This is a genomic window from Pseudomonas sp. Sample_11 (assembly GCF_004307505.1).
Classification (GTDB): Bacteria; Pseudomonadota; Gammaproteobacteria; order Pseudomonadales; family Pseudomonadaceae; genus Aquipseudomonas; species Aquipseudomonas atacamensis.
On sequence record NZ_RCOD01000049.1, the window covers coordinates 284,140 to 373,780 of the forward strand.

83 protein-coding genes, 1 other RNA gene and 1 pseudogene (1 of these 85 cut by a window edge) are annotated in these 89,641 nt (G+C 61.3%); 59 read left to right on the top strand and 26 right to left on the bottom strand.

From position 1 onward, the window contains the following. The 4 genes from D8U60_RS14045 to D8U60_RS14060 form a co-directional block, all read left to right on the top strand. Nucleotides 1–438, top strand: partial view of an acyltransferase family protein gene (locus tag D8U60_RS14045; RefSeq protein ID WP_130900321.1) — the end only. Its footprint begins 1,518 nt before the window's first position; the window shows 438 of its 1,956 coding nt (coding positions 1,519–1,956); its start codon lies off the left edge, out of view; the stop codon is at nt 436–438. An 80-nt stretch (nt 439–518) separates the two neighbouring features. Continuing rightward, the gene (gene ubiD / locus D8U60_RS14050; RefSeq protein ID WP_039757427.1) at nt 519–1,985 is read left to right on the top strand and encodes a 4-hydroxy-3-polyprenylbenzoate decarboxylase; all 1,467 of its coding nucleotides are present in this window, start codon (nt 519–521) and stop codon (nt 1,983–1,985) included. Beyond that, entirely contained in the window at nt 1,985–2,953 is a 969-nt protein-coding gene (locus D8U60_RS14055; RefSeq protein WP_130900322.1) for a CDP-6-deoxy-delta-3,4-glucoseen reductase, read from the top strand. The genes ubiD and D8U60_RS14055 overlap by 1 nt, the downstream gene beginning before the upstream one ends. Before the next feature lie 184 nt (nt 2,954–3,137). Then, nucleotides 3,138–3,806: a gamma-glutamylcyclotransferase gene (locus D8U60_RS14060; RefSeq protein ID WP_125925390.1), complete on the top strand. Its 669-nt coding sequence runs from the start codon at nt 3,138–3,140 to the stop codon at nt 3,804–3,806. Here the strand turns inward: D8U60_RS14060 and glpT are convergent. Both glpT and D8U60_RS14070 read right to left on the bottom strand, forming a co-directional pair. Continuing rightward, a complete protein-coding gene (gene glpT / locus D8U60_RS14065) occupies nt 3,782–5,131 on the bottom strand; it encodes a glycerol-3-phosphate transporter (protein ID WP_024014747.1) in 1,350 nt (449 codons plus the stop codon). The two genes, D8U60_RS14060 and glpT, sit on opposite strands and share 25 nt — an antisense overlap. 256 nt (nt 5,132–5,387) lie before the next feature. Continuing rightward, the gene (locus D8U60_RS14070; protein WP_130900323.1) at nt 5,388–6,365 is read right to left on the bottom strand and encodes an NADPH:quinone oxidoreductase family protein; all 978 of its coding nucleotides are present in this window, start codon (nt 6,363–6,365) and stop codon (nt 5,388–5,390) included. A 150-nt stretch (nt 6,366–6,515) separates the two neighbouring features. Here D8U60_RS14070 and D8U60_RS14075 point away from each other — a divergent pair, with 150 nt between their 5' ends. Beyond that, nucleotides 6,516–6,923, top strand: a complete 408-nt coding sequence (locus D8U60_RS14075; protein WP_039757432.1) for a flagellar basal body-associated protein FliL — start codon at nt 6,516–6,518, stop codon at nt 6,921–6,923. Between the two features lie 113 nt (nt 6,924–7,036). On the opposite strand, the gene D8U60_RS14080 is transcribed toward D8U60_RS14075, so the two are convergent. Next, nucleotides 7,037–7,489: an EVE domain-containing protein gene (locus D8U60_RS14080; RefSeq protein ID WP_122880321.1), complete on the bottom strand. Its 453-nt coding sequence runs from the start codon at nt 7,487–7,489 to the stop codon at nt 7,037–7,039. Nucleotides 7,490–7,686: 197 nt separating this feature from the next. Between D8U60_RS14080 and D8U60_RS27655 the strand changes: the two genes are divergently transcribed. Next, nucleotides 7,687–7,842, top strand: a complete 156-nt coding sequence (locus D8U60_RS27655; protein ID WP_024014743.1) for a hypothetical protein — start codon at nt 7,687–7,689, stop codon at nt 7,840–7,842. 35 nt (nt 7,843–7,877) lie between these two features. Here D8U60_RS27655 and D8U60_RS14085 read toward each other — a convergent pair whose 3' ends face one another. The 4 genes from D8U60_RS14085 to D8U60_RS14100 all read right to left on the bottom strand — a co-directional run bounded on the left by D8U60_RS14085 (nt 7,878) and on the right by D8U60_RS14100 (nt 9,296). Then, entirely contained in the window at nt 7,878–8,483 is a 606-nt protein-coding gene (locus D8U60_RS14085; RefSeq protein WP_024014742.1) for a 5-formyltetrahydrofolate cyclo-ligase, read from the bottom strand. An 80-nt stretch (nt 8,484–8,563) separates the two neighbouring features. Next, nucleotides 8,564–8,742: non-coding RNA, 6S RNA (ssrS, locus tag D8U60_RS14090), on the bottom strand. A 30-nt stretch (nt 8,743–8,772) separates the two neighbouring features. Then, nucleotides 8,773–9,090, bottom strand: a complete 318-nt coding sequence (locus tag D8U60_RS14095; protein ID WP_016772632.1) for a cell division protein ZapA — start codon at nt 9,088–9,090, stop codon at nt 8,773–8,775. Beyond that, complete coding sequence (locus tag D8U60_RS14100; protein WP_007911197.1) at nt 9,087–9,296, bottom strand: TIGR02449 family protein; 210 nt, start codon at nt 9,294–9,296, stop codon at nt 9,087–9,089. Before D8U60_RS14100 ends, D8U60_RS14095 begins: the two co-directional genes overlap by 4 nt. Nucleotides 9,297–9,421: 125 nt before the next feature. Here D8U60_RS14100 and D8U60_RS14105 point away from each other — a divergent pair, with 125 nt between their 5' ends. The 10 genes from D8U60_RS14105 to gcvP all read left to right on the top strand — a co-directional run bounded on the left by D8U60_RS14105 (nt 9,422) and on the right by gcvP (nt 21,994). Then, nucleotides 9,422–9,979: a YecA family protein gene (locus D8U60_RS14105; RefSeq protein WP_110644472.1), complete on the top strand. Its 558-nt coding sequence runs from the start codon at nt 9,422–9,424 to the stop codon at nt 9,977–9,979. A 27-nt stretch (nt 9,980–10,006) separates the two neighbouring features. Continuing rightward, nucleotides 10,007–11,341, top strand: a complete 1,335-nt coding sequence (gene pepP / locus D8U60_RS14110) for a Xaa-Pro aminopeptidase (RefSeq protein ID WP_130900324.1) — start codon at nt 10,007–10,009, stop codon at nt 11,339–11,341. Beyond that, nucleotides 11,338–12,525 (top strand): 2-octaprenyl-6-methoxyphenyl hydroxylase, encoded by a 1,188-nt coding sequence (gene ubiH / locus D8U60_RS14115; RefSeq protein WP_130900325.1) that lies wholly within the window; start codon nt 11,338–11,340, stop codon nt 12,523–12,525. The genes pepP and ubiH overlap by 4 nt, the downstream gene beginning before the upstream one ends. Next, a complete protein-coding gene (locus D8U60_RS14120; RefSeq protein ID WP_122880324.1) occupies nt 12,518–13,003 on the top strand; it encodes a DUF4442 domain-containing protein in 486 nt (161 codons plus the stop codon). Before ubiH ends, D8U60_RS14120 begins: the two co-directional genes overlap by 8 nt. A 9-nt stretch (nt 13,004–13,012) precedes the next feature. After that, a complete protein-coding gene (locus D8U60_RS14125; protein WP_177435469.1) occupies nt 13,013–14,230 on the top strand; it encodes a 2-octaprenyl-3-methyl-6-methoxy-1,4-benzoquinol hydroxylase in 1,218 nt (405 codons plus the stop codon). A gap of 246 nt (nt 14,231–14,476) precedes the next feature. Continuing rightward, nucleotides 14,477–15,481 (top strand): extracellular solute-binding protein, encoded by a 1,005-nt coding sequence (locus tag D8U60_RS14130; protein ID WP_130900327.1) that lies wholly within the window; start codon nt 14,477–14,479, stop codon nt 15,479–15,481. Nucleotides 15,482–15,634: 153 nt separating this feature from the next. Continuing rightward, a complete protein-coding gene (locus tag D8U60_RS14135) occupies nt 15,635–17,251 on the top strand; it encodes an iron ABC transporter permease (protein ID WP_130900328.1) in 1,617 nt (538 codons plus the stop codon). Nucleotides 17,252–17,406: 155 nt separating this feature from the next. Further along, the gene (gene gcvT / locus D8U60_RS14140) at nt 17,407–18,489 is read left to right on the top strand and encodes a glycine cleavage system aminomethyltransferase GcvT (protein WP_071172161.1); all 1,083 of its coding nucleotides are present in this window, start codon (nt 17,407–17,409) and stop codon (nt 18,487–18,489) included. A 47-nt stretch (nt 18,490–18,536) separates the two neighbouring features. Further along, the gene (gene gcvH / locus D8U60_RS14145; protein ID WP_122880327.1) at nt 18,537–18,920 is read left to right on the top strand and encodes a glycine cleavage system protein GcvH; all 384 of its coding nucleotides are present in this window, start codon (nt 18,537–18,539) and stop codon (nt 18,918–18,920) included. Nucleotides 18,921–19,120: 200 nt separating this feature from the next. Beyond that, entirely contained in the window at nt 19,121–21,994 is a 2,874-nt protein-coding gene (gcvP, locus tag D8U60_RS14150; RefSeq protein ID WP_130900329.1) for an aminomethyl-transferring glycine dehydrogenase, read from the top strand. A 139-nt stretch (nt 21,995–22,133) separates the two neighbouring features. Here gcvP and D8U60_RS14155 read toward each other — a convergent pair whose 3' ends face one another. From D8U60_RS14155 to D8U60_RS14165, 3 genes are all read right to left on the bottom strand, one after another. Further along, nucleotides 22,134–22,454, bottom strand: a complete 321-nt coding sequence (locus tag D8U60_RS14155) for a DUF2388 domain-containing protein (RefSeq protein WP_172667868.1) — start codon at nt 22,452–22,454, stop codon at nt 22,134–22,136. A 64-nt stretch (nt 22,455–22,518) separates the two neighbouring features. Further along, nucleotides 22,519–24,303, bottom strand: coding sequence for a GspE/PulE family protein (locus tag D8U60_RS14160; RefSeq protein WP_122506176.1), 1,785 nt, complete (start codon nt 24,301–24,303; stop codon nt 22,519–22,521). Nucleotides 24,304–24,395: 92 nt separating this feature from the next. After that, on the bottom strand, nt 24,396–24,734 hold the full coding sequence (locus D8U60_RS14165; RefSeq protein WP_130900330.1) for a hypothetical protein: 339 nt from the start codon (nt 24,732–24,734) through the stop codon (nt 24,396–24,398). A gap of 126 nt (nt 24,735–24,860) precedes the next feature. Here D8U60_RS14165 and D8U60_RS14170 point away from each other — a divergent pair, with 126 nt between their 5' ends. Beyond that, nucleotides 24,861–25,325: an Lrp/AsnC family transcriptional regulator gene (locus tag D8U60_RS14170; RefSeq protein WP_024014730.1), complete on the top strand. Its 465-nt coding sequence runs from the start codon at nt 24,861–24,863 to the stop codon at nt 25,323–25,325. Nucleotides 25,326–25,506: 181 nt separating this feature from the next. Here the strand turns inward: D8U60_RS14170 and D8U60_RS14175 are convergent, their stop codons facing one another. Continuing rightward, complete coding sequence (locus D8U60_RS14175; RefSeq protein WP_110599916.1) at nt 25,507–26,877, bottom strand: CYTH domain-containing protein; 1,371 nt, start codon at nt 26,875–26,877, stop codon at nt 25,507–25,509. A 156-nt stretch (nt 26,878–27,033) separates the two neighbouring features. Here D8U60_RS14175 and argE point away from each other — a divergent pair, with 156 nt between their 5' ends. Next, nucleotides 27,034–28,188 carry an acetylornithine deacetylase gene (gene argE, locus D8U60_RS14180; RefSeq protein WP_130900331.1) on the top strand — a complete coding sequence of 385 codons (1,155 nt, stop codon included), beginning with the start codon at nt 27,034–27,036 and terminating at the stop codon, nt 28,186–28,188. A gap of 262 nt (nt 28,189–28,450) precedes the next feature. Further along, nucleotides 28,451–29,752, top strand: coding sequence for an amino-acid N-acetyltransferase (gene argA, locus D8U60_RS14185; protein ID WP_130900332.1), 1,302 nt, complete (start codon nt 28,451–28,453; stop codon nt 29,750–29,752). Nucleotides 29,753–29,888: 136 nt separating this feature from the next. Here the strand turns inward: argA and tauA are convergent, their stop codons facing one another. Next, on the bottom strand, nt 29,889–30,878 hold the full coding sequence (tauA, locus tag D8U60_RS14190; RefSeq protein ID WP_130900358.1) for a taurine ABC transporter substrate-binding protein: 990 nt from the start codon (nt 30,876–30,878) through the stop codon (nt 29,889–29,891). A gap of 364 nt (nt 30,879–31,242) precedes the next feature. Between tauA and D8U60_RS14195 the strand changes: the two genes are divergently transcribed. The 8 genes from D8U60_RS14195 to D8U60_RS14230 all read left to right on the top strand — a co-directional run bounded on the left by D8U60_RS14195 (nt 31,243) and on the right by D8U60_RS14230 (nt 38,608). Then, nucleotides 31,243–32,610, top strand: a complete 1,368-nt coding sequence (locus D8U60_RS14195; protein WP_130900333.1) for an OprD family porin — start codon at nt 31,243–31,245, stop codon at nt 32,608–32,610. A gap of 293 nt (nt 32,611–32,903) precedes the next feature. Beyond that, nucleotides 32,904–33,542: a peroxiredoxin gene (locus D8U60_RS14200; RefSeq protein WP_024014725.1), complete on the top strand. Its 639-nt coding sequence runs from the start codon at nt 32,904–32,906 to the stop codon at nt 33,540–33,542. Between the two features lie 317 nt (nt 33,543–33,859). After that, the gene (gene ssuE, locus D8U60_RS14205; protein WP_130900334.1) at nt 33,860–34,453 is read left to right on the top strand and encodes an NADPH-dependent FMN reductase; all 594 of its coding nucleotides are present in this window, start codon (nt 33,860–33,862) and stop codon (nt 34,451–34,453) included. 89 nt (nt 34,454–34,542) lie between these two features. Beyond that, nucleotides 34,543–35,517 (top strand): sulfonate ABC transporter substrate-binding protein, encoded by a 975-nt coding sequence (locus D8U60_RS14210; RefSeq protein WP_071172169.1) that lies wholly within the window; start codon nt 34,543–34,545, stop codon nt 35,515–35,517. 25 nt (nt 35,518–35,542) lie between these two features. Beyond that, nucleotides 35,543–36,691 carry an FMNH2-dependent alkanesulfonate monooxygenase gene (gene ssuD, locus D8U60_RS14215; RefSeq protein ID WP_122612326.1) on the top strand — a complete coding sequence of 383 codons (1,149 nt, stop codon included), beginning with the start codon at nt 35,543–35,545 and terminating at the stop codon, nt 36,689–36,691. 9 nt (nt 36,692–36,700) lie between these two features. After that, complete coding sequence (gene ssuC / locus D8U60_RS14220) at nt 36,701–37,483, top strand: aliphatic sulfonate ABC transporter permease SsuC (RefSeq protein WP_130900335.1); 783 nt, start codon at nt 36,701–36,703, stop codon at nt 37,481–37,483. Then, nucleotides 37,480–38,286: an aliphatic sulfonates ABC transporter ATP-binding protein gene (ssuB, locus tag D8U60_RS14225; protein ID WP_016772655.1), complete on the top strand. Its 807-nt coding sequence runs from the start codon at nt 37,480–37,482 to the stop codon at nt 38,284–38,286. The genes ssuC and ssuB overlap by 4 nt, the downstream gene beginning before the upstream one ends. A 106-nt stretch (nt 38,287–38,392) precedes the next feature. Beyond that, a complete protein-coding gene (locus tag D8U60_RS14230) occupies nt 38,393–38,608 on the top strand; it encodes a TOBE domain-containing protein (protein WP_003229256.1) in 216 nt (71 codons plus the stop codon). Nucleotides 38,609–38,692: 84 nt separating this feature from the next. On the opposite strand, the gene D8U60_RS14235 is transcribed toward D8U60_RS14230, so the two are convergent. Then, nucleotides 38,693–39,325 (bottom strand): TetR/AcrR family transcriptional regulator, encoded by a 633-nt coding sequence (locus D8U60_RS14235; RefSeq protein ID WP_095181294.1) that lies wholly within the window; start codon nt 39,323–39,325, stop codon nt 38,693–38,695. A 285-nt stretch (nt 39,326–39,610) separates the two neighbouring features. After that, the gene (locus D8U60_RS14240; protein WP_016772657.1) at nt 39,611–40,987 is read right to left on the bottom strand and encodes a glutamine synthetase family protein; all 1,377 of its coding nucleotides are present in this window, start codon (nt 40,985–40,987) and stop codon (nt 39,611–39,613) included. A 278-nt stretch (nt 40,988–41,265) separates the two neighbouring features. Between D8U60_RS14240 and D8U60_RS27895 the strand changes: the two are divergent. The 8 genes and pseudogenes from D8U60_RS27895 to D8U60_RS14280 form a co-directional block, all read left to right on the top strand. Continuing rightward, nucleotides 41,266–41,382, top strand: a pseudogene (locus tag D8U60_RS27895) (gamma-glutamyl-gamma-aminobutyrate hydrolase family protein); the annotation flags it as partial. 333 nt (nt 41,383–41,715) lie between these two features. Further along, a complete protein-coding gene (locus tag D8U60_RS14250) occupies nt 41,716–43,074 on the top strand; it encodes a glutamine synthetase family protein (RefSeq protein ID WP_016772658.1) in 1,359 nt (452 codons plus the stop codon). A 56-nt stretch (nt 43,075–43,130) separates the two neighbouring features. Continuing rightward, complete coding sequence (locus D8U60_RS14255) at nt 43,131–44,495, top strand: aspartate aminotransferase family protein (protein WP_016772659.1); 1,365 nt, start codon at nt 43,131–43,133, stop codon at nt 44,493–44,495. 171 nt (nt 44,496–44,666) lie between these two features. Further along, nucleotides 44,667–45,779, top strand: a complete 1,113-nt coding sequence (locus tag D8U60_RS14260; RefSeq protein WP_016772660.1) for a polyamine ABC transporter substrate-binding protein — start codon at nt 44,667–44,669, stop codon at nt 45,777–45,779. Nucleotides 45,780–45,965: 186 nt separating this feature from the next. After that, nucleotides 45,966–47,063: a polyamine ABC transporter substrate-binding protein gene (locus tag D8U60_RS14265; protein ID WP_038860901.1), complete on the top strand. Its 1,098-nt coding sequence runs from the start codon at nt 45,966–45,968 to the stop codon at nt 47,061–47,063. Nucleotides 47,064–47,126: 63 nt separating this feature from the next. After that, complete coding sequence (gene potA / locus D8U60_RS14270; protein WP_016772662.1) at nt 47,127–48,269, top strand: polyamine ABC transporter ATP-binding protein; 1,143 nt, start codon at nt 47,127–47,129, stop codon at nt 48,267–48,269. A gap of 35 nt (nt 48,270–48,304) precedes the next feature. After that, nucleotides 48,305–49,186, top strand: coding sequence for an ABC transporter permease subunit (locus D8U60_RS14275; RefSeq protein WP_172834039.1), 882 nt, complete (start codon nt 48,305–48,307; stop codon nt 49,184–49,186). After that, nucleotides 49,183–50,073: an ABC transporter permease subunit gene (locus tag D8U60_RS14280; protein WP_024014718.1), complete on the top strand. Its 891-nt coding sequence runs from the start codon at nt 49,183–49,185 to the stop codon at nt 50,071–50,073. The genes D8U60_RS14275 and D8U60_RS14280 overlap by 4 nt, the downstream gene beginning before the upstream one ends. A 175-nt stretch (nt 50,074–50,248) precedes the next feature. Here D8U60_RS14280 and D8U60_RS14285 read toward each other — a convergent pair whose 3' ends face one another. After that, a complete protein-coding gene (locus tag D8U60_RS14285; protein ID WP_130900336.1) occupies nt 50,249–50,890 on the bottom strand; it encodes an HD domain-containing protein in 642 nt (213 codons plus the stop codon). A gap of 311 nt (nt 50,891–51,201) precedes the next feature. Between D8U60_RS14285 and D8U60_RS14290 the strand changes: the two genes are divergently transcribed. After that, nucleotides 51,202–52,167: a GlxA family transcriptional regulator gene (locus tag D8U60_RS14290; RefSeq protein WP_122698629.1), complete on the top strand. Its 966-nt coding sequence runs from the start codon at nt 51,202–51,204 to the stop codon at nt 52,165–52,167. Between the two features lie 201 nt (nt 52,168–52,368). Here the strand turns inward: D8U60_RS14290 and D8U60_RS14295 are convergent, their stop codons facing one another. Beyond that, on the bottom strand, nt 52,369–54,777 hold the full coding sequence (locus tag D8U60_RS14295; RefSeq protein ID WP_130900337.1) for a penicillin acylase family protein: 2,409 nt from the start codon (nt 54,775–54,777) through the stop codon (nt 52,369–52,371). A 102-nt stretch (nt 54,778–54,879) separates the two neighbouring features. Further along, complete coding sequence (locus D8U60_RS14300) at nt 54,880–55,458, bottom strand: DUF6436 domain-containing protein (protein WP_024014714.1); 579 nt, start codon at nt 55,456–55,458, stop codon at nt 54,880–54,882. 99 nt (nt 55,459–55,557) lie between these two features. Between D8U60_RS14300 and D8U60_RS14305 the strand changes: the two genes are divergently transcribed. Continuing rightward, nucleotides 55,558–56,505, top strand: coding sequence for an alpha/beta hydrolase (locus D8U60_RS14305; protein ID WP_130900338.1), 948 nt, complete (start codon nt 55,558–55,560; stop codon nt 56,503–56,505). Between the two features lie 91 nt (nt 56,506–56,596). Here D8U60_RS14305 and D8U60_RS14310 read toward each other — a convergent pair whose 3' ends face one another. Further along, nucleotides 56,597–57,331, bottom strand: a complete 735-nt coding sequence (locus D8U60_RS14310) for a DUF2059 domain-containing protein (RefSeq protein ID WP_130900339.1) — start codon at nt 57,329–57,331, stop codon at nt 56,597–56,599. A 108-nt stretch (nt 57,332–57,439) separates the two neighbouring features. Here D8U60_RS14310 and D8U60_RS14315 point away from each other — a divergent pair, with 108 nt between their 5' ends. Together D8U60_RS14315 and D8U60_RS14320 are read left to right on the top strand one after the other, a co-directional pair. Further along, nucleotides 57,440–58,072: a 2OG-Fe(II) oxygenase gene (locus D8U60_RS14315; RefSeq protein ID WP_122698626.1), complete on the top strand. Its 633-nt coding sequence runs from the start codon at nt 57,440–57,442 to the stop codon at nt 58,070–58,072. A gap of 2 nt (nt 58,073–58,074) precedes the next feature. Continuing rightward, the gene (locus D8U60_RS14320) at nt 58,075–58,560 is read left to right on the top strand and encodes a DUF523 domain-containing protein (protein WP_041476864.1); all 486 of its coding nucleotides are present in this window, start codon (nt 58,075–58,077) and stop codon (nt 58,558–58,560) included. Nucleotides 58,561–58,663: 103 nt separating this feature from the next. Here D8U60_RS14320 and D8U60_RS14325 read toward each other — a convergent pair whose 3' ends face one another. Then, entirely contained in the window at nt 58,664–59,230 is a 567-nt protein-coding gene (locus tag D8U60_RS14325) for a transporter substrate-binding domain-containing protein (RefSeq protein WP_130900340.1), read from the bottom strand. A 135-nt stretch (nt 59,231–59,365) separates the two neighbouring features. Here D8U60_RS14325 and D8U60_RS14330 point away from each other — a divergent pair, with 135 nt between their 5' ends. Then, a complete protein-coding gene (locus tag D8U60_RS14330) occupies nt 59,366–59,791 on the top strand; it encodes a DUF4399 domain-containing protein (RefSeq protein ID WP_024014708.1) in 426 nt (141 codons plus the stop codon). A gap of 123 nt (nt 59,792–59,914) precedes the next feature. Here D8U60_RS14330 and serA read toward each other — a convergent pair whose 3' ends face one another. Then, on the bottom strand, nt 59,915–61,144 hold the full coding sequence (gene serA / locus D8U60_RS14335) for a phosphoglycerate dehydrogenase (RefSeq protein WP_024014707.1): 1,230 nt from the start codon (nt 61,142–61,144) through the stop codon (nt 59,915–59,917). Between the two features lie 205 nt (nt 61,145–61,349). Between serA and D8U60_RS14345 the strand changes: the two genes are divergently transcribed. The 4 genes from D8U60_RS14345 (at nt 61,350) to D8U60_RS14365 (ending at nt 65,793) form a co-directional block, all read left to right on the top strand. Then, entirely contained in the window at nt 61,350–62,744 is a 1,395-nt protein-coding gene (locus D8U60_RS14345; RefSeq protein WP_130900341.1) for an FAD-binding oxidoreductase, read from the top strand. Between the two features lie 41 nt (nt 62,745–62,785). Further along, nucleotides 62,786–63,451 (top strand): fumarylacetoacetate hydrolase family protein, encoded by a 666-nt coding sequence (locus D8U60_RS14350; RefSeq protein ID WP_024014705.1) that lies wholly within the window; start codon nt 62,786–62,788, stop codon nt 63,449–63,451. Between the two features lie 314 nt (nt 63,452–63,765). Further along, nucleotides 63,766–64,689 (top strand): SdiA-regulated domain-containing protein, encoded by a 924-nt coding sequence (locus tag D8U60_RS14355; protein WP_130900342.1) that lies wholly within the window; start codon nt 63,766–63,768, stop codon nt 64,687–64,689. Between the two features lie 186 nt (nt 64,690–64,875). Further along, nucleotides 64,876–65,793: an SdiA-regulated domain-containing protein gene (locus D8U60_RS14365; protein ID WP_130900343.1), complete on the top strand. Its 918-nt coding sequence runs from the start codon at nt 64,876–64,878 to the stop codon at nt 65,791–65,793. A 145-nt stretch (nt 65,794–65,938) separates the two neighbouring features. On the opposite strand, the gene rpiA is transcribed toward D8U60_RS14365, so the two are convergent. Continuing rightward, complete coding sequence (gene rpiA / locus D8U60_RS14370) at nt 65,939–66,613, bottom strand: ribose-5-phosphate isomerase RpiA (protein ID WP_007913886.1); 675 nt, start codon at nt 66,611–66,613, stop codon at nt 65,939–65,941. Nucleotides 66,614–66,873: 260 nt separating this feature from the next. Between rpiA and ilvA the strand changes: the two genes are divergently transcribed. Next, entirely contained in the window at nt 66,874–68,388 is a 1,515-nt protein-coding gene (gene ilvA / locus D8U60_RS14375) for a threonine ammonia-lyase, biosynthetic (protein WP_071172186.1), read from the top strand. 41 nt (nt 68,389–68,429) lie between these two features. Continuing rightward, nucleotides 68,430–68,843, top strand: coding sequence for a DUF2269 family protein (locus tag D8U60_RS14380; RefSeq protein WP_130900344.1), 414 nt, complete (start codon nt 68,430–68,432; stop codon nt 68,841–68,843). A 120-nt stretch (nt 68,844–68,963) separates the two neighbouring features. Here the strand turns inward: D8U60_RS14380 and D8U60_RS14385 are convergent, their stop codons facing one another. Further along, nucleotides 68,964–69,620 (bottom strand): HAD family hydrolase, encoded by a 657-nt coding sequence (locus D8U60_RS14385; protein WP_130900345.1) that lies wholly within the window; start codon nt 69,618–69,620, stop codon nt 68,964–68,966. Between the two features lie 143 nt (nt 69,621–69,763). On the opposite strand from D8U60_RS14385, the gene D8U60_RS14390 reads away from it, so the two are divergent. Both D8U60_RS14390 and ptsP read left to right on the top strand, forming a co-directional pair. After that, complete coding sequence (locus D8U60_RS14390) at nt 69,764–70,243, top strand: RNA pyrophosphohydrolase (protein ID WP_003229203.1); 480 nt, start codon at nt 69,764–69,766, stop codon at nt 70,241–70,243. Nucleotides 70,244–70,265: 22 nt separating this feature from the next. Beyond that, nucleotides 70,266–72,545: a phosphoenolpyruvate--protein phosphotransferase gene (ptsP, locus tag D8U60_RS14395; RefSeq protein WP_024014698.1), complete on the top strand. Its 2,280-nt coding sequence runs from the start codon at nt 70,266–70,268 to the stop codon at nt 72,543–72,545. Nucleotides 72,546–72,754: 209 nt separating this feature from the next. On the opposite strand, the gene D8U60_RS14400 is transcribed toward ptsP, so the two are convergent. Then, nucleotides 72,755–73,501, bottom strand: coding sequence for an NRDE family protein (locus D8U60_RS14400; protein WP_122603393.1), 747 nt, complete (start codon nt 73,499–73,501; stop codon nt 72,755–72,757). Nucleotides 73,502–73,631: 130 nt separating this feature from the next. On the opposite strand from D8U60_RS14400, the gene D8U60_RS14405 reads away from it, so the two are divergent. The 3 genes from D8U60_RS14405 to D8U60_RS14415 all read left to right on the top strand — a co-directional run bounded on the left by D8U60_RS14405 (nt 73,632) and on the right by D8U60_RS14415 (nt 76,331). Then, nucleotides 73,632–74,414: a sulfite exporter TauE/SafE family protein gene (locus D8U60_RS14405; protein ID WP_130900346.1), complete on the top strand. Its 783-nt coding sequence runs from the start codon at nt 73,632–73,634 to the stop codon at nt 74,412–74,414. Between the two features lie 79 nt (nt 74,415–74,493). After that, nucleotides 74,494–75,309 carry a prolipoprotein diacylglyceryl transferase gene (gene lgt / locus D8U60_RS14410; RefSeq protein ID WP_016772683.1) on the top strand — a complete coding sequence of 272 codons (816 nt, stop codon included), beginning with the start codon at nt 74,494–74,496 and terminating at the stop codon, nt 75,307–75,309. A 50-nt stretch (nt 75,310–75,359) separates the two neighbouring features. Continuing rightward, nucleotides 75,360–76,331, top strand: a complete 972-nt coding sequence (locus D8U60_RS14415; protein WP_130900347.1) for a thymidylate synthase — start codon at nt 75,360–75,362, stop codon at nt 76,329–76,331. 120 nt (nt 76,332–76,451) lie between these two features. On the opposite strand, the gene cadR is transcribed toward D8U60_RS14415, so the two are convergent. Then, on the bottom strand, nt 76,452–76,901 hold the full coding sequence (gene cadR, locus D8U60_RS14420) for a Cd(II)/Pb(II)-responsive transcriptional regulator (protein ID WP_016772685.1): 450 nt from the start codon (nt 76,899–76,901) through the stop codon (nt 76,452–76,454). A gap of 84 nt (nt 76,902–76,985) precedes the next feature. On the opposite strand from cadR, the gene D8U60_RS14425 reads away from it, so the two are divergent. From D8U60_RS14425 to D8U60_RS14455, 7 genes are all read left to right on the top strand, one after another. Continuing rightward, nucleotides 76,986–79,241 carry a heavy metal translocating P-type ATPase gene (locus D8U60_RS14425; RefSeq protein WP_130900348.1) on the top strand — a complete coding sequence of 752 codons (2,256 nt, stop codon included), beginning with the start codon at nt 76,986–76,988 and terminating at the stop codon, nt 79,239–79,241. A gap of 15 nt (nt 79,242–79,256) precedes the next feature. Then, nucleotides 79,257–80,120, top strand: coding sequence for a LysR family transcriptional regulator (locus D8U60_RS14430; protein WP_122698648.1), 864 nt, complete (start codon nt 79,257–79,259; stop codon nt 80,118–80,120). 221 nt (nt 80,121–80,341) lie between these two features. After that, entirely contained in the window at nt 80,342–81,418 is a 1,077-nt protein-coding gene (locus D8U60_RS14435; RefSeq protein WP_122748337.1) for a putative 2-aminoethylphosphonate ABC transporter ATP-binding protein, read from the top strand. Beyond that, complete coding sequence (locus tag D8U60_RS14440; protein ID WP_130900349.1) at nt 81,418–83,142, top strand: putative 2-aminoethylphosphonate ABC transporter permease subunit; 1,725 nt, start codon at nt 81,418–81,420, stop codon at nt 83,140–83,142. Before D8U60_RS14435 ends, D8U60_RS14440 begins: the two co-directional genes overlap by 1 nt. A 37-nt stretch (nt 83,143–83,179) precedes the next feature. Further along, entirely contained in the window at nt 83,180–84,205 is a 1,026-nt protein-coding gene (locus D8U60_RS14445) for a putative 2-aminoethylphosphonate ABC transporter substrate-binding protein (RefSeq protein WP_130900350.1), read from the top strand. 126 nt (nt 84,206–84,331) lie between these two features. After that, nucleotides 84,332–85,465, top strand: coding sequence for a TIGR03364 family FAD-dependent oxidoreductase (locus D8U60_RS14450; protein ID WP_130900351.1), 1,134 nt, complete (start codon nt 84,332–84,334; stop codon nt 85,463–85,465). Continuing rightward, nucleotides 85,462–86,019 carry a phosphonate degradation HD-domain oxygenase gene (locus D8U60_RS14455; RefSeq protein WP_073471013.1) on the top strand — a complete coding sequence of 186 codons (558 nt, stop codon included), beginning with the start codon at nt 85,462–85,464 and terminating at the stop codon, nt 86,017–86,019. Before D8U60_RS14450 ends, D8U60_RS14455 begins: the two co-directional genes overlap by 4 nt. A gap of 162 nt (nt 86,020–86,181) precedes the next feature. Here the strand turns inward: D8U60_RS14455 and D8U60_RS14460 are convergent, their stop codons facing one another. Together D8U60_RS14460 and D8U60_RS14465 are read right to left on the bottom strand one after the other, a co-directional pair. Continuing rightward, a complete protein-coding gene (locus tag D8U60_RS14460) occupies nt 86,182–87,567 on the bottom strand; it encodes a GTPase/DUF3482 domain-containing protein (protein WP_130900352.1) in 1,386 nt (461 codons plus the stop codon). Beyond that, the gene (locus tag D8U60_RS14465; protein ID WP_130900353.1) at nt 87,560–88,933 is read right to left on the bottom strand and encodes a DUF2868 domain-containing protein; all 1,374 of its coding nucleotides are present in this window, start codon (nt 88,931–88,933) and stop codon (nt 87,560–87,562) included. The genes D8U60_RS14460 and D8U60_RS14465 overlap by 8 nt, the downstream gene beginning before the upstream one ends. An 85-nt stretch (nt 88,934–89,018) precedes the next feature. Between D8U60_RS14465 and D8U60_RS14470 the strand changes: the two genes are divergently transcribed. Then, nucleotides 89,019–89,537 carry a dihydrofolate reductase gene (locus tag D8U60_RS14470; RefSeq protein WP_122881797.1) on the top strand — a complete coding sequence of 173 codons (519 nt, stop codon included), beginning with the start codon at nt 89,019–89,021 and terminating at the stop codon, nt 89,535–89,537. Nucleotides 89,538–89,641: the final 104 nt, after the last annotated feature.

Consider the following 89,641-nt stretch of genomic DNA (forward strand, 5'->3'; position numbering starts at 1 on the left):
GTTTTGCTCAACGCCCATGACGATACCGCCCAGGCTGAGCAACGCATGGCCGCCGCGTTGCGCGCGCGGGTGGCCGCCTTGCGCGCAGCCGGCGTCCAGGTCTGGCTGTTCAAGGAGGTGCCGCTGCAACGCAAGGGCACCATTAACCGCCTGACCAGTCTGGCAAGAGTCGGCCGTTCCGCCGAGGGACTGGGTCGTCCGCTTGAGGAACACCTGGCGCGTCAGCATTTTCTCGGCAGCTTGTTCACGTCCATGAGCGAAGCCGATCCGGGTGTTCACGTTATCGATCCGACGCCGATGATGTGTGCTGACGGGGTCTGCAGCATCGAGGTCAACGGCCACTCGCAGTACAAGGATGAGGACCATCTCTCGGACATTGGCAGCGCCAGACTGAGCCCGCTTTTTGCTCCGGTATTGCTGGGCACAAACCGGCATTGAGTACTGTCGGACTCTGACGGGCTGCTGTTTGCCCGTCAGAGCAGGTAGGATGTACGCCTATTTTGAGGGTGCCATCGTCAATGAAATTCAAGGATCTTCGGGATTTCGTGCAGCAGCTTGAGCAGCGCGGAGAGTTGAAACGCATCCAGATTCCCGTCTCGCCGGTGCTGGAGATGACTGAGGTGTGCGACCGCACGCTGCGGGCCAAAGGCCCGGCGCTGCTGTTCGAAAAACCCACCGGTTACGACATTCCGGTGCTCGGCAACCTGTTCGGCACCCCCGAGCGCGTGGCCATGGGCATGGGCGCCGAGTCGGTCAGCGAACTGCGCGAAATCGGCAAGCTGCTAGCCTTTCTCAAGGAGCCGGAGCCGCCGAAGGGCTTGAAGGACGCCTGGTCGAAACTGCCGATCTTCCGCAAGATCATTTCGATGGCGCCGAAAGTGGTCAAAGATGCGGTGTGTCAGGAAGTGGTCATCGAAGGCGACGACGTCGATCTGGCGATGTTGCCGGTGCAGACCTGCTGGCCCGGCGACGTCGGCCCGCTGATCACGTGGGGCCTGACGGTCACCAAAGGCCCGAACAAGGAACGCCAGAACCTCGGTATCTACCGCCAGCAAGTGATTGGCCGCAACAAGGTGATCATGCGCTGGCTCAGCCATCGTGGCGGTGCTCTCGACTTCCGCGAGTGGTGCGAGAAGCATCCGGGTCAGCCTTTCCCGGTGTCCGTAGCCCTTGGCGCCGATCCGGCAACGATTCTCGGTGCCGTGACGCCGGTACCGGACAGCCTCTCGGAATATGCTTTTGCAGGGCTCTTGCGCGGTAACCGCACCGAGCTGGTCAAGTGCCGTGGCAACGATCTGCAAGTGCCGGCCACCGCCGAAATCATTCTTGAAGGCGTGATTCATCCCGGCGAAATGGCCGACGAAGGTCCGTATGGCGACCACACCGGTTACTACAACGAAGTCGACAGCTTCCCGGTGTTCACCGTCGAGCGCATCACCCACCGGATCAAACCGATCTATCACAGCACTTACACCGGCCGTCCGCCGGATGAGCCGGCGATTCTCGGCGTGGCGCTGAACGAAGTGTTCGTGCCGATCCTGCAGAAGCAATTCCCGGAGATCACCGACTTCTACCTGCCGCCGGAAGGCTGCTCGTACCGCATGGCCGTGGTGACGATGAAGAAGTCGTATCCGGGGCATGCCAAGCGCGTGATGCTCGGCGTCTGGTCGTTTTTGCGACAGTTCATGTACACCAAGTTCGTTATCGTCACTGACGACGATATCAACGCCCGCGACTGGAACGACGTGATCTGGGCCATCACCACGCGCATGGACCCCAAGCGCGACACGGTGATGATCGACAACACGCCGATCGACTACCTCGACTTCGCTTCGCCGATTTCCGGCCTGGGCTCGAAAATGGGCCTGGATGCCACCCACAAGTGGCCGGGCGAAACCACCCGCGAATGGGGCCGCGTGATCGTCAAGGACGACGCCGTCACCCAACGGATCGATGCCATCTGGAATCAGTTAGGAATAGATTGATGCGTGTAACCCTGCAGCCTTCCGGAGCAGTGCTCGAGATACAGCCCGGTGAGCGGATTCTCGACGGTGCGCGGCGCCTGGGCTATGACTGCCCGCAAAGCTGCCGCAACGGCAATTGCCACGTGTGTGCAGCGCTGCTGGTCGAAGGCCGCGTCGAACAGGCCGGCAAAGTCCACGATCATGGCGAGTTCTACACCTGCATCGCCGCACCGCTGGAAGACTGCGTGCTGTTGTGGGATGGCGTGCTCGCACTGGGTGAGCTGCCGGTGCGTAGCCTGTCGTGTCAGGTCATCGAGTGTCGCGAGGTCGGCGGCGACACCTGGCGCGTGCGTCTGCGTGCACCGGCGGGCAAGCCGCCGCGCTATCACGCCGGGCAATATTTGATGATCGAGCGTGAGAACGGTGAGAAGTCGGCGTTCTCCATGGCTTCGGCACCCCACGGCGGACGTGATCTGGAAATCCATGTGCTGGCGCGCGAAACCAGTGCGTTGAGCCTGATCGAGCAGCTGCAACGCAACCCGATGGTGCGTGTCGAGTTGCCGTTCGGTGACACACATCTTGCGGAGCTGCCCGACGGTCCGCTGGTGTTGATCGCCGCCGGCACCGGCATGGGCCAGATTCACAGCCTGATCGAACATTGCCGCGCCGAAGGCTTCAAGCATCCAGTGCATCTGTATTGGGGCGTACGCCGTCCAGAAGATTTTTATCAGATCGAGCACTGGGATGAATGGCTGAAGCTGCCCAATCTGTTCCTGCACAAAGTGGTCAGCGACCAGTGTGGCTGGGAAGGGCGCTGCGGAATGTTGCACGAGGCGGTTTGTGAGGATTTCCCCGATCTGAAGGCGCTGCACGTCTATGCCAGCGGTTCGCCGGCGATGGTTTACGGCACTCTGGATGCGCTGGTCGAGGCGGGCATGGACGCGCATCAGATGCGCGCCGACGTCTTCGCCTACGCGCCGCGCTCCTGAGACTTATAACTTGGTATATAGCCGATCGGTATTTATCTAATTAGGCAAATACCGCTAGGTTATATATCGATCAGGCAATTAAGCAGTGGCACTTAATTTGCCTTAAAACATATGTGCCTTATTGTTACAGCGGTGCGTTCTATTAAGTAATTCTTCACCCGCGGGGAGCTGAACGCTATTCGCCATGAGCGCCATTGAAAACGCAATTCTGAACCTGGCTTACCCTCCGCGGCTCGATCTTGGGCCGCAGCTGACGCACGAACAACTTCTCGCTTCCATGCAATCGACCATGGCACGCCACAAGGGCGGGCCGGTGTGGCTGTTCGCGTATGGCTCGCTGATCTGGCGGCCGGAATGCACGGCAGTTGAGCGCATGCGCGGTCGCGTGCATGGCTACCATCGTGGCTTGTACCTGTGGTCCCACGAGCACCGGGGTACCCCGGAAATGCCCGGTCTGGTGTTCGGTCTGGATCGTGGCGGTTCATGCAGTGGCTTTGCCTACCGCTTGCCGGAAGACAATCTCGATACCGCGCTGTATGCGCTGTGGAAACGCGAGATGCCGTTTCCCTCGTATCGCCCGCACTGGCTCAATTGCCGGCTCGAAGATGGCACTCAGGTGCAGGCCTTGGGCTTCGTGCTGGAGCGTCACCTGCCGAGCTATGCCGGCAACTTGCCGGATCATGTGCTCAGCCAGGTGTTCGCCAACGCCAGCGGGCGTTACGGCACCACTCGCGATTATGTCGAGCAGACCGCGCACGCCCTGCGCAGCCACGCCATGCCAGACCGCAATCTGGAGGCGCGGCTCAAGCGCTGTAAATCACACAGCGATCAGGCGACCGCTTCACGGCTCTGACTGGCGACTTGCTTGTGCCACAGCGTTGGCGCAAGGAAGGCCATCGCCAGCAGGCAAGCGCCGACCAGCAGCACGAAACCGCCATCCCAGCCGAAGTGGTCAACGGTGTAGCCCATCGCCGCACTGGCCGCGACCGAACCCCCCAGATAACCGAACAGACCGGTGAAGCCCGCTGCGGTACCGGCGGCTTTCTTCGGTGCCAGTTCCAGCGCTTGCAGACCGATCAGCATCACCGGGCCGTAGATCAGGAAGCCGATCGACAACAGGGCGATCATGTCGACCATCGGGTTGCCGGCCGGATTGAGCCAGTACACCAGAGTCGCCACAGTCACCAGGGCCATGAACACCATGCCGGTCAGGCCACGGTTGCCACGGAAGATCTTGTCCGACATCCAGCCGCACAGCAGCGTGCCCGGGATGCCTGCCCACTCGTAGAAGAAATAGGCCCACGAGGTCTTATCCACGGTGAAGCCCTTGGCTTCCTTCAGGTACGTCGGCGCCCAGTCCAGCACGCCGTAGCGCAGCAAGTAGACGAAAACGTTGGCCAGAGCGATGTACCAGAGCATTTTGTTGCGCAGCACGTATTTGACGAAGATTTCCTTGGCGCTGAATTCGTCTTCGTGGCTGGCGTCGTAGCCTTCCGGGTAATCGTTCTTGTACTGCTCGATCGGCGGCAGGCCGACCGATTGCGGGGTGTCACGCATGGTGATGAAGGCGAACACCGCCACGCCCAGTGCGACTGCTGCCGGGACGTAAAACGCCGCGTGCCAGTCGTTGAACAGGCCCATGCCGATCAGGAACAGCGGGCCGATCAGACCGCCGCCGACGTTATGCGCCACGTTCCACACCGAGACCACGCCGCCGCGTTCCTTCTGCGACCACCAGTGCACCATGGTCCGCCCGCTCGGCGGCCAGCCCATGCCCTGCGCCCAGCCGTTGATGAACAGGAGAATGAACATCATCGTCACGCTGGACGTTGCCCACGGCGCGAAACCGAAAATGAACATCACCCCGGCCGAGACCAGCAGACCGAACGGCAGGAAGAAGCGCGGGTTGGAACGGTCGGACACCAGGCCCATGAGGAACTTCGACAGACCGTAAGCAATGGCGATCGCCGACATCGCCAGGCCGAGGTCGCCACGGCTGTAGCCTTCGTCGATCAGGTACGGCATGGCCAGGGAGAAGTTCTTGCGCAGCAGGTAGTAACCGGCGTAGCCGATAAAGATACCGGCGAAGATCTGCCAGCGCAGGCGGCGGTAGGTGCTGTCTATTTTTTCTTCAGGCAATGGAGCCTGATGTGCGGCAGGACGAAAGAAAGCAAACATTCAAGAGCTCCAGTTTTCTTGTTTTGACTGCGGATGCGAATGTTACAGTTTCGTTACCGAAAATAGCATCGCTTCGCGTCGGCAAAACAGCGGAAATTTGGGCAGATGAGCGTTCCTTTATGAACATGTCGCTCTGAGATAAGAAGGCGGCGCTGAGGGGATGGTGGCTCGGATGGGTTTCTGCGGTTTAACGGATTGGCGAGGCGGATCTGAGCGTTAAAGCGATCCGGATGGTTGCTCCGGATCGCTCCATGTTTTAACGAACCTGAACGACAACCTTGCCCACAGCCTTGCGCTGGCCGAGATCATCGATCGCCTGCGCCGCATTGCTCAGCGGATACACCTGCGATACCAGCGGTTTGAGTTTGCCCTCGGCAAACCAGCTGAACAGCTGCTGGAAGTTTGCTGCGTTGTCCTGGGGTTGGCGCTGGGCAAAGGAGCCCCAGAACACGCCGAGTACCGCCGCGCCTTTGAGCAGGGCGAGGTTGACCGGCAGTTCCGGGATGCGTCCGCTGGCGAAGCCGACCACCAGCAGGCGGCCGTTCCAGGCGATGGCGCGGATGGCCTGGTCGAACAGGTCGCCGCCGACCGGGTCGTAGATCACGTCGGCGCCCTGGCCGTCGGTGAGGCGTTTGATCTCGTCCTTGAGGCTGGCTTCGCTGTAGTTGATCAGCTCATCGGCGCCGGCAGCCTTGGCCACCGCGAGTTTTTCGGCGCTGCTGGCAGCAGCGATCACGCGGGCGCCCATGGCTTTGCCGATCTCCACCGCGGCGAGGCCGACGCCGCCCGACGCGCCGAGCACCAGCAGGGTTTCGCCCGGTTGCAGGTTGGCGCGTTGTTTGAGCGCGTGCATCGACGTGCCATAGGTCATGCTGAATGCAGCGGCGACGTTGAAATCCATCGACGGCGGAATCGGCAGGACGTTGTAGCCCGGCACCGCCACCTGCTCGGCAAAACTGCCCCAACCGGTCAGCGCCATGACCCGGTCGCCGACTTTCAGATGGCTGACCTTTTCGCCGACTTCGCGCACCACGCCCGCCGCTTCACCGCCTGGCGAAAACGGGAAGGGCGGTTTGAACTGGTATTTGCCCTCGATGATCAGCGTGTCCGGGAAATTGACTCCGGCAGCGTGCACGTCCAGCAGGATTTCATTCTTCTTGGCGACAGGGCTGGCGACGTCTTCCAGCACCAGCGATTCGGCAGGGCCGAAGGCTTTGCACAGCACGGCTTTCATCAGGGCTATTCCTTTGGGAGTGATGGCCGATAAGTGTAGGTGTGTGAATCAACGGGTCAACGAGCATGCCCGACCCTGATAGTCAGCCATAAGCTTGTGCTTGCGCGGCGGGTCGTTATGCTAGGCCGCAAACCGGATAAGGAGCGAATTGTGAAAGCGTGGATCATGTTGTTGCTGGCCCTGTCTCTGCCTGTGGCAGCACTGGCCGAAGAAGCCAAAGAAGGCGAGGCGCCGAAAGTCAATTACATCACCCTGAGCCCGCCGTTCGTCGGCAACTATGGCCTCGACGGCACCGCCAAGCTCAAGGTCTACAAGGCCGATGTGGCCCTGCGCGTAACCGGCGAAGAGGCGACCAAACTGGTCAAGGCCAACGAGCCACTGATCCGCAATCAGCTGGTGGCGTTGTTCACTCAGCAGACCACCGAGGCGATGGGCAGCATCGAAGGCAAGGAAAAGCTGCGTCAGGAAGCGTTGAAGCAGACCCAGCAGGTGATGAATGACGAGACCGGCAAGCCTGTTGTTGAGGATCTGTTGTTCAACAACCTGATCATTCAGTAAGTCATTCGCTGTCCGGGCTGGCCTCTTCGCGAGCAGGCTCGCTCCCACATTGGACTGCATGTTCCTGTGGGAGCGAGCCTGCTCGCGAAAGCTATTTATCCGGCAAAAATGAATCAGGGTTTGAGCGCGATGACTGCCGCCCACTGCTCCGCCGTCACCGGCATCACCGACAACCGCGAGCCCTTCTGCACCAGCGGCAGCTCCGCCAGGGCCGTCTGCTGCTTCAAATAATCCAGCTTCAACACCCGTTTGAACGTCTCGACATGCTCGACATCGATCGCGCTCCAGGCATTTTTTTCTGCTGTAGCCTTCGGATCGAAGTAATGGCTGTCGGGCTCCAGCGCCGTCGGATCGGGATACGCTGCTTCGATAATTTTGCCAATCCCGGCAATCCCCGGCTCGGGGCAGCTGGAATGGTAGAAAAAGAACTCATCACCAGCGGCCATCGCCCGCAGGAAATTGCGCGCCTGATAGTTGCGAACCCCGTCCCAGCGCGCCTTGCCGAGCTTTTCCAGACCCTTGATCGAGAGTTCGTCGGGCTCTGATTTCATCAGCCAGTAGGCCATGTGGTGTGCTCCTGAAGCGGTCATTGGGCAGGTTGTCGGGCAATTTTATGACAAACCGACAGTCGGTTGACGTCAGCGTTTGCGCACAGGTTCACGTTGCCGCAAAATGCCGGCCTTTAAAGCTTGACGCTGCTGCACGGCCTACGAACGGAAACCGCTGCTGTCATCGTGATGATGTGCCTTGAGGGGGGCAATCGATGAAACGCAAACCGGATTTGCTATGGACTTTGGTAATTTTGTTTGGCCTGGGCGTGGTAACCACCGGTTACGCGCAGAGCCTGTGGGCGAACAAGACCGACGCGCCGATTGAAGTGGCGCAACAGGTGCAACAGTCGACCGCTTTCAAACGCTGAACCTGTCTCTTCGACGCCGCTGTTCCATGCGGCGTCTACTCTGCGAAATACCACGCCTTGTCGGTGACCGTGCCTTGTAACGGCACATCCCAGCTCGCCTGCGCCAGACGCTCGACCTTCTGACACTCATGGGCCAGGCCCAGCAGCGTCGGCTTGCGCCAGTTCTTGCGCCGGGCCAGATAGGCGAGGCTGCGATCATAAAACCCGCCGCCCATGCCCAAGCGTCCGCCGACATCGTCAAATCCCACCAGCGGCAACAACACCAGATCCAGCGCCCAGACCTTGCGTTGCCGAGCCAGATTGGCCCGGGGCTCGAGGATGCGGAAGCGATTGGGCGTGAGCTTTTCGCCGGGGCGGATGCGCTGGAAGACCATTTTCGTTCGTGGCCACGCGCTGAGTACCGGCAGATAAGTCGCCTTGCCGCGACGCTGGGCTTCGCGCAGGAGCAGGCGCGGATCGATTTCACCGTCGGTGGGCAAGTACAGGGAGATATGTTTCGCCCGGCGAAAGTGCGGGTCTTGCGCCAGTTGCCGGAACAGGCCTTTGGCAGCCTGGCGTTGTTCGCCCGGCGTCAGCGCACGGCGGGCCTTGCGCAGCAGGCGGCGGAGTTGCGGGCGGGGCAGCAGCGCGGGTTCGGTCATGGTTCGGCTTCGGCAGGTGGATGCAAAAACGTACGCATAAAAAATCCGATGTCGGCATACACCGACATCGGATTCGAATCAGGCTCCCCGGATGAACCGCTGTCAACTCAGCCCTTGAACCCGAAAGTTCAAGGTGGAAGAAGCAGTAGACTTTAAGGCTTTCCGTCTAGCGGACATGCACACCAGCCCAACGTGCAACTTCCAGGGTAGTGCGAATCGGCTCCGGGACATCGTCAACTGGCAAGCACCCCAGGGAGTGCCGCGAGTATACCTCAAGCTGTCAGTCGAATCAGCCCTTGGCGGTGTTCTGATCGTCGGCCAGGACCAGATCGACACGATCGAGCAAGTCGCGTACCTGTTCGCGGGTCGAACCGCTGGCCTGGATATCCGGGCGCTCTTCCTTGTGCAACAGGTCGTGGGTGATGTTCAGCGCGGCCATCACGGCAATGCGATCGGCGCCGATGACTTTGCCGCTGCTGCGGATCTCGCGCATCTTGCCGTCCAGGTAGCGGGCGGCACTGACCAGATTGCTGCGTTCTTCCGGCGGGCAGATGATCGAATACTCTTTGTCGAGGATCTGCACGGTAACGCTATTGCTTGAACTCATGAGTCTTGCTCCAGGGCCTTGAGGCGCGAAATCATCGATTCGACCTTACGCCGGGCGATTTCGTTTTTTTCAATGAGGTGAGCGCGTTCCTCGCGCCAGGTTTTTTCCTGAGCTAGTAAGAGTGCGTTTTGACTCTTAAGTTGCTCGACTCGGCCAATCAGCAGTTCGAGTCTGGCCATCAGCGCTTGCAGGTCGGTGTCTTCCATTGGGTCCACGTGTTCGTCTGATGGGTGGTGACTGGCGGACAGCCTTTAATGGTCTTGGCGGGGCTGTCGATGTAGGATACAAGGCCTTCATTCTAGACATAGCGCCGTCTGGCGCCTAGCTGCCCATGACCATTGCGAATTCCCCGTACCAAGCCTTTGCCACCCTGCTGACTGCCAGCGGCCACAACGTCTCGCCTGCCGAACTGCACGGCGTGCTGCTCGGGCGCAGTTGCGCCGGGGCCGGCTTCGATCACGAAGGCTGGCTGATCGACGCCGCCGAACTGCTCGAAGGCGACATCCAGGACAACGTCCGCAACGCCCTGATCGGCCTGCAGGAGATGGTCAAAGGCGAGCTGACCGGCGCCGACATCACCGTCGTGCTGCTGCTGCCGACCGACGATGCACCGCTGGCCGAGCGCGCCGCCGCACTGGGCGAGTGGTGCCAGGGCTTCCTCAGCGGTTTCGGTCTGACCCGCCGTGCTTATGCACTGAGTGACGAAGCCAACGAAGTGCTGCGGGATCTGGCCGCCATCGCTCAGGTGCAGGACGCGCTGGAAGAATCTGAAGACGGCGAATCCGACTACATGGAAGTCATGGAATACCTGCGCGTCGCGCCGTTGCTGCTGTTCTCGGAAACCAAAAAAGCCGATGTGCCGCCAGCCGCCAAGCCGTCGCTGCATTAATCGCGTGCCAGGGAAAACCATCTGCCCATGACCCATATCCCCAAAGCGGAATACAGCCGTCGCCGCAAGGCCCTGATGGCGCAGATGGAACCCAACAGCATCGCGATCCTGCCCGCCGCCGCGGTGGCCATCCGCAACCGCGACGTCGAGCACGTCTACCGTCAGGACAGCGACTTCCAGTACCTCAGCGGTTTTCCCGAGCCACAAGCCGTCATCGTCCTGATGCCCGGCCGCGAGCACGGTGAGTACATCCTGTTCTGCCGTGAACGCAACGCCGAGCGCGAATTGTGGGATGGCCTGCGCGCCGGGCAGGAAGGCGCGATCCGCGAGTACGGCGCCGACGATGCTTTTCCGATTACTGACATCGACGACATTCTCCCGGGCCTCATCGAAGGCCGCGACCGGGTGTATTCGGCGATGGGCAGCAATCCCGAATTCGATCGGCACCTGATGGACTGGATCAACGTGATCCGTTCCAAGGCACACCTCGGCGCGCAGCCGCCGAATGAATTCGTTGCCCTGGATCATCTGCTGCACGACATGCGCCTGTATAAATCGGCGGCAGAAGTGAAGGTGATGCGCGAAGCCGCGCGGATTTCGGCGCAAGCGCATATCCGCGCGATGCAGGCCAGTCGTCCGGGGCTGTATGAATACAGCCTCGAAGCCGAACTGGATTATGAATTCCGCAAGGGCGGGGCGAAGATGCCGGCCTACGGTTCGATCGTCGCCGCCGGGCGCAACAGCTGCATCCTGCATTACCAGCAGAATGACGCGCTGCTCAGGGACGGCGATCTGGTGTTGATCGACGCCGGTTGCGAGATCGACTGCTACGCCAGCGACATTACCCGCACGTGGCCGGTCAACGGCAAGTTTTCGCCGGAGCAGAAGGCGATCTACGAGTTGGTGCTGGCTTCGCAGGAAGCGGCGTTCGCCGAGATCGCCCCCAATAAGCACTGGAACCAGGCGCACGAAGCCACGGTTCGAGTGATCACCGCAGGTCTGGTCAAACTTGGTTTGTTGCACGGTGAGGTTGACGAGTTGATCGCCAGCGAAGCCTACAAGGCTTTTTATATGCACCGCGCCGGCCACTGGCTGGGCATGGATGTGCATGACGTTGGCGAGTACAAGGTCGGCGGCGAATGGCGTGTGCTGGAGGTCGGGATGGCGCTGACCGTGGAGCCTGGCATCTACATCGCGGCGGACAATCAGAACGTGGCGAAGAAATGGCGCGGCATTGGCGTGCGCATCGAGGATGACGTGGTCGTGACCCGGTCCGGCTGTGAAATCCTCACCAGCGGCGTGCCAAAAACCGTCGCCGAGATCGAAGCGCTGATGGCACAAGCAAGGACACACGCAGCATGAGTCGAGTCAATCTGGCAATCATCGGTGGCGGCCTGGTCGGCGCCAGTCTGGCGTTGGCGTTGCAGGCCGGGGCCAAGGCGCAAGGCTGGAAAATCGTCCTGATCGAACCGTTCGCCCCCGGCGACAACTGGCAGCCGAGCTATGACGCCCGCTCCTCGGCACTGTCGTTCGGCTCGCGGCAGATTTATCAGCGCCTGGGCGTGTGGCAGGAAATCTCCCGCCGCGCCGAGCCGATCAAACAGATTCACGTCTCCGACCGTGGCCGCTTCTCCACCGCGCGCTTGTCGGCGATGGAAGAGGGTGTGCCAGCGCTCGGTTACGTGGTGGAAAACGCCTGGCTCGGCCAGTGCCTGTGGCAGCACCTCGACAAAGACGTGATCACGTGGCGCTGCCCGGCGGAAGTCACGCGCATGGAGCCGTTGGCCGATGGCTATCGCCTGACCCTCAACGATGAAACCACGCTGGAATGCGATCTCGCGGTGCTCGCCGATGGCGGCCGTTCCGGGCTGCGCGAACAGTTGGGCATCAACGTGCGCACGCGCCCTTACAACCAGAGCGCACTGATCGCCAACATCACCCCGAGTGAAGCGCACAACGGCATGGCCTTCGAGCGCTTTACCGATGAGGGGCCGATGGCCCTGCTGCCGCTGCCGGACAACCGTTGCGCGCTGGTCTGGACCCGTCTGGGCATGGATGCGCAGCGTCTGACTGAATTGAGCGAGCGTGAATTTCTCAGCGAGCTGCAAGGCGTATTCGGTTACCGCCTCGGCACTTTGAAACAGGTCGGCGCACGGCATCTGTATCCGCTGTCGCTGATCGAAGCTGAAGAACAGGTGCGTTCGCATCTGGCCGTGCTCGGCAACGCCGCACACAGCCTGCACCCGATTGCCGGCCAGGGCTTCAACCTGTCGCTGCGTGACGCCGACGCCTTGGCTGCCGCGCTGCTGGCCAGCGACAAGCCGCTGGGCGACTTCGCCACGTTGCAGGCCTATCGCGAACGGCAGCGCCTCGATCAGGACCTGACGGTGGGCTTCTCCGATCAGGTCACGCGCCTGTTCGGCAGCACCCAGCCGCTGGTGTCGCTGGGGCGCAATCTCGGCCTGCTCGGCCTCGACCTGCTGCCGCCAGCCAAGCGCTGGTTCGCCCGGCAGGCGATGGGCCTGGGAACCCGTCCGGATGCTTGAGTGGCTGAGCAAAAAATTCGGCAAAGCGCGGTTGATGCGCTGGGTAATGACCTTCTACCCGCCGTATCTCGGTGCCGGAGTGCGCGTTCGGCACATCAGTGACGACTTTCGCGATGTGCAGGTGTCCATGGGGTTGGGCTGGTACAACCGCAACTATGTCGGCACCCAGTTTGGCGGCAGTCTGTATTCGATGGTCGACCCGTTCTTCATGTTGATGCTCATGGAAAACCTCGGCCCGAAATACATCGTCTGGGACAAGGCCGCCGACATCGATTTCATTGCGCCGGGCAAAGGCCCGGTGTTCGCCCGGTTCAACATCGACCAGACCCTGCTCGACGAGATCCGCCGGCAGACCGCCAACGGCGATAAATACCTGCCGCAGTTGCAGGTCGACATTCATGACGGCGCCGGCAACCTTGTGGCGCGGGTCGGTAAAACCCTTTACGTGCGGCTCAAGCCGCAAGCGAGACAGGCCTAAAGCATGGAAATGCGCGCAGATCTGCTGATTGTCGGAGCCGGAATGGTCGGCAGCGCCCTGGCGCTGGCGCTACAGGACAGTGGGCTGGAAGTGCTGCTGCTCGACGGCAGCCCGTTGAGCGTGAAGCCGTTCGATGCCGAAGCGGCGTTCGAACCGCGCGTCAGCGCGTTGTCCGCGGCCAGCCAGCGCATTCTCGAACGCCTTGGCGTCTGGGACGGCATCGCCCAGCGGCGCAGCAGCCCGTACACCGACATGCACGTCTGGGACGGCAGCGGCACCGGGCAGATTCATTTCTCGGCGAGCAGCGTACATGCCGATGTGCTCGGCCACATCGTCGAAAACCGCGTGGTGCAGGATGCGCTGCTCGAGCGTTTGCATGATTGCGACCTCGGCATGTTGGCCAATGCACGGCTGGAGCAGATGCGTCGTTCCGGCGATGACTGGCTGCTGACCCTGGCCGATGGCCGCACCTTGCGCGCGCCGCTGGTGATCGCGGCCGATGGCGCCAATTCTGCCGTGCGCCGTCTGACCGGCGTGGCGACCCGCGAGTGGGATTATCTGCATCACGCCATCGTCACCAGCGTGCGCTGCAGCCAGCCGCACCGCAAAACCGCCTGGCAGCGCTTTACCGATCACGGGCCATTGGCGTTTCTGCCGCTGGAACGTGATGGTCAGCAGGACTGGTGCTCGATCGTCTGGTCGACCACACCGGCTGAAGCCGAGCGCTTGATGGCGCTGGAGGAGACTGCGTTTTGCGCTGAGCTGGAGCGCGCGTTCGAAGGGTGCCTCGGTGAAGTCATCAGCGCCGACCCGCGTCTGTGCGTGCCGCTGCGTCAGCGTCACGCCAAGCGCTACGTCGCTGAGGGCCTGGCGTTGATCGGTGATGCGGCGCACACCATTCACCCGTTGGCGGGGCAGGGTGTGAACCTTGGTTTCCTCGATGCAGCGGTGCTGGCGGAAGTGTTGCTGCAAGCGCATGGGCGCGGTGAGCGACTGGCAGATGTGAAGGTGCTGAGCCGCTACGAGCGTCGGCGTATGCCGCACAATCTGGCGCTGATGGCGGCGATGGAAGGCTTCGAGCGGTTGTTCCAGGCCGACCCGCTGCCACTGCGCTGGTTGCGCAATGCCGGGTTGAAGCTGGTTGAGCAGATGCCCGAGGCGAAGGCGTTGTTTGTGCGCGAGGCGCTGGGGTTGACGGGGGACCTTCCGGCCTTGGCCAAACCCTGAGATGTTCGTTGTTGCTGCTGACCTCATCGCGGGCAAGCCCGCTCCCACAGTGGTCGGTGTGAAGCATTAATGTTGGACACACCGAAAACCTTGTGGGAGCTGGCTTGCCAGCGATGGCGTCGGCAAACCCGACACAAAAATAACGCTGTGCAACATCTGGTAACGCCTTCCCCCAGTGTTCGATTGTGGTGGTAAATGTGAGTCCTTATCATTTGGGCCACCTTTCCCGACCGTGAGACCACTCCCATGTTGGCACCCAAGCGTCTTCTGACCGCACTGGCCTTGACCCTGATCGGCAGCACCACTGCCCAGGCCGCCGATGAGGTGGTGGTTTACTCGTCGCGTATCGATGAGCTGATCAAACCGGTATTCGATGCCTACACCGCCAAGACCGGGGTGAAGATCAAGTTCATCACCGACAAGGAAGCGCCGCTGATGCAGCGCATCAAGGCTGAAGGTGAAAACGCCACCGCCGATCTGCTGCTTACCGTCGATGCCGGCAACCTGTGGCAGGCCGAGCAGATGGGCATCCTCCAGCCGTTCACTTCGAAAATTATCGACACCAACATTCCCGCGCAATATCGCTCGTCCACCCACGCTTGGACCGGCCTGAGCCTGCGCGCGCGGACCATCGCCTATTCCACCGAGCGGGTGAAGCCGGGCGAACTGACCACTTACGAAGCGCTGGCCGACAAGAATTGGGAAGGCCGCCTGTGCCTGCGCACGGCGAAGAAGGTCTACAACCAGTCGCTGACTGCAACCATGATCGAAGTTCACGGCGCCGAGAAGACCGAGAAAATCCTCAAGGGCTGGGTCAACAACCTGTCCACTGACGTGTTCTCCGATGACGTTGCAGTGCTGGAAGCGATCAACGCCGGGCAGTGCGACATTGGCATCGTCAACACCTACTACTACGGTCGCCTGCACAAGCAGAAGCCTGAATTGCCGGTGAAGCTGTTCTGGCCGAACCAGGCTGATCGTGGTGTGCATGTGAACCTGTCGGGCATCGGCCTGACCAAGCATGCACCGCACCCGGAAGCGGCCAAAGCGCTGGTCGAATGGATGACCACGCCTGAGGCACAGAAGATTTTTGCCGACGTGAACCAGGAATTCCCGGCCAACCCGGCGGTGGCGCCCTCGGAAGAAGTGGCGGCGTGGGGCAAGTTCATTGCTGATACTTTGCCGGTAGAAGTGGCGGGCAAGCGTCAGGCCGAGGCGATCCGGATGATGGATCGGGCGGGGTGGAACTGAGGCGTTTCGTGTAACTGTTGATCGTTCCCACGCTCCGCGTGGGAATGCAGCCCTCGACGCTCTGCGTCGTGCCGCTGAAAGCGTGACGCGGAGCGTCACAGGATGTGTGCCCACGCAGAGCGTGGGCACAATCATTTGAACGAGATTGTTTCCTTGGCCCACCCCGCCCAACGCCGCTGGTACCCCATCGTTTTCGCCATCGCCGCGCTGGTGTTGTTGCCGCTGAGCGTGATGCTGCTGTCGTGGCAGACCATTGATCAGCAGATCTGGTCGCACCTGTGGCAAACCCAGATGCCGCGTCTGCTCGGCAATACCCTGACGCTGATCCTCGGCGTCGGTGTCGGCGTCACCCTGCTGGGTGTCAGCCTGGCGTGGCTGACCAGTCTCTGTGAATTCCCCGGTCGGCGCTGGCTCGACTGGGCGCTGATGCTGCCCTTCGCCATTCCAGCGTACGTACTGGCGTTCGTTTTCGTCGGCCTGCTGGATTTCGCCGGCCCCGTGCAAACCCTGCTGCGCGAATGGTTCGGCACGGGTCTGCGCCTGCCGCGAGTGCGTTCCACCGGCGGGGTGATCGTGGTGCTGGTGCTGGTGTTTTATCCCTACGTTTATCTGCTGGCGCGCACCGCGTTTCTGGCTCAGGGCAAAGGTTTGATGGAAGCGGCGCGGGTGCTCGGGCAGTCGCCGTGGCAGGCGTTCTGGCGCGTTGCGCTGCCGATGGCGCGTCCGGCGATCGGCGCGGGCGTTGCGCTGGCGCTGATGGAAACCCTGGCCGATTTTGGCGCGGTGTCGGTGTTCAACTTCGACACCTTCACCACGGCAATCTACAAGACCTGGTACGGCTTCTTCAGCCTGCCCAGCGCCGCACAACTGGCCAGTCTGTTGCTGCTGGTGGTGATGCTGGTGCTGTACGGCGAGCGCCGTGCGCGCGGGGCGAATCGTGCCAGCAATGAGCGGCCACGGGTGAAGGCGCTGTATCACCTGCGCGGGCTCAAGGCGTTCGCGGCGACAGGCTGGTGTGGATTGGTGTTCGCCTGCGCCTTCGTTATCCCGGTGCTGCAACTGATCGTGTGGTTCTGGCAGCGTGGACGCTTCGATTTGGATGAGCGCTACGCCGGACTGATTCTGCACACGCTGTATCTGGGCGCGATGGCCGCGCTGATCACCGTCAGCGTTGCGCTGTTGCTGGCGTTTGCCCGGCGTCTGGCGCCGACCCCAGCCATCAACTCCGGCGTCGGTCTGGCCAATCTCGGCTACGCCTTGCCCGGTTCGGTGCTGGCGGTGTCGATCATGCTTGCCTTCAGTTATCTGGATCGTGAACTGGTGATTCCGCTTTCGTCATGGCTTGGCGGTGCCTGCAAACCGTTGCTGCTTGGCAGCCTCGCGGCGTTGCTGATGGCTTATCTGGTGCGCTTCATTGCCGTGGCGTATGGGCCTCTGGAAAGCAGTCTGGCGCGTATACGGCCATCTTTGCCCGAAGCGGCACGTAGCCTGGGTGTCAGTGGGCCGCGACTGTTTTTCAAAGTGTATCTGCCGCTGTTGCTGCCCGGCACCTTGAGCGCCGCGTTGCTGGTGTTCGTCGATGTGCTCAAGGAAATGCCCGCGACCCTGCTGATGCGCCCGTTTGGCTGGGACACGCTGGCGGTGCGCATCTTCGAAATGACCAGCGAAGGCGAATGGGCGCGCGCCTCATTGCCGGCATTGACGCTGGTGCTGGTCGGGTTGTTGCCGGTGATCGGATTGATTCGACGTTCGGCGCACCGAAACACTTAGTCGTCAGTCCTACATCATGCGGCTACAATGCGCGGCATTCGGTGCGGTTCGTCTGACAGACCCGTGCGCTGGAATCGGCTGAAAGCCTTATTCATCAAGGCTTTCCGCCGTATAGCGGCGGTCCGCACCCTCGCCACGCCCGGAAGGAGAAACCCATGGGACAGCGTACGCCTCTGTATGACCTGCACCTCGCGCTCGGCGCGAAGATGGTCGATTTTGGCGGTTGGGACATGCCACTGCATTACGGCTCGCAGGTCGAGGAGCACCACGAAGTGCGCCGCGATTGCGGGGTGTTCGATGTTTCCCATATGACCGTGATCGATGTCACCGGCGCCCAGGCCAAGGCCTGGCTCCAGCATTTGCTGGCCAACGACGTCGAACGTCTGCACCGCCCCGGCCGGGCGTTGTACAGCACCATGCTCAATGAGCGCGGTGGCATCGTCGACGACATGATCGTCTATCGCCTCGACGACGCGTACCGGCTGGTGTTCAACGCCTCGACCCGCGATCAGGATCTGGCCTGGATGAACGCCCAGCTCGGCGCCTACGACGTGCAACTGCACGAGCGCGCCGAGCTGGCGATGCTCGCCATCCAGGGCCCGCAGGCCCGGCACAAGATTGCCGAACTGGTCACCCAGTCCCGCGCCACGCTGATCCAGCAACTCAAACCTTTCGAAGGCGCCATCGACGGCGACTGGTTCATCGCGCGTACCGGTTACACCGGCGAGGATGGCCTGGAAATCTGCCTGCCCGCGAATCAGGCGCCGGGTTTCTTCAACGATCTGGTCGGTGCGGGTATTTCGCCGATCGGTCTCGGTGCTCGCGACACCTTGCGTGTCGAGGCCGGAATGAACCTGTACGGTCAGGACATTCATCAGGACGTTTCACCGCTGGCCTCGAACATGGCCTGGAGCATCGCCTGGGAGCCGGCCTCGCGGCAGTTCATCGGCCGTGCGGCGCTGGAGGCGGAAAAAGCCGCCGGCGTGGCGCACAAACTGGTCGGTCTGGTGCTGGAAGAACGCGGTGTTTTGCGTGCTCACCAAGTGGTTCGCATCGCCGATGTTGGCGAAGGGGAGATCACCAGTGGTAGTTTCTCTCCTACGCTGAGCAAATCGATTGCCCTGGCGCGTGTACCGATGGCAACCGCCGACCGCGCCGAAGTGGAAATCCGTGGCAAGTGGTACCCGGTACGGGTGGTCAAACCGACCTTCGTGCGCCATGGCAAAACCTTGATCTAACCTTTTCTGGCGGGTATGACCGCTGACCAATTTCCGAGGAACCGAAGATGAGCGATATCCCTGCCGAACTGCGTTTTGCCGAAAGTCATGAATGGGCGCGTCTGGAAACCGACGGCACCGTCACCGTGGGCATCAGCGATCACGCGCAGGAAGCGCTGGGCGACGTGGTGTTCGTCGAACTGACCGAAGTCGGCAAGGTGTTCGCCGCCGGCGAGCAGTCCGGCGTGGTCGAGTCGGTGAAAGCCGCCTCCGACATCTACGCCCCGGTCAGTGGCGAAGTCATCGCGATCAACGAAGACCTGAGCGGCTCGCCCGAGCTGTTGAACTCCGACCCGTACGGCGCGTGGATCTTCAAGCTCAAGCCAAGCGACAAGGCCGAGCTGGACAAGCTGCTGGATGCTGCTGGGTACAAGGCTGCACTCGGCGAGTAAGTCGCCGGCAACACCCAAAGCCCCGATTCGTCGGGGCTTTTTTTCAGAATCAAAAGATCGCAGCCTTCGGCAGCTCCTACCTTTGGAATACATTCCCCTGTAGGAGCTGCCGAAGGCTGCGATCTTTTGATCTTCGACGGCACTGCTATGCTGGTTTGACCGTGTCGATTGACGCCAAGCGCCAGCCAGGAGAGCCCGTCATGTCCCAGTCGCCGTCCCTGAGCCAGTTACGCGATCCCGAAGCCTTTCTGCGCCGCCACCTCGGCCCGGATGCCGCCGAGCAGCAGGCGATGCTCGACAGCCTCGGCCTGGGCAGTCGCGCCGAGCTGATCGAGCAGACCGTGCCGCCGGGCATTCGCTTCAATCGCGCACTGGATCTGCCGCCGGCCCTCGACGAACAGACTGCGCTGGCGAAACTGCGCGGTTATGCCGAGCAGAATCAGCTGTTCACCAGCCTGATCGGCATGGGCTATCACGGCACTGTCACGCCGACCGTCATCTTGCGCAACGTGCTGGAAAATCCCGGTTGGTACACCGCGTACACCCCATATCAACCAGAGATCGCCCAGGGCCGGCTCGAAGCGTTGCTCAATTTTCAGCAACTGACCATCGACCTCACCGGCCTGGAACTGGCCAACGCCTCGCTGCTCGATGAGGCTACCGCAGCGGCCGAAGCCATGGCTTTGGCCAAGCGCGTGGCGAAGTCGAAGAGCAATCTGTTTTTTGTGGATGAAAATTGCCATCCGCAAACTCTCTCCGTGGTACAGACCCGCGCCGAAGGTTTCGGCTTCGAGCTGATCGTCGACGCGGTGGATAACCTGGCGCAGCACGAGGTGTTCGGCGCGCTGCTGCAATACCCCGACACCCACGGCGAAATCCGCGATCTCAAACCCTTGATCAACCACCTGCACGCACAACAGGCCCTGGCCTGCGTCGCCACCGATTTGCTCAGCCTGCTGGTGCTGACGCCGCCGGGTGAGTTGGGTGCCGATGTGGTGTTCGGTTCGTCCCAGCGTTTCGGTGTGCCGATGGGTTATGGCGGCCCGCACGCGGCGTTCTTCGCCAGCCGCGAGGAATACAAACGGGCGATTCCGGGGCGGATCATCGGTGTGTCGAAAGATGCTCGCGGCAACGTCGCGCTGCGCATGGCCCTGCAAACCCGCGAGCAACACATCCGTCGCGAGAAAGCCAATTCGAACATCTGCACCGCGCAGGTGCTGCTGGCCAATATCGCCAGTTGCTACGCGGTGTATCACGGCCCGGAAGGCTTGAAGCGTATCGCCCAGCGCGTGCATCGCCTGACCTGCATCCTCGCGGCGGGACTCGACCGCAACGGCATCAAACGGCTCAACGAGCAGTTCTTCGACACCCTGACCCTGGAGGTCGGCGGTGCGCAAACGGCGATCATCGAAAGTGCTCAGGCAGCGCAGATCAACCTGCGCATTCTTGGGCGTGGCCGCGTCGGTCTGAGTCTGGACGAGACCTGTGATGAACACACCGTGGCGAAGCTGTTCGATGTGCTGCTCGGCGCCGATCACGGCCTGAGCGTTGATGCGCTTGATGCGCAGGACATCGCCTCGGGAATTCCCGACGAACTCCAGCGCAGTACGCCGTACCTGCAACATCCGGTGTTCAACGCTCACCACAGCGAAACCGAGATGCTGCGTTACCTCAAACAGCTGGAAAACAAGGATCTGGCGCTCAACCAATCGATGATCCCGCTGGGCTCGTGCACGATGAAACTCAACGCCACCAGCGAGATGATCCCGATCACCTGGCCGCAGTTCGCCCATCTGCATCCGTTTGTGCCGAGGGAGCAGGCTGTCGGTTACACGCTGATGATCGAAGAGCTTGAGCGTTGGCTCTGCGCGATTACCGGTTTCGATGCGATCTGCATGCAGCCCAACTCCGGCGCCCAGGGCGAATACGCCGGGCTCCTGGCGATCCGTAAATATCACGAGAGCCGGGGGGAGGGCGCGCGGGAAATCTGCCTGATTCCGTCATCGGCCCACGGCACCAATCCTGCCTCGGCGCAGATGGCCGGGATGCGTGTGGTGATTGTCGAATGCGATGAGGCGGGCAACGTCGATCTGGAAGACTTGAAGCTGAAAGCCGCCGAGGCCGGGAACAAGTTGTCGTGCCTGATGGCGACCTATCCGTCGACCCATGGGGTCTACGAGGAGGGCATCAGCGAAATCTGCGCAGTGATCCACCAGCACGGCGGCCAGGTGTACATGGATGGCGCCAATCTCAATGCCCAGGTCGGCTTGGCCAGACCGGCGGACATTGGCGCCGACGTGTCGCACATGAATCTGCACAAGACCTTCTGCATTCCCCATGGCGGCGGCGGGCCGGGCATGGGGCCGATCGGGGTTCGCGCGCATCTGGCGCCGTTCGTCGCCAATCATCCGGTGGTGCCGATTGACGGGCCGCTGGCACAGAACGGCGCAGTCAGCGCAGCGCCGTGGGGCAGTGCGAGCATTTTGCCGATCAGTTGGATGTACATCGCCATGATGGGCCCGCAACTGGCGGACGCCAGCGAGGTGGCGATTCTGGCGGCGAATTATCTGGCGCAGCATTTATCCGGCGCGTTCCCGGTGCTCTACACCGGGCGCAATGGTCGTGTGGCGCATGAATGCATTCTTGATCTGCGCCCGCTGAAGGCGCAGACCGGCATCAGCGAGGAAGACGTCGCCAAGCGGCTGATGGATTACGGCTTCCACGCGCCGACCATGTCCTTCCCGGTACCGGGTACGTTGATGGTCGAGCCGACCGAGAGCGAATCCAAGGCAGAACTCGACCGCTTCATCGCGGCGATGCTGAGCATTCGCGCCGAGATCAATGAAGTGCAGAAGGGCAACTGGCCGGGCGAAGACAATCCGCTCAAACGCGCGCCGCATACCTTGGCCGATGTCACTGGGATCTGGGAACGGCCTTACAGCATCGAACAGGCCATCACCCCGGATGCGCACACACGCTTGCACAAATATTGGCCGGCGGTGAATCGGGTGGATAACGTTTATGGCGATCGCAATCTGTATTGCGCCTGTGTCCCGGTGGATGATTACCGCTGAAGATCAAAAGATCGCAGCCTTCGGCAGCTCCTACCTTTGGAATGCATTCCTACTGTAGGAGCTGCCGAAGGCTGCGATCTTTTGATTCTGGCGCAAAAAAAAGCCGCTCGATCGAGCGGCATTTTTGAGGGTGCGAGGCTTACTCGGACGCCACGGCGTTCTTCGCCAGAATCGCGTTCGCCAGTTCCATGTCCGAAGCCTGCAGGCCAGGGTTGTCGGCGCGGACTTTCTGCATGGCTGCTTCCAGGTACGGGCCACGGATGCCGCCGTCGCTGGCGACGAAGCTGCCGGCGTCGTCCTGGGCGGCGACGATCAGCTTGTGATCCTTGAACGTCAGGTAGGTCGAGCCGGTGGTGGCACCGGAGGAGATGACGTTACGCCAAAAGCTGTCCGCCATGGCCGAACCAACGGGAAGCGACAGCAGGGCCAAGGTGGCGACAGCGAGTTTGAGACGCATGATGAGGTGACTCCTGGGATTGACTACGGCGTTGGATAGCCGATCCCCGATCCAGTTCCGTGCTGAATTATTTCAACTCACTTTGCGGTGTCACCCGCAGCACTTCCTCCACCGTGGTCAGCCCCGCCGCAACTTTCTGCGCACCGGACAGGCGCAGGCTGCGCATGCCTTCCTTGAAGGCCTGACGCCTGATCGCGGTGAGGTCGGTATCCGGGGTGATCAGCGCTTTGAGGCTGTCGCTCAGTTGCATGATTTCGTAGACCCCGGCGCGCCCGCGATAGCCGGTGTCGCGGCATTCCAGGCAACCGATCGCCCGTTGCGCATTGCTCGGCAGCGGCGCCTGCCAGGGCCGGGTCAGGGTTTGCCAGTCTTCATCCTCGAGCGTCAGCGGCGCCTTGCAGTGCGGACACAAAGTGCGCACCAGACGCTGAGCCATGACGCCCAATACGGTCGCTTTGATCAGGTAATGCGGCACGCCGAGTTCGAGCAAACGGCTGATGGCGCTCGGCGCATCGTTGGTGTGCAGGGTGGACAACACCAAGTGCCCGGTGAGCGCGGCCTGAATCGCCATTTCCGCAGTTTCCAGATCGCGGATCTCGCCGATCATGATGATGTCCGGGTCCTGTCGCATCAGCGCGCGCACCCCGGCGGCGAAAGTCAGCTCAATGTTGTGCTGCACCTGCATCTGGTTGAAGGCCGGCTCGACCATTTCGATCGGGTCCTCGATGGTGCAGAGGTTGACCTCCGGCGTCGCCAGTTTTTTCAGCGTGGTGTACAGGGTGGTGGTCTTGCCCGAACCGGTCGGCCCGGTGACCAGAATGATGCCGTTGGGCTGGCGGGTCATGTCTTGCCAGCGGCGCAGGTCGTCGGCGCTGAAACCCAACTGATCGAAATTCTTCAGCAGCACTTCGGGGTCGAAAATCCGCATGACCATCTTTTCGCCGAACGCTGTCGGCAAGGTCGACAGACGCAACTCCACTTCGCCGCCGTCCGGGGTCTTGGTCTTGACCCGGCCATCCTGGGGTTTGCGCTTTTCCGCGACGTTCATGCGGCCAAGGCTTTTCAGGCGGCTGACAATCGCCATGGTCACCTGCGGCGGGAATTGATAGACGTTGTGCAACACGCCGTCGATGCGAAAGCGCACGGTGCCGTGCTCACGGCGCGGTTCGATGTGGATATCGCTGGCACGCTGCTGGAAGGCGTACTGGAACAGCCAGTCGACGATGTTGACGATGTGCGCGTCGTTGGCGTCCGGCTCCTGGTCGCTGGCGCCGAGGTTGAGCAGTTGTTCGAAGTTGCCGAGATTGCCGCTCTGGGCGTCGGCATTGCTGGCACCGCTGACCGATTTGGCCAGCCGGAAAAACTCGACGCTGAAGCGCTGGATGTCGACCGGGTTGGCCACGACCCGTTTGATCGGCAGCTTCAATACGTGGGTCAGGTCAGCTTCCCAACCGCTGACGTAGGGCTGAGCGCTGGCCACGGTGACCGAGTCGCGGTCCACGGCGACGGCGAGAATCTTGTGGCGCTGGGCGAAGGCGTAGGACATCAGCGGCGTGATCGCCGCGACATTGATTTTCAGCGGATCAATGCGCAAATACGGCTGACCGGCCTGTTGCGCCAGCCACAGGGTCAGGCTTTCCAGATCCAGATGTTTGCCCGGACGGCTGAGGTCGTCGAGTTGCTGGCTGGCGATGAATTCCAGCGGATGCATCTGCCCGTGAGCCGCATGGCGACGGCGGGCATTGAGCGCCTGTTCCGCCGCGTCCTGGCAGATGAAGCCTTGGGCGACCAGTTCCCGTAATACATCGTTGAGGTCCAGCCAGCGGTCCTGAGTGACAAATTGAACGGACATGCGGCTTTCCTTTTTAAGCGTCATGCGCAAAAGGATAGTCGTGGCCCCGCTGACCGTTGGGCCACTACCCGACGAAGCCGTTGCCGGATTTGTCAGCCGGCCGCCTGGGCGGGCGCCTGCCACGCCGCGTCAGCATTGTGCAGGTGCACCGCGCAGACGCTGATCAGGTTGCGCAGTTTCTCCGCGATCACTTGCGCGCGATGCCAGCTCAGGCCGCTCATGAGCAGATCGATCGACAGCAGATCGTCCTGGCGCTGGACGTTGACCTGCTCCGGGGTCAGAAACTGCAAAGCGAACAGATTCAACACGCGCACCAGCAGATCCGGCTCGGCCTCGGCGAGGATCCGGTATTGCGCCAGGCAGTGGGCGTTGTTGACGTTCCAGACATCGGCGCGGGTGGGGGCGCTGTTCACGGCTTCAAGGTGCGGCATGGCGAGTCTCCAAAATCACTGGAGAAATTTTTACATTCGGTGCGGGGTATTTCTTGGCTATGATCGGCGTCTGAACGGATTTATCGAAAGAGTTGATTCGTGAAAGCTGATCTTTGAGGATTTTTTATGCACAGCGAGCTGGACGCCTACGACCGCAAGATCCTCGCCTTGCTCCAGGAAGACGCTTCGCTGTCGAGCGCGCAGATCGCCGAGCAGGTCGGCTTGTCGCAATCGCCGTGCTGGCGGCGGATTCAGCGGATGAAGGAGGAGGGCATCATTCGCGGCCAGGTGACCTTGCTGGATCGCAAGAAGATCGGCCTGAACACGCAGATCTTTGCCGAGATCAAACTCAACGCTCATGGGCGTTCGAACTTCACTGAATTCACCGAGGCGATTCGCGGCTTTCCGGAAGTGCTGGAGTGTTATGTGCTGATGGGGGCGGTGGATTTCATGCTGCGCATTGTCGCGGCGGATATCGAGGCGTACGAGCGGTTCTTTTTCGAGAAGCTGTCGCTGGTGCCGGGGATACAGGAAGTGAATTCGATCGTGGCGCTGTCGGAGATCAAGTCCACCACCAGCCTGCCGGTCTAGTGCGGATGGCCTTCGTGGCGAGGGGATTTATCCCCGCTGGGCTGCGCAACAGTCCCCGCTTGATCGTTCCCACGCGCAGCAAAGGAATGCAGCCCGGGACGCTCTACGTCCCAAAGCGGACGCAGAGCGTCCATTGAGGCGTTCCCACGCAGAGCGTGGGAACGATCAGGTGGGAAGGTGTTTAGCTGCGCAGGAGGATTTTCCAGGCGCGATTCTGGTACACCGCAATCGCCTGATGCTTGCGTGCATCGAGCAGTTCGTCGGTGATGGTCGGCTCGTTGGCCAGTTGCGCCAGTTTGTTCAGCTCACCGTACAGACGATCCATTTCCGGGATGTCCAGCACGTTGCGCGCATGGTGCAACCAGACCTGAATGCGTTCGATACGCGGCAGTTGCTCAGCGAGGTCTTCCGGTTGCTGCTGATAGCGTTGCAGCTGCAGAGCAGTGGCTTCTTCGCCCAGCAGACGCGGCAACCAGCTGTGCAATTGCGCGTCACCCTGACGGTTGCCACGGGTGTTGCGGTCGGCGGTCCAGGTGCGCGCCAGCAGCCAGCGTGAAGCGTTCAGCGAGAACTGGCCCCAGCGCGGGTCTTCCAGCTCTTCGAGGAACTGCTCAGGCGCGGCCTTGCGCACGTCTTCGTCCTCGATGCCGACCTGCACCAACGGGCGCCAGTCTTCCAGCAAAGCATCGAGGGCCACGCGCAAATCGTGGGTCGACTGACGCGGCGCCGCCTGGCCGAGGCTGCTGAGCAGGGCGCGCATTTCCGCGAGGTTCTCGACCCAGTCCTGCAGCAGACGCCAGTGGCCGTTGAAGCGATATTGTTCGGCCAGACGCTGGCTGCTGCCGAGCAGATGCCAGCTCAACGCGGCGAAGGCGTCGTCGAGACGGGTTTCGCTGGTCAGCTGCGGCGCTGGCAGGCTCAGCGAGTAGCTGTTGGCGTCGTGCAGACGATAACCGCGCTCAGCCTTGCTGATATCGCACGGCATCAGCGCCAGGGTTTCGGCCAGTTCGGCAGCCAGTTCCAGCAGCGCGGCAGGCTCGCCTTCGCGCAGTTCCAGTTCCAGCTCGCAGATTTCTTCCTTCTGCTTGCCGACCACTACGTGACCGAGATCCAACGCGGCTTCGATGACCACTTTGGTCTTGCCACGGCCCCAGGCGATTTCGGCGCGCTCGCGGACGAAATCGGTGGTGAAGATCGGCTTGAGGGTTTTCTTGTCCAGCTCGGCCAGTGCCTCGGGCCAGCATTCGCCGTCGAGTTTTTTTACGTCGAGCTTGGCTTTCGCCAGTTTCCAGTCGTACTCGTTACGCTCGGACAGACCGGCGACGCTCTGGCCACGGGTCTTGAGGGTCTGAATCACTTCGTCACCGTCCTTGCGCAGGCGCAGGGCGACTTTGGCCTGGGCGAGGTCGCGCTCGGGGGTGTCGAAGTACTGGTTCATCAACTCACGGCGTTCCCAGCCACTTTTGTTGCGTTTCTTCAGCAGCGGGTGCTCGCGCAGGGCAGCGAGGGTTTCGCGGCTGACGCGGAGTTTGATTTCAGTTTCTTTTTGCATGGCCGGAACATCCAGAATCGGGAGCGCAGCCGGGGGAATGGGTGGCTGCCAAGGCCGTGCAGTGTACAGGAGTCAAACTTCCTACGCCCTGCGGCGGTTTATTCCGCGCGCCGGATGGTTCTATAGTGGGCCTCAATCCGGGACCTGGAGTCAGTGATGCCATTGCCGTCCATGCAAGACCAGTTCGCCGCGCTGATTGCCGCGCCATCGGTCAGCTGTACCCAACCGAACCTGGACCAGTCCAACCGCGCCGTCATCGATCTGCTGGCGGGCTGGCTCGGTGACCTGGGTTTCAGCTGCGATATCCAGCAGGTCAGCCCCGGCAAATTCAATCTGCTCGCCAGTTTCGGCAGCGGCCCCGGCGGCCTGGTGCTGGCCGGGCACAGCGACACCGTGCCGTACGACGACGCGTTGTGGCAGACCGACCCGCTGAAGCTCACTGAAATCGATGGCCGCTGGGTCGGGCTGGGCAGCTGCGACATGAAGGGTTTCTTCGCGCTGATCATCGAAGCCGTACGGCCGCTGCTCGATCAGCCGTTCAAGCAACCGCTGCTGATCCTCGCCACCTGCGACGAAGAAAGCTCGATGTCCGGCGCCCGCGCGCTGGCCGAGGCCGGGCAACCGCTGGGCCGCGCGGCGGTGATCGGCGAGCCGACCGGGCTCAAGCCGATTCGCATGCACAAAGGCATCATGATGGAGCGCATCGACATCCTCGGGCAGAGTGGCCACTCGTCGGATCCGCGTCTGGGCCACAGCGCCCTTGAAGCGATGCACGATGCCATCGGCGAACTGCGTGGTTTGCGCCTGTTGTGGCAGCGCGAATTCAGCAATCCACAGTTCAGCGTGCCGCAACCGACGATGAACTTCGGCTGCATTCATGGCGGCGACAACCCCAATCGCATCTGCGGCCAGTGCTCGCTGGAGTTCGACCTGCGCCCGCTGCCGGGCATGGACCCGAACCTGCTGCGTGCGGAAATCCTGCGCAAGCTCAACCCGGTGGCCGAGCGGCACAAAGTGAAGATCGACTACAAACCGCTGTTCCCGGAAGTGCCGCCGTTCGAGCAGTCCGAAGATGCCGAACTGGTGCGCATCGCTGAAAAGCTCACCGGCCATCGCGCCGAAGCAGTAGCGTTCGGCACCGAAGCGCCTTATCTTCAGCGCCTCGGCTGCGAAACCATCGTCCTCGGCCCCGGCGACATTGCCTGCGCGCATCAGCCCGGCGAGTACCTTGAAATGTCACGTTTGCAGCCTACCGTGCATCTGATTCGGCAGTTGATTGAACATTACTGCCTGACGACAGACGAACGATGACGGCCCTGTGTGGGAGCGAGCCTGCTCGCGAAAGCGTTTTGTCAGTCGCGATTGATGAACCTGATCCACCGCTTTCGCGAGCAGGCTCGCTCCCACAGGGTTAAATGTCTTGCATCAACCCGGTAAATTGCCTGCACCACAACCCGTATTCATGAGGAGAGCGCGCGTGTCGCCAAGCCTGTTCCGACGATAACCATCAGCCCGCTGTGCGTTTTTCGTTTCGCCCCTTTTTTCGGCTGCTCTTTATTACAGGCCCAGGTTCATGCCCGAATACGTCAATTGGCTTCGCCACGCGTCTCCTTACATCAATGCCCACCGCGATTGCACCTTCGTCGTCATGCTTCCCGGCGACGGCGTCGAGCATCCGAATTTCGGCAATATCGTCCACGACCTGGTCTTGCTGCACAGTCTGGGCGTGCGTCTGGTGCTGGTGCACGGCTCGCGCCCGCAGATCGAAACCCGCCTCGCCGCCCGTGGCCTGACCCCGCATTACCATCACGGCATGCGCATCACCGATGCCGCAACGCTTGAGTGTGTGATCGATGCGGTCGGCCAGTTGCGCATCGCCATCGAAGCGCGGCTGTCGATGGACATGGCCTCGTCGCCGATGCAGGGCTCGCGCCTGCGCGTGGCCAGCGGCAACCTCGTCACCGCGCGGCCGATCGGTGTGCTGGAAGGTGTCGACTATCACCACACCGGTGAAGTGCGTCGGGTTGACCGCAAGGGCATCAATCGCCTGCTCGATGAACGCTCGATCGTATTGCTGTCGCCGCTGGGCTATTCGCCGACCGGCGAAATCTTCAACCTTGCCTGCGAAGACGTCGCCACCCGCGCCGCGATTGATCTGGGCGCGGACAAGCTGCTGTTGTTCGGCGCCGAGCTCGGCCTGATCGACGAAAACGGCAAACTGGTGCGCGAACTGCGCCCGCAACAAGTGCCGGCACATTTGCAGCGTCTGGGCATGAGCAACTATCAAGCGGAGTTGCTCGATGCCGCCGCCGAAGCCTGCCGTGGCGGCGTGGCGCGCAGTCATATCGTCAGTTACGCCGAAGACGGCGCACTGCTGACCGAGCTGTTCACCCGTGACGGTGGCGGTACGCTGGTGGCGCAGGAGCAATTCGAACTGGTGCGCGAGGCGGCGATTGAAGACGTCGGCGGCCTGCTCGACCTGATCAGTCCGCTGGAAGAGCAGGGCATTCTGGTGCGCCGCTCGCGGGAAGTGCTGGAGCGCGAGATCGAGCAGTTCAGCGTGGTCGAGCGCGAAGGCATGATCATCGCCTGTGCGGCGCTGTATCAGATTGCCGATTCCGATGCCGGCGAACTGGCGTGCTTGGCGGTGAATCCGGAGTATCGCCATGGCGGTCGCGGCGATGAATTGCTCGAGCGCATCGAAACCCGCGCGCGGGCGCAGGGTTTGAAAACCCTGTTCGTACTCACCACGCGCACCGCGCACTGGTTCCGCGAGCGCGGGTTCGAGCCAAGCACCGTCGAACGCCTGCCAGCGGCGCGGGCGTCGCTGTACAACTATCAGCGCAATTCGAAGATCTTCGAAAAGACCCTCTGAACAACAGCGAGGTCTGTGGCGAGGGGATTCATCCCCGCTGGACTGCGCAGCAGTCCCCTAGCGTTTCCAAGTGAAAACATAGGTGGTCGCTACGCGACCCAGCGGGGATAAATACCCTCACCACAGGGTTCTGCATTCAGTCAGTGATGAATTTGGCGCTGACGTACGGCGAATAATCAGGCAGCACCGTCTCGACCTTGCCTTGTTCCTTCAGGAATTTCGCCGTTTCGGCAATGGCCTTGGCGGTGCCGCCGTCCAGCAGCGCCGTGGTTTGCTGCGCCTTGGCATCCGGGAACGCCGAACCGGCCAGCAGTTCCGGCACATCTGCTGCGTTGGCACCGGTCAATTTGGCGATTTTCTGCACAGGCACCGAGTCGGCAGTCCAGCTGTCTTTGTGTGCGGCGTAATCAGCGAACGACTCCAGGGTGACCTTGGCAAACTTGGCCACGACCTCGGGATGCTTCTCGGCAAAGTCTTTGCGCGCCACCCAGACTTCGAAAGTCGGCGCACCCCACTGGCCGACCTGGGCGGCGTCGGTCAGGGTCTTGCCGGTCTTGCGGATCTCGCCCAGTGCCGGCGACCAGACAAACGCCCCGTCGATGTCGCCTCGCTTCCAGGCGGCGGCAATCTCGGCCGGTTGCAGATTGACCACTTTGACTTGCGAGGTAGTCAGGCCCCAGTGCTTCAACGCCCCAAGCAGACTGTAGTGCGAGGTCGACACGAACGGTGTGGCGATGGTTTTACCGATCAGGTCCTGCGGTTTGTCGATGCCGCTGCCGTTGCGCACCACCAAGGCTTCGGCGGCATTAATCTGCGCCGAAACGATAAACGCCACGATCGGCAGATTGCGTGAAGCAGCTGCTGCCAGTGGGCTTGAGCCAAGGTTGCCGATCTGCACGTCACCAGAAGCAATGGCAGTGACAACTTCCGGGCCGCTGTTGAAACGACGCCAGTCGATCTTCTCGCCGATGGTTTTTTCATAGACACCATCGGCCTGCGGCACTTTGCTCGGATCGATCCCGGTCTGGTAGCCGACCGTCAGACCGGCGGCATGTGTGGAAAAAGAAAACAGTGCCGACACACAAACTGTAACAAATTGACTTGATAGTGCGCGTTTCGCCATGATGCGTCGCCTTTTCGATGGGATTTGCCGTGTTGGGAGCAAGGCAAAGCTAATCGATCTAAAAAAAGGTCAACAAATACCATTTAGGAATGAGCTTAGGCGCCGATACGCTGTTTCCCGGCGCAAAGGGCCATTAATGGGCCATATGTCCAAATGGTATGAAAAAGGATGAATAAATTCTTTTTGGGATTATCAGGAAGTCTTTACGCTGCAGGGACCCAATCACTGGCGATTAGACGATGGTCGTAGACACACAAGGTTACGATTGACTTGGCAGTCACGGTCTGGCGCTAATCGCGCATCTTAGGATTCAGGGCAAATCGACCCCGAACCAGGAACACAAGAATTAGAACGAGAGGAGCGATACATGAACAAGTCCACCTTGGCCCTGGCTGTGGCCGTTGGGGTTATGGCGCAGCAGGCAGGCGCCGCCGGTTTCATCGAAGACAGCAAGGCTACTCTGGGTCTGCGTAACTTCTATATCAACAACGATAACCGTGATAGCGCTGCCAATAGTCCCGCTAACAAGCGTAACGGTGTGCAGAGCAAGAACGAAGAATGGGGCCAAGGCTTCGATCTGCGCTTCATCTCCGGCTACACCCAAGGCACCGTAGGTTTTGGTATCGATGCTATCGGTCTGCTGGGCGTTCGCCTGGATTCGGGCGGTGGTACCAACGGTGCGACCTCGACTTCGTACGGCGGAACTGTATTCCCAAGCAAATCCAATGGCGAAGCTGTTGATAACTTCTCGAGCCTGGGTCTGACGGCTAAAGCCAAGATTTCCCAGACAGAGCTGAAGCTGGGTACCTTGCAGCCGAAGAACCCGGTCATCGTCACCAACGACGGTCGTCTGCTGCCGCAAACCTGGCAGGGTGGCCAGATTACTTCCGGCGATATCAAGGACCTGACGCTGGTCGGTGGCCAGATCGAGCACGTGAAAGGTCGTAACTCCAGCAACAATGAACAGCTGTCGATCGGTGGCGCAACTGCGCGCACCACAAACAGCAACAAGTTCATCTACGCCGGTGGTGACTATAAAATCACCAAGGATCTGACGGCCCAGTACTACTACGGCAACCTGGAAAACTTCTACAAGCAACACTTCCTGGGTCTGGTGCATAACTGGTCGATTGGCCCAGGTGTGTTGAAGTCCGACTTCCGGTACTTCAATAGCTCCGATGACGGCCGCAATGGCAACGATTCGGACTACTTCAGCAACGGTGCGTACGGCAACAGTACGCTTGGTAACGGCAAAGGTAAGGTCGACAACAACCTGTACAGCGGCTTGTTCCTTTACACCGTTGCCGGTCACACCTTTGGTGGCGGCTATCAGGTGAGCAACGGCAGCAGCGACTTCCCTTGGCTGAACCAGGGTGACGGCTCGTCTAACTACACCATCACCGACATGCAGATCCAGAAGTTCAACCGTGCCGGCGAGCGCACTTGGCAGGCACGCTACTCCTATGATTTCGCCAAAGTTGGCGTGCCAGGCCTGACCGCTGGCATGGTTTATCTGCGCGGCGACAACATTGATACCTACGGTAGTCGTGTGCAAACCTCGAATGGCGCCTCCGAGTGGGAACGCGATTTGACCGTGGCGTACGTTGTTCCGGAAGGTCCGTTGAAGAACGTCGGCTTCATGTGGAAAAACGCTACGTGGCGCAACGACATCGCCGGTCAACGCGACCAGGACGAAAACCGCCTGATCCTCAGCTACTCGATCCCGCTGCTGTAACAGCTCGACCAAGTAACTGAAGCAAAAAAAGCCCCGTCCGGCATCGCGCCGGACGGGGCTTTTGCGTTTCGAGTCAGGCTCACCCCCGTAAGCCCTTCTCGATTTCCCTCTTTGCTGCAACTCAAGGCCTTCTCGAACCTTGCGTTGGATGTTCGTCGCGATGCAGGTCGGTGTCCAATGAACAGATCTTTAATATTCCCTAATCATCTAGATATCTACTTATTTATTCTTTTTCACGCTGATTGATCCCGAGCTACAGTTGTTGTCTCCCATCCCTCATCAGGAGCAGCACCATGAGCCTCAGACTCGGCGACATCGCCCCCGATTTCGAACAAGACTCCAGCGCCGGCAAGATTCGTTTCCACGAATGGCTGGGCGATAGCTGGGGCGTGCTGTTTTCCCATCCGGCGGACTTCACTCCGGTGTGCACCACCGAGCTGGGTTTCACCGCCAAGCTCAAGGATGAATTCAGCCAGCGCGGCGTCAAAGCCATCGCGCTGTCGGTCGACCCGGTGGACTCGCACCACAAGTGGATCGAGGACATCAACGAAACCCAGAACACCATCGTCAACTTCCCGATCCTGGCCGATGCCGATCGCAAGGTCTCCGATCTCTACGACCTGATCCACCCGAACGCCAACGACACCCTGACGGTACGTTCGCTGTTCGTCATTGATCCGAACAAGAAGATCCGCCTGACCATCACCTACCCGGCGAGCACCGGGCGCAACTTTCACGAGATTCTGCGGGTGATCGATTCGCTGCAGCTCACCGACAATTACAAAGTCGCCACCCCGGCCAACTGGCAGGACGGTGAAGAGGTGGTGATCGTGCCGTCGCTCAAGGATGAGGACGAAATCAAGCAGCGCTTCCCCAAAGGCTATCGCGCGGTGAAGCCGTACCTGCGCCTGACGCCGCAGCCGAACAAATAACCTTCCCAATGATCGTTCCCACGCTCCCGCGTGGGAATGCTGCCCGTGACGCTCCGCGTCACAGTGGACGCGGAGCGTCCATGGATTCATTCCCACGCAGAGCGTGGGAACGATCTTCGTGTGACTACAACGCAGGGGAATTTCGGCCGTTCCGACGGCCTTTTTTTCGCCTGGATCTTGCTGGATGGTATATCTCCAAAACGCATAACCAAATGAATAAATATGATTTATGGATATATAAATCAGCTGGTAAGGTCACTGCCATTGAAGCGAGATCGCAGCCTGCGAATCGCCCGTAACGCTTAAAGGAATCTGCAATGCTGGTCGTCTCACTCGGTGGCAGCCCCAGCCTGCGCTCCCGTTCCGGGGTGCTGCTGGAGCGTTCGCAACGCTGGTTGCAACAGCAAGGGGTGGAAGTGGTGAGTTATCAGGTGCGGGACTTCCCGGCCGAGGATCTGCTCCACGCGCGCTTCGACAGCCCGAAGGTCCTCGACCTGCTGCAACAGATAGCAAACGCCGATGGCCTGCTGATCGCCACACCGGTGTACAAGGCCTCGTTTTCCGGTGCGCTGAAGACCCTGCTGGATCTGCTCCCCGAGCGCGCCTTGAACCACAAGATTGTCTTGCCGATGGCCACGGGCGGCAGCATCGCCCACATGCTGGTGGTCGATTACGCGCTCAAGCCTGTGCTGTCGGCACTCAAGGCCCAGGAAATGCTTCAGGGCATTTTCGCCGAGGACAGCCAGATCGCTTATGGCGAAGGCAGTGCCACCGCGCAACTGGCGCCGGCCCTGGAGCAGCGCTTGCACGAGGCCCTGGACCAGTTCATCGGTGCCATGGCGCGCCGGCCGAAACCGCTGGAGCCGGGCCTGCTGAACGAACGTTTGTTGAGTGCTCGCTGGAGCATTTAAGCCTTATCGAAATTTGAAGTACTGGCCTTACTCGCCCGCCAACGGGCAAGCAGGTGCAGCCAAAACCCAACAGCAAAAAGGAGAGCGCTATGCGCACTGTATTTTTGCGTCGTGGTCTGGTCGCTCTGTTTGCTGCGGCTGTCACCTTCGGCGCCATCACCCAAGCTCAAGCCGAGACATTGCGGATCGGTTATCAGAAGTACGGCACACTGGTGCTGCTCAAAGCCAAGGGCACGCTGGAAAAACGCCTCGCCGCGCAAGGCGTCGACGTGCAATGGACTGAGTTTCCCGGCGGCCCGCAGCTGCTCGAAGGCCTCAACGTCGGCTCAATCGACTTTGGTGTGACCGGCGAAACCCCACCGGTTTTCGCTCAAGCTGCCGGCGCTGATCTGCTCTACGTTGCCTACGAACCGCCAGCGCCGAACAGCGAAGCCATCCTCGTGCCGAAAGACTCGCCGATCAAATCGGTGGCCGATCTCAAGGGCAAGAAAGTCGCCCTGAACAAAGGCTCCAACGTGCACTACCTGCTGGTGCGTGCACTGGAAGACGCCGGCCTCAAGTACAGCGATATTCAGACCGTGTTCCTGCCGCCGGCCGATGCCCGCGCTGCGTTCGAACGTGGCAGCGTTGACGCCTGGGTCATCTGGGATCCGTACCAGGCCGCTGCCGAGAAACAACTGCAAGCGCACACCCTGCGTGACGGCAAAGGCATCGTCGACAACCATCAGTTCTACCTCGCGACCAAACCTTACGCGCAGAAAAATCCCGAGGTGATCAAGACCCTCGTCGAAGAAGTGCGCGCGGTGGGTGAATGGTCGCAAGCCAATCCCGAAGACGTGACGCAACAGGTCGCGCCACTGCTTGGCCTGCCGGCGGACATCACCCTGACCTCGGTGAAACGCCAGGGCTACGGTGCGCTGTTCCTGACCCCGGAAGTGGTCGCCGCGCAACAGAAAATCGCCGACACGTTCTTCCAGCTCAAGCTGATTCCCAAGCCGTTGAGCATCAAGGATGTGATCTGGACCCCGCCGGCCGCTGTGGCCCAAAGCTCCCCAGCCCAGTAATTCGAATCCACAAGGAGACCACTCCATGAGCCTCAACATCTTCTGGTTCCTGCCGACCCACGGCGACGGCCATTACCTTGGCACCGCCGAAGGCGCCCGCGCGGTTGATCACGGTTATCTGCAACAGGTCGCGCAAGCGGCGGATCGTCTGGGTTTTGGCGGGGTGCTGATTCCGACCGGGCGTTCCTGCGAAGACTCGTGGCTGGTCGCGGCCTCGCTGATTCCGGTGACCCAGCGTCTGAAATTCCTCGTCGCCCTGCGCCCCGGGATCATTTCCCCGACGGTCGCGGCGCGCCAGGCAGCGACGCTGGATCGTTTGTCCGGCGGGCGTGCGCTGTTCAATCTGGTGACTGGTGGCGACCCGGAAGAACTGGCCGGCGATGGCCTGTTCCTCAACCATGAAGAGCGTTATCAGGCTTCGGTGGAATTCACCCGCATCTGGCGCCGTGTGCTGGAAGGCGAAACCGTCGATTACGACGGCGAGCACATCAGCGTCAAAGGCGCGAAACTGCTGTATCCGCCGATTCAGCAACCGCGTCCGCCGCTGTATTTCGGTGGCTCTTCGGAAGCGGCGCAGGATCTGGCCGCCGAGCAGGTGGAGATGGTCCTGACCTGGGGCGAGCCGCCGGCCGCGGTGGCCGAGAAGATCGCACAAGTCCGGGCCAAAGCCGCCAAGCTCGGCCGCAGCGTGCGCTTCGGTATTCGTCTGCATGTGATCGTCCGTGAAACCAACGCCGAAGCCTGGCAGGCAGCGGACCGGCTGATCTCGCATCTGGACGACGACACCATCCAACGTGCGCAGGCTTCGCTGGCGCGCTTCGATTCGGTCGGCCAGCAACGCATGGCCGCGCTGCACGGCGGCAGCCGCGACAACCTTGAAGTCAGCCCGAACCTCTGGGCCGGAGTGGGTCTGGTGCGCGGCGGTGCCGGTACGGCGCTGGTCGGCGATGGCCCGACTGTGGCGGCGCGGGTCAAGGAATACGCCGATCTTGGCATCGACACCTTCATCTTCTCCGGTTATCCACACCTCGAAGAGTCGTATCGCGTGGCCGAGTTGCTGTTCCCACACCTCGACGTCGAACGCCCGGAACTGCCGAAGAGCGCCGGTTATGTCAGCCCGTTCGGCGAGATGGTCGCTAACGACATCCTGCCCAAAGCCGCATCGCAGAGCTGAGGCGCGGCCATGAAGAAAATTATCCACAGCCTCGCGCCCTGGGCGTTGCCGGTGTTGCTGCTGGCGGTGTGGCAGTTGTCGGTGTCGGCGGGCTGGTTGTCGACACGGATTCTGCCGGCACCGGTGACGGTGATCGAAGCCGGCGTCAGTCTGGTGCGCAGCGGCGAGATCTGGACACACCTGGCAATCAGCGGCTGGCGCGCGGCACTCGGTTTTACCATCGGCGGCAGCATCGGCCTGGTGCTGGGCTTCATCACCGGCCTGTCGAAATGGGGCGAGCGCCTGCTCGACAGCTCGGTGCAGATGATCCGCAACGTGCCGCACTTGGCGCTGATTCCGCTGGTGATCCTGTGGTTCGGCATCGACGAGTCAGCGAAGATTTTCCTTGTGGCGCTGGGCACCTTGTTCCCGATTTACCTCAACACTTACCACGGCATCCGCAACGTCGACCCGGCGCTGGTGGAGATGGCGCGCAGTTATGGTCTGAGCGGTTTCAGTCTGTTCTGGCAGGTGATTCTGCCGGGTGCTTTGCCGTCGATTCTGGTTGGCGTGCGCTTCGCTTTGGGCTTCATGTGGCTGACCCTGATCGTCGCTGAAACCATCTCGGCCAGCTCCGGTATCGGCTATCTGGCGATGAACGCCCGCGAGTTCCTGCAGACCGATGTGGTGGTGCTGGCGATCCTGCTTTACGCGGTGCTCGGCAAACTTGCCGACCTCGCCGCCCGTGGACTTGAGCGTGTGTGGCTGCGCTGGCACCCGGCCTATCAGGTTGCCAAGGGAGGTGCGGCATGACTGCTCAACAACCTCCACGCCTGCTGCGCGGGATTCCGCTGGCGGTGCGCAACCTGCAGAAAACCTTCGGCGCGCGGCAGGTGCTGCGCGACATCGATCTGCACATTCCGGCGGGGCAATTTGTCGCCGTGGTCGGGCGCAGCGGTTGTGGCAAGAGCACGTTCTTGCGCTTGCTCGCCGGCCTCGATCAACCGACTGGCGGCGAGCTGCTGGCCGGCTCCGCGCCGCTCAGCCAGGCGCGCGACGATACGCGGCTGATGTTCCAGGAAGCGCGGCTGCTGCCGTGGAAAAGGATCATCGACAACGTCGGTCTCGGCCTCAAGGGCAACTGGCGCCAGCAAGCGCTGGATGCACTGGAAGCCGTGGGTCTGGCTGATCGCGCCAATGAGTGGCCGGCGGCATTGTCCGGTGGCCAGAAGCAGCGCGTAGCGCTGGCCCGGGCGCTGATTCACCAGCCGCGTCTGCTGCTGCTCGACGAACCGCTTGGCGCACTGGATGCCCTGACCCGCATCGAGATGCAGCAACTGATCGAACGGCTCTGGCAGCAACACGGTTTTACCGTGCTGCTGGTGACCCATGACGTCAGTGAAGCGGTGGCGATTGCCGATCGGGTGATCCTCATCGAGGACGGCGAAGTTGGCCTCGACCTGCACGTCGAACTGCCGCGCCCCAGGGTGCGTGGCTCGCATCGCCTCGCCGCACTGGAAACCGAAGTGCTCAACCGTGTTCTGTCCCTGCCCGGCGAACCGCCGGCGCCGGAACCCGTTTCACCCCTGCCTACGCAATTGCGCTGGGCGCAATGAAGCAGCTGCCAGCTTCAAGCTACAAGCCGCAAGAACAAGCCTGGTGCTTTTACTTGCAGCTTATAGCTTGCCGCTTGCAGCTCATTTCGATCCTAGGAGAAATGCCATGACTATCAAAGCCATCAACGTGCGCAACCAGTTCAAAGGCTCGATCAAGGAAATCGTCCTCGGCGACGTGCTGTCGGAAATCGACGTGCAGACCGCTTCGGGCATCGTCACTTCGGTGATCACTACCCGCTCTGTGAAAGAGCTGGAGCTGGTGGTCGGCAGCGAAGTGATCGCCTTTGTGAAATCCACCGAGGTATCGATCGCCAAGTTGTAAGCCGGTGAACAAAAAACAACCCCGGAGGGTGTGAGCCCTGCGGGGTTTTTTGTGCCTGTCGCGGATTCGGCGGCGCGGCTTTCGCTAGAGATTTCTTTTGGGTAAATATGGCGGAAGGTACAACCCGATATAGGCATCAAACACCCGCATTCCTTCTTCGGCCATGCGTGGAGTGATCTGCCCGTGCTGCTGCACCGAACGTGCATAAACCCGGTCGCCCAGTTCCATCGCCAGGGCAAACACATCGACATCGTCCGGCAGCCTTGGCAACTCGAAATGCTGGTCGAACAGCTTGTGCATCAGGTCGCCCAGTTCCAGATCGTGCTGGCGGTCGGCCTGGGTCACTTCGGTCAGGCCGTGTTGCGCCAGGATCAATTGCCGTGCAGCCGCATCCTGGTCGTAAATCTCCAGCATGCGCTGTTCGACCAGTCGCGACAGGTCACGCCAGTCACGCAACGCATCGTGATCGATCGGCGCTTGCAGGCACGCACGAAAGGCTGCGTGGACATCGGCGGTCAGTGCTTCGAGCAACGCCGGCACGCTGGCGAAGAAGTGATACACGGAGGAGGGCGGAATCTGCGCGCGCTCGGCGACGCTGTAGATCGACAGACTCGCCACGCCCTCGGCCGCCAGCAGCGTGCGCGCGGCATCGAGGATCGAATCGATCCGCGCCTGACTGCGGGCACGGGGTTTGCGGACGGTGGCGGGTCGCGTCATGGAAGTCTCCTGCGGGGCAGCGGGCATTGTACGAGGCGCTTCAGGTGTTGTCTGCCGGTACCCTGTGGCGAGGGGATTTAGCGAAACGTCGCACCGCCCCGTTCGGCTGCGCAGCAGTCGTAAACCCTGAGAGCCGGGTATTCCTGACGCACCGAGTGGGATGGATTTGGGGCTGCTTCGCAACCCAACGGGATAAATCCCCTCGCCACAGGTTTTGTGTTCGGCCATAAAAAAACGCCGCTGGCTGAATCAGCCAACGGCGTTTTTTCCTGAAGCTACAATCGCTTAAACGGTATGCAGATACCAGTTGTACTCAAGGTCGGAGATGGAGTGTTCGAACTCCTCCAGCTCGCTTTCCTTGCAGGCGACGAAGATATCGATGTACTTCGGATCGATGTACTTGGCCATCACCTCGCTGTCGTCCAGCTCGCGCAGGGCATCGCGCAAGTTGTTCGGCAGGCTCTGTTCGTTCTGTTCGTAGCTGTTGCCTTCGACAGGCGCGCCCGGTTCGATCTTGTTGACCAGGCCGTGGTGCACGCCGGCCAGTACCGAAGCCATCAGCAGGTACGGGTTGGCGTCGGCGCCGGCCACGCGGTGCTCAATACGTACGGCATCGGCAGAGCCGGTCGGTACGCGGATCGCCACGGTGCGGTTGTCCAGGCCCCAGCACGGCGAGTTCGGTACGTAGAACTGCGCGCCGAAGCGACGGTAGGAGTTGACGTTCGGGCAGAGGAAAGCCATCTGCGCCGGCAGGGTCTCGAGCACACCGCCGATCGCGTGACGCAGCGCGGCGTTCTGCTCGGGATCCTCGCTGGCAAAAATGTTTTTGCCGGCTTTGTCCAGAATCGATATGTGTACGTGCAGACCATTGCCCGCCTGGCCTGGATACGGCTTGGCCATGAAGGTGGTGTCCATTTCATGGTCGTAGGCGATGTTCTTGATCAGACGCTTGAGCAGGACGGCGTAGTCGCAGGCCTTGATCGGGTCGGCGACGTGGTGCAGGTTCACTTCGAACTGCGCCGGGGCACTTTCCTTGACGATCGCATCGGCCGGGATGCCTTGCTCTTTGGCACCTTCCAGAATGTCCTGGAGGCAGTCGACGTATTCGTCGAGGTCGTCGATCAGGTAGACCTGCGTCGAGTGCGGGCGTTTGCCGGAGATCGGCGAGCGTGGCGGCTGTGGACGGCCGTTCACGTTTTCCTGGTCGATCAGGTAGAACTCGAGTTCGAAGGCGGCGCATATGGTCAGGCCGAGCTCGTCGAACTTGGTCACCACCTGGCGCAGCACTTCACGGGGATCGGCGAAGAACGGATCGCCTTCGAGTTCGTGCATGGTCATCAACAGCTGCGCGGTCGGGCGCTTCTGCCATGGCTCGTTGCACAGGGTATCGGGGATTGGATAGCAGATTCGATCGGCGTCGCCGATGTCCAGGCCCAGGCCGGTGCTTTCCACCGTGGAGCCATTGATATCCAGAGCAAATAGAGAGGCCGGCAGGTTGATGCCTTTCTCGTAAACCTTGTGGAGGCTGGTGCGTTCGATGCGCTTGCCGCGCACCACACCATTCATATCCGCAATCAGAAGGTCAACGTACAGAACCTCAGGATGTTCCTTAAGGAACGCGTTCGCTTCGTTAAGCTGAACGGCACGCGGGGGTACCGACATGATGCAACACCTTTGTTGTTAAAAATATCAATCATTGATCTTTTCTGGTTTCAGTCAACCCGAACGGCCTGCCGAAGTCAAGCGAGGCCTTTTTTGCCCCGAAAAAGCGCTTGAAGGGCATTTATGGGGCACTTTGGGGCGTTTTTTCAAACCTTGAACGTTGCTCGGCTGCGGGCTTGAGCAGGCCGTGTTGTATTTTTTACGGGGGTGTTGTGTAAAAAAATGAACAAGGCTAAGCTCCGGTCAAACCCATAACAGCAATAATACCGGGGTGCTTCATGTCTCGCCTGCCGTTAATCGGCATCACCGACTGCTCGCAACAGTCCGGTCTGCATGCTCATCACATCAGTGGCGATCAATCCGTCCGTAGCGCAGCCAGCAAGGCGCGCAGCCTGTTGACGACACGCTCGCCAACATCCGGCAACACGGCAGCGTCCGATATTCTGGACGTCGGGCACAGCATCCGCTTTATGGCGTCTCCTTTCACTATAGAACTCTTTCCCTCCCAAAGCCCGTGCCGCACTCAGCGTCATGCTTGTGATTCTGCACGTTTGCAAAGTGCACGGGAAATGCAACGCCAGCGTCAAGGGCAGGTAAGCTCCTCTTTCATTGTCTATGCGCGGTGCCAGGCGTAAGCCGGCACTGCGCGAGCAAGCCCCCTTTAACGCGACGCCGCAAGCGTCAAAATTGCCTGACATCGCGTCAGGAGACTCAGCCCAGAGGCATTTATGAGTAACAACCTCGACCAGCTCACCGATTGGTTGAAAGACCGCAAGATCACAGAAGTCGAATGCATGATCGGCGACTTGACCGGTATTACCCGGGGCAAGATTTCGCCGACCAACAAGTTCATCGCCGAGAAAGGCATGCGTCTGCCCGAGAGCGTGCTGCTGCAGACCGTGACCGGCGACTACGTCGAAGACGACATCTATTACGAACTGCTCGACCCGGCCGACATCGACATGATCTGCCGGCCCGACCAGAACGCCGTGTACCTGGTGCCGTGGGCGATCGAGCCGACCGCGCAGGTGATCCACGACACCTACGACAAGCAAGGCAACCCGATCGAGCTGTCGCCACGCAACGTCCTCAAGAAAGTCTTGAAGCTGTATGCCGACAAGGGCTGGCAGCCGATCGTGGCGCCGGAAATGGAGTTCTACCTGACCAAGCGCAGCGACGACCCCGACTATCCGTTGCAGCCGCCGATCGGCCGCTCGGGCCGTCCGGAAATCGGTCGGCAGTCGTTCTCCATTGAAGCGGCCAACGAGTTCGACCCGCTGTTCGAAGACGTCTACGACTGGTGCGAATTGCAGGAGTTGGACCTCGACACGCTGATCCACGAAGACGGCACCGCGCAGATGGAAATCAACTTCCGTCACGGTGACGCCCTGTCGCTGGCCGATCAGATTCTGGTATTCAAGCGCACCATGCGCGAAGCCGCGCTCAAGCACGACGTGGCGGCGACGTTCATGGCCAAGCCGATGACCGGCGAGCCGGGCAGCGCCATGCACCTGCACCAGAGCATCATCGACATTCAGACCGGCAAGAACGTCTTCTCCAACGAAGACGGGACGATGAGCCAGTTGTTCCTGCACCACATCGGTGGGTTGCAGAAGCTGATCCCCGAGCTGTTGCCGCTGTTCGCGCCGAACGTCAACTCGTTCCGCCGCTTCCTCCCGGACACTTCGGCACCGGTGAACGTCGAGTGGGGCGAAGAGAACCGTACCGTCGGCCTGCGCGTACCGGATGCCGGCCCGCAGAACCGCCGCGTGGAAAACCGTCTGCCGGGCGCCGATGCCAACCCGTACCTGGCGATCGCCGCGAGCCTGCTCTGCGGTTACATCGGCATGGTCGAGGGCCTGAACCCGAGCGCGCCAGTGGTCGGCCGTGGTTACGAGCGCCGCAACCTGCGCCTGCCGCTGACCATCGAAGACGCGCTGGAGCGTATGGAAAACAGCGCGACCATCGAGAAGTATCTCGGCAAGACCTTCATCACCGGCTACGTCGCGGTCAAGCGGGCCGAGCATGAAAACTTCAAGCGCGTGATCAGTTCCTGGGAGCGTGAGTACCTGCTCTTCGCCGTCTGATGCGCCGGGCGCGGCGGCCAGCCGTCGCGCCTTCACCGATAACAAGGAGAATTGGCATGACCAGCAACAACCCGCAAACCCGTGAGTGGCAAGCGCTGAGCAGCGATCACCACCTGGCCCCGTTCAGCGACTTCAAGCAACTGAAAGAAAAGGGTCCGCGGATCATCACCAACGCCAAGGGCGTTTATCTGTGGGACAGCGAAGGCAACAAGATCCTCGACGGCATGGCCGGCCTCTGGTGCGTGGCGATCGGTTACGGTCGCGATGAACTGGCCGATGCCGCCGCCAAACAGATGCGCGAACTGCCGTACTACAACCTGTTCTTCCAGACCGCACACCCGCCGGCACTGGAACTGGCCAAGGCGATTGCCGACGTGGCGCCAGAAGGCATGAACCACGTGTTCTTCACCGGTTCCGGCTCCGAAGGCAACGACACCATGTTGCGCATGGTCCGTCACTACTGGGCGATCAAAGGCCAGCCGAACAAGAAAGTCATCATCAGCCGCAAGAACGGTTATCACGGTTCTACCGTGGCCGGCGCGAGCCTCGGCGGCATGACCTATATGCACGAGCAGGGCGACCTGCCGATTCCGGGCATCGTTCACATCGCGCAGCCGTACTGGTTCGCCGAAGGCGGTGACATGTCGCCGGAAGAGTTCGGCATCTGGGCGGCCAATCAGCTCGAAGAAAAGATTCTCGAGGTCGGCGTCGACAACGTCGGTGCCTTTATTGCCGAGCCGATCCAGGGTGCCGGCGGCGTGATCATTCCGCCTGATACCTACTGGCCGCGCATCAAGGAAATCCTCGCCAAGTACGACATCCTCTTTGTTGCCGACGAAGTGATCTGCGGCTTCGGCCGTACCGGTGAGTGGTTCGGTAGCGATTTCTACGACCTCAAGCCGCACATGATGACCATCGCCAAAGGCCTGACCTCCGGCTACATCCCGATGGGCGGGTTGATCGTGCGTGATTCGGTGGTGGCCGTGCTCAATGAAGGCGGCGATTTCAACCACGGCTTCACTTACTCCGGGCACCCGGTGGCAGCAGCGGTGGGCCTGGAAAACATCCGCATCCTGCGCGACGAAAAAATTATCGAGAACGCCCACAACGAAACGGCACCGTATTTGCAGAAACGTCTGCGCGAGCTGAACGATCACCCGTTGGTGGGTGAAGTTCGCGGCGTCGGTCTGCTGGGGGCGATCGAGCTGGTGCAGGACAAGGCCACGCGCAAGCGTTACGAAGGCAAGGGCGTGGGCATGATCTGCCGGCAGTTCTGCTTCGACAACGGCCTGATCATGCGCGCGGTGGGCGACACCATGATCATCGCGCCGCCGCTGGTGATCAGCAAAGCCGAGATCGATGAGCTGGTTACAAAAGCACGCAAGTGTCTGGACCTGACCCTCGGTGCGCTACAGGCCTAGGTGCTAGGCTTTGGGCGGGGGAGCTGCGGCGCACTCGCTCAAAGCAGTCAGAAAGGCTGGTCTTTTGTTGAAAGACCGCCTCGGATCTTGCCAGACTAGCCGCGGTTCCAGTTGTCCGGGTTCGGCCGCTGAACAAAGTGGTTCAAAAAAGAAAAATTTGGAGCATGACGCATGAAGGCATTAGGTAAAAAGCTAGCTGGCAAGACTCTGCTCGCGCTGTCCATGGCGGGCATGATGGCGGGTGCGGTGCACGCGGACGACAAGGTACTGCACGTCTACAACTGGTCCGACTACATCGCGCCGGACACCGTGGCCAACTTCGAAAAAGCCACCGGGATCAAAGTCGTCTACGACGTCTTCGACAGTAACGAAACCCTGGAAGCCAAGCTGCTGGCCGGCAAGTCCGGTTACGACATCGTGGTGCCTTCCAACAATTTCCTCGCCAAGCAGATCAAGGCCGGCGTTTACCAGGAGCTGGACAAGTCCAAGCTGCCGAACTGGAAAAACCTTGACGAAGACCTGCTCAAGGCCGTTGGCGATGCCAGCGACCAAGGCAACAAACACGCCTTCCCGTACATGTGGGGCTCGATCGGCATCGGCTACAACCCGGCCAAGGTCAAGGCTGCGCTCGGCATCGACAAGATCGATTCGTGGGACGTGGTGTTCAAACCGGAAAACATCGAGAAACTCAAAAGCTGCGGCGTGAGCTTCCTCGATGCCCCGACCGAAATGATTCCGGCGGCATTGCACTATCTGGGCAAGCCGACCAACAGCAAGGACAAGGCTGATCTGAAAGCCGCCGAAGACCTGTTCCTGAAGATCCGTCCGTCGGTCGCCTACTTCCACTCTTCCAAGTACATCTCCGACCTGGCCAACGGCAACATCTGCGTCGCCGTCGGTTATTCGGGTGACCTGGAGCAATCCAAGACCCGCGCTCAGGAAGCCGGTGACAAGGTCAAACTGGCCTACACCATTCCGAAAGAAGGCGCCGGTACTTTCTATGACATGGTCGCCATTCCCAAGGATGCCGAAAACGTCGAAGCCGCCTACAAGTTCATGAACTACCTGATGGAGCCGCAAGTGATGGCCGGCATCACCAACGCCGTGCGTTTCCCGAACGGCAACAAGGCGGCGACGCCTATGGTGGACAAGGACATCACCAGCGACCCGAGCATCTATCCTTCGGCTGAAGTGAAGAAACAGCTCTATGCGATCAGCGATCTGGACGCCGCCACACTGCGCCTGATCACCCGTAGCTGGACCAAGATCAAATCGGGCAAATAAGCCGGTTTGTCGCCACAACCACTGGCCGTCGTCGTCGCGGCGGCGGCCAGCGGATAATTAAATGACAGAAAGTTTTGCTGGATCGGTTTTTCGAGGGTAAGTTGCGCGCCGGTTTTGTTGTCGGGCAGCCATGGCTGTCATGCAGCGCGGGGCAACTTGGGCCCAATCCATTTAGAGGACCTCCACTTGCCTGTATTTTCTTCTTTGCGCAAAGCCCTGCTGGCCGCTGCCGGCCTGACAATCGCTGTCGGAGCCCAGGCCGCCGGTACGGTGCATATTTATAACTGGTCCGATTACATCGGCGAATCGACCCTGGCCGACTTCGAGAAAGAGACCGGGATCAAACCGGTCTACGACGTTTTCGACTCCAACGAAACCCTGGAAGGCAAGCTGCTCGCCGGGCGCACCGGTTACGACGTGGTCGTGCCGTCGAACCACTTCCTTGGCAAGCAGATCAAGGCGGGCGCGTTCCAGAAGCTCGACAAGGCGCAGCTGCCGAATTATTCCAACCTCGACCCGGTGCTGCTCAAGCGCCTGGAACAGAACGACCCCGGCAACCTCTACGCCGTGCCGTATCTGTGGGGCACCAACGGCATCGGCTACAACGTCGACAAGGTCAAGGCTGTGCTGGGCATCGACAAGATCGATTCCTGGGCCGTGCTGTTCGAGCCGGAAAACATCAAGAAGCTGCACAGCTGCGGTGTCGCGTTCCTCGATTCGGCTGATGAAATGATGCCGACCATGCTCAATTACCTGGGCCTGAACGCCAACAGCACCAACACCAAGGACTACGAAAAGGCCACCGCCAAGCTGCTCGCGGTGCGTCCTTACGTGACCTATTTCCATTCCTCGAAGTACATCGGCGATCTGGCCAACGGCGACATCTGCGTGGCCATCGGTTTCTCCGGCGACATCTTCCAGGCGAAGAACCGTGCCGAGGAAGCCAAGAAGGGCGTCAACATCGCCTATTCGATCCCGAAAGAGGGCGGTGCGCTGTGGTTCGACATGCTGGCGATCCCCAAGGATTCGTCCAACGTCAAGGAAGCCCACGCCTTCATCAACTATTTGCTGAAACCTGAGGTGATCGCCCAGGTCAGTGATTACGTCGGTTACGCCAACCCCAACCCGGGTTCGGACAAGCTGATGGAACAATCCATTCGCACCGATGAAGCGGTTTACCCACCGCAAGCAGTCCTCGACAAGACCTACGTGTCGACCGAGTTGCCAGCCAATATTCAGCGTTTGATGACCCGTAGCTGGACCAAGGTCAAGTCGGGCAAATAACGCACAAACTATCCAGGGTTCGTCTTGCGGGGCGAACTGCTGCTTCTGTTGGGAGTTTCGTAAATGGCAGTTGCCTCCGGCGCCTACAAGAAAGCCCTCGAGGGCGACCAGACACCAAAACAGGTGCTGGTCAAAATCGACCGGGTCACGAAGAAGTTCGACGAGACGATTGCCGTGGACGACGTGTCCCTGGAAATCAAGAAGGGCGAAATTTTTGCCCTGCTCGGCGGTTCGGGATCGGGCAAATCCACCTTGCTACGGATGCTTGCAGGCTTCGAACGGCCCACGGAAGGGCGGATTTTCCTCGACGGCGTCGACATCACCGACATGCCGCCGTACGACCGTCCGATCAACATGATGTTTCAGTCCTACGCTTTGTTCCCGCACATGACCGTGGCGCAGAACATTGCCTTCGGCCTGCAGCAGGACAAGATTCCCAAGGCTGAAATCGACGCCCGCGTGGCCGAGATGCTCAAGCTGGTGCAGATGAGCCAGTACGCCAAGCGCAAGCCGCATCAACTGTCCGGCGGTCAGCGTCAGCGTGTGGCCCTGGCCCGTTCGCTGGCCAAGCGCCCGAAGCTGTTGCTGCTCGACGAACCGATGGGCGCACTGGACAAGAAACTGCGTTCGCAGATGCAACTGGAACTGGTGGAAATCATCGAGCGCGTCGGCGTGACCTGCGTGATGGTGACCCACGACCAGGAAGAGGCCATGACCATGGCCGAGCGCATCGCGATCATGCACCTCGGTTGGATCGCGCAGATTGGTAGCCCGATCGACATCTACGAAACCCCGACCAGCCGTCTGGTCTGCGAATTCATCGGCAACGTCAACATCTTCGAAGGCGAAGTGATCGACGACGCCGAAGGCCACGCGACCATCACCTGCAAGGACCTCGACCGGCAGATCTACGTCGGCCACGGCATCAGCACCTCGGTGCAGGACAAGTCGGTCACCTACGCGATTCGCCCGGAAAAACTGCTGGTCACCGCCGACATGCCGACCTGCGAATACAACTGGTCGAGCGGCAAGGTCCACGACATCGCCTATCTGGGCGGGCACTCGGTGTTCTACGTCGAATTGCCGAGCGGCAAACTGGTGCAGTCGTTCGTCGCCAACGCCGAACGTCGCGGCGCGCGTCCGACCTGGGGCGATCAGGTCTACGTGTGGTGGGAAGACGATAGCGGCGTGGTACTTCGCTCATGAACATGCGCAAATTCAAACGCCGTATAAACCGAATCATCCCCAATGGCCGGCAGCTGGTCATCGGGGTGCCGTTCATCTGGCTGTTCCTGTTCTTCATGCTGCCGTTCTTCATCGTCCTGAAGATCAGCTTCGCCGAAGCCGACGTGGCGATCCCGCCTTACACCGAGATCTACACCTACGCCGAGCAGAAGCTGCAGCTGCTGTTGAACCTGGGCAACTACGCGTTGCTGGCCGGCGACGAGTTGTACATCGCGGCGTACCTCGGTTCGCTGAAAATGGCCTTTATCAGCACCGTGCTCTGCCTGCTGATCGGTTACCCGATGGCCTATGCCATCGCCACTGCCCGGAAAGAGCTGCAAACGGTGCTGGTACTGCTGATCATGATGCCGACCTGGACGGCGATCCTGATCCGCGTCTACGCGTGGATGGGCATCCTCAGCAACAACGGCCTGCTCAACGGGTTCCTGATGAGCATGGGCCTGATCGACGAGCCACTGCAGATCCTCAACACCAACCTGGCGGTGTACATCGGGATTGTCTATTCGTACCTGCCGTTCATGATCCTGCCGCTGTACGCCAACCTGGTCAAACACGATCAGAGTCTGCTGGAAGCCGCGTCCGATCTGGGTTCGAGCACGTTCAACAGCTTCTGGAAGATCACCATTCCATTGTCCAAGAACGGCATCATCGCCGGCTGCATGCTGGTATTCATTCCTGTGGTCGGCGAGTTCGTGATCCCGGAACTGCTCGGCGGCCCGGAAACCCTGATGATCGGTAAGGTGTTGTGGCAAGAATTCTTCAACAACCGCGACTGGCCGGTGGCGTCTGCGCTGGCGGTGGTGATGCTGGCGATCCTGATTGTGCCGATCATCCTGTTCAACCGCAGTCAGGCCAAGGAAATGGAGGGTAAAGAATGAAACGCTTCCGTTTCTCCAGCCTGATGCTGGTATTGGGTCTGCTGTTCATCTATCTGCCGATGCTGATCCTGGTGATCTACTCGTTCAACGCCTCGAAACTGGTGACGGTGTGGGGTGGCTGGTCGATCAAGTGGTACGTCGGCCTGCTCGACAACTCGCAACTGATGGGCTCGGTGCTGCGCTCGCTGGAAATCGCCTGCTACACCGCGGTTGCTGCGGTGGCATTGGGTACCCTGGCCGCGTTCGTGCTGACGCGCATCACCCACTTCAAGGGCCGCACGCTGTTCGGCGGCCTGGTGACTGCACCACTGGTGATGCCGGAAGTGATCACCGGTCTGTCGCTGTTGCTGCTGTTCGTGGCCATGGCGCAGATGATCGGCTGGCCGCAGGAGCGCGGCATCGTCACCATCTGGATCGCCCACACCACGTTCTGCGCGGCGTATGTGGCGGTGGTGGTGTCGGCGCGCTTGCGTGAGCTGGACCTGTCGATCGAAGAGGCGGCGATGGACTTGGGCGCGCGGCCGTGGAAGGTGTTCTTCCTGATCACCATCCCGATGATCGCGCCGTCGCTGGCGGCGGGCGGCATGATGTCGTTCGCGCTGTCGCTGGATGACCTGGTGCTGGCGAGCTTCGTGTCCGGCCCGGGTTCGACGACGCTGCCGATGGAAGTGTTCTCGGCCGTGCGCCTGGGTGTGAAACCGGAAATCAACGCCGTGGCCAGCCTGATTCTGCTGGCGGTGTCGCTGGTGACCTTCCTCGTCTGGTTCTTCAGCCGCCGCGCCGAAGAAGCCCGCAAGAAAGCCATCCAGCAAGCCATCGAAGAAAGCGCGGCTGATTCGTGGAAGCAACCGGACGCACGTCGGGCGCCTGCGCCACAGACTGTGTGAGCCGGCGGGTTGGTTTCATTCCCGAGGCCAACCCAAATCAAAATGTGGGAGCGGGCTTTTGTGGTGAGGGGATTTATCCCCGATGGACTGCGCAGCAGGCCTTTTTTTTGGGGTCGCTTCGCAACCCAACGGGGATAAATCCCCTCGCCACAGGGCCCAGATTCCAAATCTGGTTTTAAGCAGTCCAGGGAGACTGGCGGATGACCTCGACGAAATTCATCGGTTTGAACCCCGGCTCCTGATCCACCAGCACATCAGTCTTCACATTGCCAAACGTGGTCTGCGGGCGATGACGCAAGCCATCGGCGAACGCGCAGATGATGCACTCCTTGAAACCTTCCCCACGTGGATGCGCATGCACCACCGCTTCGCGCTGCACGCTGCTGAACGCCGCGTAGTCCATGCCCAGCACGTCCATCTCCACCCCGGCTGTGACCAGCGCGACGGTCGGGCGCAGATGCCTGGGTACGCCCGGCGTGGTGTGCAATGCGATCGACAGCCACACCTGCTCGATGTCGTCGTCGCTCAGCCCGTACGGCTTGAGAAAGGCTGCGGCGGCATTCGCGCCGTCCACTTCGAAGCGCTCGTCATCGCTGCGATGACCTGCGACCAGACCAAGGTCGTGGAACATCGCGCCGACATACAGCAGCTCCGGGTTATAGGCCAATTGCTGGCGCTCGCCGCTCAAGGCACCGAACAGAAACACCCGGCGCGAGTGGTGATAAAGCAGGTCGGATTCGATGTCGCGGATGTATTCGGTGGTGGCCCGGACGAGGGCGCTGTCAGGGATCTTGATGCCGGCGATGGTGCTGGTCATAACGGTTTCCTCGTCGAAAACGCCGTCGTGGCGCTGCTGGAGAAAGTCTGTTCCCCGCGCGCCAAGCGAACAATCGAGTCATGGCTGCGATCCTTGCCATTGCACCTGCAAATCGTGCCAAGCTCACTTGTCGGGTGTGGGCTGGCCAGGGTTAGCTCGATCAACCAGTTGGACATGGCCCATGTGGGAGCGAGCTTGCTCGCGAAAGCGGTTTCTCATTCGACAGCTATGTTGCGTGTGTTGGCCTCTTCGCGAGCAAGCTCGCTCCCACGGGTTTGTGTGTTTGCCAAAGGATCGAGGACGTTTGAGTCATGAACAAATCCGTCGCCATTGTGGTGTTCCCCGGCGTGCAGTCACTGGACGTCAGCGGCCCGATGGACGTGTTCGCCGAAGCCAACCGCTTTCTTGCGCCGCAGGATCACTATCGCTTGCAAGTGATCGGCGTCGAGCATGGACCGATGGCCTGTTCCAACGGCATGAGCCTGAATGCCCACTGCCACTTCAGCGAAGCAAAGGATAGCCCTGACCTGTTGCTGGTCGCCGGTGGCCCGCAATTGCCGTTCATGGATTTTGGCCCCACGTTCGATGCCTGGCTGCGTGAAGCCTGTGGCCGCGCCCGGCGTTTCGGCTCGATCTGCAATGGCGCGTTCATGCTCGCCCGCGCCGGTTTGCTCGAGGGGCGCACTGTCACCACGCACTGGAACGATGCCGAGGCGTTGGCGCAGTTGTGCCCGACCACGCGGGTCGAGGCGGATCGCCTGTATGTCGAGGACGGCGCGCTCTACACCTCGGCCGGGGTCACCGCGGGCATCGATCTGTCGCTGTACCTGCTGGCGCGCGACCACGGTGCCGAGGTCGCGCTGAGTGTGGCGAAACGGCTGGTGGTGTTCACCCAGCGCTCGGGCGGGCAATCGCAGTTCAGCCCGTTCCTCACGCCGCATGCCGAGCCGACGTCAGCGGTGGCGCTGGTGCAGTTGTATGTGCTGGCCAATCTCACTGGCGATCTGACGATCGCCGATCTGGCCAATGCGGCGAACATGAGTGCGCGCAATTTCTCGCGGGTGTTTGCGCGGGAAGCGAAAGTGACCCCGGCGGAGTTTGTCGAACGGGCGCGGGTGGATGCGGCGCGGGTCATGCTGGAAAGCACCACGGCGCCGCTGAAGACCGTGGCCTATCAGTGCGGGTTTCGTGATGCGCAGCATATGCGCAGTGTGTTCAACCGCAGATTAGGCGTGACGCCGCAGCAGTTTCGGATGAATTTTGCGCTGAATGTTTGATCCGGGCTTGAGCTCGAAAGCCCTCACCCCAGCCCTCTCCCAGAGGGAGAGGGAGCCGACTGCAGTGTCTGGCGTGTTACATCGACCTGAAAGACCTTATCGATTATGGATTCGGCGCCAATCTTTCACGTCGGCGTTTCTCATGAATATCCCCCAATCGGTCCCCTCTCCCTCTGGGAGAGGGCTAGGGTGAGGGGCTCTTCAGGGCTTGCGCGCAGGCAGCAGCTTCAACGTGCTGCGCGTATTCGCCAGCACCTCTTCCTCACTGAAATGCGCCTGCACATAAATCCCCTCCACATACGCCTCGGCCTGGTCGTCATAGTGACTGTCCAGCGGTACGCCACTCTGGCCGACCGGGTTGATCGTCAGGCCATGCACCGGATCGGCGAAATCCACCAGGCGTCGGGTCGACGGTCCATAGGTCACCGGCCATGGTGCCGGGCCGATCTTCGCCGAGAGGTTGTTCGGCACTTCGTGGCTGCCCGGCGCTGCGAACGGGCCGACGTTGAACAGGCGATCCAGCGGCTTCTGCTGCCCCAGCGGATGGCCGTGGGTCAGGGTGTGCGCCGCGCCCCACTGCCAACCGGCCACGTTATCGCCGAGGGTCAGTTTCAGATGCGCCATGCTTGCCGCCCACGCCGTGCGCACGACATCGGCGCGGGTTTCTTTGGCCGGCGTGCTGCGATTGTCCCACCACGGTGAATCCGCCTTGGCCGCCAAGCGTGGCAACGCCGAATCGATTACCCGCGTCGACAGCAGTGTCTCGAAGAAGTCATTGCCCAACTCATCGCGCATCGCCGCATCGGCAAGGTCGTAGAGGAACTGGTTGAACAGCGTCGCGCTGATCGAATTCAGCGGATAGTCGCCCGGCCACTGCGCCAGTTGCTCGACCAGTTTCAGCTGCGCCGGATCACTGACCACCTCACGCAACACCGGCAACAGCGGCGCCAACAGACGCGGGCCGTAACCGGTCGCCGTGCCCAGTTGCAGTTTCTGGTTGGCCTCGTTGCTCCACTTCACCCGGTTGTCGCTGAGCTGACGGTCAAGCTGCTGACCGCGATCGGCAAGGTTGTAGTAACCGGGGATCTCCATGCCGGTCGGCGACACGGGCTGGAAGTTGGCCGAGACGATATAGCCGCGCGCCGGGTTCTCTTCCTGCGGGTTGGCGCTGAACGGATAGTAGCCGTCCTTGTCCGCCTCGGGCGTGCTGCCGTCGAGGATGAAGCCCGGTTTCACCCCGGCCGGACGTTTGGGCAGCAGGGCCGAGGCCCACCAGGCGATATCGCCCTTGGCGTTGGCGTACACCAGATTCAGGCCCGGCGCCTGCACCTTGGCCGCTGCCGCGCGGGCCTTGGCCAAGGTGTCGGCGCGGTTGAGCTGGTAGAAGCCGTCGAGGATCGGGTTGGGTGTTTCGAGGAAGGCCCACCACATCGCGATTGGTGTTTTTCCGGCAGCGCTGCCGAGGGCGTCGTTGACGATTGGCCCATGCGGGGACTGGCGCAAGGTGAGCGTCACCGGCGCCTGCCCCTTTACATTGATCTGTTGTTCGCTGACGAGCATGTCGGTCCACTGACCGCGATACCAGACCTGATTGGGATTGGCCGGGTTGACCTTCTCGGCGATCAGGTCGAGATCGTCGTTCTGGAACATGGTCAGGCTCCAGCCGAAATCGAGGTTGTGCCCCAGAAACGCGAACGGCACCAGTGCCTGATGATGGCCGTACAACTCGAAACCCGGCGCCGACAGCTGCGCCTCGTACCACACCGACGGCACCGAGAAACGAATATGCGGATCGCCGGCCAGCAACGGCTTGCCACTCTGGCTGCGGCTGCCGGCAATCACCCAGGCGTTACTGCCTTCGAACTGCGGCAGGCCGTTGTCGAGCAGCGCCTGTTCGCTGAGGCGGGCGAGGGCGGTGAGGTCCTGCCAGTCGCCGGCGGCGAGGGCCGGTGCGTGGCGGGTGTGATCGGTGGCCAGAACGCCTTTGGCCTGCCAGTCGAGATCGAAGACATTGAGGTAATCGGCGCCGAGCTGATCGCGCACGTAGGTCAGCAGCGGCTCGGTGCGAAATGCGGCGGCAAAGCTATAGGCCATGTAACCGGCGACGCTGATGCTGTCTTCGGCAGTGAACGGCCGCTTGGGGATGCCCAGCACGTCGAATTCGATCGGCGCGGCGTGGCTGTCCTGATATTGGTTGATGCCGTCCAGATAGGCTTGCAGGCCCTTCCACGCCGGTGACTGCTTGTCGAGGCTGGCGACGTAACTGGCCGCGCGCTCGCGAATGCGCAGGCTGCGAAACAGTTTGTCGGTGTCGAGCAGTTTCGGCCCGAGCACTTCGGCCAGCTCGCCCCGGGCGAGGCGGCGCATGGCTTCCATCTGGAACAAGCGGTCCTGCGCGTGCACATAACCGAGGGCGCGATAGAGGTCGGTTTCGTTCTCGGCGCGGATATGCGGCACACCGCGCTCGTCATAGCGCACGGTCACCGAGCCTTGCAGATTGCGCAGCTCGACCTGGCCCTGGCGCGTCGGCTGCTTGCTGTAGATATACCCGCCGGCGGCGCCGAGCAGGACAACGATGAGCAAGGCAACGACGATCAACGCACGCTTCATGGTGACTCCTTGTGCAGGCGAAAAGGCCGCCCGTCGGGCTGCAAACATTTAGCACAGAGCATCTGTGCGGTGCAGCGCTGTCCTTGAAAAGTCCGGAATGCCTTACTTCGCGTCCGCCGGCCACGGGCAATAACAACCCACCGCCAAGGTATGCGTGGCATTCACCGGGCGATCTTCCGTCAGCGCATGCAGGATCGGTTCGATAAAGCTGTTGCTGGAGTTGCAGGTCAGGCCTTCGCTGTACGGGCCGAAGTAGGCGAGTTTGCCGCTGCGATCCCAGATCGCCACGGCGGGGCTGGCGGGGATCTGTTCGGCGCCGGGCAGGACGATGATGGTTTTCAGGCTGGCGAGGGTGGCGGGCAACTGGCCGTGGCTGCCGGGCTTTTGCACGGCGAAGAACTCCACGCCGCGAGGGCCGAACTGTTCGACCATCTCGCTCAGGTGCTGTTGATTGCCGACGTTGCATGGGCAGGCCGGGTCCCAGAAGTGCACCAGGCGGATATTGCCCGGCCCGGCGAGGTTGTCCGGCAGGCGCAGCGGGTCGCCGGAAAATACCGCCGTATGTTCGCTGAACGCGCGCAGATAGCGGCCCTGAAACCAGTCATACGCCGCCCACAGCACCCCGGCGCAGATCAGCGCGAGCAGGCTGGCGAACAGTGCGGTGCGGTAGGGCGAACGCATGGTTTTCGATCCTCGAAAGGCCGGCTAGCTTGCCATGTCTGCCTCTACAGATGAATATCGCAGGCCGATAAAGTCCGTTTACCGCTTTGGAATGTGCGCATGCCTGATACTTTCGAGCCCGATCATTTACGCGCGAGCCTCAAGCCATTGGCCGAGTGGCAGCCGTTATCGGATGAGGCGAAGGCTTATCAGCGCTTCTACAAGACCGACTTCGCCGAGCGCGATGTCTGGCGCGGCATGGGTCGTTTCGAAGTCGATGGCTACGAGCTGGTCAGCCATTGCTGGTGGCCGGAGAAGGTCAGGGCGACGCTGTTTCTGCTGCATGGTTACTACGATCACATCGGCCTGTACCGGCATGTGATCGAGTGGGCGCTGGATCAGGATTTCGCCGTGATCGCCTGCGACTTGCCGGGCCACGGATTGTCGAGCGGGCCACGGGCAAGCATTCGTGATTTCGCTGAATACCAGGATGTGTTGCAGGCGCTGTTCGCTGAAGCGAACTCGATCGCGCTGCCGCAGCCTTGGCATTTGTGCGGGCAAAGCACCGGTGGCGCGATTGTCGTCGATCACCTGCTCAACCATGGCGAGAACAGCCCGGCGCAGGGGCAAGTGATTTTGCTGGCGCCGTTGGTGCGACCGAGGGCGTGGGGCTGGTCGCAGTTGAGTTATTACCTGCTGCGGCCGTTTGTGCGCGGCGTGGTGCGACGCTTTAGCGAGAATTCCAACGATCCGGATTTCCTGCCGTTTCTGCAGGCCGATCCGTTACAGCCAAGGCGCCTGCCGACGAAATGGGTGGGCGCGCTGTCGCGCTGGATCATCCGCGTCGAGCACGCGAAAAAAAGTCCGCGACGGCCGCTGATCATTCAGGGGCAGGCGGACATGACAGTCGACTGGCAGCACAATCTGCAGGTGTTGAAATGGAAGTTCGACCGGCCGCAGATTCTGCTGCTGGCCGAGGCACGGCATCACCTGGCCAATGAAACGGCGGAGATGCGTGAGGAGTATTTCGAATTCTTGAGCAAGCGGATCAGGGGCCGGAATCTCTGAAGCGTTAAGGCAAGATCAAAAGATCGCAGCCTTCGGCAGCTCCTACAGGGGGACGCGTTTCAATGTAGGAGCTGCCGAAGGCTGCGATCTTTTAAGGTTGGCCGACCGCCAACCCCGCCCGAATCGCCGCCAGCGCCGCCTGGTAATAAGCCTTGCCCTCGGTCGACTCGGCAAACGTCGCAAACTCTTCCAGCTCTTCATCCGACAAGTCGCGATAGACGTAGAGCAACGTGTTGTTCAGATCGGCGCCGATCTGATCCATCAGCCGCTGGCGCTGACCGTTCAACATGCCCTGCGCCTGTCCACCGCCGAGCAGTCCCGGGATCATCGAACTCAAGCTGTCCGCCGCTACGCCGGCAATCGCCAGGCTGACCTCGGCGCCCGCCTCACGGGCTGGCAGGGCTTGGGCGAGATGGCCGATGATCAGCAAGCGACTGTCGCTTGCCTGCATCTTCGGCAGGCCCTGGGCATTTTTTGCCAGTTGATCGCGACGGGTTGCGAGCAATTCGGCGGCGACGATTTTCTTGCCCAGTGGTGACTGGAAGAAGGTCAGTGCCGGTTTCGGGTCGGCGAGTTTCTGCCGCAGTTGCGCTTCGGCACGCTGATCCATGGCCTGCGCGGCAAAGCGTTGATTGCTGTTGTTGACCAGCGCCTGAAACACCGCAGGCGGCAGGCTGTTCTGATAGCGCTGCTGGGCGGCGCTCAGGGCATCGTTGAAATGCGCGCGTTGTTCTGGCCAGCCGGCGACCTTGTACAACTGATCAAAGCCGTCCGCCCAGGCGGGCAATACGCAGAACATCAACAGTGAAAAAAGCAAACGGCGCATAGGGACTCCTGTCAGCAGCGGACTATTGTCCGTGCGGTGCCGGTACTTGTCGAGAATTCGTAGCAAGGCGCTGCGTGGCTCTGTCGGATTTGTTGCCGTCGGCATACTATGCGCGCCATGCCGATATCCTCTGAACACCCGCTGCTGTTACGCATTGTCGACGACCTGGCCGAACACGGCTGGTCGCAGCAGAACATCTTCCTGCCCGCCGATCTGACCCGGGCGCTGGCGGCCGAGTGCCGTAAACGTGAAGCCGAAGGTGAGCTGGCGCCGGCAGCGGTCGGTCGCGGGCCGTTTTCGGAGATTCGCGAGGGTATTCGCGGCGATCACATCCAGTGGATCGATCCGGGTCAGGCCGACGCCACTGACCGCTACCTGAGCCTGATGGACAGTCTGCGCGAGGCACTCAATCGCGGTCTGTTTCTGGGGCTTGAGGATTTCGAATGCCATTTCGCCCTGTACCCGCCCGGCGCGTTTTACCTCAAGCACCTCGACCGCTTTCGCGATGATGACCGGCGCATGGTCTCGGCCGTCATCTACCTCAACGAGGCCTGGTTGCCGGAGGACGGTGGCCAGTTGCGCATGTACCTGGGCGAGGAACGTGTGCATGACGTACAGCCGACCGGCGGCTGCCTGGTGGTGTTTCTCTCCGGCGAAGTGCCCCACGAAGTGATGCCGGCCCATCGCGAGCGCCTGTCGCTGACTGGCTGGTTCCGTCGCCGTGGCAACGAGCCGTTCTGAACATGGAAAAGATCCTGGTCAGTCGCTGCCTGTTGGGCCATCGCGTGCGTTATGACGGTGGTGCGAGCGGGCCGTTTGATCTGCTTGAGCAGTGGATCGAAGAAGGGCGCGTGGTGCCGTTGTGTCCTGAGGTGGCGGGTGGATTGCCGACGCCGCGGGCGGCGGCGGAGATTCCTGGCGGGCAGGGCGGTGAGGTGCTGGATGGCACTGCTGCTGTGATCACTACCGATGGCGAGGATGTCAGCGCGCAGTTTCTCGAGGGTGCACGGCAAGCGCTGGAACTGGTGCAAAAGCACGGCATTCGGGTGGCGGTGCTCAAGGCCAACAGTCCTTCTTGCGGGAATCTGCTGACGTATGACGGCACCTTCAGTGGGGTTAAAGTCAGTGGCGAAGGGGTGACGGCGGCGTTGCTCAAGCGTCATGGGGTTCGGGTTTTCAGTGAGCTTGAGCTGCCGCAAGCCGCGCAGGCCCTGGCCCGACTCGATTAAAAGCTTCATCGCAAATCCAACTGTAGGAGCTGACGAGTGAAACGAGGCTGCGATCTTTTGATCTTCAAAATCGACATCAAAAGATCGCAGCCTGGGGCAGCTCCTACGGTTCGTTGAACCACTTCTTCGACAGCGCCGCCAGGCGTCCGTCGTCTTTGATCCGCTGCAGCGCGCTCTTGAGGCTGGCCTGAAATGCCGGATTACCCTTCTGAAACGGGATCGCCAGCTCGACCGGCGCTGCCGCTTTCGGCTTCGCTTCGGTCAACGCCTGCACCAGCACCATCGGCCGCGGCGTCTCGTCCTTCTTCGCCAGCAACTGCCCGTCGACCTCGCCGTACGGCTCGCTGAAGTCGAAACGATCCTTGAGTTCGGGTGTCAGTGCTATGTGGTTGAGCGCGACGTCGTACTTGCCGCTTTCAACGCCCTGGAGCAGGTCGCCCTCGTCGGTGACGATGAAGTCGGCGCGTACATCCAGTTCGTTGGCGATCAGTTGCCCAAGCTCGACCTCGAACCCCGTGAGGGTGTCGCCCTCCTTGTAATTGAAGGGCGGTGTATTAGCCTCAAGGGCTATGCGCAGCTCGCCACGGTCGTTGACGTCATCAATCAGTTCGGCGTGAGCCAGCGGGCTCAGAAGGGGTAGCAGGCAGATCAGGCCAGGCAGCAGGCGCATGGTCACTCCTTTGAAATCATTATCGCGACGCTCTGATTCAGGCTCGCTTTGCTATGGTTGTCGAGTGCCTTCGACAACGAATGGTCATGAAGTTGTCATGACCGTGCGGATTTTACGGAAAAACTGGAGAAGAAAATGAAAAGCTTTTTGTCACGTGCAGCGTTGGCCGGTGTGCTGATGGGTGTTTCGGTGCTGGCCAGTGCGGCGACACCGGCGCCGAAGGATGCTGAAGTGTTCATCGTTTCTCCCGAGGACGGCGCCACCGTCTCGCAGGAATTCAAGGTCAAGTTCGGCGTCAAGAACATCGCGCTGGCCCCGGCGGGTGACACCACCAAGAACACCGGCCACCATCATCTGCTGATCGACGTCGATGATTTGCCGGCCGAAGGCGCGCCGATCCCGACTGACGCGCACCACATGCATTTCGGCAAGGCGCAGACCGAAGCCACGATCAAACTGGCCCCGGGCAAACACACCTTGCAACTGATCCTCGGCGACAGCGGCCACATGCCGTTCGACCCATCGATCGTTTCGGAAAAAATCACGGTCAACGTGAAATAAAAAAAGGGAGCCCTGCGGGGCTCCCTTTTTTAATTCAGCTTCAAGTGGCTAGCTGCAAGCGGCAAGGTAAAGCAAAAGCGCTGTTCACTTGCCGCTAGTAGCTTGAAGCTTGCCGCTGCTTCTTCAGAAGAGAACACGGCTACGGATAGTGCCGTTGACGTGTTGCAGTTTCTCTTGCGCCAGCTCCGAGTATTCGGCGTCGACGTCGATCACCACGTAACCGACTTTCTCGTTGGTCTGCAGGAACTGACCGGAGATGTTGATGCCGTTTTCGGCGAAAACCTTGTTGATCTCGCTCATCACACCCGGGATGTTCTCGTGGATGTGCAGCAGGCGGTGCTTGCCAGGGTGAGCCGGCAGGGCCACTTCCGGGAAGTTGACCGACGACACCGAAGTACCGTTGTCGCTGTACTTGACCAGTTTTTCCGCCACTTCCAGACCGATGTTGGCTTGCGCTTCGGCGGTCGAGCCACCGATGTGCGGGGTCAGGATCACGTTGTCGAGGCCACGCAGCGGGCTTTCGAACTCTTCGTCGTTGGAGCGGGGCTCCACCGGGAAAACGTCGATGGCCGCGCCGATCAGGTGCTTGTCCTTGATCGCGTCCGCCAGGGCGTCGAGCTCAACCACGGTACCGCGCGCGGCGTTGATCAGGATGCCGCCCTTTTTGATGGCGCGGATTTCCTTCTCGCCGATCATCCACTGAGTGGCGGCGGTTTCCGGGACGTGCAGGGTGACGATGTCAGACATGCCCAGCAGCTCGTGCAGGTTGTTGACCTGCGTGGCGTTGCCCAGCGGCAGCTTGGTCACTGTGTCATAGAAGAACACTTGCATGCCCAGACCTTCAGCCAGCACCGACAGCTGCGTACCGATCGAGCCGTAGCCGACGATGCCCAGCTTCTTGCCACGGATCTCGAACGAGTTGGCGGCGGACTTGATCCAGCCGCCACGGTGGCAGGATGCATTCTTCTCAGGGATGCCGCGCAGCAGCAGGATCGCTTCGGCCAGTACCAGCTCGGCTACGGAACGGGTGTTGGAGTACGGCGCGTTGAACACGGCGATACCGCGCTCGCGGGCCGCGCTGAGGTCAACCTGGTTGGTACCGATGCAGAAACAGCCGACCGCGACCAGTTTCTTCGCGTGATCGAAGATCTCTTCGGTCAGTTGCGTGCGCGAGCGAATGCCGATGAAGTGAGCGTCAGCAATCTTTTCCTTGAGCTGGGCTTCCGGCAAGGAACCAGTCAGGTATTCGATGCTGGTGTAGCCCGCCGCCTTGAGGACGTCGACAGCCGATTGGTGGACGCCTTCGAGAAGAAGGAACTTGATCTTGCTCTTATCGAGAGAAGTCTTGCTCATCTGCGTAAACCTGTATCCCGGAGAAAAATGGCAGGGAGGGAGCAGCCTGGAGCTGACCCGCACGGCAACAAAGCCGTCACCGCAGATCTGGCCTTGGGCACTGTCCTGCGGGGTCGGTATGCTAGCATAGCCACCCCGCTAAACACTCATTCCTGCGACGTGAAGCGTTCTCAGGATGACCATGAATTGTTCGAGAGTTCTGTCGATGACCAATCCTGCGCTGATTGATGAACTGAAGACCCTGGTTGAGCCTGGCAAAGTCCTCACTGACGCCGACTCCCTGAACACTTACGGCAAGGATTGGACCAAGCACTTCGCCCCGGCGCCGAGCGCCATCGTGTTTCCCAAGACCATCGAGCAAGTGCAGGCCGTGGTGCGTTGGGCCAATACCCACAAAATTGCGCTGGTGCCATCCGGCGGGCGCACCGGGCTGTCCGCCGCAGCAGTGGCGGCCAATGGCGAAGTGGTGGTTTCGTTCGATTACATGAACCAGATTCTCGACGTCAACCTCACCGACCGCACCGCCGTCTGCCAGCCGGGTGTGGTCACTGAGCATCTGCAGAACGTCGCCGAGGAAAACGGCCTTTACTATCCGGTCGACTTCGCCTCGGCGGGTTCCAGTCAGATTGGCGGCAATATCGGCACCAATGCCGGCGGGATCAAAGTGATTCGCTACGGCATGACCCGCAACTGGGTGGCCGGCATGAAAGTCGTCACCGGCAAGGGCGACGTGCTCGAGCTGAACAAGGACCTGATCAAGAACGCTACCGGTTACGACCTGCGTCAGCTGTTCATCGGCGCCGAAGGTACGCTCGGTTTCGTCGTCGAAGCGACCATGCGCCTCGATCGCGCGCCGAAAAACCTCACCGCCATGGTCCTCGGCACCGCCGATTTCGATTCGATCATGCCGGTGCTGCACGCCTTCCAGGGCAAACTCGACCTGACCGCGTTCGAATTCTTCTCCGACAAGGCCCTGGCCAAGGTCATGGGCCGTGGTGACGTGCCGAAGCCGTTCGAGACCGAGTGCCCGTTCTATGCCCTGCTGGAATTCGAAGCGACCACCGAAGAGGTGGCCAACAGCGCGCTGGAAACCTTCGAACACTGCGTAGAACAGGGCTGGGTGCTCGACGGCGTGATGAGCCAGAGCGAAACCCAGCTGCACAATCTGTGGAAGCTGCGCGAGTACATCTCCGAAACCATTTCCCACTGGACGCCGTACAAGAACGACATCTCGGTTACCGTCTCGAAAGTGCCGGCGTTCCTGCGCGAAATCGACGCGATCGTTGGCGAGCACTACCCGGATTTCGAAATCGTCTGGTTCGGCCACATCGGCGACGGCAATCTGCACCTGAACATCCTCAAGCCGGAAAACCTGAGCAAGGACGAGTTCTTCGCCAAGTGCGCCACCGTCAACAAGTGGGTGTTCGAAACCGTCGAGAAGTACAACGGCTCGATCTCGGCCGAGCACGGCGTCGGTATGACCAAGCGTGATTACCTGACCTACAGCCGCTCGCCGGCCGAGATCGAGTACATGAAAGCGGTCAAGGCAGTGTTCGACCCGAACGGCATCATGAACCCGGGCAAGATTTTCCCGGTTTGATCGGTAATCTCTGTTGAATCAATAAAGGCAGGAGTCGGTAAATGAGCTATCAGCACCAGTACGTCGACGGCACGCGCATTCACTTCCCGATCGGGAAAGTCGTGTGCATTGGCCGCAATTACGCCGAGCACGCCAAGGAACTGGACAATCCGGTGCCGACCGAGCCGCTGCTGTTCATCAAGCCGGGCAGTTGCGTGGTGCCGCTGGAAGGCGGGTTCAGCATTCCGACCGAGCGTGGTTCGGTGCACTACGAAGCGGAAATCGCCGTGTTGATCGGCAAGCCCCTGTCGACCAAGCCGAGCCGTGAAGAAGTCCTCGATGCGATCTCCGGCTTCGCCCCGGCGCTGGACCTGACCCTGCGCGACAAGCAGGCCGAGCTGAAAGCCAAGGGCCTGCCGTGGGAAATCGCCAAGTCGTTCGACGGCGCGGCGGTGATCGCGCCGTTCGTGGTCGGCAGCACCTTCGCTGACCTGACCGACATCGGCATCCGCCTGACCATCAACGGCGAAGTGCGCCAGGACGGCAACAGCAGCGCGATGCTCAACCCGATCGTGCCGATGATCCAGCACATGGCCGGCTGCTTCTCGCTGCAAGCCGGCGACGTGATCCTCACCGGCACGCCAGTGGGCGTCGGCCCGCTGAACGTCGGCGATGAAATCGTCCTCGAACTGCCGGGGGCGAGCAGCTTCAGCAGCAGCGTGCGCTAACCGCAGAACCCCTTGCAGGGGGTGAGCTTTGTGGTGAGGGGGTTTAGCGAAACGTCGCACCGCCCCGTTGGCGCGCGAAGCGGGCCCCTCTTGATCTTAAAGAGGGGCCTGCTGCGCAGTCCAACGGGGATAAATCCCCTCGCCACAAGGGCCATTCCATATCTGTAATGTGTTGCTGCTGGCAAATGCACACGGCAATCCCGCCATTTGCCGTTTTTTTCACATCCTCTCTGGATAATTTCCGCGATTCTGGCGTCTCAGCCGGCCTCTTTGTGCTATTACCCTTGGCCTGAATTAACGGAACGCATCCCTTGATGGCATCTTCAACTCAGCAAAAAACCACCTGCCGTTCGCGCTTCGTCCTCCGCTGGTATGTCTGGCTGTTGCTGGTCATCGCCGCAGCCTATGGGCTGGCGTTCGCCATGCATTGGGATGATCGCGGCGTGCTGTGGGTGCTGGAGCGCTTCGAGAGCAAGGCAGAGCAGAAGGAGAGCGTGTGGCTGCCGGATTATCAGGTGGTGATCGATGCCAAGCCGCTGCCGGGCATGGAGAAGGACGAAGCTTCGGATCTGGCCTACAACCCGCAGACCAGGACCCTGTTTGCGGTGATGGGCAAGAATGCCTTCCTGGTCGAGCTGACGCTTCAGGGCGACGTTTTGCGCAAGATGCCGTTGGTGGGCTGGAGCAATCCGGAAGGCTTGACGGTCATGGAAAACGGTTTGCTGGCCATTGTCGATGAGCGTGAGCATACGTTGTCGATCGTTAAGGTCGATGCCGCGACCCGTGAGCTGAACATCGCCGATTTCCCCAAATACGACCTCGGGCCGTCGAAAGATCAGAACAAGGCTTTTGAGGCCATCACGTGGGATCCGCGCAATCAGCGACTTATTCTGGGGGAGGAACGCCCCCCGGCGCTGTTCACGTGGAAAAGCGATGGCGGCCAGACCCTGCAGGGCGACAAGCAGAAACTGGCCAGCGATCAGCTGGATCTGCGCAACCTGTCGGCGCTGGCTGTCGATCCGCGCACTGGCCATCTGCTGGTGTTGTCCGCCGATTCGCACCTGTTGCTGGAACTGGACGAAGCCGGCAAGCAAGTCAGCTTCATGACATTGCTCGGCAATTTCAACGGTCTGAAAGACACCATCCCCCGCGCCGAAGGCATGACCATGGATGAGGAAGGCACGCTGTACATGGTCAGCGAACCGAACCTGTTCTACCGATTCGAAAAACATCGGTAATGCTTTCCCTGTAGGAGCCGCCGCAGGCTGCGATCTTTTGATCTTGCCTTTCAAAAGCAAGATCAAGAGATCGCAGCCTTCGGCAGCTCCACGGGTTGGCTTGTGGTCTGGGGCAAGTGGCCATTAAGCTTCAGTTCAGACAGGCGTGATATTTCATCGGCCTGTCATGAATCCGAGCCTGCCTGAATGCGTCGACTTGCCCGTCCCAAACCGCTGATCCTCGTCCTGTTGATGATTGTCCTGATCGCGTTGATCGCGATCGGCCAATACCTGCGCCTGTTCGAGCGCGCCTGGTTCAACCTGCACACGCTGTGGCAACCGTTGAGCAGCGAGGCGATCGGCCTGGATCAATATCGGGTGACCATCGAAGCGCGGCCGATCGAGGGGCTCGACGATGACGTCTCGGCGCTGACCTACGATCCGGTGCGCAAAAGTCTGTTCACCGTGACCAACAAGAATTCCGAACTGATCGAGTTGTCGCTGGAAGGCAAGATTCTGCGGCGCATCGCTCTGGTCGGGTTTGGCGATCCGGAAGCCGTCGAGTACATCAGTGCCGACACCTACGTGATCACCGACGAGCGCCAGCAACGGCTGATAAAGATCCACCTCGAGGCCGACACCACTTTTCTCGATGCCGAAGATGCCGAGCAAATGACCCTCGGCGTGCACATGTCCGGCAACAAGGGTTTCGAAGGGCTGGCTTACGATTCAGTGGGCAAGCGGCTGTTCGTGGCGAAAGAACGCGACCCGATGCTGATCTACGAGGTCCACGGTTTTCCGCATTTCAAACCGGACAAGACCTACGCGGTGCACGTGATCAACAACCCCAAGCGCGATGCCGGGATGTTCGTGCGTGATCTGTCGAGTCTGCAGTACGACGAACGCAGCGGGCACTTGCTGGCACTGTCGGACGAGTCGCGGTTGATTATCGAACTGGATGTCGACGGGCGCCCCTTGAGCACCATGTCGATCAGCGGCGGGCGTCAGGGTTTGCAGAAAACCGTGCCGCAGGCGGAGGGAATTGCAATGGATGATGACGGCACGTTGTACCTGGTGAGCGAGCCGAATCTGTTTTACGTATTCAAGAAACCGGCACAGCCCTAACCAACACCTCACAACACTGTGGGAGCTGGCTTGCCAGCGATGAGGCCATCACTTTCAACATCATTGTTGACTGACAGGCCGCTATCGCTGGCAAGCCAGCTCCCACAGGTATTTCATTTGCCCACACCAATGTGGGCAGTCCGGCTTACTCAGCCTTGAGGGTTTTCACACCCTCACTCGTGCCCAGCAACAACAGATCCGCCGGGCGCGCGGCGAACAGGCCGTTGGTGACCACGCCGACGATGGCATTGATCTGCGCTTCCAGCTCCACCGGGTTGGTGATCTGCAGGTTGAACACGTCGAGGATGATGTTGCCGTTGTCGGTCAATACGCCTTCGCGGTAGACCGGGTCGCCACCGAGTTTCACCAGTTGGCGGGCTACGTGGCTGCGGGCCATCGGGATGACTTCCACCGGCAGCGGGAACTCGCCGAGTACCGGCACCAGTTTGCTGGCGTCGGCGATGCAGATGAAGGTCTTGGCCACGGCGGCGACAATCTTCTCGCGGGTCAGGGCGGCGCCGCCGCCCTTGATCAGGTTCAGGTGCGCATCGCTTTCATCGGCGCCGTCGACGTAGAACTCCAGATCGCTGACGGTATTCAGCTCATACACCGGAATTCCATGGCCCTTGAGGCGCGCGGCGGTGGCTTCGGAGCTGGCGACCGCGCCATCGAACGCGCCCTTGTGCTGGGCGAGGGCATCGATGAAGCAATTGGCGGTGGAGCCGGTGCCGACGCCGACGATGCTCTTGTCGTCGAGTTTCGGCAGGATGAAGTCGACAGCGGCCTGGGCCACGGCCTGTTTGAGTTGATCCTGGGTCATGCGGGCTCCGGAAGCGGGCAAGGGTTGGGCAGAATGGCCGGCATTATAGGCCTCGCGGTCGTGAAGGTCATTGTCCTGTTGGCAGATCAAAAGATCGCAGCCTTCGGCAGCTCCTACAGGGGAATGCGTTCCAAAGTGTAGGAGCTGCCGAAGGCTGCGATCTTTTTGCGCGCATAAAACCTCTGGATCCGTGTGGTCGTGCGCCCGAAAGCCGGGTTAGACTCCTTGGCCCTGCCCAACCCGCTCAGTGATGCTTTCCGATGCTCGAACAGTACGTCAAAAAGATCCTCACCTCGCGCGTTTATGACGTTGCCGTAGAAACCCCGCTGCAGAACGCTCGCCAGCTCTCCGAGCGGCTGGGCAACGACATCTGGCTCAAGCGCGAAGACTTGCAGCCGGTGTTTTCGTTCAAGATTCGCGGCGCCTACAACAAGCTGACGCAACTGAGCGACGAAGAGCGCGCCCGTGGCGTGGTCACCGCGTCGGCGGGCAATCATGCGCAGGGTCTGGCTCTGGCGGCGAAAGTGTTGGGCGTCAAAGCCACCATCGTCATGCCCAAGACCACCCCGGAAATCAAAGTCGAAGGCGTGCGTTCACGCGGCGGCAAAGTGGTGCTGCACGGCGACTCGTTCCCGGAAGCGCTGGCCTATTCGCTGAAACTGGTCGATGAAAAAGGCTACGTCTACATCCACCCGTACGATGATCCGCACACCATTGCCGGGCAGGGCACCGTGGCCATGGAAATCCTGCGTCAGCACCCGCAGCCGCTGGATGCGATTTTCGTCCCGGTCGGCGGTGGCGGCCTGATCGCCGGTATCGCGGCCTACGTGAAATACCTGCGTCCGGACATCAAGGTGATTGGCGTCGAACCGGACGATTCCAACTGCCTGCAAGCCGCGATGGCAGCGGGCGAGCGCGTGGTTCTGCCGACTGTCGGCATCTTCGCCGACGGCGTGGCGGTGGCGCAGATCGGCCAGTACACCTTCGAAATCTGCAAGGATTACGTCGATGAAGTGATTACTGTCAGCACCGACGAGATCTGCGCAGCAATCAAGGATATCTACGACGATACCCGCTCGATCACCGAACCTGCCGGCGCGCTGGGCGTGGCCGGGATCAAGAAGTATGTTGAGCAGCGTGGCGTCAGCGGCCAGACTTTCGTCGCCATCGACTCCGGCGCCAACGTCAACTTCGACCGCCTGCGCCACGTCGCCGAACGCGCCGAACTGGGCGAAGGTCGCGAGGCGATCATCGCCGTGACCATTCCGGAAAAGGCCGGCAGCTTCAAGGCGTTCTGCGAAGCCATCGGCAAGCGCCAGATCACTGAATTCAATTACCGCTACAACACCGGCAGCGAAGCGCACATCTTCGTCGGCGTGCAGACCCACCCGGACAACGACCCGCGCAGCGCCTTGCTGGCGAGCCTGACCGAGCAGGGTTTTCCGGTTATCGACCTGACCGACAACGAACTGGCCAAGCTGCACATCCGCCACATGGTCGGCGGCCGCGCGGCACAGGTGGTCGATGAAGTGGTGCTGCGCTTCGAATTCCCGGAGCGCCCGGGCGCGCTGTTCAACTTCCTCAACAAGCTCGGCGGGCGCTGGAATATCTCGATGTTCCACTACCGCAACCACGGCGCAGCGGACGGCCGCGTGGTCGCCGGCCTGCAAGTGCCCCATGACGAACGTCATCTGGTGCCGGCGGCACTGGCGGAAATCGGCTACCCGTATTGGGATGAAAGCGACAACCCGGCCTATCAGCTGTTTCTTGGCTGAGCGGCTACGCTGATGGGCATGGATCTACGGAAGAGAACGACATGGAAACCCTGACCACCCTGAAAGTCCTCCACGTCGCTGCGACCGTGGTCATCCTCGCGAGCGGGCTGGTGCTCGCCGCCCTGACCTGGCGTAATCGCAGCGAAGGCCCGGCCAGTACGATGCGCCGTCCGTGGCTGTTCATCTGGTGCCTGATGCTGATCGGCATGCTCAGCATGCCTTTCACCGGCTGGTGGTTGGTGCACCTGGTGGGCTGGCCATTGGGCCAATTGTGGATTCTGGGTTCCAGCGTGATCTATGCCGTGGCCACGCTCAGCGCGGTCTGGCTGCTGGTCCGGCTGGATCGGCTGTGGACAAGCGGGGTGGGCAATCGCAAGTTCAATCTGGCCCTGGCGATTGTCAGCGGCGTCGGATTTGTCACCATAGCGGCGTTGATGGGGGCCAAGCCGGTTTAAGGCTTGAGACCGCGTTGACCCCCATCGCTGGCAAGCCAGCTCCCACAGGGGTATTCAGTGAACACAGATTAAGTGGACACTGAGAACCCTGTGGGAGCTGGCTTGCCAGCGATAGCAATCTCAGTCGCGCAACGAAATCACCGGCCAGCCACGCTTCTCGGCTTCGGCCCGCAGATTCGGATCAGGATCCACCGCCACCGGATTCGCCACCTGTTCCAGCAGCGGCAGATCATTCATCGAATCGCTATAGAAATAGCTGTCCTCAAGCGAATGCCCGGTCTCTTCCAGCCACCGATTCAGGCGCGTGACCTTGCCTTCACGGAAACACGGAATGTCGGTGCTGCGCCCGCTGTAGCGGCCGTCGATCATTTCGCATTCGGTGGCAATCAGGGTTTCCACGCCCAGGCGCACGGCGATCGGCGCGGTGACGAAACGGTTGGTGGCGGTGATGATCACCAGTTTGTCGCCGGCATCGCGGTGCTTCTTCAGCAGCTCCAGTGCCTTGGGCAGCACGATCGGCTCGATGCAGTCGCGCATGTAATCGCTGTGCCAGGCGTCGAGCACGGCCATTTCGGTGCGGCCGAGAATTTCCAGGCAGAAGTTCAGGTAGGCGGCGTTGTCGAGCTTGCCGGCCAGGTAATCCTGATAGAACTCGTCGTTGCGCGCCTTGTAGGCGATCGGGTCGAGGAAGCCGCGCTCGCACAGATAATCGCCCCAAGCGTGATCGCTGTCGCCGCCCAGAAGGGTGTTGTCCAAATCGAATAAAGCCAGGCGCATTGCAGTTACCCGCTGAAAAGTCAGTAAAAAGGCGACAAGAATACGGTCTTTTCACAAGAGTGCACATAAGGTAGGAACCTTCGTTGCCGCCTGATCAAGCTTTGTGGAACAATGCGGCGACATGCGTTTGCGAGGTTGTTGCCGTGATCGACCCCGATGGTTTCCGCCCCAATGTCGGGATCATTCTGACGAATGACGCCGGCCAGGTGCTATGGGCTCGCCGTATCAATCAGGACGCCTGGCAGTTTCCGCAAGGGGGGATCAACCCCGAGGAGACGCCGGAAGACGCCTTGTACCGCGAGCTGAACGAAGAAGTTGGCCTGGAACGTGAAGATGTTGAAATACTGGCCTGTACCCGAGGCTGGTTGCGCTATCGTTTGCCGCAACGCCTGGTGCGTACCCACAGCCAACCGCTGTGCATCGGCCAGAAACAGAAATGGTTTCTCCTGCGCCTGATCTCCAACGAGCAGCGGGTGCGGATGGATCTGACCGGTAAACCGGAGTTCGATGGCTGGCGCTGGGTCAGCTATTGGTATCCGTTGGGCCAGGTGGTGACATTCAAGCGCGAGGTGTATCGACGCGCTCTCAAAGAGCTTGCCCCGCGCCTTTTAGCGCGCGACTGACGACGGAGTTCGACCCCGAGCCATGCTCAATACGCTGCGCAAGATCGTCCAGGAAGTTAACTCCGCCAAGGATCTCAAGGCGGCGTTGGGGATTATTGTGTTGCGCGTCAAAGAGGCCATGGGCAGCCAGGTCTGCTCGGTCTACCTGCTTGATCCGGAAACCAATCGCTTCGTCCTGATGGCCACCGAGGGCTTGAACAAGCGCTCGATCGGCAAGGTCAGCATGGCCCCCAACGAGGGTCTGGTCGGTCTGGTCGGCACGCGTGAAGAACCCCTGAACCTGGAAAACGCGTCGGTTCACCCGCGCTATCGCTATTTCGCCGAAACCGGTGAAGAGCGTTACGCTTCGTTCCTCGGTGCACCGATCATCCACCACCGCCGCGTCGTCGGCGTGTTGGTCATCCAGCAGAAAGAACGCCGCCAGTTCGACGAAGGTGAAGAAGCCTTCCTCGTGACCATGAGCGCGCAGCTCGCCGGCGTAATCGCCCACGCCGAGGCCACCGGTTCGATCCGTGGTCTGGGCCGGCAGGGCAAGGGCATTCAGGAAGCCAAGTTCGTCGGCGTGCCGGGTTCGCCGGGTGCTGCCGTCGGTACCGCCGTGGTCATGCTGCCGCCGGCGGACCTGGACGTGGTGCCGGACAAGACCATCACCGACATCAACGCTGAGCTGGCGCTGTTCAAGACCGCCATCGAAGGCGTGCGCGCCGACATGCGCGCCTTGTCCGCCAAACTGGCGACCCAGCTGCGCCCGGAAGAGCGCGCGCTGTTCGACGTCTACCTGATGATGCTCGACGATGCCTCGCTGGGCAGCGAAATCACCACGGTGATCAAGACGGGGCAGTGGGCTCAGGGCGCGCTGCGTCAGGTGGTCACTGAGCACGTCAACCGTTTCGAACTGATGGACGACGCCTACCTGCGCGAGCGCGCCTCGGACGTCAAAGACCTTGGCCGCCGCTTGCTCGCCTATCTGCAGGAAGAGCGCCAGCAGAACCTGGTCTACCCGGAAAAAACCATTCTGGTCAGCGAAGAGCTGACGCCGGCGATGCTCGGCGAGGTGCCGGAAGGCACGCTGGTCGGTCTGGTTTCGGTACTCGGTTCCGGTAACTCCCACGTCGCGATTCTGGCCCGGGCCATGGGCATTCCGACGGTGATGGGCCTGGTCGACCTGCCATACGCCAAGGTCGACGGTATCGAAATGATCGTCGACGGCACCCGTGGCGAGGTCTACACCAACCCCAGCGAAGTGCTGCGCAAGCAGTTCGCCGAAGTCGTCGAAGAAGAGAAACAACTGGCGCTGGGCCTCGACACCCTGCGCGACCTGCCGTGCGTGACCCTCGATGGCCACCGCATGCCACTGTGGGTCAATACCGGCCTGCTCGCCGATGTGGCGCGGGCGCAGAAGCGTGGCGCCGAAGGAGTCGGCCTGTACCGCACCGAAGTGCCGTTCATGATCAACCAGCGCTTCCCGAGCGAGAAGGAACAGCTGGCGATCTACCGCGAACAGCTCGCCGCGTTCCACCCGCAACCGGTGACCATGCGCAGCCTCGACATCGGCGGTGACAAATCGCTGTCGTACTTCCCGATCAAGGAGGACAACCCGTTCCTCGGCTGGCGCGGCATTCGCGTGACCCTCGACCACCCGGAAATCTTCCTCGTGCAGACGCGTGCGATGCTCAAGGCCAGCGAAGGCTTGAACAACCTGCGGATTCTGCTGCCGATGATCTCCGGCACCCACGAACTCGAAGAAGCCCTGCACCTGATCCACCGTGCCTGGGGCGAAGTGCGCGACGAAGGCACCGACGTGCCGATGCCGCCGATCGGCGTGATGATCGAAATCCCGGCAGCGGTGTACCAGACCAAGGAACTGGCGCGGATGGTCGACTTCCTCTCCGTTGGCTCCAACGACCTGACCCAGTACCTGCTGGCGGTAGACCGCAACAACCCGCGCGTCGCCGACCTCTACGACTATCTGCACCCGGCGGTGCTGCAAGCCCTGCAAACCGTGGTCACTGACGCCCATGCCGAAGGCAAACCGGTGAGTATCTGCGGCGAGATGGCCGGGGATCCAGCGGCGGCGGTGCTGTTGATGGCGATGGGCTTCGACAGCCTGTCGATGAACGCCACCAACCTGCCGAAGGTGAAGTGGATGTTGCGTCAGGTGAACCTGAGCAAGGCGCAGGAGATGCTGGCGGAACTGATGAAGATCGATAACCCGCAGGTTATCCACAGCTCGCTGCAACTGGCGCTGAAGAATCTCGGGTTGGCGAAAATGAATTCGCCGGTGGTGACCAAGGCTCTCTAAAGATCAAAAGCCCCTCACCCTAGCCCTCCCGAAACGTCGGACCGCCCAGAGGGAGAGGGGGCTGATTGGGGGATGCTGCAGAACTCCGTCGACCTGTAAGTGCTTTGCTGAATCCATAATCGACTCGATCTTTCAGGTCGATGTATACCGCAAGACACCTCGGTCGGCCCCCTCTCCCTCCGGGAGAGGGCTGGGGTGAGGGGCTGCTGCTAGACACAAACCTCAACTTCCCCGAGATGCCCACCATACGGCCCAAAGCTGCGCTCTACCATCCGCCGCGTGCCGTCTGCCTGCACGATCAACGCTGTGCTCGCCCGGGTGCCATAACTCTGGCTGGCAATAAACACGCTCGACAACAACGCTTCCGTCGCCATGCCCACTCCCGTATCCGGCAACTCCGCCTCGGGTGCGGTCTGCGCATCGCTCAGCAAGGCCAGCAATCGCTCAGGCTGCGGATCGTCCAGCACCGCGCTCAACGCCGCCCTGGCCTTGAGCAGTTTCGGCCACGGCGTATCCAGCCCCGCGTTGGATAACCCATAAACTCCAGGCTGCAACATCACCGGCTCTGACGCTCGTGCATTGAAATGCCACAGCTCATGGGCATTGCCCAGCAGCAGATTGAAGCCAGCGTATTCGCCCGCACGGCCCACCACATCGCTCAAATAATCATCAATCGACAGATCGTCTGCAAGAAAGCGCGCCACCAATTCGCCCCGAGATTTGGTTGCCGGTGGCTGTTGCGGATCGCGGATGTTGGTCAGCGCGGCGAAGCGTCCGTTGGCGCCGATCCCCAGCCACGTGCCGCCAGCTTCAAGATCACGCCCGGCATGCACATGCGGCGCCTCGGGCCACGGCGCCAATGGCAGGCTGGGGCGGGCGTAGAACTCGTCGCGGTTGGCCGCGACGATCAGCGGCTGGGCATGGCCCGGGCGCCAGGCGAAAACAATCAGGCACATAAGGTGGTCCTTGTGTGTTTTTTGCCCACTCTACGCATCCGGCGTCCGTGCATCCATCGCCAGTGGAGCAGAAGGCTGCGCATCCGTTAACATGCCGCTCCTGTTTTGCCGATGCGTGCTGGAGACGGTCATGGAATTTCTGCTCTACCTGGCGCTCGGCGCCTGTGCGGGCGTGCTCGCCGGGCTGTTTGGCGTTGGCGGCGGGATCATCATCGTCCCGGTGCTGGTGTTCAGCTTCACTTTGCAGGGCTTCGATCAGTCGATTCTTACGCACTTGGCGGTAGGGACGTCGCTGGCGACGATCATCTTCACCTCGGTCAACGCCGTGCGTGAACATCACCGCCGTGGCGCGGTGCGCTGGGCGATTTTTCGCTGGATGACTGTGGGCATTCTGCTCGGTGCCGGTTTCGGGGCGCTGACCGCAGAAGCCATCTCCGGGCCGAACCTGCAAAAGATCATCGGCGTGTTCGCTCTGGTGATCGCCGTGCAGTTGGCGCTGGATGTCAAACCCAAGGCCAGCCGAACGGTGCCGGGCCAACTCGGTCTGACCGCTGCCGGTACGGTGATTGGCTGGGCCTCGGCGATTTTCGGTATTGGCGGCGGCTCGCTGACCGTGCCGTTTCTGACCTGGCGCAGCGTGCCGATGCAGCAGGCGGTGGCGACCTCGTCGGCGTGTGGCTTGCCGATTGCTCTGGCCAGTGCAGCAAGTTTCATGATTCTGGGGTGGCACGATCCGTTGTTGCCGGCCCATAGTCTCGGTTTTGTGTATTTGCCGGCATTGTTGGGCATCGCCCTGACCAGCATGGTGTTCGCTCGGCTCGGTGCGCGTTTGGCACACAGGTTGTCGCCGCGCTTGCTGAAAAGGCTGTTCGCCGCTTTGCTGTTCTGCGTGGGTTTGAGCTTTCTGCTCTGACCGCGTGGCAATCCTGGCTTAATCCTGAGGTGGCAGCGTCGCCCGGGAATTTCGCTTTCAACTCTAACAAGGAGTCGCAATGCTGCCTTACCCGCAGATCGACCCGGTGGCCCTGGCCATCGGTCCGCTGAAAATCCACTGGTACGGTCTGATGTACCTGATCGGCATCGGCGGCGCGTGGCTGTTGGCGTCGCGCCGGCTCAACCGCTTCGACCCGACCTGGACCAAGGAGAAACTCTCCGATCTGGTGTTCTGGCTATCGATGGGCGTGATCGTCGGCGGCCGTCTGGGTTATGTGCTGTTCTATGACCTGAGCGCGTACCTGGCCAACCCGACGCTGATTTTCGAAGTGTGGAAGGGCGGCATGTCGTTCCACGGCGGATTCATCGGCGTGATGCTCGCGGCCTTGTGGTTCGGCAAGCGCAATGGCAAGTCGTTCTTCCAGCTGATGGACTTCGTCGCGCCGATGGTGCCGATCGGTCTGGGCGCCGGGCGCATCGGTAACTTCATCAACGCCGAGTTGTGGGGCAAGGCCACCGACGTGCCGTGGGCCATGGTGTTTCCGCCGTTCAGCGATCCGGCGCAACTGCCGCGTCACCCGTCGCAGCTGTATCAGTTCGCCCTCGAAGGCGTGGCGCTGTTCCTGATCCTGTGGATCTTCTCGCGCAAACCGCGCCCGACCATGGCGGTCTCCGGCATGTTCGCGCTGTTCTACGGTATCTTCCGTTTCATCGTCGAGTTCGTCCGCGTGCCTGATGCGCAGTTGGGCTATCTGGCGTGGAACTGGCTGACCATGGGTCAGGTGCTCTGCGTGCCGATGATTGTCGGCGGGCTGTTGCTGATCTGGCTGGCCTATCGTCGCGCCCCGGCAGCACCGCTCGCGCCGACGGCTTAAACTACGAACCCCGGCGCGCGACGCCGGGGCTCAAAGGACACAGGTAACTCATGAAGCAATATCTCGAACTGGTCTCGCACGTCATTCAGAACGGCACCAAGCAGGCCAACCGCACCGGTATCAATACCATCAGTTTCCCGGGGGCGATGCTGCGTTTCGATCTGCAGGAAGGTTTCCCGGCGATCACCACGCGCAAAATGGCTTTCAAATCGGCCATCGGCGAGATGTGCGGCTTTCTGCGTGGCGTGAACAACGCCGCTGAATTCCGCGCGCTGGGCTGCAAGGTCTGGGACCAGAACGCCAACGAAAACGGGCAGTGGCTGGCCAACCCGTTCCGTCAGGGCGACGACGACCTCGGTGAAATCTACGGCGTGCAATGGCGCAAATGGCCGGCGTACAAGCAGATCCCGCTGAGCAACACCGCCGCCATTGAACAAACCCTGGCCAACGGCTACAAGCAGATCGCTCAGGGCGAAGAAGACGGCCAGGCCTACGTCGTGCTGTACAAGGCGATCGATCAGGTGCGCCAGTGCGTCGACACGATCATCAAGGATCCGGGCAGCCGGCGCATTCTGTTCCACGGCTGGAACGTCGCCCAGCTCGATGAAATGGCCCTGCCGCCATGCCATCTGCTGTACCAGTTCCACCCGAACGTCGAGACCAAGGAAATCTCCCTGACTCTCTACATCCGCTCCAACGATCTGGGCCTGGGCACGCCGTTCAACCTCACCGAGGGCGCCGCGCTGCTGAGCCTGATCGGTCGCCTGACCGGCTACACGCCGCGCTGGTTCACCTATTTCATCGGCGATGCGCACGTCTACGAGAACCACCTGGACATGCTCAACGAACAGCTCAAGCGCGAGCCGTTTGCCATGCCGAAACTGAAGATCTCTGATCGCGTGCCGGAGTTTGCCAAGACTGGTGTGTATCAGCCGGAGTGGCTGGAATTGGTCGAGCCGAGCGATTTCTCGCTGGAAGGTTACGAGCACCATGCGCCGATGACCGCGCCGATGGCGGTCTAGTCACCATTGATCGTTCCCACGCTCCGCGTGGGAATGAATCCCATGACGCTCTGCGTCACTTTGGACGCGGAGCGTCCATGGCGGCATTCCCACGCGGAGCGTGGGAACGAGCTTCGCCCGTCAGTGGCCGTGGCTGCGGCCCACATGGGAGTGTTCAACTTCGGTTGCAACAACCCCGCCGCTCACTTCCAGCCGCTGCAAGATCCCGCATTGATCCGCCTCCGGCCCTTCGCCACAGCGTTGGCGCAGGTCGAGCAGTTGTGTCTGCAACGCCAATAACCCATCAATTCGCGCCTTCACGTGCTGAATATGTTCGTCGATCAGCGCATTGACGCTCTCGCACTGATCCTGCGGGCTGTCGCGCAGGGCGAGGAGGCTGCGGATTTCTTCGAGGGTCATGTCGAGGGTGCGGCAGTTGCGGATGAAGGTCAGGCGTTCGGCGTGGGCTTGAGTGTAGACGCGGTAGTTGCCATCGCTGCGCGCCGGTTCCGGCAGGAGGTTTTCGCGCTCGTAGTAGCGGATGGTTTCAACCGCACAGTCGGTGAGTTTCGCCAGTTCGCCGATCTTCATGACCGCCATCTCCAAAAGGGTGCTTGACCCTATAGTGGCTACAGGGTCTTTACTTGGCAACAGGCACCTTCATGGACGCGACCAATGAGCGATTCCCTGCACACCCACAAGCCCGGCGACGGCCACGATCACAGTCATAAATTGCAGCCGGTGCATAAACATTCGCACGGCGGCGATTCCTGCTGCTCGTCGAAAGCCGCAGCGCCTGCCTTGGTGCAACTGAGCGAAAAGACCAGCGATGATGCGCGCCTGAGCAGCTTCCGCATCGAGGCGATGGACTGCCCGACCGAGCAGACGCTGATCCAGAACAAACTGGGCAAACTGGCCGGCGTGCAGCAGCTGGAATTCAACCTGATCAACCGCGTGCTTGGAGTGACCCATAATCTGCCGGGCACCGAGCCGATTACCGAGGCGATCAAATCCCTCGGCATGCACGCCGAGCCGCTCGAGGCGGGTGTCGACGCGCCGGCCCCGGCTGCGGTGAAAAAACACTGGTGGCCACTGGCGCTGTCCGGCGTGACCGCGCTGGGCGCCGAAGTCATCCACTTCACCAGCGCTGCCCCCGACTGGGTGGTGGCGATTGTTGCGCTGGTGTCGATCCTCAGCGGCGGCCTCGGCACCTACAAAAAGGGCTGGATTGCCCTGAAGAACCGCAACCTCAACATCAATGCGCTGATGAGCATCGCCGTAACCGGCGCGATCCTCATCGGCCAGTGGCCGGAAGCGGCGATGGTGATGTTCCTCTTCACCGTCGCCGAGCTGATCGAAGCACGCTCGCTGGATCGTGCACGCAACGCGATCAGCGGCTTGATGCAGATGACGCCGGAGCAGGCGACGGTCTTGCAGGCTGACGGCAACTGGCGCGAACAAGAGGTGAAAAGCGTCGATCTCGGCGCCCGCGTGCGGGTGAAACCCGGCGAACGCATCGCCCTGGACGGCGCGGTGGTCAGCGGCAGCTCGACCATTGACCAGGCGCCGATCACCGGTGAAAGCCTGCCGGTGGAAAAAACTGTCGGCGATAAAGTCTTCGCTGGCACCATCAATCAGGCCGGCTCGCTGGAATACACGGTCACCGCTGCGGCGAACAACTCGACCCTGGCGCGAATCATTCACGCCGTCGAACAGGCCCAGGGCGCGCGGGCACCGACGCAGCGTTTCGTTGATCAATTCTCGAAAATCTACACCCCGGCGGTGTTCGTCTTCGCCTTGGCCGTGGCGATCATCCCGCCATTGTTCATGGGCGCGGCATGGTTCGACTGGATCTACCGGGCGCTGGTGTTGCTGGTGGTTGCCTGCCCGTGCGCACTGGTGATTTCCACCCCGGTGACCATCGTCAGTGGCCTCGCGGCGGCGGCGCGCAAGGGCATTCTGGTCAAGGGCGGCGTGTATCTGGAAGGCGGTTTCAAGCTCGATTATCTGGCGCTGGACAAGACCGGCACGATCACCCACGGCAAACCGGTGCAGACCGATTACCTGTCGCTCGATCCGACAGCCGATGCCAGCGCGCCGGCCATCGCTGCCGCGCTGGCCGGGCGCTCCGATCATCCGGTGTCGTTGGCCATCGCCAACGCCGCTGTGGATAAAGATTTCGCCGCGCTGACTGTGGATAACTTTGCGGCGCTGGGCGGGCGGGGCGTCAAAGGCGACATCAACGGCCAGACTTATCACTTGGGCAACCATCGTCTGGCCGAAGAGCTTGGCCTGTGCTCACCGCAGCTGGAAGAGAAGCTGTTCGCGCTGGAAAAGCAGGGCAAATCCGTGGTGTTGCTGCTCGACAAATCAGGCCCGCTGGCGCTGTTCGCCGTGGCCGACACGGTCAAGGAAACCAGCCGCGAAGCGATTCGTCAGTTGCATGAACTCGGGGTGAAAACCCTGATGCTGACCGGCGACAACGTCCACACCGCGCAAGCGATTGCCGCCCAGGTCGGGATCGACGAGGCGCGCGGCGATTTGCTGCCGACCGACAAGCTGCAAGCCATCGAAGATCTGTACAAGCAGGGCCACCGGGTCGGTATGGTCGGCGATGGCATCAACGACGCCCCGGCACTGGCCCGCGCCGAGATCGGGTTCGCCATGGCCGCCGCCGGCACCGACACCGCGATTGAAACCGCCGATGTCGCCCTGATGGACGACGATCTGCGCAAGATCCCCGCGTTCATCAGTTTGTCGCGCGACACCGCGAGCATCCTGAAACAGAACATTGCCTTGGCGCTGGTGATCAAGGCGATCTTTCTTGCGGTAACCTTCGCCGGGCTCGCCACCATGTGGATGGCGGTGTTTGCCGATATGGGCGTGAGCCTGCTGGTGGTGTTCAACGGTTTGCGCCTGCTGCGCAAATAAACGTGAGGGATGGTTGTGCTGAGTGCCGAGCTGAAAGCGTTTTACATGGTGGCCCGCCTGGGCAGCATCACGCTGGCGGCGAAAAAACTCGGCCTCAGCCAACCGACCGTGACCACGCAGATCCGCAATCTGGAAAGTCAGTACTCGGTGGAGTTGTTCTACCGTGGCGGCCGCCGACTGAGCGTCAGCGACGAAGGCGCGCGCTTGCTGCCGATGGTCAAGACCCTGTTGCAGCAAGAGGCTGACATCGAGTTTTTCCTGCGCAACAGTGGGCAGGTCCAAGGCACGCTGCGCATTGCCGCGACGGCGCCGTATTACATCCTCGATCTGGTGAAGACCTTCCGCGAGCGTTTGCCGCAGGTGGAAGTGTCGGTGGAGATCGGCAACTCGCAGCAGGTGCTTGAGGCTCTGGAGGATTACCGTGTTGATGTCGCCGCATCGTCCCAGTTGCTTGATGACACGCGGTTGATTCGCCGGGTACTCGGCACCGATCCGCTGGTGCTGGCGGTGCATCGCAATCATCCGTTGGCGGCGCAGGAACATGTGACGCTGAATGCGCTGGCCGGGCATACGTTGTTGATGCGCGAGCCGGGTTCGACTACTCGGCGCTTGACCGAAGAGTTGCTGGCCAGCGCCGGGGTCAGTTTCGGGCCGTTGCTGGAGATCGGCAGCCGTGAGTCGATTCGTGAAGCCGTGCTGCGCAATATCGGTATCAGCATCATTGCGCGGCAGGAGGTGCCGCATGATCCGCAGTTGCGCGTGCTGACCATCGAGAATGCGCCGCAGATTCCGGAGTATCTGTATTGCCTGAAGGAAAGAAAGGGCGCGCGGTTGCCGGCGGCGTTTCTTGGCCTGGCCCAAGAGATGTCTCCTGCGTAATGATCGTTCCCACGCTCCGCGTGGGAATGCAGCCCGGGACGCTCTGCGTCCCAAAAGCCGAACGCGGAGCGTCCGATGAGGCATTCCCACGCAGAGCGTGGGAACGATCTGCAGTGAACCAAAATCCCCGAATACCACTATCAGCCGTTTTTGCCTCGTTGCCACATGACGGACGCATTACAACTCTAGGATTGGCCTCATCCGTTTGCTGAGGTCCGTCCATGAATCCTGCCATCGCAACTGCCCTGACCAACCCCGGCGCGCCGATGAAAGTGCGCGGCGTGCACAAGCGTTTCGGTGCGTTCACTGCGCTGGACAACGTCTCCCTCGATGTCGCCGCCGGCGAACTGGTGTGCCTCCTCGGCCCGTCGGGCTGTGGCAAGACCACGCTGCTGCGCTGCATTGCCGGGCTGGAGCAGCAGGACAGCGGCGAGCTGTATCTGGGCGATCGCGATGTCTCGCATCTTGCCCCGCAAGCGCGGGATTACGGAATTCTGTTCCAGTCCTACGCGTTGTTTCCCAATCTGACCGTCGAGGCGAACATTGCCTACGGCCTCGCCGGCAGCGGGCGCGATGAAGTACGCCGGCGTGTCGGTCAGATGCTGGAACTGGTCGGCCTCAGCGGCAGTGAGAAAAAGTATCCAGGCCAATTGTCCGGCGGTCAGCAACAGCGAGTAGCGCTCGCTCGCGCATTGGCGCCGGCGCCGTCGCTGCTGTTGCTCGACGAACCGATGTCGGCCCTCGACGCGCGGGTGCGCGAGCACTTGTGCACCGAGCTGCGTCAGCTGCAACGCAACCTCGGCATCACCACGCTGATGGTCACGCACAATCAGGACGAAGCGATGCTGATGGCCGATCGCATCGCGGTGATGAACAACGGCCGCGTCGAGCAGTACGCCACGCCGCAGGAAATCTACAACCGCCCGGCCACGCCGTTCGTGGCCGAGTTTGTCGGCCAGGGCAACTGGCTGCCGTTTCAGCGCAGCAGCGACAGTCACGCCCAGGTCGGCGGGATGAATCTGCGCCTGGCCGAGGGCAGCGTGCACGGCGCTTCGGGTCGACTGTTCTGCCGCCCGGAGGCGATCAACGTTAATCCGCTGGTGCACGAAGAGAACCTGTTCCCGGCCAGGGTTCGCGAAATCACTTTCCTCGGCAACCGCTGCCGGATGAGCTTCGAACTCGATCAACTGCCGGGCCATGCGCTGCTCGCCGAACTCGCGCCAGAAGCCATGCCGCGCCTCGGCGCCCAGCAGATCATGGTCGCCTTGCCGCCGCGCAGTTTGCAGGTGTTCGCCTGATGAACAGCAACCTCGCGCTGCCGCTACCGCACAAGCAGGTGCGACAGTCCTCGAAAGCCGAGATCGGCGATCGCCTGTTCGTGCTCGGCGGCAAAATCCTCCTGCTGGTGTTGCTCGGTCTCGCGGTGCTGCTGCCGTTGCTGGCGATCTTCTGGCGCGGTTTCAGCAATGACGCCGGGCAGGGCGGTGGCTGGCTCGCCGCGAAAGAGTTGGTGACCAGTGCCAATTTCCACTGGCTGCTCGGCAACAGCCTGAAAGTGTCCCTCAGCGTTGCGGCCATTGTCGTACCGCTGGCCTACCTGTTTGCCTACGCACTGCAACGCACGCTGATTCCGGGCAAAGGCATCTGGCGCGGGATCTCGCTGCTGCCGCTGATGGCGCCGTCAATGCTGCCGGGCATTGCGCTGGTCTATCTGTTCGGCAACCAGGGCATGTTGCGTGCGCTGCTGTCGGACAATATCTATGGGTTCTGGGGCATTGTGCTGGGCGAGGTGATCTACACCTTTCCCCATGCGCTGATGATTTTGCTCTCGGCATTGTCGCTGGCCGATGCGCGGCTTTTCGATGCCGCATCGAGCATGGGCGCCAGTCCGGCCAAGGCGTTTCGCAGCATCACTTGGCCGGCGACCCGCCAGGCGGTGTTCGCCGCGTTCTGTCTGGTGTTCACCCTGACCATCACCGATTTCGGTGTGCCGGTGGTGGTCGGTGGCGACTATCAAGTGTTGGCGCTGGAAGCCTACAAAGCCGTGGTCGGCCAGCAGCAATTCGGTCGCGGCGCGTTGATCGGCATGGTGCTGCTGCTGCCGGCGCTGTTCAGTTTCGGTGTCGATGCGTGGTTGCGTCGCCGCCATGGCGACTCGATGAGCGGGCGCGCGCAGGTGTTTAAACCGCTGCCGTCCAGGCTGCGTGACGGCTGCTATCTGGCGATCGTTTTGCTGATTTGCGCCGCGCTGCTGCTGGTGTTCGGCATGGCGGTGTTCTCGTCGCTGGTGAAATTCTGGCCGTACAACCTGTCGCTGTCGCTCAACCACTATCAGTTCAACGAAACCGCCGGCGGTGGCTGGCTCGCTTACGGCAACAGTCTGAAAATGGCGCTGGGCACCGCGCTGATTGGCAGCGTGCTGATTTTCACTGGCGCCTATCTGATGGAGAAAACCCGCACTCAGCGCGGGCTGAACCTGGCTTTGCGCATGCTCAGCTTCGTGCCGATGGCGGTGCCGGGATTAGTGCTGGGTCTCGGCTATGTCTTCTTCTTCAACCTCAGCGGCAATCCGCTGCACGTGCTGTACGGGACGATGACGCTGCTGATCGTCTGCACCATTGCGCACTACCTGACCACCGCACAAATGACCGCGACCACCGCGCTACGCCAGCTCGATGCTGAGTTCGAGGCTGCGGCGCTGTCGCTGAAGGCGCCGCTGTACCGGCATTACCTGCGCGTGACTGTGCCGATCTGCCTGCCGGCGCTGCTGGACATCGTGCGCTACCTGTTCGTCTCGGCAATGACCACGGTTTCCGCCGCGATCTTCCTCTACAGCCCCGACACCATCCTCGCGGCGGTGGCGGTGCTGAACATGGACGATGCCGGCAACGTGGGCGGCGCGGCGGCGATGTCGACCCTGATTCTGTTCACCTCGGCCGGCGTGTCGCTGCTGCTGGCGTGGGCTTCGCGCGGCCTGTTGCGCCGTTCCCAGGCCTGGCGGCAAACCGCGCCCGGTCACTGATTGCAAACCCGATCAACTCATCTACAGGAAAACGCTCATGTTCAAGCCTATGGCCCTGGCCGCTGCTGTGCTCGCGACTTTCAGCCTGAATGCCTTCGCGGCAAAAACCGAGTTGACGGTGTACACCGCACTCGAAGCCGAACAGCTGAAGTCCTACAAGGACGCTTTCGAAAAGGCCAACCCGGACGTCGAGATCAAATGGGTGCGCGATTCCACCGGGATCATCACCGCCAAACTGCTCGCCGAAAAAGCGCGGCCGCAGGCTGACGCGGTGTGGGGCCTGGCCGCGTCGAGCCTGGCGATTCTCGACCAGCAAGGCATGCTGCAAAGCTATGCACCGAAGGATCTCGGCAAGATCGGCGCGAACTACCGCGACGCCGCCAACCCGCCAGCCTGGGTCGGCATGGACGTGTGGGCCGCGACCATTTGCTTCAACACTGTCGAAGCCGAGAAGCAGGGGCTGAGCAAACCGGTCAGTTGGCAGGATCTGACCAAGCCTGAGTACAAGGGCAAGATCGTCATGCCCAACCCGGCGTCGTCCGGCACTGGTTTCCTCGACGTCAGCGCCTGGCTGCAAACCTTCGGCGAGAAGCAGGGCTGGGCGTATATGGACGGCCTGCACCAAAACATCGGCCAGTACGTCCACTCCGGTTCCAAGCCGTGCAAGCTGGCGGCGGCGGGGGAGTTTCCGATCGGGATTTCCTTTGAATACCCGGCGGTGCAGCTGAAGCGCCAGGGCGCGCCGCTGGACATCATCCTGCCGAAGGAAGGTCTGGGCTGGGAGATCGAAGCGACGGCGGTGATCAAAGGCACACCGCATGAAGAAGCGGCGAAGAAACTCGCCGACTTCTCCGCCAGCGCCGAGGCGATGGATCTGTACAAAGAGAACTTCGCCGTGCTCGCCCAGCCGGGGATCGCCAAGCCGCAGACCGAATTGCCGGCCGACTATGAGCAGCGTCTGATCAAGAACGACTTTGCCTGGGCCTCGAAGAATCGCGACGAGATCCTGGCTGAATGGCGCAAGCGGTATGACGGCAAGTCCGAAAAAGTTGTCGCCAAGTAACCGGTGCCGATCGTTCCCACGCTCTGCGTGGGAATGAATCCCGTGACGCTCTGCGTCACAAAGGACGCGGAGCGTCCCTGGCTGCATTCCTTTGCTCCGCGTGGGAACGATCATTGAGGTGGCTTCATGACACAACCCAAAGACCTGCTCATCATCGGCGCCGGCATCCTCGGTTTGTCCCACGCCTATGCCGCTGCAAAACGCGGCCTGAAAGTCGCGGTATTCGAACGCACCGCCACGCCCCTCGGCGCTTCGGTGCGCAACTTCGGCCAGGCGCTGGTCACCGGTCAGTCGCCCGGCATCATGCTCGAACTGGCCAAGGCCAGTCGCGAGATCTGGGGCGACTGGGCGCAACTTGCCGGCCTGCAGGTCAAGCGCAACGGCTCATACCTGTTCGCCCGCAGCGAGGCCGAAGAACACCTGCTCGAAGCCTTTTGCGCCGGCCGCGCGATCGAGCACGGCTACAACGTCGAGCTGCTGCGCGGCGCGGCGTTGCGTGATCTGTATGGCAGCCAGTTCAGCCATCACCGCGCCGCGCTGCACGGTATCGATGATCAGCAGCTGTACTCGCGCGAGGCGATTCCGGCGCTGATCGACTACTTGCGCCGTGACCTCGGCGTCGAGTTTCACTTTTCCACACTGGTGCGCGACGTCGAACCGGGGCGTCTGCACAGCACCGCTGGCAGTTTTACCGGCAAGCAGATCATCGTCTGCTCCGGCCACGATTATCAGACCCTGCTGGCCGAGCCGATTGCCGTGCTCAATCCGCAGATCTGTCGTTTGCAAATGCTCCGCGCCAGACCAAGCATCGAGTTGAACCTGCAACACGCCGTGCTCACCGGCCTGAGCTGCGTGCACTACGGCGCCTTCGCCGATTTGCCGCAAGCCGCAGCGGTGCAGGCGCAGATCCTCCGTGAACAACCGCACCTGCACGCCAACGGCATTCACCTGCTGATCAGCCCGACGCCGTATGGCGAGCTGATCATCGGCGATTCGCATCATTACGGCAGCGATGCGTCACCGTTCAACGCCGAACAGGTCGACAACTGGATGCTCGAACTCGCCGAGCAGACGCTGGGCTGCAAGGTGCAAGTGGTCGAACGCTGGCAGGGCTTCTATGGTGCTCGGGGGCCAGGGCCGTTTTCATTCCTGCGCCCGGCACCGGGCCTGAGCGTGGCGCTGATGCACACCGGCGTCGGCATGAGCGTCGGCCCGGCGCTGGCCGAACGCAACATCGCGCAGTTACTGGAGGAGGCATGAATCAAGAACAGGTGATCGCCCGGGTGTTCGGCCTGTATGAACGCTTCGGCGCCAGCGATTACATCGGCGAACCGGTGTCGCAGCTCGAGCACATGTCCCAGGCCGCAGAACTGGCCATGGCTGAAGGCTGTGACGATGAAGTGGTGCTGGCGGCGTTCTTTCATGACATCGGCCATTTGTGTGCCGAGGGCGCGGAAAACATGGGCGGTTATGGCGTGGTCAGCCATGAACGGCTCGGTGCCGATTATCTGCGTGAGGCAGGTTTCAGCGAACGGCTGGCGCGACTGGTGGAATATCACGTCCAGGCCAAACGCTATCTGACCTTGCGCGAGCCGGGCTATTACGCGCGGTTGAGTGAGGCGAGTCGCAGGACGCTGGAATATCAGGGCGGGGTGATGAGCGCGGCTGAGGCGGATGCGTTCGAGGCTGATCCGTTGTGTGCGCTGAGTTTGCGCATGCGGCGCTGGGATGAGTTGGCGAAGGAGGTTGCAGTGCCGCTGGTGGATCTGAGTGTGTTAAAGCGCAAGGCTGAGAAATTGTTGTCGGCTGAGTGATTGCAGCCCTCACCCCAGCCCTCTCCCGGAGGGAGAGGGCGCTGATCTCCATGCTTTTCAAACCTGAGTTCGACTGGATATCTCAGGTCGGTGTATGACCCAAGAGCAGCACAGTCGGCCCCCTCTCCCTCCGGGAGAGGGCTGGGGTGAGGGGGTAGCGATCTAAAGCTCAAGCACCCGATCAACCAACGCCTCAACCTGCTCCTGCCTTTCCGCCTGATTCAACTTCGCCTGCGGATTGAGCGACGACCACTGCGGATGCGCGCGCGCCTTGTTCAGCGCTTCCGGCAACTTGCCTTCGCGCCAGGTCTTGTCCAGAGGCGTGGCCACCTGAATGCTGTCCATCGCCGCATGCCCACGCTGATCCAGCGCCAGCAACAACTGGCGCTGGCGCAACGCCAACAGGCGCAGCACGGCGTCATCCACCGTCAATTCCCGCTGGCCTTTGATCTTGCCGAGCAGGCGACTGCCATAACTGCGCGCGGTTTGCAGTGCGCCACCGGCAATCGCGCCGGCCAATGCTGCTGCGCCGAGAGTAATCCCGCCGACCAGCAAATCCACGCCAGCCCCGGCCGCTGCACCGGCAGCAATGCCGCCGCCGACGCGCACGCCCAGTTGCTTCAGGGTTTCCGGGTTGAACAGATCATCGCCCCAGCGCCCGTCGAGCAACGGCAAGTCACTGGCCGCCGCGTCCTGCGGGCGAAACGCGTAGAGCTTGAGCAGCGCCTCAACGCACTTCTGCTCGCGCTCGCGCACGGCTTTACGCAGTTCGCTGATCGCCTGCTGCTCCTGCTCGGCTTCGCTGACCACACTGCGCCGGCACGCAGCGCAGTCGATCAGCAATTCGGCAATCAAGCGCGCGGCGCTTTGCTGACGGGCGAGGCGCTGCGCCTGCTGGTCGGCGATCAACCGCTCCAGTTGCGGCCGGGCGTTTTCCAATAGCAGGGCGAGGCTCTCGTACAAGCGCCGCTCGCCATCCTCGGGCGGTGCGACGCTGTCGAAACGTACCAGCGCATGCAGCCCCAACCGCGCCAGCGCCTCGCGCCAGTCGGGTTCGCGATGGTTGGCGCTGCTGACGAAATTCAGCACTGGCAGCAGCGGTTTGCCGCAACTGGCGAGCACTTCCAGTTCGTCGCGGTACTTGGCCAGCACCGGCTCGCGGGCGTCGATCACATACAGACCAGCGTCGGAAGCGAGCAATTGCCGCAGCACCTTGGCCTCCTGCTCGAAACGCTGGCGCGCCTCGCTGCCGTCGAGAAACCGCGCCAGTCGTGCCGGGCCGTCGAGGCGTTCGCCGGGGCGTTCCAGACGCTCGAGAAAATCCAGCAGGGCGATCGCATCTTCCAGCCCCGGCGTGTCGTACAGATCGAGCAACGGCTCGCCGTCCACCGACAACCGCGCGCCTTCGACATGTCGGGTGGTGCTCGGCCGGTGCGAGACTTCGCCGAAGCCGACATCGCGGGTCAGCGTGCGCAGCAGCGAGGTCTTGCCGACGTTGGTGTGGCCGACCACCGCGAGTTTCAGCGGGGCCTTGCGTGGATCAGTCATGTCCGCTCTCCAGCCAGTTCATCGGCGCGCAATCGGCAAACGGCAACTCCAACTGTTGCAGCGCCGCGTGCCAGTCACCCAGACGTTGCCCGTCCAGCGCTTCGCCAGGCGGCGCTTGCAGCAGCCAGATGCGAGTGGCTCCGGCGTTGCGCGCGAGTTCGGCGATCAATGCGAGGCTGCCGCGATCCGGCGAACGTCGCGGATCACAGGCGATGGCCAGCCGCGCCGGCGGGAAGCGACTGAGTTGTTCGAGCAGCTTGTGCCGCGATTCGCGGCTGTCGAGGATGCCCGCGTTGCTGACGTTTTTCGGCAGCACGGGTGGCCACGGACGCTGTTCTTCCAACTCGATCGCCACCAGCAGCGCGCCTTCACTGGCCAGTTCGCCGACGTTGCTTTCGACGCGATGCAGTTGCGCCGGCTCCGGGTCGTTGATGCCGAGGCGCTCGCTGGTTGGCATCAGCCTTTCACGCAGTTGCGCGTAGCCGGGCAGATTCAGATCCAGACGCAGCGTGGCTTTGCCGCTGTTCCAGCGCCACAGGCAGAACAGCGCGAGCAGCAGGCGCGGCAGCACGCCGTAGACCACCAGCACACCGACCAGCCACGTCGCCCAGGCCTGTCGCGCGCTTTCAATATCCAGTGCGCCGTCGCCGCTGGCGCGAATCATTTCCTCGGTCGGCACGTTGAAGCCGAGCAGCGACGGCAGATAGCCAAGGGCCTGAGTGACATGGATAAAGGTGTCGGCACCGAGGATCGTGGTTTCCCAGACAAAGCCGTAGCGCCGGGTGGCCATCAGCGTCAGCAGCAGGATCAGCGCGCTGAGCATTGCCAGCAGCCACAGGCCATTGACCAACGCGCCGAGTGCCCAGCGGTTGAGTTTCTTGCGTTGCAGCAGCAACAGCAGGGCCGGCGCCAGTTGCGCGGCTTTGGCATCGCGAGCGAATTTTTCGCTGAGCCACAGCCACAAGCGCCCGAGGGTGGCGCCGTGTTCGCCAGCGAAAATCAAGCCCAGCGCCCAGCTCAGCAGCAAAATCAGATTGATCCCGAGCAGACTGCCCAGCGCCCAGAACACATTCACCGGCGTCTGGCCAAGTGCGGCGAAAGCCAGACCGGCGCCGCTGAGCACGGCGAAAATCATCAACAGCACCAGCGCCAGACGCGCGCCTTGCAGCCAGTGCTTGAGGGCGGCGGTGAGCCCGTCACGCTCGGCCAGCCATAGCGCCCGGCGCGCAATGCGGCTCGGCAGATCGCCGCCAGCGGCGCGGGCCAGACGATTGGCTTCCAGATCGTCCAGCGGCCCCGCGTGTTCTTCGCGCAGGCGGATGGTTTCGGTGAGCCAGAGGTTTTGCAGTGGAGTCAGTTCAGTCACGCGGCGTCCCGTCGCTAAATCGAGCGCTGAGCATAACCGCTGTGGCGCTTATCGGGGTAAGCGCGGCTCTGGTATCCTCGCCGGCATGACTAAATCACTGCCCCTCAGCCTGATCGCAGCCCTCGGTGAAAACCGCGTGATCGGCGTCGACAACAGCATGCCCTGGCACTTGCCGGGGGACTTCAAATACTTCAAGGCGACCACGCTCGGCAAGCCGATCATCATGGGTCGCAAGACCTGGGATTCGCTCGGCCGGCCGCTGCCGGGGCGCTTGAACATCGTGGTCAGCCGCCAGACCGATCTGCAACTCGAAGGCGCCGAGGTCTATCCGTCGCTGGAAGCCGCCGTGGCCCGCGCCGAGGAATGGGCGAAAGCCCAAGGCGTTGATGAGCTGATGCTGATTGGCGGCGCGCAGTTGTATGCGCAGGGACTGGCGCATGCCGATCGGCTGTACCTGACCCGCGTGGCGCTGAGCCCGGAAGGGGATGCGTGGTTTCCAGAGTTTGATCTGAGCGAATGGAAGCTGGTGTCGAATGTTGAAAACCCGGCGGTTGAAGATAAACCCGCGTACAACTTCGAAGTCTGGGAGAAAAAGCAGCTTTAAGCCTCAAGCTGCAAGCTGCAAGTAAAAGCTGATTGGCTCTTGGCTCTTGGCTTGCAGCTTGCAGCTTGCAGCTTGCAGCTTGCAGCTTGCAGCTTGCAGCTTGC

Coding starts and splice junctions, on each gene's coding strand:
- D8U60_RS14405 (WP_130900346.1), top strand. CDS start 73,632: ATGGAATTTCTGCTCTACCTGGCGCTCGGCGCCTGTGCGGGCGTGCTC.
- D8U60_RS14210 (WP_071172169.1), top strand. CDS start 34,543: ATGCGCACTGTATTTTTGCGTCGTGGTCTGGTCGCTCTGTTTGCTGCG.
- D8U60_RS14170 (WP_024014730.1), top strand. CDS start 24,861: ATGCACAGCGAGCTGGACGCCTACGACCGCAAGATCCTCGCCTTGCTC.
- lgt (WP_016772683.1), top strand. CDS start 74,494: ATGCTGCCTTACCCGCAGATCGACCCGGTGGCCCTGGCCATCGGTCCG.
- ssuC (WP_130900335.1), top strand. CDS start 36,701: ATGAAGAAAATTATCCACAGCCTCGCGCCCTGGGCGTTGCCGGTGTTG.
- D8U60_RS14325 (WP_130900340.1), bottom strand. CDS start 59,230: ATGCGCCTGCTGCCTGGCCTGATCTGCCTGCTACCCCTTCTGAGCCCG.
- D8U60_RS14285 (WP_130900336.1), bottom strand. CDS start 50,890: ATGACCAGCACCATCGCCGGCATCAAGATCCCTGACAGCGCCCTCGTC.
- D8U60_RS14240 (WP_016772657.1), bottom strand. CDS start 40,987: ATGTCGGTACCCCCGCGTGCCGTTCAGCTTAACGAAGCGAACGCGTTC.
- D8U60_RS14320 (WP_041476864.1), top strand. CDS start 58,075: ATGGAAAAGATCCTGGTCAGTCGCTGCCTGTTGGGCCATCGCGTGCGT.
- ilvA (WP_071172186.1), top strand. CDS start 66,874: ATGCTCGAACAGTACGTCAAAAAGATCCTCACCTCGCGCGTTTATGAC.
- D8U60_RS14160 (WP_122506176.1), bottom strand. CDS start 24,303: ATGTCCGTTCAATTTGTCACTCAGGACCGCTGGCTGGACCTCAACGAT.
- D8U60_RS14460 (WP_130900352.1), bottom strand. CDS start 87,567: ATGACTGATCCACGCAAGGCCCCGCTGAAACTCGCGGTGGTCGGCCAC.
- ubiD (WP_039757427.1), top strand. CDS start 519: ATGAAATTCAAGGATCTTCGGGATTTCGTGCAGCAGCTTGAGCAGCGC.
- D8U60_RS14310 (WP_130900339.1), bottom strand. CDS start 57,331: ATGCGCCGTTTGCTTTTTTCACTGTTGATGTTCTGCGTATTGCCCGCC.
- D8U60_RS14295 (WP_130900337.1), bottom strand. CDS start 54,777: ATGAAGCGTGCGTTGATCGTCGTTGCCTTGCTCATCGTTGTCCTGCTC.
- D8U60_RS27655 (WP_024014743.1), top strand. CDS start 7,687: ATGAAACGCAAACCGGATTTGCTATGGACTTTGGTAATTTTGTTTGGC.
- D8U60_RS14470 (WP_122881797.1), top strand. CDS start 89,019: ATGACTAAATCACTGCCCCTCAGCCTGATCGCAGCCCTCGGTGAAAAC.
- pepP (WP_130900324.1), top strand. CDS start 10,007: ATGACCCATATCCCCAAAGCGGAATACAGCCGTCGCCGCAAGGCCCTG.
- D8U60_RS14175 (WP_110599916.1), bottom strand. CDS start 26,877: ATGCAAAAAGAAACTGAAATCAAACTCCGCGTCAGCCGCGAAACCCTC.
- D8U60_RS14345 (WP_130900341.1), top strand. CDS start 61,350: ATGACCAATCCTGCGCTGATTGATGAACTGAAGACCCTGGTTGAGCCT.
- D8U60_RS14055 (WP_130900322.1), top strand. CDS start 1,985: ATGCGTGTAACCCTGCAGCCTTCCGGAGCAGTGCTCGAGATACAGCCC.
- D8U60_RS14060 (WP_125925390.1), top strand. CDS start 3,138: ATGAGCGCCATTGAAAACGCAATTCTGAACCTGGCTTACCCTCCGCGG.
- D8U60_RS14305 (WP_130900338.1), top strand. CDS start 55,558: ATGCCTGATACTTTCGAGCCCGATCATTTACGCGCGAGCCTCAAGCCA.
- D8U60_RS14330 (WP_024014708.1), top strand. CDS start 59,366: ATGAAAAGCTTTTTGTCACGTGCAGCGTTGGCCGGTGTGCTGATGGGT.
- D8U60_RS14425 (WP_130900348.1), top strand. CDS start 76,986: ATGAGCGATTCCCTGCACACCCACAAGCCCGGCGACGGCCACGATCAC.
- D8U60_RS14300 (WP_024014714.1), bottom strand. CDS start 55,458: ATGCGTTCGCCCTACCGCACCGCACTGTTCGCCAGCCTGCTCGCGCTG.
- D8U60_RS14100 (WP_007911197.1), bottom strand. CDS start 9,296: ATGGAAGACACCGACCTGCAAGCGCTGATGGCCAGACTCGAACTGCTG.
- D8U60_RS14165 (WP_130900330.1), bottom strand. CDS start 24,734: ATGCCGCACCTTGAAGCCGTGAACAGCGCCCCCACCCGCGCCGATGTC.
- D8U60_RS14120 (WP_122880324.1), top strand. CDS start 12,518: ATGCTTGAGTGGCTGAGCAAAAAATTCGGCAAAGCGCGGTTGATGCGC.
- D8U60_RS14085 (WP_024014742.1), bottom strand. CDS start 8,483: ATGACCGAACCCGCGCTGCTGCCCCGCCCGCAACTCCGCCGCCTGCTG.
- D8U60_RS14380 (WP_130900344.1), top strand. CDS start 68,430: ATGGAAACCCTGACCACCCTGAAAGTCCTCCACGTCGCTGCGACCGTG.
- D8U60_RS14105 (WP_110644472.1), top strand. CDS start 9,422: ATGACCATTGCGAATTCCCCGTACCAAGCCTTTGCCACCCTGCTGACT.
- D8U60_RS14315 (WP_122698626.1), top strand. CDS start 57,440: ATGCGCGCCATGCCGATATCCTCTGAACACCCGCTGCTGTTACGCATT.
- D8U60_RS14400 (WP_122603393.1), bottom strand. CDS start 73,501: ATGTGCCTGATTGTTTTCGCCTGGCGCCCGGGCCATGCCCAGCCGCTG.
- argA (WP_130900332.1), top strand. CDS start 28,451: ATGCCCGAATACGTCAATTGGCTTCGCCACGCGTCTCCTTACATCAAT.
- D8U60_RS14455 (WP_073471013.1), top strand. CDS start 85,462: ATGAATCAAGAACAGGTGATCGCCCGGGTGTTCGGCCTGTATGAACGC.
- cadR (WP_016772685.1), bottom strand. CDS start 76,901: ATGAAGATCGGCGAACTGGCGAAACTCACCGACTGTGCGGTTGAAACC.
- ssuB (WP_016772655.1), top strand. CDS start 37,480: ATGACTGCTCAACAACCTCCACGCCTGCTGCGCGGGATTCCGCTGGCG.
- ptsP (WP_024014698.1), top strand. CDS start 70,266: ATGCTCAATACGCTGCGCAAGATCGTCCAGGAAGTTAACTCCGCCAAG.
- D8U60_RS14070 (WP_130900323.1), bottom strand. CDS start 6,365: ATGAAAGCCGTGCTGTGCAAAGCCTTCGGCCCTGCCGAATCGCTGGTG.
- D8U60_RS14255 (WP_016772659.1), top strand. CDS start 43,131: ATGACCAGCAACAACCCGCAAACCCGTGAGTGGCAAGCGCTGAGCAGC.
- argE (WP_130900331.1), top strand. CDS start 27,034: ATGCCATTGCCGTCCATGCAAGACCAGTTCGCCGCGCTGATTGCCGCG.
- D8U60_RS14125 (WP_177435469.1), top strand. CDS start 13,013: ATGCGCGCAGATCTGCTGATTGTCGGAGCCGGAATGGTCGGCAGCGCC.
- D8U60_RS14445 (WP_130900350.1), top strand. CDS start 83,180: ATGTTCAAGCCTATGGCCCTGGCCGCTGCTGTGCTCGCGACTTTCAGC.
- ssuE (WP_130900334.1), top strand. CDS start 33,860: ATGCTGGTCGTCTCACTCGGTGGCAGCCCCAGCCTGCGCTCCCGTTCC.
- D8U60_RS14435 (WP_122748337.1), top strand. CDS start 80,342: ATGAATCCTGCCATCGCAACTGCCCTGACCAACCCCGGCGCGCCGATG.
- D8U60_RS14200 (WP_024014725.1), top strand. CDS start 32,904: ATGAGCCTCAGACTCGGCGACATCGCCCCCGATTTCGAACAAGACTCC.
- D8U60_RS14250 (WP_016772658.1), top strand. CDS start 41,716: ATGAGTAACAACCTCGACCAGCTCACCGATTGGTTGAAAGACCGCAAG.
- ssuD (WP_122612326.1), top strand. CDS start 35,543: ATGAGCCTCAACATCTTCTGGTTCCTGCCGACCCACGGCGACGGCCAT.
- potA (WP_016772662.1), top strand. CDS start 47,127: ATGGCAGTTGCCTCCGGCGCCTACAAGAAAGCCCTCGAGGGCGACCAG.
- D8U60_RS14235 (WP_095181294.1), bottom strand. CDS start 39,325: ATGACGCGACCCGCCACCGTCCGCAAACCCCGTGCCCGCAGTCAGGCG.
- D8U60_RS14080 (WP_122880321.1), bottom strand. CDS start 7,489: ATGGCCTACTGGCTGATGAAATCAGAGCCCGACGAACTCTCGATCAAG.
- D8U60_RS14230 (WP_003229256.1), top strand. CDS start 38,393: ATGACTATCAAAGCCATCAACGTGCGCAACCAGTTCAAAGGCTCGATC.
- D8U60_RS14385 (WP_130900345.1), bottom strand. CDS start 69,620: ATGCGCCTGGCTTTATTCGATTTGGACAACACCCTTCTGGGCGGCGAC.
- D8U60_RS14440 (WP_130900349.1), top strand. CDS start 81,418: ATGAACAGCAACCTCGCGCTGCCGCTACCGCACAAGCAGGTGCGACAG.
- D8U60_RS14290 (WP_122698629.1), top strand. CDS start 51,202: ATGAACAAATCCGTCGCCATTGTGGTGTTCCCCGGCGTGCAGTCACTG.
- D8U60_RS14280 (WP_024014718.1), top strand. CDS start 49,183: ATGAAACGCTTCCGTTTCTCCAGCCTGATGCTGGTATTGGGTCTGCTG.
- gcvT (WP_071172161.1), top strand. CDS start 17,407: ATGGGACAGCGTACGCCTCTGTATGACCTGCACCTCGCGCTCGGCGCG.
- D8U60_RS14415 (WP_130900347.1), top strand. CDS start 75,360: ATGAAGCAATATCTCGAACTGGTCTCGCACGTCATTCAGAACGGCACC.
- ubiH (WP_130900325.1), top strand. CDS start 11,338: ATGAGTCGAGTCAATCTGGCAATCATCGGTGGCGGCCTGGTCGGCGCC.
- D8U60_RS14350 (WP_024014705.1), top strand. CDS start 62,786: ATGAGCTATCAGCACCAGTACGTCGACGGCACGCGCATTCACTTCCCG.
- D8U60_RS14095 (WP_016772632.1), bottom strand. CDS start 9,090: ATGAGTTCAAGCAATAGCGTTACCGTGCAGATCCTCGACAAAGAGTAT.
- D8U60_RS14195 (WP_130900333.1), top strand. CDS start 31,243: ATGAACAAGTCCACCTTGGCCCTGGCTGTGGCCGTTGGGGTTATGGCG.
- gcvP (WP_130900329.1), top strand. CDS start 19,121: ATGTCCCAGTCGCCGTCCCTGAGCCAGTTACGCGATCCCGAAGCCTTT.
- gcvH (WP_122880327.1), top strand. CDS start 18,537: ATGAGCGATATCCCTGCCGAACTGCGTTTTGCCGAAAGTCATGAATGG.
- serA (WP_024014707.1), bottom strand. CDS start 61,144: ATGAGCAAGACTTCTCTCGATAAGAGCAAGATCAAGTTCCTTCTTCTC.
- rpiA (WP_007913886.1), bottom strand. CDS start 66,613: ATGACCCAGGATCAACTCAAACAGGCCGTGGCCCAGGCCGCTGTCGAC.
- D8U60_RS14130 (WP_130900327.1), top strand. CDS start 14,477: ATGTTGGCACCCAAGCGTCTTCTGACCGCACTGGCCTTGACCCTGATC.
- glpT (WP_024014747.1), bottom strand. CDS start 5,131: ATGTTTGCTTTCTTTCGTCCTGCCGCACATCAGGCTCCATTGCCTGAA.
- D8U60_RS14365 (WP_130900343.1), top strand. CDS start 64,876: ATGCGTCGACTTGCCCGTCCCAAACCGCTGATCCTCGTCCTGTTGATG.
- D8U60_RS14450 (WP_130900351.1), top strand. CDS start 84,332: ATGACACAACCCAAAGACCTGCTCATCATCGGCGCCGGCATCCTCGGT.
- D8U60_RS14355 (WP_130900342.1), top strand. CDS start 63,766: ATGGCATCTTCAACTCAGCAAAAAACCACCTGCCGTTCGCGCTTCGTC.
- D8U60_RS14260 (WP_016772660.1), top strand. CDS start 44,667: ATGAAGGCATTAGGTAAAAAGCTAGCTGGCAAGACTCTGCTCGCGCTG.